This is a genomic window from Lentilactobacillus kisonensis DSM 19906 = JCM 15041, assembly GCF_001434135.1.
Classification (GTDB): Bacteria; Bacillota; Bacilli; order Lactobacillales; family Lactobacillaceae; genus Lentilactobacillus; species Lentilactobacillus kisonensis.
Genome location: NZ_AZEB01000003.1, coordinates 1 through 115343, shown reverse-complemented (window position 1 = coordinate 115343; position 115343 = coordinate 1). Strand labels below are relative to the sequence as shown.

Annotated in this window: 93 protein-coding genes and 1 riboswitch (1 of these 94 running past the window's edge); of the genes, 55 read left to right on the top strand and 38 right to left on the bottom strand. The window is 42.3% G+C overall.

Annotated elements, in window-relative coordinates; translation table 11 throughout:
- On the bottom strand, nucleotides 1–892 hold the beginning of the coding sequence (locus tag FC98_RS02920) for a DUF5776 domain-containing protein (RefSeq protein WP_056949169.1). 1361 nt of this gene lie to the left of the window's left edge; 892 of the gene's 2253 nt are visible here — the first part of the coding sequence; its start codon is at nucleotides 890–892; its stop codon lies beyond the left edge, outside the window.
- Nucleotides 893–1202: 310 nt separating this feature from the next.
- A riboswitch (cobalamin riboswitch) is annotated at nucleotides 1203–1389 on the bottom strand.
- A gap of 400 nt (nucleotides 1390–1789) precedes the next feature.
- Between FC98_RS02920 and FC98_RS02915 the strand changes: the two genes are divergently transcribed.
- From FC98_RS02915 to FC98_RS02890, 6 genes are all read left to right on the top strand, one after another.
- Nucleotides 1790–2749 (top strand): D-2-hydroxyacid dehydrogenase, encoded by a 960-nt coding sequence (locus FC98_RS02915; protein WP_056949168.1) that lies wholly within the window; start codon nucleotides 1790–1792, stop codon nucleotides 2747–2749.
- A gap of 470 nt (nucleotides 2750–3219) precedes the next feature.
- The gene (locus FC98_RS02910) at nucleotides 3220–4308 is read left to right on the top strand and encodes an ABC transporter ATP-binding protein (RefSeq protein ID WP_054654531.1); all 1089 of its coding nucleotides are present in this window, start codon (nucleotides 3220–3222) and stop codon (nucleotides 4306–4308) included.
- Nucleotides 4301–5263, top strand: a complete 963-nt coding sequence (locus FC98_RS02905) for a carbohydrate ABC transporter permease (RefSeq protein ID WP_008856666.1) — start codon at nucleotides 4301–4303, stop codon at nucleotides 5261–5263. The genes FC98_RS02910 and FC98_RS02905 overlap by 8 nt, the downstream gene beginning before the upstream one ends.
- Nucleotides 5263–6093 (top strand): carbohydrate ABC transporter permease, encoded by an 831-nt coding sequence (locus FC98_RS02900; RefSeq protein WP_008856665.1) that lies wholly within the window; start codon nucleotides 5263–5265, stop codon nucleotides 6091–6093. The genes FC98_RS02905 and FC98_RS02900 overlap by 1 nt, the downstream gene beginning before the upstream one ends.
- Nucleotides 6093–7454, top strand: a complete 1362-nt coding sequence (locus FC98_RS02895; protein ID WP_191981992.1) for an ABC transporter substrate-binding protein — start codon at nucleotides 6093–6095, stop codon at nucleotides 7452–7454. Before FC98_RS02900 ends, FC98_RS02895 begins: the two co-directional genes overlap by 1 nt.
- Nucleotides 7455–7734: 280 nt before the next feature.
- Nucleotides 7735–8448 carry a glycerophosphodiester phosphodiesterase gene (locus FC98_RS02890; protein WP_040471425.1) on the top strand — a complete coding sequence of 238 codons (714 nt, stop codon included), beginning with the start codon at nucleotides 7735–7737 and terminating at the stop codon, nucleotides 8446–8448.
- 169 nt (nucleotides 8449–8617) lie between these two features.
- Here FC98_RS02890 and FC98_RS02885 read toward each other — a convergent pair whose 3' ends face one another.
- From FC98_RS02885 to FC98_RS02875, 3 genes are all read right to left on the bottom strand, one after another.
- Nucleotides 8618–9076 carry a nitroreductase family protein gene (locus FC98_RS02885; RefSeq protein WP_056949167.1) on the bottom strand — a complete coding sequence of 153 codons (459 nt, stop codon included), beginning with the start codon at nucleotides 9074–9076 and terminating at the stop codon, nucleotides 8618–8620.
- Between the two features lie 284 nt (nucleotides 9077–9360).
- Entirely contained in the window at nucleotides 9361–10206 is an 846-nt protein-coding gene (locus FC98_RS02880) for an aldo/keto reductase (protein WP_054654522.1), read from the bottom strand.
- Nucleotides 10207–10227: 21 nt separating this feature from the next.
- The gene (locus tag FC98_RS02875) at nucleotides 10228–10554 is read right to left on the bottom strand and encodes a hypothetical protein (protein WP_008856658.1); all 327 of its coding nucleotides are present in this window, start codon (nucleotides 10552–10554) and stop codon (nucleotides 10228–10230) included.
- Nucleotides 10555–10711: 157 nt separating this feature from the next.
- On the opposite strand from FC98_RS02875, the gene hemH reads away from it, so the two are divergent.
- The 3 genes from hemH to FC98_RS02860 are packed head-to-tail and all read left to right on the top strand — an operon-like array spanning nucleotide 10712 to nucleotide 13769.
- On the top strand, nucleotides 10712–11677 hold the full coding sequence (gene hemH, locus FC98_RS02870) for a ferrochelatase (RefSeq protein WP_008856657.1): 966 nt from the start codon (nucleotides 10712–10714) through the stop codon (nucleotides 11675–11677).
- On the top strand, nucleotides 11670–12995 hold the full coding sequence (locus tag FC98_RS02865; protein ID WP_056949166.1) for an Nramp family divalent metal transporter: 1326 nt from the start codon (nucleotides 11670–11672) through the stop codon (nucleotides 12993–12995). Before hemH ends, FC98_RS02865 begins: the two co-directional genes overlap by 8 nt.
- Nucleotides 12996–13007: 12 nt before the next feature.
- Nucleotides 13008–13769: a flavodoxin family protein gene (locus FC98_RS02860; protein WP_040471423.1), complete on the top strand. Its 762-nt coding sequence runs from the start codon at nucleotides 13008–13010 to the stop codon at nucleotides 13767–13769.
- Between the two features lie 97 nt (nucleotides 13770–13866).
- Here the strand turns inward: FC98_RS02860 and FC98_RS02855 are convergent, their stop codons facing one another.
- The 3 genes from FC98_RS02855 to FC98_RS02845 all read right to left on the bottom strand — a co-directional run bounded on the left by FC98_RS02855 (nucleotide 13867) and on the right by FC98_RS02845 (nucleotide 16081).
- Nucleotides 13867–14907 carry an alcohol dehydrogenase catalytic domain-containing protein gene (locus FC98_RS02855; protein ID WP_054654518.1) on the bottom strand — a complete coding sequence of 347 codons (1041 nt, stop codon included), beginning with the start codon at nucleotides 14905–14907 and terminating at the stop codon, nucleotides 13867–13869.
- A 134-nt stretch (nucleotides 14908–15041) separates the two neighbouring features.
- Nucleotides 15042–15446 carry a hypothetical protein gene (locus tag FC98_RS02850; RefSeq protein WP_008856652.1) on the bottom strand — a complete coding sequence of 135 codons (405 nt, stop codon included), beginning with the start codon at nucleotides 15444–15446 and terminating at the stop codon, nucleotides 15042–15044.
- Nucleotides 15447–15592: 146 nt separating this feature from the next.
- A complete protein-coding gene (locus FC98_RS02845; protein ID WP_008856650.1) occupies nucleotides 15593–16081 on the bottom strand; it encodes a hypothetical protein in 489 nt (162 codons plus the stop codon).
- Nucleotides 16082–16278: 197 nt separating this feature from the next.
- Between FC98_RS02845 and FC98_RS02840 the strand changes: the two genes are divergently transcribed.
- Nucleotides 16279–16644: a DUF1516 family protein gene (locus FC98_RS02840; RefSeq protein WP_008856649.1), complete on the top strand. Its 366-nt coding sequence runs from the start codon at nucleotides 16279–16281 to the stop codon at nucleotides 16642–16644.
- A 24-nt stretch (nucleotides 16645–16668) separates the two neighbouring features.
- A complete protein-coding gene (locus FC98_RS02835) occupies nucleotides 16669–17403 on the top strand; it encodes a sulfite exporter TauE/SafE family protein (protein WP_054654514.1) in 735 nt (244 codons plus the stop codon).
- Nucleotides 17404–17640: 237 nt separating this feature from the next.
- Here the strand turns inward: FC98_RS02835 and FC98_RS14590 are convergent, their stop codons facing one another.
- The 3 genes from FC98_RS14590 to FC98_RS02825 all read right to left on the bottom strand — a co-directional run bounded on the left by FC98_RS14590 (nucleotide 17641) and on the right by FC98_RS02825 (nucleotide 21731).
- Nucleotides 17641–17790 carry a hypothetical protein gene (locus FC98_RS14590; RefSeq protein ID WP_008856647.1) on the bottom strand — a complete coding sequence of 50 codons (150 nt, stop codon included), beginning with the start codon at nucleotides 17788–17790 and terminating at the stop codon, nucleotides 17641–17643.
- A 193-nt stretch (nucleotides 17791–17983) separates the two neighbouring features.
- The gene (locus FC98_RS02830) at nucleotides 17984–20290 is read right to left on the bottom strand and encodes a glycoside hydrolase family 31 protein (protein ID WP_008856646.1); all 2307 of its coding nucleotides are present in this window, start codon (nucleotides 20288–20290) and stop codon (nucleotides 17984–17986) included.
- Between the two features lie 28 nt (nucleotides 20291–20318).
- On the bottom strand, nucleotides 20319–21731 hold the full coding sequence (locus tag FC98_RS02825; RefSeq protein WP_056949165.1) for an SLC45 family MFS transporter: 1413 nt from the start codon (nucleotides 21729–21731) through the stop codon (nucleotides 20319–20321).
- A gap of 290 nt (nucleotides 21732–22021) precedes the next feature.
- Between FC98_RS02825 and FC98_RS02820 the strand changes: the two genes are divergently transcribed.
- The 3 genes from FC98_RS02820 (at nucleotide 22022) to FC98_RS02810 (ending at nucleotide 23683) form a co-directional block, all read left to right on the top strand.
- Nucleotides 22022–23002, top strand: a complete 981-nt coding sequence (locus FC98_RS02820; RefSeq protein ID WP_008856643.1) for a LacI family DNA-binding transcriptional regulator — start codon at nucleotides 22022–22024, stop codon at nucleotides 23000–23002.
- A 77-nt stretch (nucleotides 23003–23079) separates the two neighbouring features.
- Nucleotides 23080–23367 carry a type II toxin-antitoxin system RelB/DinJ family antitoxin gene (locus FC98_RS02815; protein ID WP_054654510.1) on the top strand — a complete coding sequence of 96 codons (288 nt, stop codon included), beginning with the start codon at nucleotides 23080–23082 and terminating at the stop codon, nucleotides 23365–23367.
- On the top strand, nucleotides 23357–23683 hold the full coding sequence (locus FC98_RS02810; protein ID WP_054654508.1) for a hypothetical protein: 327 nt from the start codon (nucleotides 23357–23359) through the stop codon (nucleotides 23681–23683). The genes FC98_RS02815 and FC98_RS02810 overlap by 11 nt, the downstream gene beginning before the upstream one ends.
- 116 nt (nucleotides 23684–23799) lie before the next feature.
- On the opposite strand, the gene mazE is transcribed toward FC98_RS02810, so the two are convergent.
- On the bottom strand, nucleotides 23800–24012 hold the full coding sequence (gene mazE, locus FC98_RS02805) for a type II toxin-antitoxin system PemI/MazE family antitoxin (RefSeq protein WP_008856640.1): 213 nt from the start codon (nucleotides 24010–24012) through the stop codon (nucleotides 23800–23802).
- A 135-nt stretch (nucleotides 24013–24147) separates the two neighbouring features.
- Between mazE and FC98_RS02800 the strand changes: the two genes are divergently transcribed.
- Together FC98_RS02800 and FC98_RS02795 are read left to right on the top strand one after the other, a co-directional pair.
- Nucleotides 24148–24450: an ArsR/SmtB family transcription factor gene (locus FC98_RS02800; protein WP_054654567.1), complete on the top strand. Its 303-nt coding sequence runs from the start codon at nucleotides 24148–24150 to the stop codon at nucleotides 24448–24450.
- Between the two features lie 176 nt (nucleotides 24451–24626).
- Entirely contained in the window at nucleotides 24627–25754 is a 1128-nt protein-coding gene (locus FC98_RS02795) for an MFS transporter (protein WP_054654506.1), read from the top strand.
- Between the two features lie 121 nt (nucleotides 25755–25875).
- Here FC98_RS02795 and FC98_RS02790 read toward each other — a convergent pair whose 3' ends face one another.
- The gene (locus FC98_RS02790) at nucleotides 25876–26676 is read right to left on the bottom strand and encodes a YhfC family intramembrane metalloprotease (RefSeq protein WP_054654504.1); all 801 of its coding nucleotides are present in this window, start codon (nucleotides 26674–26676) and stop codon (nucleotides 25876–25878) included.
- Nucleotides 26677–26942: 266 nt separating this feature from the next.
- Here FC98_RS02790 and FC98_RS02785 point away from each other — a divergent pair, with 266 nt between their 5' ends.
- Nucleotides 26943–27668 carry a MerR family transcriptional regulator gene (locus FC98_RS02785; protein WP_008856636.1) on the top strand — a complete coding sequence of 242 codons (726 nt, stop codon included), beginning with the start codon at nucleotides 26943–26945 and terminating at the stop codon, nucleotides 27666–27668.
- A gap of 118 nt (nucleotides 27669–27786) precedes the next feature.
- On the opposite strand, the gene FC98_RS02780 is transcribed toward FC98_RS02785, so the two are convergent.
- From FC98_RS02780 to FC98_RS02760, 5 genes are all read right to left on the bottom strand, one after another.
- The gene (locus FC98_RS02780) at nucleotides 27787–30360 is read right to left on the bottom strand and encodes a YfhO family protein (RefSeq protein ID WP_056949164.1); all 2574 of its coding nucleotides are present in this window, start codon (nucleotides 30358–30360) and stop codon (nucleotides 27787–27789) included.
- The gene (locus FC98_RS02775) at nucleotides 30350–31018 is read right to left on the bottom strand and encodes a phosphatase PAP2 family protein (RefSeq protein ID WP_054654496.1); all 669 of its coding nucleotides are present in this window, start codon (nucleotides 31016–31018) and stop codon (nucleotides 30350–30352) included. Before FC98_RS02775 ends, FC98_RS02780 begins: the two co-directional genes overlap by 11 nt.
- A gap of 131 nt (nucleotides 31019–31149) precedes the next feature.
- A complete protein-coding gene (locus FC98_RS02770) occupies nucleotides 31150–32541 on the bottom strand; it encodes a sensor histidine kinase (RefSeq protein ID WP_191981991.1) in 1392 nt (463 codons plus the stop codon).
- A 10-nt stretch (nucleotides 32542–32551) separates the two neighbouring features.
- Nucleotides 32552–33247, bottom strand: coding sequence for a response regulator transcription factor (locus FC98_RS02765; RefSeq protein ID WP_054654565.1), 696 nt, complete (start codon nucleotides 33245–33247; stop codon nucleotides 32552–32554).
- Between the two features lie 408 nt (nucleotides 33248–33655).
- On the bottom strand, nucleotides 33656–34516 hold the full coding sequence (locus tag FC98_RS02760) for a fructosamine kinase family protein (RefSeq protein WP_008856631.1): 861 nt from the start codon (nucleotides 34514–34516) through the stop codon (nucleotides 33656–33658).
- 150 nt (nucleotides 34517–34666) lie between these two features.
- Here FC98_RS02760 and FC98_RS02755 point away from each other — a divergent pair, with 150 nt between their 5' ends.
- The 3 genes from FC98_RS02755 (at nucleotide 34667) to nadC (ending at nucleotide 38021) form a co-directional block, all read left to right on the top strand.
- Nucleotides 34667–35860, top strand: a complete 1194-nt coding sequence (locus FC98_RS02755; protein WP_056949184.1) for an oxidoreductase — start codon at nucleotides 34667–34669, stop codon at nucleotides 35858–35860.
- A 187-nt stretch (nucleotides 35861–36047) separates the two neighbouring features.
- The gene (locus FC98_RS02750; RefSeq protein WP_008856629.1) at nucleotides 36048–37166 is read left to right on the top strand and encodes an MFS transporter; all 1119 of its coding nucleotides are present in this window, start codon (nucleotides 36048–36050) and stop codon (nucleotides 37164–37166) included.
- The gene (gene nadC / locus FC98_RS02745) at nucleotides 37167–38021 is read left to right on the top strand and encodes a carboxylating nicotinate-nucleotide diphosphorylase (protein ID WP_235803569.1); all 855 of its coding nucleotides are present in this window, start codon (nucleotides 37167–37169) and stop codon (nucleotides 38019–38021) included.
- A gap of 77 nt (nucleotides 38022–38098) precedes the next feature.
- Here nadC and FC98_RS02740 read toward each other — a convergent pair whose 3' ends face one another.
- A complete protein-coding gene (locus FC98_RS02740; protein ID WP_008856627.1) occupies nucleotides 38099–38782 on the bottom strand; it encodes a GTP pyrophosphokinase in 684 nt (227 codons plus the stop codon).
- A 30-nt stretch (nucleotides 38783–38812) separates the two neighbouring features.
- On the bottom strand, nucleotides 38813–39829 hold the full coding sequence (locus FC98_RS02735; protein ID WP_054654494.1) for a LacI family DNA-binding transcriptional regulator: 1017 nt from the start codon (nucleotides 39827–39829) through the stop codon (nucleotides 38813–38815).
- A gap of 362 nt (nucleotides 39830–40191) precedes the next feature.
- On the opposite strand from FC98_RS02735, the gene FC98_RS02725 reads away from it, so the two are divergent.
- The 4 genes from FC98_RS02725 (at nucleotide 40192) to FC98_RS02715 (ending at nucleotide 44664) form a co-directional block, all read left to right on the top strand.
- On the top strand, nucleotides 40192–41844 hold the full coding sequence (locus FC98_RS02725) for a glycoside hydrolase family 43 protein (RefSeq protein WP_008856624.1): 1653 nt from the start codon (nucleotides 40192–40194) through the stop codon (nucleotides 41842–41844).
- 38 nt (nucleotides 41845–41882) lie between these two features.
- Nucleotides 41883–42932 carry an MFS transporter gene (locus tag FC98_RS02720; protein ID WP_235803568.1) on the top strand — a complete coding sequence of 350 codons (1050 nt, stop codon included), beginning with the start codon at nucleotides 41883–41885 and terminating at the stop codon, nucleotides 42930–42932.
- Entirely contained in the window at nucleotides 42877–43146 is a 270-nt protein-coding gene (locus FC98_RS15105) for an MFS transporter (protein WP_235803567.1), read from the top strand. The genes FC98_RS02720 and FC98_RS15105 overlap by 56 nt, the downstream gene beginning before the upstream one ends.
- A gap of 129 nt (nucleotides 43147–43275) precedes the next feature.
- Entirely contained in the window at nucleotides 43276–44664 is a 1389-nt protein-coding gene (locus tag FC98_RS02715; protein WP_008856622.1) for a flavocytochrome c, read from the top strand.
- A gap of 136 nt (nucleotides 44665–44800) precedes the next feature.
- On the opposite strand, the gene FC98_RS02710 is transcribed toward FC98_RS02715, so the two are convergent.
- The 3 genes from FC98_RS02710 to FC98_RS02700 all read right to left on the bottom strand — a co-directional run bounded on the left by FC98_RS02710 (nucleotide 44801) and on the right by FC98_RS02700 (nucleotide 47254).
- Nucleotides 44801–45718: an aldo/keto reductase gene (locus tag FC98_RS02710; RefSeq protein WP_008856621.1), complete on the bottom strand. Its 918-nt coding sequence runs from the start codon at nucleotides 45716–45718 to the stop codon at nucleotides 44801–44803.
- 145 nt (nucleotides 45719–45863) lie between these two features.
- The gene (locus FC98_RS02705) at nucleotides 45864–46343 is read right to left on the bottom strand and encodes a Dps family protein (protein WP_008856620.1); all 480 of its coding nucleotides are present in this window, start codon (nucleotides 46341–46343) and stop codon (nucleotides 45864–45866) included.
- 218 nt (nucleotides 46344–46561) lie between these two features.
- Entirely contained in the window at nucleotides 46562–47254 is a 693-nt protein-coding gene (locus tag FC98_RS02700; protein WP_008856619.1) for a YjjG family noncanonical pyrimidine nucleotidase, read from the bottom strand.
- A 311-nt stretch (nucleotides 47255–47565) separates the two neighbouring features.
- On the opposite strand from FC98_RS02700, the gene alsS reads away from it, so the two are divergent.
- The 3 genes from alsS (at nucleotide 47566) to FC98_RS02685 (ending at nucleotide 51776) form a co-directional block, all read left to right on the top strand.
- Nucleotides 47566–49242 carry an acetolactate synthase AlsS gene (gene alsS, locus FC98_RS02695; protein ID WP_056949160.1) on the top strand — a complete coding sequence of 559 codons (1677 nt, stop codon included), beginning with the start codon at nucleotides 47566–47568 and terminating at the stop codon, nucleotides 49240–49242.
- 18 nt (nucleotides 49243–49260) lie between these two features.
- Nucleotides 49261–49971 carry an acetolactate decarboxylase gene (gene budA, locus FC98_RS02690; RefSeq protein ID WP_008856617.1) on the top strand — a complete coding sequence of 237 codons (711 nt, stop codon included), beginning with the start codon at nucleotides 49261–49263 and terminating at the stop codon, nucleotides 49969–49971.
- A gap of 419 nt (nucleotides 49972–50390) precedes the next feature.
- Nucleotides 50391–51776: a sugar porter family MFS transporter gene (locus FC98_RS02685; protein ID WP_054654490.1), complete on the top strand. Its 1386-nt coding sequence runs from the start codon at nucleotides 50391–50393 to the stop codon at nucleotides 51774–51776.
- 356 nt (nucleotides 51777–52132) lie between these two features.
- Here FC98_RS02685 and FC98_RS02680 read toward each other — a convergent pair whose 3' ends face one another.
- From FC98_RS02680 to FC98_RS02665, 4 genes are all read right to left on the bottom strand, one after another.
- Nucleotides 52133–53572, bottom strand: coding sequence for a 6-phospho-beta-glucosidase (locus FC98_RS02680; RefSeq protein ID WP_056949159.1), 1440 nt, complete (start codon nucleotides 53570–53572; stop codon nucleotides 52133–52135).
- Between the two features lie 11 nt (nucleotides 53573–53583).
- Entirely contained in the window at nucleotides 53584–54885 is a 1302-nt protein-coding gene (locus tag FC98_RS02675) for an alpha-L-fucosidase (RefSeq protein WP_056949158.1), read from the bottom strand.
- A 12-nt stretch (nucleotides 54886–54897) separates the two neighbouring features.
- The gene (locus tag FC98_RS02670) at nucleotides 54898–56085 is read right to left on the bottom strand and encodes an MFS transporter (RefSeq protein WP_056949157.1); all 1188 of its coding nucleotides are present in this window, start codon (nucleotides 56083–56085) and stop codon (nucleotides 54898–54900) included.
- A 518-nt stretch (nucleotides 56086–56603) separates the two neighbouring features.
- A complete protein-coding gene (locus FC98_RS02665) occupies nucleotides 56604–57512 on the bottom strand; it encodes an ROK family protein (protein ID WP_056949156.1) in 909 nt (302 codons plus the stop codon).
- Between the two features lie 111 nt (nucleotides 57513–57623).
- Here FC98_RS02665 and FC98_RS02660 point away from each other — a divergent pair, with 111 nt between their 5' ends.
- Nucleotides 57624–58757 (top strand): helix-turn-helix domain-containing protein, encoded by a 1134-nt coding sequence (locus tag FC98_RS02660; RefSeq protein ID WP_056949155.1) that lies wholly within the window; start codon nucleotides 57624–57626, stop codon nucleotides 58755–58757.
- 311 nt (nucleotides 58758–59068) lie between these two features.
- Here the strand turns inward: FC98_RS02660 and FC98_RS02655 are convergent, their stop codons facing one another.
- Nucleotides 59069–59353 (bottom strand): hypothetical protein, encoded by a 285-nt coding sequence (locus tag FC98_RS02655; protein WP_008856230.1) that lies wholly within the window; start codon nucleotides 59351–59353, stop codon nucleotides 59069–59071.
- A 98-nt stretch (nucleotides 59354–59451) separates the two neighbouring features.
- Nucleotides 59452–60138 carry a type 1 glutamine amidotransferase domain-containing protein gene (locus FC98_RS02650; protein ID WP_056949154.1) on the bottom strand — a complete coding sequence of 229 codons (687 nt, stop codon included), beginning with the start codon at nucleotides 60136–60138 and terminating at the stop codon, nucleotides 59452–59454.
- Nucleotides 60139–60485: 347 nt separating this feature from the next.
- Between FC98_RS02650 and FC98_RS02640 the strand changes: the two genes are divergently transcribed.
- From FC98_RS02640 to FC98_RS02615, 6 genes are all read left to right on the top strand, one after another.
- Nucleotides 60486–61397, top strand: coding sequence for an ABC transporter ATP-binding protein (locus tag FC98_RS02640; RefSeq protein WP_008856227.1), 912 nt, complete (start codon nucleotides 60486–60488; stop codon nucleotides 61395–61397).
- 1 nt (nucleotide 61398) lies between these two features.
- Nucleotides 61399–62172 carry an ABC transporter permease gene (locus FC98_RS02635; protein ID WP_008856226.1) on the top strand — a complete coding sequence of 258 codons (774 nt, stop codon included), beginning with the start codon at nucleotides 61399–61401 and terminating at the stop codon, nucleotides 62170–62172.
- A gap of 730 nt (nucleotides 62173–62902) precedes the next feature.
- Nucleotides 62903–64696: a glycerophosphoryl diester phosphodiesterase membrane domain-containing protein gene (locus FC98_RS02630; protein WP_008856224.1), complete on the top strand. Its 1794-nt coding sequence runs from the start codon at nucleotides 62903–62905 to the stop codon at nucleotides 64694–64696.
- Between the two features lie 165 nt (nucleotides 64697–64861).
- Nucleotides 64862–65314 carry a DUF3290 domain-containing protein gene (locus tag FC98_RS02625; protein WP_008856222.1) on the top strand — a complete coding sequence of 151 codons (453 nt, stop codon included), beginning with the start codon at nucleotides 64862–64864 and terminating at the stop codon, nucleotides 65312–65314.
- Nucleotides 65314–65955 carry a DUF421 domain-containing protein gene (locus FC98_RS02620; protein WP_054654477.1) on the top strand — a complete coding sequence of 214 codons (642 nt, stop codon included), beginning with the start codon at nucleotides 65314–65316 and terminating at the stop codon, nucleotides 65953–65955. The genes FC98_RS02625 and FC98_RS02620 overlap by 1 nt, the downstream gene beginning before the upstream one ends.
- 482 nt (nucleotides 65956–66437) lie before the next feature.
- A complete protein-coding gene (locus FC98_RS02615; protein WP_008856220.1) occupies nucleotides 66438–67616 on the top strand; it encodes an aminotransferase class I/II-fold pyridoxal phosphate-dependent enzyme in 1179 nt (392 codons plus the stop codon).
- A 156-nt stretch (nucleotides 67617–67772) separates the two neighbouring features.
- Here the strand turns inward: FC98_RS02615 and FC98_RS02610 are convergent, their stop codons facing one another.
- The 3 genes from FC98_RS02610 to FC98_RS02600 form a co-directional block, all read right to left on the bottom strand.
- Entirely contained in the window at nucleotides 67773–68135 is a 363-nt protein-coding gene (locus FC98_RS02610; protein ID WP_054654475.1) for a rhodanese-like domain-containing protein, read from the bottom strand.
- Nucleotides 68122–68664 (bottom strand): MarR family winged helix-turn-helix transcriptional regulator, encoded by a 543-nt coding sequence (locus FC98_RS02605; protein ID WP_040471217.1) that lies wholly within the window; start codon nucleotides 68662–68664, stop codon nucleotides 68122–68124. Before FC98_RS02605 ends, FC98_RS02610 begins: the two co-directional genes overlap by 14 nt.
- Before the next feature lie 165 nt (nucleotides 68665–68829).
- The gene (locus FC98_RS02600) at nucleotides 68830–70269 is read right to left on the bottom strand and encodes a DHA2 family efflux MFS transporter permease subunit (RefSeq protein ID WP_008856217.1); all 1440 of its coding nucleotides are present in this window, start codon (nucleotides 70267–70269) and stop codon (nucleotides 68830–68832) included.
- 282 nt (nucleotides 70270–70551) lie between these two features.
- On the opposite strand from FC98_RS02600, the gene FC98_RS15310 reads away from it, so the two are divergent.
- Together FC98_RS15310 and FC98_RS02595 are read left to right on the top strand one after the other, a co-directional pair.
- Nucleotides 70552–70674 carry a hypothetical protein gene (locus tag FC98_RS15310; RefSeq protein ID WP_008856216.1) on the top strand — a complete coding sequence of 41 codons (123 nt, stop codon included), beginning with the start codon at nucleotides 70552–70554 and terminating at the stop codon, nucleotides 70672–70674.
- 230 nt (nucleotides 70675–70904) lie between these two features.
- Nucleotides 70905–72599 carry an oleate hydratase gene (locus tag FC98_RS02595; RefSeq protein WP_054654473.1) on the top strand — a complete coding sequence of 565 codons (1695 nt, stop codon included), beginning with the start codon at nucleotides 70905–70907 and terminating at the stop codon, nucleotides 72597–72599.
- Between the two features lie 495 nt (nucleotides 72600–73094).
- Here FC98_RS02595 and FC98_RS02590 read toward each other — a convergent pair whose 3' ends face one another.
- Nucleotides 73095–75686 (bottom strand): efflux RND transporter permease subunit, encoded by a 2592-nt coding sequence (locus FC98_RS02590; protein WP_008856213.1) that lies wholly within the window; start codon nucleotides 75684–75686, stop codon nucleotides 73095–73097.
- 165 nt (nucleotides 75687–75851) lie between these two features.
- Between FC98_RS02590 and FC98_RS02585 the strand changes: the two genes are divergently transcribed.
- The 3 genes from FC98_RS02585 to FC98_RS02575 all read left to right on the top strand — a co-directional run bounded on the left by FC98_RS02585 (nucleotide 75852) and on the right by FC98_RS02575 (nucleotide 79843).
- Entirely contained in the window at nucleotides 75852–76406 is a 555-nt protein-coding gene (locus FC98_RS02585; protein ID WP_008856212.1) for a TetR/AcrR family transcriptional regulator, read from the top strand.
- Between the two features lie 746 nt (nucleotides 76407–77152).
- On the top strand, nucleotides 77153–78433 hold the full coding sequence (locus FC98_RS02580) for a glycoside hydrolase family 27 protein (RefSeq protein ID WP_008856210.1): 1281 nt from the start codon (nucleotides 77153–77155) through the stop codon (nucleotides 78431–78433).
- 21 nt (nucleotides 78434–78454) lie between these two features.
- On the top strand, nucleotides 78455–79843 hold the full coding sequence (locus FC98_RS02575) for an MFS transporter (RefSeq protein ID WP_056949153.1): 1389 nt from the start codon (nucleotides 78455–78457) through the stop codon (nucleotides 79841–79843).
- Nucleotides 79844–79982: 139 nt separating this feature from the next.
- On the opposite strand, the gene FC98_RS14970 is transcribed toward FC98_RS02575, so the two are convergent.
- Nucleotides 79983–80150: a hypothetical protein gene (locus FC98_RS14970; protein WP_008856208.1), complete on the bottom strand. Its 168-nt coding sequence runs from the start codon at nucleotides 80148–80150 to the stop codon at nucleotides 79983–79985.
- A gap of 39 nt (nucleotides 80151–80189) precedes the next feature.
- The gene (locus FC98_RS02570) at nucleotides 80190–81131 is read right to left on the bottom strand and encodes a helix-turn-helix transcriptional regulator (RefSeq protein WP_054654459.1); all 942 of its coding nucleotides are present in this window, start codon (nucleotides 81129–81131) and stop codon (nucleotides 80190–80192) included.
- A 316-nt stretch (nucleotides 81132–81447) separates the two neighbouring features.
- Between FC98_RS02570 and FC98_RS02565 the strand changes: the two genes are divergently transcribed.
- Nucleotides 81448–83550: an alpha-galactosidase gene (locus tag FC98_RS02565; RefSeq protein WP_054654457.1), complete on the top strand. Its 2103-nt coding sequence runs from the start codon at nucleotides 81448–81450 to the stop codon at nucleotides 83548–83550.
- A gap of 126 nt (nucleotides 83551–83676) precedes the next feature.
- Here FC98_RS02565 and FC98_RS02560 read toward each other — a convergent pair whose 3' ends face one another.
- Nucleotides 83677–84318 (bottom strand): TetR/AcrR family transcriptional regulator, encoded by a 642-nt coding sequence (locus FC98_RS02560; RefSeq protein WP_008856203.1) that lies wholly within the window; start codon nucleotides 84316–84318, stop codon nucleotides 83677–83679.
- Between the two features lie 278 nt (nucleotides 84319–84596).
- Here FC98_RS02560 and FC98_RS02555 point away from each other — a divergent pair, with 278 nt between their 5' ends.
- A complete protein-coding gene (locus FC98_RS02555; RefSeq protein ID WP_008856202.1) occupies nucleotides 84597–85307 on the top strand; it encodes an ABC transporter ATP-binding protein in 711 nt (236 codons plus the stop codon).
- 9 nt (nucleotides 85308–85316) lie between these two features.
- Entirely contained in the window at nucleotides 85317–88067 is a 2751-nt protein-coding gene (locus tag FC98_RS02550; protein WP_054654453.1) for an FtsX-like permease family protein, read from the top strand.
- A gap of 289 nt (nucleotides 88068–88356) precedes the next feature.
- Here the strand turns inward: FC98_RS02550 and FC98_RS02545 are convergent, their stop codons facing one another.
- On the bottom strand, nucleotides 88357–89286 hold the full coding sequence (locus tag FC98_RS02545; protein ID WP_056949152.1) for an AraC family transcriptional regulator: 930 nt from the start codon (nucleotides 89284–89286) through the stop codon (nucleotides 88357–88359).
- Between the two features lie 346 nt (nucleotides 89287–89632).
- Here FC98_RS02545 and FC98_RS02540 point away from each other — a divergent pair, with 346 nt between their 5' ends.
- Both FC98_RS02540 and FC98_RS02535 read left to right on the top strand, forming a co-directional pair.
- Complete coding sequence (locus FC98_RS02540; protein ID WP_082602719.1) at nucleotides 89633–90979, top strand: MFS transporter; 1347 nt, start codon at nucleotides 89633–89635, stop codon at nucleotides 90977–90979.
- Nucleotides 90980–91017: 38 nt separating this feature from the next.
- Nucleotides 91018–92991, top strand: a complete 1974-nt coding sequence (locus FC98_RS02535) for a glycoside hydrolase family 127 protein (protein ID WP_056949151.1) — start codon at nucleotides 91018–91020, stop codon at nucleotides 92989–92991.
- Nucleotides 92992–93135: 144 nt separating this feature from the next.
- On the opposite strand, the gene FC98_RS02530 is transcribed toward FC98_RS02535, so the two are convergent.
- On the bottom strand, nucleotides 93136–94071 hold the full coding sequence (locus FC98_RS02530; RefSeq protein WP_056949150.1) for an AraC family transcriptional regulator: 936 nt from the start codon (nucleotides 94069–94071) through the stop codon (nucleotides 93136–93138).
- A gap of 354 nt (nucleotides 94072–94425) precedes the next feature.
- Between FC98_RS02530 and FC98_RS02525 the strand changes: the two genes are divergently transcribed.
- The 8 genes from FC98_RS02525 (at nucleotide 94426) to FC98_RS02490 (ending at nucleotide 110394) form a co-directional block, all read left to right on the top strand.
- On the top strand, nucleotides 94426–96606 hold the full coding sequence (locus FC98_RS02525) for a beta-L-arabinofuranosidase domain-containing protein (protein ID WP_040471212.1): 2181 nt from the start codon (nucleotides 94426–94428) through the stop codon (nucleotides 96604–96606).
- A gap of 29 nt (nucleotides 96607–96635) precedes the next feature.
- Nucleotides 96636–99002 carry a hypothetical protein gene (locus FC98_RS02520; protein ID WP_008856194.1) on the top strand — a complete coding sequence of 789 codons (2367 nt, stop codon included), beginning with the start codon at nucleotides 96636–96638 and terminating at the stop codon, nucleotides 99000–99002.
- A gap of 81 nt (nucleotides 99003–99083) precedes the next feature.
- Nucleotides 99084–100481 carry a glycoside-pentoside-hexuronide (GPH):cation symporter gene (locus tag FC98_RS02515; protein ID WP_056949149.1) on the top strand — a complete coding sequence of 466 codons (1398 nt, stop codon included), beginning with the start codon at nucleotides 99084–99086 and terminating at the stop codon, nucleotides 100479–100481.
- 677 nt (nucleotides 100482–101158) lie between these two features.
- Nucleotides 101159–104950 carry a DUF5695 domain-containing protein gene (locus FC98_RS02510; RefSeq protein ID WP_056949148.1) on the top strand — a complete coding sequence of 1264 codons (3792 nt, stop codon included), beginning with the start codon at nucleotides 101159–101161 and terminating at the stop codon, nucleotides 104948–104950.
- A 38-nt stretch (nucleotides 104951–104988) separates the two neighbouring features.
- Complete coding sequence (locus FC98_RS02505) at nucleotides 104989–106473, top strand: GW dipeptide domain-containing protein (RefSeq protein ID WP_008856190.1); 1485 nt, start codon at nucleotides 104989–104991, stop codon at nucleotides 106471–106473.
- Between the two features lie 170 nt (nucleotides 106474–106643).
- A complete protein-coding gene (locus FC98_RS02500) occupies nucleotides 106644–107639 on the top strand; it encodes a helix-turn-helix transcriptional regulator (protein WP_008856189.1) in 996 nt (331 codons plus the stop codon).
- A gap of 316 nt (nucleotides 107640–107955) precedes the next feature.
- On the top strand, nucleotides 107956–109329 hold the full coding sequence (locus FC98_RS02495) for a glycoside-pentoside-hexuronide (GPH):cation symporter (RefSeq protein WP_054654447.1): 1374 nt from the start codon (nucleotides 107956–107958) through the stop codon (nucleotides 109327–109329).
- Nucleotides 109330–109665: 336 nt separating this feature from the next.
- Nucleotides 109666–110394: an SDR family oxidoreductase gene (locus tag FC98_RS02490; protein WP_056949147.1), complete on the top strand. Its 729-nt coding sequence runs from the start codon at nucleotides 109666–109668 to the stop codon at nucleotides 110392–110394.
- Between the two features lie 143 nt (nucleotides 110395–110537).
- Here the strand turns inward: FC98_RS02490 and FC98_RS02485 are convergent, their stop codons facing one another.
- Nucleotides 110538–111107, bottom strand: a complete 570-nt coding sequence (locus FC98_RS02485; protein WP_008856475.1) for a sugar O-acetyltransferase — start codon at nucleotides 111105–111107, stop codon at nucleotides 110538–110540.
- Between the two features lie 186 nt (nucleotides 111108–111293).
- On the opposite strand from FC98_RS02485, the gene gdhA reads away from it, so the two are divergent.
- The 3 genes from gdhA to FC98_RS02470 all read left to right on the top strand — a co-directional run bounded on the left by gdhA (nucleotide 111294) and on the right by FC98_RS02470 (nucleotide 114842).
- Nucleotides 111294–112640, top strand: coding sequence for an NADP-specific glutamate dehydrogenase (gdhA, locus tag FC98_RS02480; RefSeq protein ID WP_056949146.1), 1347 nt, complete (start codon nucleotides 111294–111296; stop codon nucleotides 112638–112640).
- Between the two features lie 631 nt (nucleotides 112641–113271).
- Nucleotides 113272–113823 (top strand): LemA family protein, encoded by a 552-nt coding sequence (locus FC98_RS02475; protein WP_008856478.1) that lies wholly within the window; start codon nucleotides 113272–113274, stop codon nucleotides 113821–113823.
- Nucleotides 113824–113840: 17 nt separating this feature from the next.
- Nucleotides 113841–114842, top strand: a complete 1002-nt coding sequence (locus tag FC98_RS02470) for a M48 family metalloprotease (protein WP_054654443.1) — start codon at nucleotides 113841–113843, stop codon at nucleotides 114840–114842.
- Nucleotides 114843–115343 lie beyond the last annotated feature (501 nt).

The window sequence follows — 115343 nt, the reverse complement described above, 5'->3', positions numbered from 1 at the left end:
AGGTAGATGTGCCTTCATAAAGGAGAAAAGCATTGGCGGGAGTAGAAGTTACGTTATTCTTAAGTAAGTTTTGAACTGGAGAAGCATAACTATCCTGACCATTCAGGGATGAATAAACGTTAACATTAGTAATGTTTGCAGTTGCAGCAAGCCCGGCAACTAGTGTAGCGCTATTAGAAGCGTCTTCAGAGCCGTATTCAGTGTCTGCCTTGTCAGCAAAGCCACCATCCTCTTGATAGTAGGTCGATGTAATTGCGCCAACTGCTTTTTTTATTGCAGCCGTAATTGTATCGCGAAGGTCAGGTTGATTCAGATTCATCGACAATGCTGTTAATGCAGATCCGGTAGTATAGACTCTACCATAGTCATTCCACATACCACTAGATTCTTGTGCCTTTAATATTTTATTAACTAGATTAGTTCGTGCGGTTTCACTAGCAGCTCCATAGTTTCCAGAACTTAATCCCTCCAAGTCATTAATTTGGCCATTTAGGTCAGTATTTGTATTTGCGTCATCAATGACATGTGCAACAAGGTCCTTGTTCTCAACATTTGTTGGGTCTTTACCTAGAGCACGTAAGCTGATGATTGCAGCAACATCAGTGATGCCCATATATCCTTCATGGCCGCCACTAATATAGTCATTGTGGGCAAGAATAGCCTGGTAACCATTTTGAGCTTGAGTATTGGTGATGCCATTATTACTCAATGCAAAGATCGGTGCATCCCATCCACCAAATTTTGACTTCTGGGCAGTATAATTAACGCCAGTTGCAATTGCCGCATCAACATCCGATGCTGTATCAGCTTTGGCAACGGAACTACCGCCGATAAATAACAGGAAGACGCCTAATATTAGCGAAATCCAATAAATAAGTCGTTTTTTATTCATAAATACCCTCCTCAAAGTAAGTGAGCGGAACAAAGCGATTAGAAACTGGAACTTAAGTCTCCTCCGACAGAAATCCCTGGTTTTGGAGGATTTCTGTCGGAGGTGCTTATGTGGAAGTTTCTGCTTTGCGCAGCTGCCCTAAAAAAAGTAACTCAATAAAACTAAAACTACCCCACGAAAAAAGCCCAACTAGTTATCCTAGCGGGGCCGAGATTAATCATTAATAACTTAAATACAGATATTTAATGCACAGTAAACAAAATATCGTGTAATAATGTCATTAATTGCCAAAGTCGACCCTTAAGATACTTTGCAATCAACATCATAAACGTCTCCTGACTCGACCTTGGTCTAACATCGTCCTCTTCCCAGGCTGATACCCAGTGAGTTGTGACGAGTTAGTTGATCTTACAGTAGCTAAGGGGCTGCAAAGGTTTTTCACCTTTTTCCGGTTTATGATGTTTCTTAACAGTGAAAATTATAACACGTTTAGTAAGCGTTTCCGATGATTTATTGAAATGTGTATGGAAAGCATCAATATTCATAAACCGTTATATATCAGCGTGTTTGGTCTATAGAAGTGACTTGTGAGATGAATTTTACTAGTGGCTGCTGTATTATGTTAATAAATGTAGGACAGCTGCGTCAGGCAAAAACTTCCATATAAGCACCTTGGTCAAAAATTCCAAGATCGGGAATTTCCTCGATAGGAGACTTACACTCCAGTTTCTAATCGCCTGACTCCGCTCACTCATTAGGACAGCTGTGCAGAGCAGAAAGCTGCGTGTAAGCACCTATCGAAAAAATTCCAAACCCGGGAATTTCCTCGATAGGAGACTTACAGTCCGCTTTCTAACCGCTCTGCTCCGCTCACTTTATGACTTTGGAGGCCGACACATGAAAATTGTAGATTTGGATGGCTATGCATTAAATCCTGGTGATATTAGCTGGGAGGGCTTTGAGCAATTGGGGGAACTTACTAATTATGACCGGACTCAAGATGACGATGCCACAATTCTAAAACGAATTGGAGATGCTGAGATTGTCCTCACGAATAAAACTCGGTTGGATGAAAATGTGATTGAAAACGCTCCTAAGCTCAAATACATTGGGGTTCTTGCGACTGGTTATAACGTCATTGATATTGACGCAGCCAAGAAAAAGAATGTGATTGTGACCAACATTCCGAGTTACGGGACTGACGCCGTTGCCCAGCACACTTTTGCGTTGTTGCTAGAAATTACCAATCAGGTAGGCCTTCATAGTGAGGCGGTTAGAAACGGTGAGTGGCAAATTGCTAAAGACTTTACATTTTGGAAAACGCCGTTGATTTCCTTAACCGATAAGACGCTGGGCATTATTGGTTTTGGGCGGATTGGTCAAGCAGTGGCCCAGGTTGCCCATTCGTTTGGAATGAAAGTTATTTTTTATAACCATCATCCAAAAGATGTCTCGGCAGATTGGGTTAAGCAGGTATCATTGGAAGATCTATACGCTAAGGTTGACGTCATTACGCTGCATACGCCGCAGACATCAGAAACGGAAAAAATGATCAACCGAGAATCGATTGCTAAGATGAAGGCTGGCGTTATTTTGATTAATACGGCGCGTGGGGGGCTGCTTAATGAAGCCGACGTTGCCGATGCGCTAAATTCTGGGAAACTTTATGCCCTGGGAGCGGATGTCGCTTCCGAGGAACCAATTAATCGGGATAACCCACTGTTAACCGCTAAAAATGTGTTCTTAACACCCCATATCGCTTGGGCCGCCACGGAGATTAGGGCGCGGCTGATGGGAATTGCTGTTGATAATTTGAAGGCTTATTTAGCGGGTGAGCCGGAGAATGTGGTTGATTAATAGGTAATGATTGTTAAATGAAATTTGATTGTGGTGACCTCATTTTGCGATGGGGTCACTTTTTAGTTGGGAAGATTTTTGGCTTTTGTGGATAGTCTTGGTGAACTGGAGGGATAGGGGCCGTTCTTTATTAGAACTGGTCTGATTGGTTATTGGGTTTAGGACTGTTCCAGAAGGCAGATGCCAGTATCTAAGCTGCCTCACTCAATACTCTCAGGACTAGGGATTAAGTATCTATAGAAAAGTGTTCTGCCAAGTTGTAATCTGACTGGAGCATTCTTTGGTAAAATCTTGGGTTATCTTGGGTTATTTAGTGATCATTCTCTGATACATAGATTAGGACCGCTTTCTAACCGCTTTACTCCGCTCACTTATTTTTTACCTCTCTTTTACACTAAGAAAACATCCCTTTTACATTCAACCCTCACAATAAGCCTTGTAGTTAAATAAATGATTTTGAGGTGAGCGCTTTGTCGATTACGTTAAATAACGTCCGCAAAGATTATGACAGTGAAACCGAAGTCTTGAAAGATATCTCAGTAGAAGTTGAAACCGGTGAATTCTTTGTTATCGTTGGGCCTTCTGGGTGTGGTAAGAGTAATCTGCTGCGAATGATCGCTGGCTTAACGCCGATTACTGCTGGTGAAGTGAAGATTGACGATACCGTGGTCAACGATTTACCACCAAAGGCGCGGAAGTTAACAATGGTTTTTCAAAATTACGCGTTGTTTCCGTTCCTAAGTGTTTGGGACAACGTTGCCTTTGGACTGAAGGCGCGGAAATTAGCTCCTGATGACATTAATGCCCGTGTTAAAGAGGCCTTAAAGATGGTTAACCTTACCACTTTAGCAAAGCGGAAACCACGGGAATTATCAGGTGGTCAGCGTCAGCGGGTTGCGCTAGCCCGAGCAGTTGCCAGTGACGCCAAAATTTGTCTGATGGATGAACCCCTCTCCAACTTGGATGCCCAACTACGGATTAAAATGCGTCAAGAAATTTACGCACTCCAACGAAAACTCGGCTTAACGTTGATCTACGTGACTCATGATCAAGTTGAAGCGATGACGATGGCCGACCATATCATGGTTTTAAACGATCGCCATGTGCAACAAATTGGCACGCCAAGTGAGATTTATCAAAACCCCAAGAATGCCTTTGTTGCTAAATTCTTTGGCACACCACAAATTAATATTCTTCCAGCGACCCGTTCAGCCGATAATAACCACATGATAAACGTTTCATCAGATCTGCAAATTATCCTGAGTGAAGAAGTGCCCGCTGAAAAATTACAGATTGGGATTCGCCCTGATGACATGCAGATTCGACTCGCTGAAGGCGTTGATGGCAATGCGGTCGTGAAGAATACTGAATTTTTAGGTGATGAAACAATTGTTTATGCCACCTTAAACAGTGGGAACGATATTCACGTTGTGATGACTGGCAAGGTTGATTTTAGAAACTATGAGCCGATTAAGGTGACTGCCAATTCTAACTTGATGTTCTTTGATGCCAATGGGAAGCGAATTGACATCTCAAAGGAGGCATACGTTCATGCTTAAATCACCTGCATCCGATTCTACTTCAGCACCGATTAATCGAGCGGAAACTAAGGCCAAGATTGAAGCGTCTGAAAAGGCGTTTTCGTTAAATGCTAAGGATAAATATTACGCCCTGCTATTTTTAGGACCTTCATTACTAATTCTAGGAATCTTTATTTTCTATCCGATGTTTAAAACCCTCTATTTAAGTTTGTTTTTAACCAATACCGTTGGGAAGCCCACTGTGTTTGTTGGCCTTTCAAATTACATTAACTTATTAACGTCGGCTGATTATTTAAACAGTTTAGCGGTGACAATGGTTTATGTATTGGCAGTAACTGCTCTCACCATTGCGTTGGGGTTATTACTTGCCAGCCTCGCTAGTAAGAAGATTGCTGGCATTGGTTTCTTTAGAACGTTATTTTCCTCTACCATGGGCGTTTCCGTTTCGGTCGCCGCAATCTTCTGGCTCTTTATCTTTAACCCATCCACTGGGTTTCTATCGTTAATTAGTACTTGGCTGCACTTGCCAGCAATCGGCTGGTTGACGGATCCAACTTGGGCAATGGTAGCGGTCATTATTACAACTGTTTGGATGAACCTCGGCTTTACCTTTCTGATTCTCTTTGGGGCCATCCAATCTGTTCCAACGACACTATACGAGGCTGCTAGCATTGAAGGGGCGTCATCGCGGTTCCAATTTTTCCACATTACCATCCCGTCAATTTCACCAACCCTGTTCTTCGTTTCAATTGTGACGTTGATCGACGGCTTTAAGAGCTTCGGCCTCATTGATTTGATGACTAAGGGTGGGCCAACTAACGCAACCAACATGCTGGTTTACCGAATTTATAAGGATGCCTTTTACAGTGGCAACTTCGCCCAGGCGAGTGCTGAAGCGTTGATTTTGACGGTTATCATTGCGTTATTTACGTTATTGCAATTTAAAGTCTTAGAAAAGCGGGTGAACTACTAATGAACGTTGTCGCAAAGCCTAAAATAGCTAAGAACGTTTGGAACTATTTATTATTGAGTGTTTTGGCATTGGTCGTTTTGGCGCCATTTTTCATTGGTTTATGGACCAGCTTTTTGCCGACCATGCAAATTGCGAAGGGCAACTTCTTGAGCACGGATTTATCGTTTCAAAATTACGTTGATGCCTTTACCCAAACGCCGATCCTTCATTACTTGGGAAACAGTCTGGTAATTTCAACGGTCACCATGTTCGCCCAATTACTATTCTGCTCGATGAGTGCCTATGCATTTGTTTTTTTGGATTTTAAATATAAGCGATCACTTTTTGTCTTGGTATTAGCAACGATGATGCTGCCATTTGAAGCGGAAATTATTCCCAATTTCTCGACAGTTAAGGCGATGGGGTTGTTGAATAGTTATTCGGTTATGATTATTCCGTTTCTAACCTCGGCGTTTGGGATCTTTATGTTGCGCCAATCATTCAAGCAAATGCCAGCAGAACTCAAGGAAGCGGCTGATATTGAAGGCCTTGGTCACCTACAATTTTATTGGCGGATCGTGATGCCATACAATCGGATTTCACTAATCACTTTGGGGGCGTACAGTTTCTTGGGTGCTTGGAATCAATATTTGTGGCCAATGTTGACAACCTTTAGTAATTCATTTCGGCCAGTTCAAAACGGTCTGCGGCAGCTCCAGTCTGAAGAAACGTTTAATGACTGGGGAATGATCCAAGCAACCGCGGCGATTGTTGTCATCCCAACGTTGATCGTTCTTTTCGTGGGCCAACATTACTTTAAATCAGGCGCAAACGAAGGGGCGGTTAAGTGATGGTAAAAATTTGGGATTTCATTAAAAATCATTTAATTCCAATCATTGCGGTCGTGGTTGTTGCAATTGGAGTAGCTTTTGTGGGGGCTTCGCATAAGGAGACCACCGCCAAAGCTGGCCGAACCCCGATCGTTTTCTGGCATGAAATGGGTGGCCCTGCCGAACAGGCCCTTGATAAAATGGTTGATAATTTTAATCAGTCACAAAGTAAGTATGAAGTCATTCCTCAATATGAGGGTGCGTATGACGAAGCGGTACAAAAGATTATTCAAAGTCACGGTACCAGCGCATCGCCAGCGTTATTTCAGTCATTTGACATTTCAACTGCCCAAATGATGCATAGTAAGTACACTACGCCAGTTCAGAAGTTCATTGATGAGGATCATTACGACACGAGTGATATTTCGCCGGTGGCCCGATCGTTTTACTCAAATAAGGGTCAACAGTTGGCAATGCCGTTTAACACGTCACAGCCGGTTCTGTATTACAACGCAACGCTCCTGAAAAAATACGGGATCACGCCACCGTCTAAGTCACCTAGTTATAGTGAAATTAGCCGGGTCGCTAAGGAATTGTACGAAAAATCTCATCATAAAGTTAAGGGAATGACGATGGAAATTTATGGCTGGCTGCTAGAAGAGGCGTTGGCTAATGATAAGACTAAGCTAATCAATAATGGCGACGGTCATCAAGGCAACCCAACCAAAATTAACGTTAATAATCCTAATACGGTTAAGTTTCTCAAATGGATTCGGACCAATATCAAGTCAGGCGATTTTGTGAATTATGGGTCGGGTGCTAGTGCGGAAACCAACGAAATTGCGGCTTTCCTGGCGGATAAATTAGGGATCTTTGTGCAGTCCTCTGCTTACATCGGTCAGCTAACCACTGGCAATAAGAATAAATTGGGGATTAGCTACTTCCCACATCCAGACGGGACAAAAGCAAATGGTGTGGGAATTGGTGGCGCTGCTTTGTGGATTTCAAATGACAAGCCGGAAAAAGTTCAAAAGGGCGCATTTGAATTCATTAAGTATGCAGAAAGCGCCAAGAATCAAGCCAATTGGCAAGTTGCCACTGGTTATTTAGCCTTGAACAAGAATTCGCAGAAGCAAAAGGCCCTGCAGAATCTGTATAAAAAGATCCCCGCAGCCCGGGTTCCTGGGGAGCAGTTAGCGAGTGCTAAGCCGAATAATGCAAACTCGGGAATTTTGATGGAAGGGATGCAGCTAACCCGGGAATTGGAAGAAACGGCGATGGAGACGGTTTACAACGGCGGCAATATTGACGGTGCTTTGACAACCGCTAATAAAGCAATGAACGCTAATTTAACGACCACCAACCGGGCGGATAAGAAATGATGAATTGATTGAAAGGACCGTTCTGCAGAGCAACAATCTGCGCGTAAGCACCTTCAAGAAAAATTCCAGAACCGGGAATTCCCCTTGAAGGAGACTTGCACTCCGATTGTTAACCGCTCTGCTACACTCACTTTTTCATAGGACAGTTCCACAGAGCAGGGATCTACGCGTAAGCACCTCTGGAAAAAATTCCAAGACCAGGAATTCCTTCCAGAGGAGACTTACACTCCGATCCCTAACCGCTCTGCTACACTCACTATTGATGAAAGGAAGTTATTTTATGACAACCAGTACCCTAATTTTTGGTCATCGTGGTTATCCCCACAAGTTTATGGAGAATTCATTGGACGGATTTATTTACGCAATTGATCATGGCGTTGAGGGCTTGGAATTTGATGTTCATCTTACGAAAGATAATATGCCGGTAATTATGCATGATGAAAGGATTGACCGGACAACCGATGGGAAGGGGCGGATTCAGGATTATTCCTTGGAAGAATTACGTCAGTTCCATTTGAAAGACGGGCAAAAAATTCCGACTTTGAGGGATCTATTGACCGCTGCTAATCAACAGCCCGTTTACCTGAACTTGGAGTTTAAGACGAATAAAATTCACTACCCGCATATTGAAGCAATCGTGTTGGACATGGTCCGGCAATATGACTTGGCGTACCCCGTGATCTATTCGTCGTTTAACCTTGACTCGTTAAAGATTGCTTATCAACTGGATCCTAATCAACAGTATTGTCTATTGGCTGATCATCCAATTTTGAATGCAAAGGCGCTTATTCAAAAAGAACACTTGTCAGGATTACATCTCAATCACTATCAAGCACTTGGGAACGTGAAGGAACGGATTTGGACGGTTGACGATCCGCGGAAGCAAGTCAAGTTGTTAGCGGAACACGTTGCTGGGATTATCACCGATAACTTTGAAGAAGCTGAACGGGTTAAAAATAGTGAGCGGAGCCAAGCGTTAGAGACTGGAGCCTAAGTTTTCCCCACCAGAAATCCCGGTTTTGGATTTTTGGTGGGGAAGGCTTAGGTGCAAGTCTCTGCTTGGCGCAGCTGTCCTATGTTAAATAGAAAACAAAAGCAACCAATGATGAATGGAAAAAAATCATCATTGGTTGCTTTTTTGTAATGCTAGGAACTAGAAGCGATTACTTCACAAAGTTCGTTTTAATCCTATCCATCGGGACTTCCCGCGGGGCAAACTTTTCAGTGGTTTGACCCACTGTTAAACCAAATACTGGTGTAAAACCGCTTGGAATGACATCAGCTGGAATCGAACTTAAGCCGCCCATATTATAATTGGCGCCAAGCCCTTGATCTTCAGCGGCTAATTCCATGTTATGAACGATTGCGCCAGCAGAAACTTCCTCGGGGGCACCCGCATTGTTGGTGGATACCACAATGACGGTCGGAGCATCATAAACGCCGCTCATCTTGGCTAAGGTTGCTGGGTCTTGAATGACCGTTAGTCGATAATTATCGTATTGGCCCATGGCAACCGGACTTGCATTTGCTGCCGTTAAAATTTCATGGAGCTGGTAGTCAGTGATTTGACCACTATATTCACGAATTGCTTTTCTTGAACTGATCATTTTTTGTGTTTCCATAATCAATAAGCCTCCTAATAAAAGTGAGCGGAGCAAAGCGGTTAGGGATCGGAGTGTAAGTCTCCTGTATCAGAAATCCCTGGTTCTGGGATTTTTGGTACAGGTGCTTACGCGCAGATCCCTGCTTTGTGCAGCTGTCCTAATAAAAGTGAGCGGAGCAAAGCGGTTAGAAACCGGAGCATAAGTCTCCTCGGTCAAGAATTCCCGGTTTTGGAATTCTTGACTGAGGTGCTTATGCGGAGGTTTCTGCTTTGTGCAGCTGTCCTCCACTTGTACTTAACTCACTATTCAAACTCTTCATACTCATTTGGATCCTGACCGTCTACACGGCCGTCTGGTTTGCTTAAACCGTTGATTGCCTGGATTTCATCATTGGTTAATTCAAAGTCAAAGATATCCTTATTAGCCCGCTGATGACTTAAGTTGCTGGAACGGGGAATTGGGATCACATCACGCTGGGTATGCCATCTCAAAATAATTTGACCAGCGTTTTTATTGTATTTCTTGGCGAGATCTTGAATAACTGGTTCCTTCAAGGCTGAACTACCACGGCCAAGGGGACTCCAGGCTTCAGAAACGATACCCCGAGCTTGGTCGGCTGCTAACATTCGTTCATTATTCCAATAAGGGTGCACCTCAATTTGATTAACTGCTGGGGTAACCCCGGTTTCGTTGATAAGTCGATCCAAGTGTTCTGGTTCAAAATTAGAAACGCCAATCGAGCGGATTAAGCCCCGTTCCTTAGCATCAATCATTGCCTGAAAGGCTTCAACGTAGTGATCACGTTTTGGCAATGGCCAGTGAATTAAGTATAAATCAAAGTAGTCTAATCCTAAGCGATACAAACTTTCTTGAATCGCTTTGGTTGCTTCATGGTACTGATGATATTTGCCAGGTAACTTGGAAGTAACAAAGAAATGGGAACGGGGAATTCCAGAGCGGCGAATCGCTTCACCAACCATTCCCTCATTATCATAATTAGTTGCCGTGTCTAAACCACGATAACCATCGTGGATTGCGGCTAAAACTTGTTGCAGACCGGCACCACCTCTGATTTGATAAGTGCCTAATTCAATTTCAGGGATTTTAAAACCGTCGTTCATCGTCATTTCAGGAATTGTTTTTGCCATGTATGATGACCTCCAATTAACTTATTTTTTGGAATTCTTGTCAGTGGGCTTTTGAGGGTTAGTAGGTTGATTTTTCTCAGGACCTTTCGCCGAATCTAGGGACGAATTGTCGAGCTTTCTAATCGTGATGTACCACCCAACCTGCATTGAGCGGTTAGGGTTAATATATTCAACGCTCAAAAGATAATTTTTGGCACTTGGGCTTTTTTCAAGTAACATATTTTTAATTTCGAGGGCATCAGCTCTAGTGTCAAAGCGGAAGTTGCTATTCGTGCTGTAATTGCTGTGCTTACCGGGCTCCTTATATTCTTGATTAAAGAAATCCAGGTATTCCTTGGCATTGTTCAAGGCTTAATCACGTCCTTCCTCATCCCTATTGTACTCAATAATGGAACTGATTTCATTCTTGGAAACAAATTGTTTAAGCGGATTTTAATTTTTGCGATTTCGGTAGTTTGTTTGAATTGATGAAAGCGATATAATCAGGAGATAAGGGGGGATTGGTATGTCAAAAAATGGCCTATTACTCGTGAACTTAGGCTCACCCAAATCACCGAGTACTAAAGATGTTAAAACGTATTTGAAAGAATTTTTAAGCGATCAAAACGTTGTGACTTTGCCTAAATGGTTCTGGCAGCCGCTTTTGCGCGGGATGATTCTGCCGATGCGGACGTGGCGGTCGGCGACCTATTACCGTCATATGTGGACCCAAGCTGGCTCGCCACTAACCGTCTACACCGAGATGATGCAGCGGAAGGTTCAAAGTATCCTGAGTGATTGGGATATTCAGTTTGCGATGAACTATGGCGGACCAACCATTACCGAAAAAATGAAGCTGATGCATCAAAATGGTGATGCCCAGATCATTGTTTTGCCACTGTTTCCTAACTACACGCAAAGTACCCATGACACGATTATCGAAAAGGTCAAAGCAACCGGAATCCCAGCTTACATAATCAAAAACTTCTACGATCAACCGCGATATCAGCAGATTTTAGCTGCCCAAGTTGATGAAAGCTACGTTAGGAAAAACTACGACGCGGTTATTTTTAGCTACCACGGAATTCCCATGTCGATGATTAATAAGGGTGATCCTTATGAGAAAGAGTGTCAGGCAACAACGGCGGGGGTCCTCAAGTATATTCAGCAGGTGCCAAAGGAAAAAGTCTTCACGGTTTTTCAATCCAAGTTTGGGCCAATGCCGTGGCTGAAGCCATATCTCAAGAACACATTGATGGAGATTGCGGCAATGGGTAAACGGAACGTCTTAATCGTAACGCCATCATTTGTTGAGGACTGTTTGGAGACAATTGAGGAGAATGACGTCCAGAACTATCAGACATTTAGGTCCAGTGGTGGCAAGGTGTTCGATGCCGTGCCACCGATGAATGCCAGTGATGATTTTTGCCAGTTCATCGCCGAGTTGAGTCAGAAAAAATTAGCTGCGTATAGAGGGAACGCCAATGAATGAGCAACAGAATAAGAGCTTAGACGAAATTAATCGTAGCGTAAAGGTGCCCAGCGTTTATGAATCATCCTTTCTGCAAAAGTTTCTTGCTTATAGTGGTCCCGGGGCGTTGGTTGCGGTCGGTTACATGGATCCTGGTAACTGGCTGACGTCACTTTCCGGCGGTAGTAAGTATCGTTATGAATTGTTGTCGGTGCTGTTAATATCGATTCTTGTCGCGATGTTTATGCAAACGTTGGCAATTAAACTAGGAGTTGTGTCGAGGTTGGATCTAGCTCAGGCAATTGCTGAAAAGATTCCGCGTTGGGGGCGTTACGTTCTCTGGTTCATCAATGAAATTGCAATGATGGCGACCGATATGACCGGCGTTGTCGGTACGTCAATTGCGTTAAAACTTCTCTTTGGATTGCCGCTAATATTTGGCATTTTTTTGACAATCTTTGATGTGTTATTGGTCTTGCTATTTTTACATTTTGGCATTCGCCGGATTGAATTTATTGTGCTATTTTCAATATTAGTGGTGGGCGTTATTTTTGGAATTGAAGTATTTCGCGTTCAGCCAAATATTGGCGGCATTCTCAAGGGGTTAGTCCCCACACCTAGGATCTTGACCAATCATGATAAGTTAATTATGAGCTTAGGAATCGTCGGTGCCACGATCATGCCCCACAACGTTTACTTACATTCATCGTTAGCTCAGAGCCGTCGTTATGATTATCACGACCCCAAGCAGGTAAACGAAGCGTTGCGGTTTGGCAAATGGGATTCGAACGTGCATCTGGTTGCCGCTTTCTTGATCAACGCGTTATTGTTAATCCTTGGTGGTACGCTGTTTTTTAATAAAAACGCTAATTTCTCAGCTTTCCAAGACGTTTACCATGGGTTGCAGAATTCTGCGATCGTCGGTAGCTTAGCCAGCCCGCTGATGAGTACGTTGTTTGCGTTTGCGTTGCTGATTACCGGGATGATTTCTTCGATTACCAGCACGCTGGCGGGGCAAATTGTGATGGAGGGGTACCTGCATATCCGACTGCCGCTTTGGGAACGACGGTTACTAACGCGGTTTGTGACCTTGATTCCAATTCTGATTATTGGCTTCATTGTTGGCTTTAGTGACGATACGTTTGAAAAAATGATTGTGTTTGCACAGATTGCGTTGTCGATTGCGTTACCGTTCACGTTGTTTCCAATGGTTGCGCTTACTAACAATCATGACTTAATGGGCGTTCATACCAATCGGTTATCGGTAACCGTAATTGGGTATCTCTTAACTTGTGTGATCACGGTGCTTAATATTCAGTTCATTATTGCAATCTTTTAAGGGGGTAGTTGTTTGAAAGTGCTTGGAATTTTAGGGTCGCACCGAAACGACGGGGCGACAGATAAAATGCTGGAAGCCGTTATGGCGGGGGTTCAAAAGGCAAATGAAACAGAGGTCGTCTATCTTGAAGATTATCCGTTTAAGCCTGATCAGGGGGACAAAAAGGACCCGGTATTAGACGAGTTAGAACAAAAGATGCTCGAAAGTGATGTTTGGGTACTGGCAGCGCCAACATACTGGGGTGGCCTTGCTGGTAAGATGAAGGATTTTTTTGATTGTATGCGCCAGCGGTTAGTCCGATTCGATCATACGGGCGGCACGCACCCAGATCGATTTAAGGATAAACACTACTTGAGCATCACCGACTGTTACACAGGCGCGTTCGAAAACTGGGTTACCGGGGTTACCGATCAAAGTTTTCGAACGATTGACAAGGTAATGAGTGCTGCCGGGGTGATTAAGGTTCACGAACTGGTTCTCACTAATACTTGGGGCCTAAAGGAATTACCAGAAAGTAAAAAGCAAACCTGCCTTAAGTGGGGACAGCGGCTAAACTCTGTAAAGAAAAGGGATGACAGTACATTGAAACGATATATTGAATTATTCTTTATGATTGCATTTATGGCATTAATTACGATGGGCATTCAGTTTGGCTTTAAATTAGTTCCTAGTCAGGGATTCTGGTTACGCTATGCGTCGTTTGTCGTAATCTTCTATGTTCTATTGGGCTGTATCCTGCATTTCTTCACGGTGGTTAAGCATCGCCGCAGATAATGAGTGAAAAGAAGCAATTCTCGAAATATGTAAAAAAGGAAGTTCCGGATACGCCAATACAGGCATTTCTGGGACTTCCTTTTTGTGCTAATTAAATTTAACCAACGACAACCAACGATTTAATGGCTTCTCGTTTAGCCATTGCCTGATAAGCAGTATCAATATCATCGAGGGTAAAGCGCTTCGTAAAGACTTTGCCAGGATGAATATCACCATCTAAGACGGCTTTTAAGAGGACTGATTTATCGTAGGTTGTCACGGAGGCAGGGCCGCCGGCAACCACTAAGTTGCTGTAAAATGGACCGGTTAAATCGGTCTTTGGGGTATGCGGCAAGCCAACTCGGCCAACAATGGCGCCTGGGCGAGCAACTCGCATGGCAGTATTGGTTGATAATTCACTACCGACACACTCAAGTACAGCGTCTGCACCAGCACCATTGGTCAATGCCATCACCTTATCAACGGCTTCATCACCACGTTCAGCGATGATATCGGTTGCGCCAAATTCAGTTGCAAGCTTTTCACGGTCTTCATGCCGACTCATGGCAATAATTCGCTTGGCACTGCGCATCTGAGCAGCAATCACCCCGCAAAGGCCAACGGCACCGTCGCCGACAACGACGACCGTATCACCAGTCTTGACGTTGGCAACCCGGGCAGCGTGGTAACCAGTTGCCATCACGTCAGCTAGTGATAATAATGAGTTCAGCATGCCATCACTGTAATCTTCCGGTTTGCCAGGAATTTTAACTAATGACCATTCGGCGTGTTGATAACGAATGTATTCGGCTTGATAACCAGAGCTGAAATTGTCGCTATGACTTTGACAGCTGCCTTCATAGCCGGCCCGGCAAGCGGCACAGTGGCCGCAACCGTGAGTAAATGGGGCGATCACAAAGTCACCAGGTTTAATGGTGGTAATGGCGTCACCAACTTTTTCAACGATTCCGATAGCTTCATGACCACTGTTTTCGGAGTTGGGATCCTTAGCTTCTAGATCACGATATGCCCACAGATCAGAACCGCAGACACAGGCTCGTAAAACGTGAATAATAGCATCGTCATCTTTTTGGATGGTTGGCTTATCAATATCCTGAATTTCGACTTTACCAGGTTTAACAAATATGGTTGATTTCAATTTTCTATCCCCTTTGGAATTTTGTTAACGAACAAGTTAATTTTAACACTTGGTGGCAATGCAAAAAACGATCAATTAATAAACCTAACTGGTCGTTTAATCATGATATACACTAGAAAGTTTATTCGTGATGGTTACTTACTGCCGTCGATTGCAGACTGATTAGATGTGTACACGATTCGGTATTTCAACACATTATTAGCAGTTTTATTGGATTTAACGGCTGTCCACTTTCCCTGTTCTTTTTGATAAATAAATTTAGGGGTTGTACCATTTAACTGGACAAAGTACTTCTGGTTACCGGATTTTCGAACCCGATAAACCTTAACCCGGCTGGTTGGCGACAATTGTTCGGATGAAGGTGCGGTTTTGTTATAAGCCGTCACAGATTGCCTAATCATATCCTTATACTGATTAGTTTGGTGGCTCTTCATGATGATACCCACAATGCCGGCAACGACAACCAAAGCCATGATTGTCAACATAACCCACAGAACGTTGGCTCGTCTGGCGTTTTGGGCTTTTTCTTTTTCGTTCATTGTTAATCACCTCATAGCGTTATGATGGACTCATTTACCCACCTCTAATTTAGCACAAGGCACCCGTGGTTGGAATGATTGTGAAATAAAAAAGGTTAATGACAAATTCAATTTGTCATTAGCCCAGTATAAATTAAACGTAAAAATCAACTCCGCTTTTTAAGGTCGCTTTTTTTATCAAAGAATTGGTTGAGATCGGTTTTATCTGTATCGCCACTCAAGCCAGTCTCAATCATATCTTGAGCATCCAATAATTTTGCTTTATCAAAAAATGGGACAGATACATAAAAATCGTTACCAGCTCTTTGGATATCCAAAACGGTTAAAATACCACTTCCAATTAAAGCGATCCCCAAAACGAACCAAATTAGGCCAGCAATAAATGATGTTCCAAGTTCCCCAAATCCAATAAATGCAAAAATGGCACCGATAATTATCGGTAGAACCTTATACTGAGTACTAATCCGCGTAGAACTAACGTTTTTCAAAGGAATTGCCTGCTGGTCTTTACCGGCAGGGATGAATCCTAAGATGGTATTAGCGCCCGTAACTTTAACAAATCGTGAATCAACGGATACAAATCCTTTTACCCAAAAAAATAGCAAAGACAATGAAAAATCGACTCTCTTACTCATAATTAAATAGGTCACTCCTCAAAATTTTTTTGATACCTGACAAGTATAGCATTTTATCCATATACTTATAACAAAAAATAAATATATCTCATAATAATTATTCCTTTTTATCTAACAAATCGTTTCTTTATCGGTAGATACTTAATAGAAAAGACTATAATAAACAACATAGTTTTTGAATTTATTTTAAGGAGGCCATGCTTTTGCTTTGGATTAATGTGCATTTAATTTCATGGGTATTATTAGTTATTTCTGTTATTCTCGCGTTTGCTTTAAAGGATAAGTTAGCCACAATCTTTATAATGGTCACCCGGGTCCTTTATATTCCCATCTTGATATCCGGTGGTTTTTTAGCTTGGTTTCGAATTCCCAAGACCCCGGTAAGTGGGATTGTCAAATTACTATTAGGGCTGGCGGTAATTGCCCTAATTGAAATTAGTTTTGCTCATAAGAATCGGGGCAGTGGTTCAAAAGTGCTTTATTGGACCTTGGCGACCGTATTTGTCGTAACGACGATCTTTGGCTTCTATTTGGCTGGTTGGTATCCAATTGCCTGGCATTAAAATTCAGTTTGGGGGACTTTTGTAATGGACATCGTTTTGCTTATCCTAGCGGGCTTTATCATTGGGACAATTGTCATCAGCCTTGGTGGTGGGGGCGCTGCCTATTACCTGGGAATTTTAACGACAATTTTTGGCTTAGGCCCAGCTAGTGCCGCGGCAACTTCCCTGGTGACTGCCTTTCCGTCACTTTTAATTGGGTCGTATTCATACTTTCGGCTCCATAAAATCAACTTCAAGATCGCATTACGGATGATTTATGCCGCGGTTCCGGCAGTTATTATCGGCTCACTTATATCACCGTATATTCCTGAAAAGCTCTACTCATACATTATTGGTGGGATCTTAGCTTATCTGGGAATTCAACTGTTACTGCAATCGAAGCAAAATAATCATCGAGCTGGCCAGGCAGCCGCAATTGTTTACGGTGTTATTGGTGGCTTGATGGTCGGTGTTGGGGGCCTAAGTGGTGGTGGCCCAATTACTGCCGGTTTGCTGGTGATGGGTGCAGATATGGTTACAGCGGCCGCAACCTCGTCACTGGTTTTGGTCACGATGACCTTTGTTGGCATTTGTTTTCATCTTCAAGCCGGGAACGTTGATTGGGGCGTTGGTATTTGGATCATGATCGGGGCAATTCTTGGATCGTTTTTGGCCCCTATCTTACTTAATCGACTGGATCCGGCAAAATTCACCAAGTATGTGAAGCCAATTTTGGGCATCATGTTAGTTGTGATGGGGGCCTTTACGGCGTTTAAATAGGGGACTTTTGATTGCATGCTAAGTTGCATGATGTCGAAGAATCTTAGTATCTCATACAGATATAACAGTTACAAAAACCCATAATCTCGGTGGCTGTTATTAATTAAGCATGTTATAATTTAGGTATTAAAAAGGAGCGCTGGTGAAACAGCACTCTGATGTAGAACCGTTAAAGACGGTAGCATTAATTAGAATTAACAGATCATTCCAAACTCGCCAAAGTTAGTGGAATGGTCTTTATTTTTTATGCTTCCTGAGTTTTTGCCACGCAACAATTAGCTTGGTAATGGCATTTAGCAGACTGGAAACTGCTAGAATCAATGTCGTCAACCCACTAACGGTTACAATGACTGATCCAAGATCACTCAAAATGGCTGGTCCTTTCATTAGACTGCGATCTAGGGGTTGTTATCCCATACGCATCGCCTTCTTATTAAGATTTGCCGACCATCACTAACTTCCTACGTTGACAATTGTACAGAGCCTCATGAATTATCTATAGGGGAACTTAATCTTTTTGTTACCCAAAGATGACCTCATTCTCGTTAAAGGGATGAGGTCATCTTTCGTCTAAATTCTATTATGCTTCATAGTCATTCTTGACCGCGTTAAAAGTTAAGCTAACTTTCTTATCCGGTAATTCCACCGTGATCTTTTCGTAAGCTGGTTTGAAGCCGTAGTGTGGCAGGTTGACGGCAACTTGACCATTCTTAACGGAAATTGTGTAGTGGTTGAATTCACCGTCTTGATACTTAAAGTCGGTGCCATCGTCTTGATAGTGATCATAACTGGCCTGGTTACCGAAGACTTTGAAGGTCATTTCAGTATCAGGCGTATCCGAAATATGATCAACCGGATTGCCCCAAGGCAGGATGGTATCTTTTTTGATGAAGACTGGTAGTTTGTCCAGTGGGGCGTCAACAACGATGTCCTGGTTGCCAGCGTACTGGCGGTTGTTCCAGAAGTCGATCCACTCACCTGCTGGCAAGTAAACGAGACGCTTGGTTTGCGATCTTTCAACGATTGGGGCAACTAAGATGTTCTCACCAACCATGAACTCGTCGTTAAGGTCGCGGACCCGAGGATCGTTATCGTAATTGAGAACGAGTGGGCGCATAACCGGTAAGCCGCTCTTAGTACCCTTTTCAAATAAATCATACAGATAGGGGATGAAGCGGTAACGTAACTTGACGTATTTACGATAAATTGAAAGCGTTGGTTCACCAAAGGTCCACGGTTCCTGATGACGGGTGCCCATTGCGGCGTGGTTTCTCATCAACGGGCTAAAGAGGGCGGCTTCAATCCAACGGGTTAATAATTCAGGATTCGTATCTGAACCAAACCCGCCAATATCGGTACCAGCAAAGCTAAAGCCGCTCATACCTAGATTACATAATTGTGGAATCATCATCTGAATGTGTGGCCAGATACTGCGGTTATCGCCAGTCCAAACGGTCGAGTATTTTTGAGTGCCGGCATAAGCAGCCCGGGTAATGACGTATGGACGACGGCGCTGATATTCTTTTAAGCCATCATAAGTTGCCTTTGCCATGTTGTGACCGTAAACGTTGTGCATCTTTTTATGCGTTGAAGGCTTGTCGTGATCACTAAAGACAACGTCGTCTGGGATGGCCCCTTCAAACGATGCGGGCTCGTTCATGTCGTTCCAGACACCGCCAACACCAATATCCGTCAGGAATTTATCATTATGGCCCCACCATTTCTGCACATCTGGTCGGCCAAAGTCTGGAAAGGCTGAATCGCCGGGCCAGACCTTGTTGATATAAAGGGTGCCATCGGGAGATTTAACAAAGTACCCCTTCTTAACGCCCTCATTATAAACGTTATAGTCTGGATCCTTTTTAACCCCGGGGTCAATAATTGTGACGATCTTAATCCCACGCTTTTTCAGATTAGTCACGAACTTCTTGGGATCTCCTTCGTACTGATCATTGTTCCAGGTAAAGACGCGGTAACCCCGCATATAGTCAATGTCCAAATGAATGGCGTCGCAGGGGATATCGTATTTTTTCAAGCCGTCAGCGATCGCCTGAACATTTTTTTGACTGACACTGTAGCCCCAGCGAGATTGCTGGTAGCCCAATGTCCATTTTTGAGGCAATGGGACCCGGCCAGTTAGGTAGGTGTAATTGCTGACGATGGCCTTTAATGTTTTACCGCCGAGAATGTAATAATCAAGGTTGCCGGCAACGGCTGAGTAGAAGTAGTAGTTAGGACTTTCCTTACCCATATCAAAATGGCTCTTGTAGGGGTTATCGAAGAAGAGACCATAGGGATGGCCGTTCTTCAAGCCGTACATTACTGGAATTGATTTGTATAGTTTAGTAAAGTTTTCCATCTGGGGGGCTGGATTATCAGTGTTCCAGTTGTCATATTCAAATCCCCGCTTATCCAGGTAACCGGTCTTATCTCCTAGGCCGTAAAGGTGTTCGTCAGCAGTCAATGATTTGACAACTTGATAGTAGCCGCTGTCGGATCCAGTCGTTGAGCCGGAAACGCTATGGCCCTCCGCTTCAACGAGCGCTTCATGATCCTTGTCAACACCCTTATCAAGTAATTGACGTTGGCCGCGGTAATCAACGGCCAATGGATTGCCAGCCGCGTCATAAACATCAACGTGTTGATCGCCATCGATCTTCACTAGTAAATCAGCCGTCCTTAATTCATAATGATCGCCAGCATCCTTAATGGTGAAATCGGTTGGCTGTTCTTTGTCACCCTCAATGGCGTAAGAAGCCCCATTTTCACCCCGGTTTTCAAAGACACGGATGATTGCTGAAGTGATGACGGATAGTTGTAATTGATGATCTGGAAACGCAAATGTGATTGTTTGACCAGTTTGTTTATATTGTGGTAGTTGAGTCATGTTATTTCCTTCCTTTGCAAGTTAATGATTATGCTTTATCAATCTGAGGACGATCTTGTTTAATGACGCTGATCGCAATGGTTGCAATTAACATTGAAATGCCTGCTATTAACATCATACCAGGCATTGATTTGCCAACCAATTGAAACACGATAAAGCTGGCAACCGAAGCGAGAATTTGTGGTAAGCAGATGGTTCCGTTGAAGATGCCAATGTACGAGCCTTCATTAGAACCGTTTAGTGACGACGTAAAGATGTTAAATGGTTCAACGTGAACAGTAAAGAAGCCGATGCCAATCAAGCAGAATGGGACGATTAAGAGGTACTGGCTATGAATGAAGAATACCCAAATCAGGCCAATAGCAAAACTAAAGAGGCCAAATCGGTACCAGTTTTTTCGCTTATATGGATTTGTGTGTGACAAGATTAAGAATCCATACAAGACGGCAGCCATTGATTGGATGAATGTCAAGATACCATACCAATTACCAGCAGCCTGATAGCCAGCTGAAGTGGCATTGGTGGTGTGCCAGACGTTTTGGGCAATCGCTCCGGTCGTGTAAGTCCACATGTACTGAATCCCAATCCAAGCGAACATTTGAACAAGGGCAACTTCCCATAAGGCTTTGGGAGCTTCTTTAATTAACTGCCAAATTGGTTTGGATTTATTATGGGCGTTAGGATCGATGTGGTGATAAAGGGCGTAGGTTTCTGGATCGTATTCCTTAACTTCGTGAATTGTGTAGGCTGAAATGCCAAGTAGAATTGCTGCCCCGATATAGAAAGCCAAACGAACTGACAGCGGAACGACACCTCGTTTAGCAGTGTTGGCAACACCAAAGTAAGTTAAGACAAACGGTAAGATGGTAGCTAACACCCCGCCCAGGTTACTGAAGGCTTGCTGCCAGGACCATGCCTTATCCTTTTGACTTTCGTTAACCATGTCGCCGATGATCATTCGAAATGGCTGCATGCAGACGTTACTAGATAAGTCCATTAATGAAATTGCAATTGCCCCAAATAATAAGGCAGCCAGTGAGGCGTAACCAAAGCCAAACGAGCCGGCGTTTGGTAACAGAATCATGACGATGGCAGCGATTGGTGCGGCGAACAGTAAGTAGGGCATCCGGCGACCAAAGCGGGTCCAGGTAATATCAGAATATTTGCCAATCAGGGGCTGAACGATTAAGCCAGCTAATGGCGGTAAGATGAAGAACAGTCCTAACTTGGTTGGATCGGCACCAATGGTTTGGAAAATCCGACTCATTTGTGAGGATTGTAATGAAAAGGCCATGTTGACACCGCAGAAACCAAACGTGATGGCGAACAGCGTTTTCATGGGTAAATTTGGTAAGCTGTTAGAAATCGGCTGAGTTGCTTTCTTAGGAACAGTCGTTGCGGTTGGATGGCCGCCTGCCAAATGAGTTGTTGATTGATTCATAATCTCATCTCCCGATTTATAAAGTGAGCGAAGCAAAGCGCTTAGAGATCGAAGTGTAAGTCTCTTCTGGAGGAAATTCCCGGACTTGGAATTTGCTCCAGAAGTGCTTACGCGCAGATCTCTGCTTTGCGTAGCTGTCCTGAATGTGGAATCATTTCAACGACATCATCGTAGCACTTTACGTAAACGTTTACAATACTGATTAGACGCAAAAGGAAACGTTTACGTAATTCGCCGTAAAAAAGCGGTATAATGAAGCCATCAGTAAATATGAAAACCGGGTGATTTGAATGAAGCCAACCATTAAGGATATTGCGGCCCAAGCAGGGGTCTCGATTGCGACCGTTTCGCGGGTATTGTCAAATAAACGGGGAACTTATAGTGAGAAGACCAAAGAAAAGATTTTAAAAGTGGCTAAAGAACTCGGCTACCATAAGAACACAACTGCTGTTGATTTGGTTAAGAAAAAAGCTGACGAAATTGCGGTGATCATCAACGCAACGCCAACTAATTTTTCGAATATGATTTTAAGCGGAATCCAGCAGCGGGCCACCGAACTGGGGCAGCGGGTGATTATTTTGTACGCTGGTGATCGAAATACTGACATGCAGCACCAAGCGATTACAACGGTAATGGCGCGATCGGTGTCAGGAATCCTGTTGCTAGCTGTCGAACCCGATGCGACCGATTTGGAATTACTGAAAGAAACCCGGACACCATTTTGTTTTGTCTCACTTTATTTTGGTGATGATCAGATTTTGTCGATTAGTTCGGATAATAAGGCGTTAGCATACCAAGCAACGGAATATTTGATTAATAACGGCCACACGAAGATCGGCTTGGCCGGAATTGATGATTATCATACCGGTAGCCAGCGAGTGCTTGGATATCAAACTGCTATGCGAGATCATGGCTTAGTTGCTAAGAATGACTGGGTCAAGCGAGGTGACTACAGTTACGAGGCTGGCCGCCAATTATTACAAGCATTTCTACCATTAGAGGTAACGGCGATTATTGCTGCCAGTGATATGGTTGCGGTGGGGTTGTTAAATGCCGCGCAGCAGAGCCAAATCGCCGTTCCAGATAAACTGTCCATTATTGGTATTGACGGAACGTTCATCTGTGAAGTAACCACCCCGCCAATTACCAGTGTGACCCAGAACTTCTATGAAATTGGTGTCCGCAGCGTGGATAAAGTGATGGGAAAGGCAACGGAGACGTTTGTGCCGACTCGGATTGTGGTGCGGGGGAGTGTGAAATTAAACCGGTAGCTAATTGTGAGAAATCTTTTCACTCCCGATTAACTGCTGTTGGTCGTATAATGGTAAGCAGATAGGAGGGAAAAAGTATGACTGAAGATACTAAAAAAAGAATTCAGATTAAGATTGATCGTGATCTGGATAGCAACGTTAATGCGGTATTTGAAGAACTTGGTTTAAATCCTAGTGTTGTTGTGACAGCTCTATATCGTCGGGTAGCTGCAGAAGGAAGAATTCCCTTTGATTTTAAATTGACTGACGATGAAAAAGCTAGAATTGATCTGGCAAGATCCGCCTACAATAGCAATGTACCAGTATTAAGCGATCCCCAAAAAATTGAAAAATATCTTGCTGAGGACGATGAGGATGAAGATTGAGAACACAGATATTGTTTACGCCTATGTTAGGTTTAGCGACAAATCAGGTGGAAAATCACGACCGGTTTTAATCTTTCAAATGCCAGGTTATCCGCTGATTGCATACAAAATAACCTCAAAATATGATAATAAGCCAGACTATTTAAAACGGGTTTTCTATGAAATAAAGCACTGGCAAGAAGCTGGGCTAAGGAAAAAGTCATGGGTAGATACAGCTTTTAAAATTGATATGAACAGACTACAGATTGTTTCTATTTTTGGACAGTTACACATTGAAGATGTTATTGGCCTCAGAGACTTCATCAATCAGCTTTAATAGAAAGAGATTTAATTAATCAAAAATGGTTCGTCCGGTTTGAGGGATGAACCATTTGGCTCTTAATAAGCAGTTGTCGATCGATAAAGCTAGGAGGTGTACTGGAGAGTGACTCATTATATTTCTTCATGTCTGGTAGTTGAGTCATTGAAGGTTTCAGCATAGCGCTCGAAGATCATGGTAGAATCAGTAAATGGATTTTGCGTTTTTGGAATATATGAAAATGAGTTGCCATTGCCTTTAATTGCAATAACTTCAGTGCCAGGTTTAATTTCAAACTTTTTAGGAACGGTAACAATCAATGTGTTGCCTTGTTTTTGAATTTTCATTGGTTGATGTCTCCCAACATTGCTTGCTATCTCTTTGGACAATGGCCTATCAGCAAACTAAAATCGGTAGCAAGGAAAGTGGCTGCTGATGGATTTGCCCTTGCAATTCGAATAGTCAACGACTATGATAGTTTTATGAATATCAAACAATTATCTCCAGACGTAAGTGAAACCCAGTTTAAGCAGCAAATTTTCTTCGCATTATCTGATCCCGGCCGCTACAAAATCGTTCAAATGCTCTATCACGTTGGTCATGAAATGGGGTGTGGTGAACTTAACCAACACGTTGAAATTGACAAATCGACCATGTCATATCATTTGAGAACGCTCAGAGAGGCGGGAATTACGACGACTAGAACTCAAGGCCGCGAAAAGTACGTGACGTTGAACGTTGCCAAGATTGAATCGGAGTTGCCGGGATTGCTGGCAAATTTATAACAAAATGTGCTCTTTGACGAGCATATTTTTTTGGCGTAATTGTTTGATAAATATAAAACTATAAAACAAAAGATGGTTTAAAAACTAATTACGTGAAGATAAATACGCAAACAGATTTAAACCGTTATGAAAGAGGCAAACACTTGAAAAAATATTCGCTCATTTTTTTCCTAACCATGTTCTTGATTGGAACTGATACGTTTTTGATTTCACCGTTATTACCAACGTTAAGCCAATTATACGGAATCTCGACGGCTGTTTCTGGCTGGATGGTTTCAGCCTATGCGATTGGGTACGCGGTGTTCGCATTATTTGCCGGACCGATCTCAGATGGTCAGGATCGTAAGAAAGTGATGATATGGGGATTACTTGCTTTTTCACTTTCGACATTATTGTGTGGCTTTGCGTTTAATTTTCAATTGATGTTACTATTTCGGCTATTAGCGGGAATTAGCGCATCCTTCGTTGGACCGCAGGTATGGGCGTCCATTCCGGTCGTTGTGGAAAGAAAAGATGTGGTGAAGGTGATGGGCTACGCAACAGCTGGCTTGTCAGTTTCGCAACTTGTGGGGATTCCAATTGGGAGTTACTTGGCCGCCGTTTCGTGGCATGCCCCGTTTTTCGTGATTTCGCTGTTATCGTTTACATTACTCGCGTTGATTGTTTTTGTCCTGCCGCAACTAGAAGTTGTTCAGCGAAAACGATTCTCGTTCTTCAAGATTTACGCCAAAGTTCTTAACAACAAACGGGCGCTTAGCTACTTATTCGCGTACTTCGTCTTTCAAACAGGGTCGTTTACAGTGATGACGTTCATTTCTACTTGGTTCACTAAGAGCTTTGGTCTAACGTTAGCAGGAGTCGGAACGGCAATGATTGCCATTGGTGGCGGTAACTTAGCTGGGTCACTCTTTGGTAGCCGGATTGTTGACTGGTTAGGTCTTGAAAGGTCGTTCCTATATGAATTAGTTGCGTTGATTGTGTTGTACCTAATTTTGCCATTTGTACATATTTTCTGGTTGGCAGAGGTGTTATTAACAGTGACGTTCTTGGTGAATGGGTTTATCTTCCCATTATTTATGACCACGTTGCAGAGTACGGCAACTGATGCCCGAAGTACAATTTCATCGTTATCAAACGCGGCGATGTACTTTGGCGAAACCATTGCCGGGATTGTCGGCGGAATCTTGTTCAACCAGTTCTACGGGTTTTCGGCAATTTCACTATTTGCGTTTGTGATGATTAGCATTTCAATCATGCTATATAGCGGTTCTGGGATCTTCAAGCGACAGCGGCAGTTTAACTAATGACCAAAACAAGCAGCCCGACAAATTTGCCGAGTTGCTTGTTTTGCATTAGATAAGGCGCTCATTTTAAGTTATCTTTGAAGAATTGGTCAAATTATCGAACGGAATCAAGTTCATCTGGTCATATAGGTTGGTTGGATTCAGGCCTAATGTGGAGCCCCAACTTTTTGACATACCAATAAACAAATAGGCCGAGCAGGATTGTCAAAACAATTGTGAGGGCTAACGTAATCGATGAACTGGTCAATAGATTAGCTTGGAGCATTGCCGCTGGAATATCGACTACGGCGTGTAAGACAATGGCAAGTGGATATAGCCAGAGTTTGGCTGCTTGATTAACAGCGATCCAAACTAAAAATGAGAGTGAAATTTGAATGCTAAGCGCGAATAGTCGCTCGACAATTGTTTCGGAAATTAGCCAACCAGCATTGGTTGTGAGTGATTGGGTTAGGCTACTAGGAACCGTCATAAGTAATTTGGTATTGTGAGCGTTAATGCCCATGCTAACAACCAGATAGCTTATGATTCCCATGGCGCCAATTAAGATCATTTCAATGCCGCCGTGGCCGATACCATATGAAATGGCGGTTTGTAAACCGAAAACCTTCTTCTTTAGATATAAGAAACCAACGAGGCGACCGGTTTCTTCAAAAATGCCGGCTGCCAAGACACCATATAGAACATAAATCCAGGGATGATTACTTGCTAGGGTAATTGTGCCGTTTGGCTGCGGGTGCAACACGATTAAGTGAAGGATCTTTTCAAGCACCTGGCTGAACACAAAGAAGATCAGGGCACCAATCCACAAAGGCAATGCCTTCAAGTACCACCGTTTTCGAAACGTTAAGAAGAGGGCTATTGGAATCATAACTAATAAGATGACTGCAAAAACTATGTACCAAATATCAAATGAAGGAACCATACTGGGCCACCCCGTTTCGTGGATTTAGAATAAAATAACATAACTCACTTGGATTGATTATAGTTCAAAGGAGTGTGGTTGTGCGCTAAAATCTTATTTTGACGTTTAAATCAATGGGCCTTTCTTGAGCAGCTTGATTATCGAACTAAAATTTTGGTAAAAGTTTCCACTTGGTTTGCGGTTTGTTTGCGAACATCAAAAAAGATTGCTAATTCTTGCTCATGACGCCACGTCATAGACTATAAAAGAATTAGGAGGTGAAAACGATGTCGACATATACAACGGGAGAGCTTGCTAAATTGGGTGGCGTTTCTGTTAGAACCATTCAATATTATGATCAAAAGGGCGTTTTGAACCCAACGACAATTTCAGATGGTGGCCGGCGACTATATACGGATAAAGAGCTTAAGACATTGCGCTTGATTTTATTGCTCAAGTCAATGGGGTTATCGTTGGCGACGATTCGGGACTTACTATCTGAAGAGAATGCCAATGAAATTTTGACGATGTTACTTGCTGAACAGGAGCGACATTTGAAGCAAACTCAACAAGTGACTGAAAACCAATTAAGAACAGTTAAACAGGTTCAAAATAGTTTGTCAGATTTAGCATTGGTTTCCCAAAAAGATCTGGGCGGCATCGAAAACATGATGGCAAGTCAACCAAAGATGAGACGACTGCATGGAACCTTGTTATTTTGGGGGTTAATAATTGACGTGATCGAAGTGTTAGCTATTGGTATTTGGATCATGACTGGTAATTGGGTACCGACAGCCATTGGACTGCCAATCGTGATTGTGATTGCTGGCTGGCTAGTTAGATTGTATTATCGCGAGGTGCGGTACATTTGTCCTAACTGTCACACAATTTTTCAACCTAAAAAAGCCGACTTTTTCTTTTCAAGGCATACGGCTAAGACGCGAAAGCTAACCTGCACTCATTGCAGATACCGGGGTTATTGTGTGGAGATGATTGGTCAGAAGTCAAAATAATGGTGATGAGCTTGGTTATGGCGTTGTATGGTAATTAATTATTAGATAACTAAAGAAGCCGAAATGAACGTGGGAGACCACCTTTTCGTTTCGGCTTCTGCTATTTGATACTAATCTATTAATGCTTCGTAGTCTCTGAATCTGACAAAAGCCGCTTGATTAACTCGTCACCGCAGTAAGCAAGCAAACCAAACATTGACGTGATTATCCCTAGTAATAGCCCAGGAACATGGTAACTGAATGTTATGTGGTTAGTCCTTGCCATGAGTGGAATGGCAGTAAAATTACCAAGAACTTTTTTCGATGTGACGGTTGTGCCGTTAACACTAGCTGACCAACCACTGTCATATGGAATAGCGGTATAAAGCCAATTGTGGTTAGCTAAGCGGGTGACGGTTCCCCTCACTTGATTATTTTTGTAGCTTGGTTGGAATGAATATGCTCGTAATTCAGTTACTAAGTTATTTAACCGTGGTGAGTTCAAACTTTTCAAATGAATGAGGGCTAACGCATTTCTTGCACTGCTTTTAAACGTAATGGTGACTGGAACGGCCCTTTTCATCGTTCCTAATTTTAATAAATAAGCGTGATGGGCACGATTCGTCATTGTTTTGAGTTGATAGCCGTTTACCATAATCTGTGAATAATTAAGGGTTTTATCTGACGTGTCCATATAAAGTGGGCCACTAATTTTAGGAGTTATGTTAATTGTGTACGTTTGGACCGAATTTGTAGCTAGCTGAGAATGTTTGACCTGATTAATTGTTTCTTTCACAAGATAAGGATTCTTGGTTGCCCGAATCCGTTGAAGAATGTTCTCCAAATTTGAAAATATATATCCAGGTTTCAGTCGCAGATTAATGAACTGATTGGTGACCGGAAAACCCATGCCAACGTACGTCTGGTTTTGAGTTACCGTCTTGTTTTGAACATTATATTTAGCTCCTAGCAGCATGTTTGAGATAGCTGAGGTACCCGCCGTGCTAATTCGGCGCTGGTTCTTGCTGAACAACCCCAGCATTTTGAGTGTCTGGCGAGTGGATTCGTTTAACGTTGAGCTATATTCTTGAATGCCATTAAAGTGAAATAACAATGGGTCATTATAACCAAGATAGGTTTCTTGAAAGGCTCGTGCAAGTTGCCCACGCGACTGATTAATTCGGTAAAGGTTTGACTTGGGGGTTGCCTTTTGAAGGGTTGCTGCTTGGTTACTAAAATTCGATTCATAGGAAGGTTGATTGCCAAGCGGCTCACTGGTTAATATATCGTTGAAGTTAGTGGTCATTTCAGCCAAAATAATACTGGCAATGAAGATTCCGGCACGTTTAGGAGGAATCACCGTTATTAGAAGCGACAGGAGCAAGATTAATAGGATGTTTAGTAGTAAGGTCCTAAGAGAATTCGGCTGTAGTGCTAGGTAGTTAGTAATCGGCGCAAAGTGAGAGAATTTAATGAAGCAGAAACCACAAATCAGTAGGCTAATTGCAACAAGTGGAATGCTTAATTTGAATCGGTTTTTAATTAGATTTGGATTTGCAATCCAAGCTTCATAAGCAATTGTTATCATGACGAAGCTGAGCAAAAATGAATAGCGAAACGGTGATCCGGAGGGTTCGTTAAACATGTGCCAAACGAGGTTAATGGGGCCAATTAACATGCTTAAAATAAGAACACCCAATGTGGTCAAGGCACCTAGCTTATGTTGCTGAGAAATTTTGGGATGAACAAAGTAGACCATGACCAGAAGTAGAACAACTAATGACGAAAAAACGGCTGGGGCCCGAAAAAGTCGGTTAGTGTAACCATCACTACCTAAGCCTAATTGGGAAAAAATTTCGAGGCCAAATTGGGGATGTAGGCCGCTCATAGCTGAGGGTGTCGTGGGATTAACCTTGGCTGTTTGCATCATTCCAAGGGCTGAGGGTAGTAGGACGATCATACTAGTTAAGCCGCTGCAAATCTCCGCAAATAAAAAACGGTTAATGAACGGCCGATTTATTTTTAGGAGAGCAAAAGCTTTTAACTGTTGGTCGTTATCGTTGATGATGGCAGTTGCTACATAGATTAATGTAAACAGGCCGACCATATAGCCAATGTAATAGTTTGCAATAATACAAATTGTGAGCCAAATAAAGAGTTGGTTAGCGTTACGGCCAGCTTTGATACGGTCAATTCCATTACAAATTAACGGTAGGTAAATGAGGGCGTCGAGCCACATAATATTAACGAAGTTGGCAGCGACAAAACCGCATAAACTATAGGCAACCGCAAAGATTGGTAGTAGCCAAGTAAGTTTTTTAAAGTGACGGCCCAAAAAGAAGCTCATAGTCATTGCCATGGCGGCAATCTTTACCACTAACATCCAAGTGATGGCGATTGGAATTTGATTAGCTGGAAATAAAAGGACGATCAGGTTAAATGGGCTTAGGAGATAATAGGCAAGTAACGGGAAAATATTTTCACCAATACCGCCTGAAAACGAAAAGCCTGTAAATTGACCGGTCGTTAGAATGTGGCGGAAGTACGTAAAAAATGGCGAATATTGCGCACCCATATCGCCAACAAGCAGGTTTTGATTGCCAAACGGTGTTACGTGATTGATGACAAGGATGCTAATTGAAACGATCACTGAAAGCGATGCCGCTACAACCATGATTGCGACGAAGCGAGCTTTTGATTGTCTAGGGTTCATGGTTAACCCCCCGCTTGTCAGCAATTAGGTGATTTAAGTTAAGCTGTTGCTGACGGAAAGCTGTCAGGATTGTTTCGCACCATAACACTGAAAATAAGCCACCACCAATAACGTCTGAAGGATAGTGAACTTGCAGATAAACCCGTGAAAGGGCGACTAATCCCAACCAGAAAATGAGCAGCATTGACGTAAACATCTGTAGTCTGACGGATTGAATTAGCCGAATGCCGAACACCAAGACAACGAAAACAAAGATCGTTGCGCTGACCATATGTCCACTGGGAAAACTGTAGCCTGATGCGGGTATAAGTGTGGTCGTTGGCCGGGGACGTTGAATCAGTAATTTGGTAACGAAGCCCGCTAGATTGCCAGTGATGGTCATCGTCAAGACAATTAAGGCTTCAGAGACTTGCCTTAGATGCCAAAGAACCAGTGAGAGTGCAATCGATAATAAGATGGTGATTGCTGGGCTGGCTATAAGCGCAACAGCTTTAAAAATTTCCGTCCGTTGCGTGGTGACAAACCGCCCGAAATAATTAAGAATTTGTCGATCAAAGGCAAATAACTGGATATTTTCAAATAATGCCAGAGCTGAGAGAGAGATAAATGATAACCAGCCGACAATGAGATAAGGATGCTTTAGTGATGATAAATTCATTTAAACCCCTTCTAACTATCAAAATGATTAAAGTAGTTGATTTACAACTAAAGAATACAATTGATCGTTAGTTTCTAATACAGGGGTTAAAGAAGAACCAGATGAGAAATTCTCAGAAAATAGGGATGACACTAATTATTGAAGATTAGATTAAAACTTGCACCATGGGGGATAACATCCGTCACGGTGATCTGAATGTTGTTTAAAGTTGCGAGTTGATAAGCAATTGACAGGCCGAGGCCGTTTCCGGTAATTTCACTGTTATGGGCGGGATCACCACGATAAAAGCGATCGAAAATTCGCCGCTTTTCATCGTTATCAATGGTTGCACCCTGATTTTGCACGCTTAGAATTGTTTTTGTGTCCGTTTTTTTAATTGAGACTGTGATGGTTGATTGGGCGGGCGAGTATTTGCCAGAATTATCGAAAAGAATTGATAAGATTTGGGAAACACTATTTTGGTTAGCGTGGACGGTTGCCGACTTTTCGCCACGAGTTCGAATGGTTTGTGATAAGATCACCCGTTGTTCCTCAACGGTTTCATTCACGATTCCGGCTAAATCAAACTCACTGGGCTGCGCAATTCCATTGTCAGCTCTTGAAAGAGCAAGCAAACCGTTAACTAATGCCTGCATTTTGGCTGATTCATCATCAATAAAGTGAAGGGAGCGGTCAACAATTTCTGGATGCGCTTTTCCACGCCGCTTGACGAGGGAAATGTGTCCCCTAATTGCTGCAATTGGGGTTCTTAGTTCGTGGGAAGCATTAGAAATGAACGCTTTTTCCTTTTTATTGTTTTCAATAATGGCACTTAATAATTCGTTGAAACTGGTCGAAAGTTCGCGAACTTCACTAGGTGAATCGGGAACTGGGAGTAGGTTCTCAATATTAACAACTGATTGACTATGTTCCCGAGCGGTTCTTTGGAGCATCTCTAATGATCTGGTCAGACGTTTAGCAACAAGTGAAATCACAAACCAACCGAGTACTAAACTCAGTATTAAAATAATGAGAACAACGAAAATGACTGAAGCGAGTGTTGTGACGATTGGATTTAAGCTCAGCCAGATTTCAGAACGAATATTTTTGTGGCGCCCGTGCCGCTCACCGCTTCGATAGTACAAAACGCCATAGTGTTTGGTGTAAATAAGGGCGGGAAAGAATGGCAGATGTAACTTTTTCGATAATTGCGTTTGTTTTAATGATAGGAATGGCTTGGTACCCTTAGAATAGAAAACTTTGGGTTGATTGGCTGAATGGGTACGATCAGTTACCCGAACGTAAGTGTCCTGAGTATTGATGCTACTGTTTTTGCGCCACTGATTCCAGTCAGGCTTATCGTCAATGAACGATCGGTTTAAGCTTTTAAGGAGTTCAATTGATTCAGTCTGTCGTTGGTGAACGAGATTGATCCCCACGACGATCACTACAGAGGCCCCGGTGAGCAGTGCAAAGCAGGTAAACAGAATAATAAAATTGTGACGGATAACTTCAGCAGTTGTCCGGCTATTTTTTCGTTGCATAGAAAGCTCCCTATTCTTGGTAATTACCAGTTAAAACGTACCCAATTCCACGAACGGTATGGATAAGCTGTGTTGGATAACTTCGATCAACCTTATTACGTAAGTAACGGATATAAACGTCGACCACGTTTGGTTGGCCTTCAAAGTCAACGCCCCAAACTGCATCAAGAAGCTCATCGCGGCTTAGGGTTTCACCGCCATGGCGAATCAGGGTTAGGAGTAACTCATATTCACGTTGGGTTAATTGAATGAGATTATTTCCCCGGGTAACTTGCCGGGACTTAGTGTTTAGGGTGAGGTCTTCGACGGTATAAAAGTCGCTGATTTTAGAATGATGATTTTTGTGACGAAGCATCACCCGAATTCTTGCAAGAAGCTCTTCAATTTCAAATGGTTTAGTGATGTAGTCATCGGCACCACTATCTAGGCCAGCAACCTTATCACCGACATAATCTCGAGCGGTCATCATGATAACTGGAATATCATCATTTTTACGGATTCGGCGAAGAACTTCCAGGCCATCTAATTTTGGTAGCATCCAATCCAAAATAATTAAGTCTAGATTACCCCGATTATTATTGTATAGTTGCAGTGCCTCAACCCCGTCTTTTGCCAGAAAGACTTGGTAATCTTCAAATTGTAATTCAGGAATCAAGTAAGAACTTAACGCTTTTTCGTCTTCAACTAATAAGATTGTGTTCGTCATCATGAAAGTCCCTCACTTTGAATATTACTTGGGTATTTTGATGGGGTATCAGCCCACTTCTGCTAATGATAACCCCTGAATGAAGACAGTGATAGGGGGAACAAATAAAATGATTCTGAGAATTTATCAGATTATTGTTAAAGAAATTTATCCAATTGATAAATAAGTCATAAGTTGCTCTTTCCAAAACTAAAGATGATTTTGGAAAGAAAAACCTATGACTTTGCTGTTAAATAATGTTATTAGTGGTGGGCAACTTACATGCAGATTGCTAATCCCTTGGTATCACACCCTGCTTTAAATGTGTTCCGACGACTCTGACACTAACTTCTAAGCCATTTTGGGTTTAAATCCAAGCTCGGGGTTTCAACCCAAAAGCGTCTTAGAAACCGTGTCATTCGGGTCTTGTCACACTTTGTTACCTAGTATCCGATCCATTGCTACCTCCGCGCTGCTTTTATACATTGTGCCGAATTTATTCGTGTGGACCATCAAATAGTATAGTCGATAAAAATTAAGTCGCTGATTGGCACCTGGATCTAGTGGATAAGCCGCGTTGTATGCCGCGTAGAAGTCATTGTCGAAACCGCCAAACACCGTTGTAATGCCTAGATCGAATTCACGGTCACCATAAAAGGCCGCCGGGTCGATGAGAGCTGGTTGACCGTCCGCCAGGAACATGTAGTTGCCACCCCATAAATCACCGTGTAAAAGTGAGGGTTCACTTTGGTGATTTGCGAGGGCTTTTAAAATAACCACTCGGACACGTTGATATTTATCATCGTCATGCTGGTTCCAAAGGTGCTTATCTAAAAGCATCTGCCGTAATTTATCTAGCCGGTGGTTAACAAACAGATTGGACCAAGAATTCGTCCAACTGTTGTCAAAACTTTCATCATTACTAATATAGTCAAGATCATAACCAAACTGACCATTTGAAGAATGAACCTGGTGTAATTTAGCGACCAGCTCACCAAGATCTGCCTGGCTGCCCTGTCCTTGTTCTAGGTAATTTAGCAATAAGTAAGCATCACCATCAATCTGGCCGTTTCCAAGCACTCTAGGAGCGAGAATGTTATCTTTTTCAAAATCCTTTAAGCCCGCAATTTCACCAGCATAAAAGGTGGCTGGTTGGTGAGGCTGAGTTAATAGAAAGTAGGTATCGTCACCGGCTTCAAGTCGATAAGCGTTGTTAACGTCACCACCGCCCACACTAACGAGATTCGTAATATTTGAAATTGGTAATTGTGATAACCATTGTTTATCCATTGAATTTATCACCTCTGGCTACATTGTAGTCGATTATGAGCAAGTTCGTAAATGAAACACGTCGGTGAATTTAGATTGCCCACGGTGTTTTTTCGGGTTAATATTGATTCAAATATTGGTAAATTAAGTTTTAGGAAGGGAGCAGGGAGGATGAGTTATTTACAAGTTTCTAAGTCACTAACATTACCAGGTGATCTGACGATTAAAAATCGGTTTTTTAAGTCCGCAATGAGTGAAACAATGGCGCTTGAAAATGGGCGGCCAACTAATTTAATTGCCAATTTGTATCATCGATGGGCGCTTGGCGGCTGGGGCGTTATCGTCACTGGAAACGTGATGGTTGATCACCAAGCGATGGCTGAGCCTGGAAATGTGGTTGTAGAAGATCGGCGTAACCTTGATATTCTGAGCAGGTGGGCTGAGGCAGCAACTATCAATCACACACAGTTATGGATGCAACTTAACCATCCTGGTAGGCAATCGCCACGGATCTTTTCTGAACAGCCAGTAGCGCCGAGTCCAATAAAAATTACTGGCGTAAATGGCCGTTATTTTAATGAGCCGCGAGAATTACGGACTTATGAAGTTAAGCAACTTGTCACCAAGTATATTAAGACGGCCGCAATTGCCCAAATAGCAGGTTTTACGGGTGTTCAGCTACATGGGGCGTTTGGCTATCTCATTAACCAGTTTCTATCTAAAACCACAAACCAGCGAACCGATCAATACGGCGGTTCATTGGAAAACCGAATGCGGTTTCTAGTTGAAATTTACCAAGGTATTCGGGAGAGTTGTGGTTCCCGGTTTGCGATCAGCTTAAAACTAAGCTTAACGGATATTAACGTGAGTGGGTTTACGGAAGATGAGATGACAGCGGTTATCCAGAAAATGGCAGGTCTTGGAATTAATCTAATTGAGATTGCAGGGGATGATTATGAAACTTCTCAACTTGGTTTTTCAGGATATGCACATATGATTCGGCAATTGGTTAATGTACCAATTGTCCTCAGCGGTGGCTTCCGAAATATCTCGACGATGGAAGAGGCTTTAGGCCGCGACGATGCGGATATGATTGGGATTTGTACGGCCGCTTCGATTATCTCTGACTTACCGGATCAAGTTTTAAACGAGCGCTATCAACCAGTAAGCGTTAACTTAACAACCGGGAGTCGGCATTTAGATGAAAAGTATCAATCATTAATGGTGACAAGCTATTGTGAGCAGCAGGCTCGGCGGATCGCTGAAGGTAAACGACCACAACGGTACACGAGTGGCTGGCGCGCCATTGCGGCTTGTGTCAAGATGCATGGGCCTGAAGGATTAGTGCCTAGAAGACCAGTATAATTATTAAAAAAGTCACTTGTACTTTTTAGGTCAGGAGTGTATCCTCATGTTTAAGGTAGATTCTACTTTAATTTTGCACAAATAAAAGTCTCAATTACTTTTATTCTCTGAAAGGAGTTCTTTGGGATTGGATAACGTGAATCAAAAATCAACATCCTTTACATTTCTGATAATTGGAACGGCATGGATGTTTGATGCGATGGATGTGGGCTTGCTATCATTTATTATGTCGATTGTTCATAAAGAGTGGCTCTTAACGAATGCTCAAACTGGTTTGATTAGTTCAATCAGTACCGTAGGGATGGTCTGCGGTGGTTTTTATTTTGGCAGCCTAGCTGATCGAATTGGGCGAAAGAATACGTTGATCATAACACTGTTAACATTTTCAATCGGAAACTTAATATTGGCCGCTTCCCCTGGCTTCTACGTCTTCTTAGCAATTCGTTTCGTTGTTGGCATGGGGCTGGGTGGTGAATTACCAGTTGCGGCAACTTACATTGCTGATATGTATCGGGGAACCAAACGGTCGCAAATGTTAATCTTGGCTGATAGCTTTTGGGCCGTCGGCTGGTTGGTAGCATCGTTCTTATCGTTACTGTTTACACCGGTAATTGGTTGGCGAGGGATCTTAATTTTAACGGCGTTGGCGGGTTTCTTCGCCCTAGTTCTTCGCCGTCATATTCATGAAATTCATCAAGCACCTAAACAGGCTAATGAGTGGTTAGCAACGCTGAAATCTGAATTTAAGCCCTGGACACTGACACTGTGGTTGGCTTGGTTTATGGTGATGTTTAGCTATTATGGGATGTTTATGTGGCTGCCTAGTATTTTGGTAGCGAAGGGATACGGTATCGTTAATAGTTTTGGTTATACCACGATTATCGTGGTTGCCCAATTGCCCGGTTACTTCTGTGCGGCTTGGTTGGCAAAACGGATCAAAGTAAAGTATGTCTTTTCGATCTACATGGCAGGGACTGCTATCGGGGCCATCATGTTTGGCCAGTCCACAACCGCTTTGATGATTATTACCGCCGGTTGTATCTTATCGTTCTTCAATTTGGGCGCATACGGAGCCATCATCGCACTGACTCCAGACCTGTACGAAAGTAAAATCCGAGGAACAATGACTGGGATCGCTCAGGGGATTGGTCGAATTGGCGCCATCATCGGGCCATTGTTGGTCGGGATATTGATGGATCATCACAGTAGTGTCAACTTTGTCTTTGTGATTTTCATGATTTCACTGGTTATTGGAGCAGTGGCTGTGCTGACACTCCCTGCCGCTAGTCGTCATAAGGGGGCTTAAATGGTGAACCATATTTTATTGGTTGAAAAGCTAACTGAATTTCTTAATGAAGATATTAATTTTGATGATGTGAGCATGAGGTATTTGGCGGGTTCAAACCAGATTGCTGGCTCATTCATTGCGAAACAAGCCGGCGTCGTTTGTGGGCAAACCATTCCTCAAGCCGCCTATGATTTATTGGGAGATGCAACTTACACACCCATTGTTGCGGACGGTGAATTGGTCGTTGCCGGAACAGTTATTGGCAAAGTAGAAGGAAGGGCAGCAACCCTGCTAACTGGTGAGCGGGTGATTTTGAATTTGATGCAACGGATGAGTGGGATTGCTTCAAAGACTGCCGAAGTGATTCGGAAACTCGATGATCCGACTATCAAGATAACCGATACGAGAAAAACCGCTCCTGGATTGCGTCTATTTGATAAGTATGCAGTTGCTGTTGGCGGTGGGGTTAATCATCGCTTTGACCTGACCGGTGGCGTGATGCTTAAAGATAATCACATTGCGTTAGCGGGTGGGGTGACGCAGGCGGTTAAAAGTGTCCAACGAGCTGTTGGCCCACTTACCCCGATTGAAGTCGAAGTTGAGACGGAAACCGAATTGCGAGAAGCCATTTCTGCTAAGGCGGACGTGATTATGTTTGATAATCAAACACCGCAAACCATCAAAAAATGGCAACAGCTTGTTCCTGATACGATTAAAATTGAAGCTTCGGGTGGCATTACCGAAGAGACGATTTCTAATTTTAAGGGGTGTGGTGCGAACTATCTTTCAATGGGGAACTTGACGAACGCGGTTTCGCCGTTAGACGTTAGTTTTTTAGTGCAGGGCGCGGTGAAGAGAGTTAAGAGTGGCTAAAAAACGCAATAACATCAAGTAATCGGTTTAAAAAGCCGACCGCTTGGTGCTACTGCGTTTTTCTTTGAAAGGGGTTATTATTGTAAATCCTTAAAGATCTCCTGCATCCGGGTCTCAATATCATAGAGATCGCCAGCATATTTTTGTAAATTAGCGGTGTGTTTTTCAACTTTATCAGCTGGTACGTCCGTTTTGTATCGCAACTTGTGTTCCAAACTGGCCCACATATCCATACCAATCGTGCGAATTTGGACTTCAACGGGTACGTCAAAGACACCGTTTGATTGAAAAACGGGAACGGAAACCACAATATGCAAACTACGGTAACCGCTTGGCTTAGGTTCTTTGATGTAGTCTTTGCGTTTTAGAAGGGTAATATCTGATTGGCGAACCAATGCATCCTCAACTTTGTAAATATCCTCAATGTAGTTGGTAACCACACGAATGCCAGCAATGTCATGGATGTTTTTACTGATACTGTCAATTGTTATCGGATAGCCCTTTTTCTTGAGCTTTCTGAGGAGGCTATTAATGCTTTTCATGCGTTCTTCCATGTGATGGATCGGATTGTGATCGTAATTAACGGAGTATTCATCATCTAGGTTTTCGAGTTTGGTACCAATCTCGTTGGCACCCGCGTGGCGGAGTTGGTAAATGGCGATCAGGCTTTTGAAGTCCTTAAGCTGGTCCTTTAAACCTGATCGGTCCAGTTCCTTAGCAATTTGTTTGACGTTTGGAAAGTTATTACGTTCAAGTATCATGTTGTCTCCTTCACCTTGTAAGCAGATTGATTAATTAACCTTTTCTGGGAAACTATCTCGATAGATGAGCTTCCCGGGAACGGTAATAATATTATTGCCAAAAATGGATTTATTTAATTGATCTCTAAGTAACCTCACTGCAGCATTGGCGATGCCATTAGTTGGAATATTCACAGAAGTGATCGTTGGTTTCCTTATTCGCGTGATCGACAAGTCATCAAAGCCAACGAGGCTGACGTCTTCTGGAATCCTGATTCCACTTTCCGTCAGTTCATCAACTAGACCCCTAGCAATCATATCATTGAGAGCAACTATTGCATTTGGAAATGCATAGGGGTTCTCTTTTTTTCTTGCCAATAATTGAGTAGCAGCTTTTTGCCCGTCAGCAATGGTAAGACCGACATTGAGGATATCAGGCGCAAATGAATGCTTTCTGATCCATTCATAGTAGGTCGCCAGGCGAATGTCGATTAAATTGCCCCAATTTTTGCCGGCGCCACTTATGCGAATAATTGAACCGCCAATAAAAGCAATTTTTTCTCGAGATCGATGCCAGAAACCATTCAGAATCGTGTTGGTAATTGTATCAAAATTACTTTTAACCTGATTGATATTGGGAACACTAGTATTATCATCTACCAAAACAAATGATCGTGCAACTTGTTTTATTTTAACAATTGTTGATGCGGTAAATGGGCCAACAACCATAACGCCGCTGACTTTATCCAGGTTAGCAATTTGATCTTTATCGGGGAGCCAAATCGTTTTTAGGACTTTTAAATTATTGTTTTTACAGTGATACAGGATGTCGTTATGTAGATTAGAAAAATAAAGGTCTTGACTCTGACGCTGTTGACTGATTGCCATTAAAATAATGATTTCGTTTCTTGAGCCATGTTTGACGACGTAATTTGTTTGGCTAATAACTTGTTTGACGGTCCGTCGGGTTTGGTCACTCACTCTAAGTGATGGATCGTTATTAATAATTCTAGAAACCAAACTGGGTGAAACCCCTGCGATTTTAGCAATTTCTCTAATTGTACTCATTAAAATTTCTCCTAAAAAATAAAGTGAGCGGATCCAAGCGGTTAGAAACTGGAATATAAGTCTCCCCAGCCAGAAATTCCCGGTTTTGGAATTTTTGGTTGGGGTGCTCATACGGAAGTTTCTACTTGGAGTAGCTGTCCTAAAAACGTTTACCAATGTTTACCAGTATCCTTTTAGCATTATTACAAGTTTTCAAAAAGTGCTAATCGCCTTTAAGGACAGCGCTTTCATTAAACTGATTTATCTAAAGCATAATAATTATTCAGCCATCCGTCCAGTAGAATATTGTGTTAGCTTCGAAAAGCGACTAAATTTTAACCATGATAGCGCTATCAAAAAAGTGACTTTGAAAGGGGAACATTATGACAGAATTTTCAACAATTAAGAATCCAATCTTGCCAGGGTTTACTCCTGATCCGGCTGTCTTGGGTCATGAGGATGATTATTATCTCGCTACCTCTACTTTCAACTGGTATCCGGGTATTCAAATATTTCACTCTAAGGATTTAGCTCATTGGGATCTGCAATCATATGTATTTAATGATCCTGAGTTTCTGCACCTTGCTGGAACGGATACGCCTGCTGGTATTTGGGCACCTGATTTATCCTTCGACAAAAAAACCGGAAAATTTTGGATCGTGATGTGTCAAATGCATAACATGAATGGCAATCTATTTGACCAAGACAACTATGCAGTTTGGTCTGATTCAATCAATGGACCATGGTCAAAGCCGATCTATCTCAATTCAATTGGATTTGACTGCTCACTGTTTCATGATGACGACGGTAAGCACTGGGCTGTGACCTTGGAATGGGATACTCGCAAGGGATATCAACATCCAGGGGCAATCGTTTTGGAACAATTTGATCCAGAACAAGGCAAATTAGTGGGACCAACTAAACGAATTAGCCGTGGTGGCACGGATCGTGGTTGTCTGGAAGCGCCGCATATTTACAAGCATAATGGTTATTATTATTTGATGACGGCTGAAGGCGGTACAGGGTATGGGCACGGCGTTGTCGTGCAGCGGTCAAAGAAGATTGAAGGCCCTTACGAATCCGATCCTCAAAACCCAATCATTACTTCCACACCATACCGCTATTTCCGGCGAGGTGATCCAGATTCCTTGAGAATCGATTTGTATAATCCCAAAGCGTCCTTGCAAAAGTGTGGTCATGGTTCGTTAGTTCATACAGCTACTGATGAATGGTACGTGGTTCATCTTTCTGCTCGTCCTTTGCCAGGAACAACTAACTGTACGTTAGGGCGAGAAACGTCAATTCAAAAGGTGGTATGGACAAAGGACGGCTGGCTTCATATGAAGGCGGGAGGCACGCTAGCACAACCAACGACCGAAGGAATGAAGGATGTCAAAGTGTCTGAAGCCCCCCAAGCGGTTGGCGTTAACGCTGATTTCAGTAAGGGTTCTATCGATAAACACTTGATGAGTCCATATGGGCCAAGAACCGAGGACTGGTGCACTGCAAAAAATAATCCCGGAAACTTGAGAATCTATGGTCGTCAGTCATTCTTTTCACAATTTGAGGTGTCCTTGTTAGCTTCTCGAGTCGACTCATTTAGAACACTTGTATCAACAGAATTACAGTTTAATCCAATCCATTATTCGCAGTCTGCTGGGCTGGTACTATATTACGACAATAGTAACTGGCTGTTTGCTAGAATTTACCATTCTGAAACCTTAAACGGCACCGCGTTAGCAATTATGAAGGGCGAAAAAGGTAATAAAGATGAATATATTTTAGACCGGGTAAGTTTACCTGACGGTCACGCACAACTCCAAGCTGATATTGAATATGGTGATGCCCAATTCTATTGGCGAAAGGGATCCAGTGATGACTGGCAGAAGCTTGGGCCAAAAATTGATATTTCATTCATGTCAGATGAACAAACCGGTGGCTTTACCGGGTTAATGGGTGGAATTGGGGCTTGGGATGCTTATCGGCGGCAATCATTTGCTGACTTTAAGAATTTCAAAATTACCCCTAAAAAGTGACGTTATTTAATGAGCGATATTGAAAGGACGGAATAATTATGTCAGAAGAAAGCCAAGTACAAATTGGTATTACGGATGAACAGCAGCCGAAAAGGCCAATCCGATTAGGCTTTGCGCTAGTTATTGGACCTGCCTGTTGGTTGGGACCTTATGTGGGCGTTTCAGCAACCTTGTTACCGGCTAAGATTGGTCAACTGGCACCGGCCGATAAAGTTGGGTTGGTTGCCGCAGCATCAGCAATTGCCATGACGGTTGCAACCATTGCAAATATCATTGCCGGCGCATTTTCAGATGTTACGCGAACAAAACACGGTAAACGAACACCTTGGATTGTGATTAATTCAATTTTATCGGCCATTTGTATGGTTGGCCTCTCAATGGCGAAGAGTGTGACGGTGCTGCTCGTCATTTGGGGTGTTTATCAAGCTGTTTTGAATGCCGTTGTTGCGCCAATGATTGCCCAAATATCAGACCGGGTTGCACCAAAATGGCGAGGGACGATTTCTTCATTTTATGGAATGGGGATGGCCTTTGGTAACTATGGTTCAGGCATTATTGCATCACAGTTCATTGGTCCAAGCGCAATTTCGACTGGGATGCAGATCCTCGCAACCTTTGCCTTTGTTGGTGGGCTACTGTCTGCGTACCTGGCAAAGGAGCCATCGAATTTAGATCAGCCTAAAGCAAAATTTGATGCGGCAACTATTAAACAGAACTTCATGTTTCCGACCAAGGGTGCCAAGGATTATTATCTGGCACTAATTGGGAAGTTGATGATGGTTACTGGTCAGTATGTCATTGTTGGTTATCAGCTCTATATTTTTACTGATTACATGAAATTAAGTAAAGGCGCTACGTCTTCATCAATTGCGACGATGTCAGCCATCTTGATGGTAACTGGGATTATCTTTACCGCATTAGCGGGCCCAATTGCTGATCACATGCATCGATTAAAGGCGCCCGTTGCACTTACAACGATTTTGCTGGGAAGTCGGTGCATTCTTCCCATTCTTGAGTGCCAAGCCATGGACGATGTTCGCATACGCGGTTATCGCCGGAATTGGAATGGGTGCTTACAACGCGGTTGACCAAGCTTTAAACGTTGCTGTTTTGCCTAATCCTGAAACCGCTGCCAAAGATTTAGGGATTATTAATATGGCAAATACGCTTGGACAGGTCTTTGGACCACTAATTGCTGCAGCCGTTATTTCTTCAATGGGGTATCGCGCAATGTTCCCAGTTGAAACCGCTATCTGTGTTGTCGGTGGCTTACTAATTATGATGATTAAGAAAGTTAAGTAGTTTAAAAAGTTATCTTCACCGTTAAAATCAGTCAGTGATGGCTGGTTTTTTGTTTTCCAACGACCAATTGCCGTATAATACTGAATAATTAATGATCGGCAGACAGTCAATCGAGATTGGAGAATGCGCATGGCAGATAAATTTATTTTCAAACCGACTAATTTAGATCAGTTAAAGGATACATATGATATTGTGATCATCGGCTCGGGCAGTGCCGGCTTAACCGCAGCTTTAGAGGCTCATAAACTTGGCAAGCAGCCAGTTGTCTTAGAAAAAATGGCAACCCTTGGCGGTGACACGAAACGGGCGTCTTCAGGGATGAACGCTGCTGAGACGTTTGTTCAAAAGGATCATGGCATTAAGGACAGCGTTCATAGCTTTTACGAAGAAACACTGGCTGGTGGACACAAAACTAACGATCGGGCCTTACTAAAATATTTTACTGAAAATGGTGCGAGCGCAATTCAATGGTTGGCTGATGAAGGCATCCAACTTGATGATCTTACCACGACCGGCGGAATGAGTGTGCCGCGAGCTCATCGACCAAGTTCAACGGCACCAGTGGGGGCTTTCTTGGTAACTGGTTTACTGAAACGGATTGCGCAGGAAGGCATTCCGGTATTTACTGGCGTAACGGTGGCTAAAATCAACGAAGCCGGTGGTCAGGTGAGTGGTGTCGATGTGACAACGGGAAATGGTAAGGCGACGATCAACGCTTCGGCTGTCATTTTGGCAACTGGTGGTTATGGTGCCAGTCCAGAATTGCTCAAAAAATATCGTCCCGATCTGGTTAAATACAAGACAACTAACCAGCCGGGCAATACTGGTGATGGCATCTATTTGGCAGAGCAGCTTGGTGCCGAATTAGTTGATATGGATCAAGTTCAGGTTCACCCTACTGTTCAACAGGATACCGATCATGTTTATTTGATCGGCGAAACCGTCCGTGGTGAGGGTGCCATCTTGGTTGATAAGAATGGTAACCGGTTTGTTGACGAGTTAACGACACGTGACAAGGTCACCGCGGCGATCAATCAACTTGACGGCACCGGCGCTTATCTCATCTTTGATCAAGGAATTCGGGATCGTGTAAAGGCAATTGAATTCTATGATCACGTTGGGCTGGTAAAATCTGGTGAGACGTTGGCTGATCTTGCCAAAGCAACCGGATTACTTGGTGATGATTTAGAAGCAACCGTTAAGAAGTGGAACCAAGCCGTTGCTAATCACCATGATGATCAATTTGGCAGAACAACGGGGATGGCCCGTGATATCAAACGCGCTCCTTACTTCTCAATTCATATTGCACCGGCAGTTCACTACACAATGGGTGGTGTTAAAGTGACGCCTAAGACCCAGGTTGTCAACAATGACGGCCAAATTATCAACGGGTTGTTTGCGGCTGGTGAAGTGGTTGGCGGCCTCCATGGTCAGAACCGAATTGGTGGTAATTCAATTGCTGAGACGGTGGTATTTGGACTGCAGGCGGGTAAGCAAGCAGCCAAGCAATCAAAATAGTATGACCTTCAATTATGAAGGCTTCTGTTAGTAAGTATTAAAAAGATCCTGTAAAATCGGCAAAGCTAAAGACTGATTTTACAGGATCTTTTTCTATGGTTTAATTAGCAAACTGTCTAACCAGATACGACCTATTTTAAAATAGGTCGTATAGGTCGTTGATCTTATCAAATTCGTAACCAGACAATTCAATCCCCATTGCTTTGGCATTACTGTGAACTTGATCGGCAACTCTTGCGCCGGGAATAACAACGCTAATGTCTGGATCGGCGATGTACCAAGCTAAAATGATTTGCGCGATGGTGGCGTTGTGGCTGTCAGCGATTTGTTTAACTTCAGTTTGAGCCTTCATAATAGCTGAATATTGTTCAGTGGAGAAGCGGCTGAATTTATTTTGGTCAGTTTCCGTGTACTTGCCAGTGAGCAGGCCCGAAGCCAGCGGGAAGTATGGCACAAATGAAATGTCGTGTTCCCGTAAATATGGAAAGAGTTCGCGTTCTGCGTTGCGGTGAACCAGGCTATAATTATCTTCAACGATATCAACCTGGTCGTCGGCGTTAGCTTCCTTAATTTGGTCAAGTGAAAAGTTCGAAACACCAATTGCTTTAATCTTGCCGGCTTTCTTTTCCTCAGCCAGGGCGTTGACTGCTTCGGCTTTCGGCGTGTTTGAGTCTGGAAAATGAATATAGAAAATATCAATATAGTCGGTGCCGAGGCGCTTAAGTGAAGCATCAACGGAACGTTTTAAAAATTGAGGGTCATTGTTTGGCTGCAAGTTATTATCTGGATCTTGGGCAGCCTTTGAAGCAATCACGAACTTGGAACGATCATAGCCCTTAATGACGTCGCCAATAATTTCTTCTGATCGGCCGAGGCCATACATAAAGGCGGTATCTAATAAACCAATCCCATCGTCTAACGCAGCCTTGACAACCTGTTTGCCATCTTCATCCTTTAGGCCATCAAATAAATTGTGGCCGCCAACTTTATTAGTTCCGAGGCCAAGTGGCGTGCTGGTGACTTGACTGCTGCCGATTTTTACTGATTTTGACATTTTTAAATTCCTCCTTTTAGGATAGCTGCGCCAGGCAGAAACCTGGCTCCGCTCACTACAAAAGCGGCCAGACATGAACTTCATCTTACCAGCCGCTTATGCCATTATATTAAGCGTTTCTAAGGATTGTTTCAAATGGATTGGTTTATTCGTCGTAAGGCCCCTTTCCCAAATACGCATTGACCATCCAAATATCCTTATCGATTGCTTCTTTAAAGCCATTTAGCATGTCTTGGGTTGGGAAATCCTTTTCCTCATCCGTTACCTCAATGCCCTTTTGATACTGATCGCGGAGATACTTGAACTGGTCTGATAGCCGTTGCATGAAGTCACGGAGCGTTAATTGATCCCAGGTGACTTTTTCATCTGGTAAGCCAGTGTTTTCAATGAATTCGTGAGTGGTTGAATATGGAGAGCCATTGATGGCGATTAGCCGCTCGGCCACGTTATCCAATTGGTCAGCTAACTGATCGGAATAGTCATCCATTAATGGGTGAAGCCTAAAGAAATTTTCACCCCGCATATACCAGTGGGTTTGCTGAACATTGGTCATTAATTGGCTGATATCTGCGACTAACTGATTCAATTGTGCTCGTGTTTTTGGAAAATCGTATTGTTCTGACATACAAAATACCTCCTATAAGCTTCTGCTCTTCGCAACTGTTCTAAGCTATTTTAAATCCGTTTCCATCACCAGAATATTAGATATAATCCGTAATCGCAAGCAAAGTGATTGTTGAAAAAAGGACTGTGGCAAACACAACTTTTGTCAGTAATTAACATCAGGATTGTTAGTTACAATTAGGTAGGAGTTCCAGAAATGGCAGCCACCTAAGAGTATGCTTAGCTAACGATCGCCTCTAAGTCGAGTAGGTGGTCGATTTCATACGTTGGTTTAGCGACACCCAAATTTGGCTGGTGGGTGGGATTAAACCAAACTGAATCCAAGCCATACTTCGTAGCACCCAGAATATCCGAGGTGAGGGAATCGCCAACTACTAACGCTCGTTGTTTGTTAAAATTGGTGATGTTATCAGCGATGTAATCAAAAAATTCAGGATCCGGTTTTTTGTGACCAATCTCTTCTGAAATAAAGACGTTATCAAAATAATTAACTAACCCTGAATCGGCCAAACGGCGATGCTGGGTGGCGGCAATCCCGTTGGTAACCACGTAAAGTTGATGGCGATTTTTCAAGTCGGCCAAGAGTTTGCTGGCATTTGGCATTTGATCGTGACCTTCTGATAAGAACGACCGGTATTTTTGACTGTACGCCTTACCGTCAACGTTTTGACCATAGTGTTGGAAAAATAAATTAAACCGCTGATCCAACAAGGTTTCCCGGCTAATCTCGCCACGTTCATATTTACGCCATAACTGGGCGTTTAGTGAATGGTAGTCCTGGTAAATTTTGGCGGTTAATGGTTTATGGAGGCTTTGAAATAATTTGGTCAACGCCTGCTTTTCTGATGATTGAAAGTTCAGCAAAGTATCGTCGACGTCAAATAATAGGGTAGAATAGTTCAACTGGCTCACTCCTTTTAGCTTGTGAATTTAGATGGATATAACATGCGTTTGCTAAAAATTTAGGCTTATTTATTGATCTCCCTAGAAAATGGAGACTTCATATTTAGCACCCAAGGTCGGCACATAGGGGGCTCGTTTTGGTCACCTTTCAATAAATCATATCAGAATTTCACAATCTTGAGTATTTTTTGTTGTAATTTTACCGTATTTTCAGTAATGTAGGTATTAAGCAGTTTGTGAAAATGGCTTGGTACTAGTCAGTGGTTTCTTTAAGATCCCGATTCTAAATAATAAAGAATGGAAATAATAGAGGTGTCGTTATGAGTGAAAAAAAGCGTGGTTCCCAATCCCTTATTCAATCGATGATTAATCAAGGCGTTAAATACGTCTTTGGAATCCCTGGTGCTAAGGTGGATCAGTTGTTTGAAGATTTAAAGTACGGGGACGATCCTAAAACACCGAAATTGATTGTGACCCGTCACGAACAAAACGCGGCGTTCATTGCAGCTGGCATTGGGCGGTTGACTGGCAAACCCGGCGTTGTGGCAACAACTTCTGGCCCGGGGGTTTCTAACCTGGTTACGGGGTTGATGACCGCCACGGCTGAAGGTGACCCGGTGATTGCGTTAGGTGGTCAAGTTCCAAGGGATGACCTTGCTCGAATGACGCACCAAAGTATTCCCAGTAAGGAACTCATGGTTAACGCCGCCAAAAGCAGCGTTGAAGTTCAAGACGCCAATAATGTGTCTGAAGCTTTCTCAAATGCCTATACAGCGGCAGTTTCACCTAAAGCTGGCGCCGCATTTTTATCACTACCAGCCGATGTGTTAAGTGATGAAACCGACCGGCCAGAAATTGCCCCGTTAAAGCACGCTGACGAGGGGCGAGCATCCGATGAGACGATTCAAAAAATTGCTGGGATGGTCAAAAACGCTAAGCTTCCCGTGATTTTTGCGGGGATGCGAGCGTCGACGCCAGAAGTTACTAAGGCGCTTCACGCACTACTGCGGGAGGTATCACTCCCCGTTGTTGAAACTTATCAGGGTGCCGGTGTGGTTTCTCGTGAGCTTGAAGACCGTTTCTATGGTCGGGTTGGCCTGTTTAGAAATCAGATTGGGGATACGCTGTTAAAACGAAGCGATTTGGTGTTAGCAATTGGCTATGATCCAGTGGAATACGAAGCTCGCAATTGGAACCTTGAGCATAATAAACAGATCGTTAATATCGATACGGTTGCCCCAGAGATTTCTACTAATTACCAACCAGATGTCATTATCGAATCAAACATTGAAAATACAATTGATGCGTTGACTGACACCTTTACTGGGGAGTTCGACCTTTCTACCCAGGTTACCCAGACACTGGATGATTTACGAACTGAGTTTTCATCCCAACGAAAAGTGCCTAAGGACACTACTCCGGGCCGAGTGCATCCATTAGCGATTATTCACGCCCTTCAAGAGCGGGTGGATGATGATACGACCGTTACGGTTGATATTGGGAGCCACTACATTTGGATGGCCCGCTATTTCAGAATTTATCGGCCACGGCACTTGCTCTTTAGTAATGGCATGCAAACTTTGGGCGTATCCTTGCCATGGGCAATTGCGGCGGCGTTAACTCGGCCGGAAAAGCCGGTGGTTTCGGTCTCTGGCGACGGTGGCTTTCTGTTTTCTGGTCAGGAATTGGAGACTGCAGTTCGACTGCATCTTAATATTATTCAAATTATCTGGACCGATGGCTATTATGATATGGTGAAGTTCCAAGAAATCGCTAAGTATGGTAAGGATGCGGGCGTCAAATTCGGACCGGTTGATTACGTTAAATACGCTGAGAGCTTTGGTGCTAAGGGCCTGCAAGTTACAGGCTTAGGTGATCTTGACAAAGTGTTAGATAAAGCATTCAAGACGACTGGACCGGTGGTGGTTGACATTCCAGTGGATTATCGTGATAACATTAAGTTAAAATCAGCTTTAATGAAAGATGTTTTAAACTAAATCTAAGGAAGTCTTCACATGTCAAAATATACGACGCTATATCAACACGGAACGCTAGCGTTATTGGTACCAGGATTGCTTGATGGCACCATTACGATGGGTGATTTGCTTAAAAAAGGCGATACTGGGATCGGTACCGGCGAAGGGTTAGATGGGGAACTCATCATTCTTGACGGCAAACCTTATCAAGTTAATGCAGAAGGAAAGGTTACCGTGGTTTCTGACAAGTTTACGTTGCCGTTTGCCAATAGTCATTTTGCCCGTTACGCACCCTTGGCAGAATTGGAAAATGTGGATCAAGATGATCTCAATAAGCAGATGCTTTCGTTGAGCCGGGCAGAAAATACGTTCTTCTCGCTGAAAGTGACGGGTACGTTTGCGGACATCAAGACCCGGGCAGTATCGAAATCTAAGCAGCCATACAAGTCGTTGGCTGAGACCGCTAAAAATCAGAGCATTTTTACGCGTGATAAAGTGACGGGCACCTTAATCAGTTATTACTCGCCGCAACTCTTTAACGGTGCGGCTGTGGGTGGCTTTCATCATCATTTTATTTCTGATGACCACAAGTTTGGCGGCCACGTGCTTGATTTTCGCCTGGTAAAGGGCGAGGTGGGCTACCAATTGTTTGATACCTTGGAACAACATTTACCCGTTAATAACAAGGCCTATATGGCACATGATTTTACGCAGGATGATATTGCTGGCAGCATTCAGGCTTCGGAATAAAGGCGTATCGAACGGTTCTATCTCCAGATAAGCGTGGCATTTTAGCTTCAAAACTTACTTAATTGTTAGTAAAACTAATTTTTATATTAGTAAAAAATAACCTTCATTTCAAACGCTGAAATGAAGGCTTTTTTGTGCTTACTTTTAATTTATTTGTAAGATAAATATAGTTTATGGTTGATTTGTACGGATAAATGCTTTAATATATCACCTTGTAAGCGCTGCATGATTTCTAAATAGGTCGTTGTAATGAGAATGGTGATTTATGTAAGCGTTGTTAGAGTAGCGGTTTTGAGCTGATGTTAACATAAGAAATTTATTAACAGATTTGTCTGATTTGTTATGCAACCCCTTTCAACCCTTTCGAAATGGGAAACAGGAATGAATGGTCAGTAGATTTTTAATGGAGGAGATTGAGAATGGAAAAGGTTGTCGCAAAAGAAAAGAAGATTTCAAGCAGCTTTATTTATTTCTTTGGGTCATTTGGTGGAATTCTGTTTGGTTACGATATTGGTGTTATGACTGGCGCCCTGCCATTCTTGCAGACCGATTGGGACTTGCAAAACAATGCCACGGTTGTTGGTTGGATCACTTCGGCAGTGATGTTAGGAGCGATTTTTGGTGGTGCCATTGCTGGTCAGTTATCTGATAAATTGGGCAGAAAAAAGATGATCCTCTTGTCGGCAATCATCTTTATGATTGGGTCGCTTCTTTCAGCACTCTCCCCCAATGATGGTCAATATTATTTGATCGCGGTAAGGGTGTTCCTAGGACTTGCTGTCGGGGCATCTTCAGCTTTAGTGCCAGCTTATATGTCCGAAATGGCACCCGCTAAAATGCGAGGGCGACTGACCGGAATTAACCAGACGATGATCGTTTCGGGGATGTTACTTTCATACGTCATGGACTTTGTATTGAAGGGGTTACCAGAAAACCTTGCTTGGCGATTGATGCTTGGCTTGGCTGCGGTACCAGCTTTGGTATTATTTGTGGGCGTGTCATTCTTACCAGAGTCGCCCCGCTTCTTAGTTAAAAGTCATCGGGTTGATGACGCTCGGACGGTTCTAGGTTATATTCGGGATAACGATAATGAAATTGATAGTGAGTTAGCCCAAATTCAACAGACCGCTTCAGAAGAAAAGAACGTCGCCAAAGCAACGACTTGGGGAACCGTCTTTAGTGGTAAATACCGCTACTTGGCGATTGCCGGGATTGGGGTTGCAGCCTTTCAGCAGTTCCAAGGGGCCAACGCGATCTTCTACTATATTCCACTGATTGTTGAAAAAGCGACTGGTGCAGCAGCAAGCTCTGCCTTGATGTGGCCAATTATACAGGGGATTCTCTTGGTAATTGGTTCGTTGGTCTTCTTAGCAATTGCTGATAAATTTAAACGAAAAACGTTGCTGATCTTAGGTGGCTCTGTAATGGGACTCTCATTTATTCTCCCAACGGTTATCAAGTTGTTGATGCCAAGTGCAAGTCCAATGATCATCGTTGCCTTCCTGAGCCTTTACGTTGCTGCCTATTCATTTACTTGGGCACCATTGACCTGGGTAATCATTGGCGAAGTCTTCCCATTGGCTATTAGAGGCCGGGCATCCGGAGCTGCTTCATCAGCTAACTGGATTGGCTCATTTGCGGTAGGATTGTTGTTCCCAATTATGACCGCCACCATGCCCCAAGATGCAGTCTTCGCAATCTTTGGCGTCATCTGCCTGCTGGGTGTTTGGTTCGTAAAGGTTTGTGTCCCAGAGACGAAAGGTCGGAGCTTGGAAGAAATTGAGGATGAAGGAACGAGAAAGTAAGTTTGGGAGTAAGCCACTTTTAACGTTATTAATATAAAAAATTATTTATTTTAAATGAAAGCAGCGGTGAATAATGGGGAGTATCCTCGTTATTCATCGCTGCTTTTGTGTTGCTCAATTTAGAAAAGTAAAAAAGTTCCTGACATCAGGTGTTGGTAACTGAAACTTGATAATCATATGGAAGAGGTGTGGTTATTGGCTTTTGGCAAAAAATAAATGCAGTCTTTGTAAGTAATGAATGAACGTAAAAACAATTTAAGATCCAATTCAGACAGAATCCGAAAAACGTTATCGGTTCCTAACTGGACTGGATCTTAGATTGTTTTTAGTGACTTTCAGCATTTCTTAAAATCCATTTAAAGGTCGTCCCCATTTGACATAATAACTTGTCGATACCAATCAAAGGAAGCCTTTTTAGATCGATTAAGCGTGCCGCGTCCCTGATCATCTTTGTCGACATAGATGAGGCCGTAGCGCTTCGACATTTCACCTGTCCCGGCAGAAACTAAATCGATACATCCCCAGACTAAGTAACCGAGTACTTGAATGCCATCGACTTGGGCAGCCAATTTCATTTGTTTAATGTGATCTCGCAAATAGTTGATTCGATAGGTATCATTAATTTGACCGTTTTTAGCCACTGTATCAACCGCGCCCAAACCGTTTTCGACAATGAACTGGGGCATTTGCGGGAAACGGTCTTGGAGCCAGTTCATCACGTATCGCAATCCGGTTGGATCAATTTGCCAGCCCCAGTTTGAGGTTGGCAGGTATTGATTAGACTTGAAATCGGCCGCTTCGTCATAATGGTAGTCATCGCCGCTGCCAGCCCCACTAACGACATAAGACATGTAGTAACTAATCCCAATGTAATCAACCGTTCCTGCGGCCAGTGTCTGTAGATCTTCAGATGTGATATCAAGGTCAAAGTGGTGCGCTTGGACAAATTGTTGCCACCAGGCTGGGTAGTGACCGTTAACGTGAACGTCGGCATACCAATAACGCGACTGCATTGCCCGCTCAGCCTTCATAATATCTTCTGGCCGGGATGATTTTGGGTAAATTGGAATCATTGAAACCATGCAGCCAATCTGAAACGCTGGATTAATTTCATGGCCAATTTGAACGGCTAGCGCACTTGCAACCAGTTCATAGTGAGACGCTTGGTAGACGATTCGTTCTCGGTCATCAGTGGCTACTGAACTGCTTAGAATCCCAGAATTGGTAAAAATCGCAAAATCACTTTTGTAGTTTGCTTGATTATTGATTTCATTAAACGTCATCCAATACGTCACTTTAGTTTTATAGCGGTTAAATACCGTTTTACAAAATCGAACATAAAAATCAATTAGTTTGCGATTTGACCAGCCACCGTATTTCTCTACCAAGTGATAGGGCATTTCAAAATGAGACAGGGTCACAATCGGCTCAATGCCATATTTTAAGCATTCATCAAACAGATGGTCATAGAAAGCTAATCCCGCTTCATTAGGTGTTTGTTCGTCACCATTTGGGAAAATTCGTGTCCACGCAATTGAGGTTCGAAAGGCTTTAAAGTGCATCTGGGAAAGGAGCTGAATGTCGTCAGGATATCGATCAAAAAAATCAATTGCTTCGTGGCTTGGGTAGGTTGCGCCGGGTAAAACGCCGTTAGTAATTTGTCTAGGGGTGTCCTTATTACCCCCCGTCATGACATCGGCGATGCTAACTCCCTTACCACCAGTTTGCCAAGCGCCCTCAACTTGATTAGCCGCAACGGAACCACCCCATAAAAAGTTGCTGTTTAATTCTTTCAAGTGGCTACCTCTCAATCTTGTGGATCCTTTAAATGAAGCATAATCACAAAGTCTTTGTCATCTGGTAACTGGCTTTCCGGCATGTTGTAAAATAAGTCGTTTTTAAAGGCTTCTGCTTGCCATGGCGTCTCAAGAGAAATATCGGCGCCGGTATCCAATCGCTGACCATAGTCAACTTTATTTGCTAAGCCTTCAAACCGGATTGGCCCAATGCCCCGTTCGAAAATATGGGCATACAATTTATCGCCATTTTGGGTATACCAGCCCCAGTCTGGCTTTTCTTCAATAAACGAGTTGGTGCAGCCGACAATCGATTCCTGGTTGATCGTCATCCAGTCAGCTAGGTCACTTAAAATATGATCTGCTTCGGATGAAAAAGTACCTTTTGCACTGGGCGCCACGTTGATAATTAAGTTACCGTTCTTGCTGACACATTCTACGAGGGTGTAGATGAGCGTTCTAGCATCTTTGTAATTATGATCCTGGGCAACAAATCCCCAGTGGTCATTAATTGTAATGCAAGCTTCCCAAGGAACTAATTTCCCTTGATCAGTTTTGATGGTTTTGGGCGGAATGATTTGTTCGGGTGACGTATAATCCCCATATTTAATTTCATTCACTTCGCTACTGATATTATTAATGGACAACCGGTTATTAATGACGACGTTTGGCTGTAATTCCCGGACCATCTTAATAAGCTCATCAGCGTGCCAAACACTGTCGGTCATTGCCGGCAGCCCGGAATCGGGTTCGTTTTCGTATGAAAAATCTAACCAGAGATTATTGATTTCGCCATAGTTGGTCATTAATTCCCGCACCTGCCCGTGCAAGTATTTCAGGTAGTTGTCAAAATTCTTAGGAACGTCTTTTCGACTGAGATTGTGACGGTTGGGCGCAAAGATATCACCATATTCTGGGAAATCTGGGTGATGCCAGTCTAGTAATGAGTAGTAGATACCAACTTTTAGCCCAACTGACCGAAACGCTTCAATATATTCCCGAACCAGATCACGGCCGATCGTGTGAGCCGTTGAATAGTCCGTTAACTTGCTGTCAAACAGGCAGAAGCCATCATGGTGCTTAGCGGTCATCACCGCGTATTTAAATCCAGCTTTCTTGGCTTTTTTGGCGATTTCTAATGGCTCAAAGTCGACTGGGTTAAATTGGTCGACATATGGCTGGTAATCTTCAATGGTTAGCTGTTTGGTAGAGCGAACCCATTCACCACCGTCTGGTTCGGAAGCAACTGAATAGGCGCCAAAATGCATGAATAAGCCAAAGCGGTCGTGCGTAAAGTTTTCTAATCTTGTCATTTTTATTCCCACCTAACTAATTGATTTTTGCTTTTGACTGAAATAGATATAGATCAAGTAAATGATGCCAAAAATCGTCCAGACAACGCCAGCAAATGTTAACGAGAAACCGGAGCTGAAATTATGGAATAACTTGCTAACGAAGGCGTTGTAGTATGGTGAAATCAAATAGGCCAAGTTAATTCCCATGACGATGATTGACGTACTGAGTGTTACGGAACCTTCTGGAGATTGATCAGCCATCATACTGGTTAAATGAGGGTTTAGTATGCCCCAGAAGAACCCGGCGATCACGATGAAGACAACCATCCAAGTTAAGTTTTGATTTAACAATGCAATGATTAATGAAATACCGGCGATAATAGCACTAATGGCTGTTGTGTACGCTTTCAATAATTTGAAAATATATTTATAAGCGATTCCCGCTACAATTGAAGTGGCCGTTAACACACTAAAGACAAAGCTTGCGGCACTTGCATCCCCGATATGATTGTTAACGATATAATCGGCTAACTTAATAAAAATTGTGCTGTAAGCAAGCGTGATAACCAAGAATATGAGGGCGTAGATAGTAATTGCGAGATTCGTTCGTTGCTTGGCTTTTACTTCACCTGATTTGCTCATAATACTGTAGTGATCAAACTTCTTAGGCATAAAGAAGAGAATCATACTAAACGGAATGAGCAACGTTAGAAATACGCCAAAGGTAAGGTGCCAACTAATTTTAAGAAGAACCCCAGCAATTAAAAGCATTGCGGTATCTCCTAGTGACATGACGGCGTTTCGATACCCTAACAGGGCGTTTGACTCGTCTTTATCGTATAGGTCAAGGATGTAAGAGACTGTCAGTGGGGTGAATAACGATAACCCAACGCCTAACAAAATCCGTGACAGGATAACTGGAATATAGCTAATAACAAATACTGGCAGCAATCCACCAATGATTGCCAGCCCTAAACCGATTAAACTCAGTGATCGTTTACCGATTCCTTTTTCGATGTAACCACTTAACAATGGGACAAAAATACTGGCAAAACTAGGAATTGTAACAATTAATTCAACAGCCGTTGTCGGCATGTTAGAAAAGTGTCGTTGCATGAGTGGAATAGCACCACTAACGGCATTTGAACCGGAAATAATAAGTGAAAGTGACAATACTGTCAGCATGACAGAACGTTTATATTGTTCTCCTTTTTCCATGTTGATATCCTCCTAAAGAAAAGTGAGCGGAGCAAAACGCTTAGAAACTGGAACATAAGTCTCCTCTGACAGAAATCCCTGGTTTTGGGGGATTTTTGTCAGAGGTGCTTATGTGGAAGTTTCTGTTTTGCACAGCTGTCCTAAGAAAAGTGAGCGGATCCAGGCGGTTAGAAACCGGAGTATAAGTCTCCTTGGGCAGAAATTCCTGGGCTTGGAATTTTTGACCAAGGTGCTTATACGCAGGTTTCTGCCTGGAGGAGCTGTCCTAAAAGAAAAGTGAGCGGATCCAAGCGGTTAGCAATTGGTACGTAAGTCTCCTCCCGAAAGAATTCCTGGGTTTGGAATTTTTTCGGGAGGTGCTTACGTGCAGATTGCTGCTTGGAGGAGCTGTCCTAAAGAAAAGTGAGCGGATCCAGGCGGTTAGAAACCGGAGTATAAGTCTCCTTGGACGGAAATTCCTGGGCTTGGAATTTTTGTTCAAGGTGCTTATACGCAGGTTTCTGCCTGGAGGAGCTGTCCTAAGAAACCTGATCCTGCGCCCTCAGCAAGCTATACGTCGCCCCAATCAAGTTGGTCTGATTCCCGTAAGTGGAGGGCACAATTTGTGGGCGAACCAATGTCTTTTTCAAAACGGGTATCTCGTCTAAAATCGCGTCATATTGTTGGTTGATTGTTTGGGTCACAATCGGCTGGCTACTAATACCGCCGCCAATCACATAAGCTGACAAATCAACGACGGATTGAATGTTTACTAATAAATAAGCAATTTTCTTACAAAAACTTTCTAATAAATGAATTGCAATTGGATTCCCATCATTAATTATTTCAAAAACCTTTTGCCCGTTGTTTGAGTCACGAATGCCCAGGCTTTCGGCAATGGTGCTTACGAGTGAGACTGCAGAAGAATTATAGCCAATTAATCGGTCTTTTCCGGTCAAATGAAAGTCATTGACCATAAAGCTGAGTTCACTAGCCTGTTGGTGCTCACCATAAACTAAGTTGCCGTTGAGTGCGATACCGCCGCCGATTCCAGTGCCTAGGACAACTGCCCCACAATTTTGAACCTTTCTAAAAGCACTGCACCACATTTCGGCGAGTAGGTTAGCTTTACCATCATTTTCGACTTTAACCGCCAAGGCTTCTTTAACGTATTCTTTGATTAATCGTCCTAAGTTAACGCCATCCAAAAAGTCCAACGCACCGCCAAACGAAATGGTTCCTTCATCAACTTTCCCGGGGACACTGACTGCGACCCCGGCAACATCACTTTGATATTGACTGATAATTTTATAAATTGTTGCCAAAAAAGTGGTCAAATTTTGTTTGGGCGTGACAACCTTTGCATGATTCAGAATAGTTCCCGTGCTGGTTACCTCGCCATATTTGATATAAGTTCCGCCAATGTCGATGCTAAGATAGACCGTCAATTCATTCACCTCCCAACTTTTGTCACCATTATATTGGTTCAGGAGCTGTTTGCTTGTAATATCTGCTTCTAGTTTGTATTATGTTGGCTAAAAAGAAAGGGGTTACATTTTATGGCTGATTATCAATTACTGCTGGCTGAATTACGAAACTTTGTCGACTTAAGTATTATTGTTTGCAGGTTTGATGGCCAAATCATTCAGCAGTGGAAGCCAACTATGGCCAATAACTTTCCAAAGGCGTACCTAGCTAAAATCCAGCAAATCAAACAACCTGCAGCTGCCCGACTCTATATCATCTCGGCAAATGAAAATCTAAGTGTTATCCGCTATGATAGCGAACAAGTCTTTATTGTCCTCTGGTCCGTCTCCAAAAAAATGTCGATTGATAAAAACTTTGAAGATCACTTTACCGGCGTGAGTACGAACCACTTGATATCAATTACCAGATTTTTATACTATGGCTTATTTAACCGGTTCCCAGAAAATTTAAAACCGATCTCTGCTAGCAACACAATGGTCGCAACTAATCGGCAGCATGAATCAATCTTAGAATCGAATCAGGAAAATGGCATTTCACATAATAATTATTTCCTAGAAACGAACATGCTGGAATCAATTAAGAACGGTGACTTAGCTAAATTTGAAGTGAACCATGAGGCCTTTATCAAAAGTGGCTCGTATGGTCAATTGGTCATTGGAAATGAATTGCGCCAGAAAAAGGATCTGGCAATTACAGCCACCACGCTCTTTACTAGGGCGGCAATTCGAGGTGGCCTACCACCGGACGCGGCGTTTGCGCTCAGCGACAGTTGTATCCAAAAAATCGAAGCGGAAACGTTGATTGAAAGTGTCAATATGCTTATCAGAAAAATTGGTTATCTTTTTATTGAACGGGTCAGAAATCATGCTCAAAGGGCAAGTTCAATCCCAATTTACCTCGTGAAGGACTATATCTATAAACATCTTCACGAGCGTATATTATTAGTTGATTTAGCTAAAAGCGTTAATTGTTCGGTTAGCTACCTATGTAAGTCGTTTAAAAAAGAGACCGGGATGACGATTAGTAATTACATTGCGCAACAGCGAGTTGGCGAGATTGAAAGTTACCTGATTTTTACCCAAAAGAGCCTCACGGAAATTGCGATTGACTTAGGCTTTCACGATTTGAGTTATCTAACGAAAACCTTTAAAAAAGTGGATACCATTTCACCTACTCAGTTTAGGAGTAAGTATCGCTTTTATTAGAGTGCGAAACCAAGCGATTAGAAAGTGGAGCCTAAGCCAGGCCGTTCAGAAATCATGGGCTTGGATTTTTGAACGGCCTGGCTTAGGTGCAGCTTTCTGCTTGGTGTAGCACGTTTTTGCTATGTCACAAGTAAATTCCCGGGGTTGGAACTTTTCTCCGAGGTGCTTACGCACAGATTGTTGCTTGGAGGAGATGTCCGTCAGAAAAGCGAATGTCATATTTTAATTGAAAGGATCCTGCAAAGCTATTATTTTTGGGCATACTAGCATTGTAGGATCCTTTTTTAATCTAATTTTCTCAAGCGCCATCCCTAAACCCGCCGTGTATTCAAAAATACGGTAATCAGCCAAATAACCCCCAATATGATCCCTGCAAGTCCAATGAGCAGGACGATAACAAAGTCATAAAATGGCATCATTAAGAAGATCACGCCAAGGCCGTTAGAGACTAGCCCGCAAATGGTTAAAAGGATTTCCAACGTTACCCAAAGAGCATGGTGGGGGAATGGATGAAATCTTAAGAAGGTAGCAGCCAGAGTAGCGATTATTTCGGTCAGTATTAATATGTATAGTAAATATTCATGCCAGATACTCATGCAATTCCCTCCTTACAAAATAATATCTGCTATTGGCAATGGCGAAAACCATCACTGATAGCAGATATTTTTCCTTGCTAACATTTGAAATGATTCGTTTACTTCAACAGTGCTTTAATAACCGCTTCACCGACATCGGTTGCAGAATTGGCGTTTTGGCCGGTAATTAGCCGATCGTCAACAACTACGTGGGATTTAAACGCTTCCCCCTTTTCAAAATGAGCGCCGGCCTTTTTTAGTTCGTCTTCTGGTAAAAATTCAACGTCGTTGGTTAAGCCGTTTAAGGCTTCTTCATCGTTGGTAAAGCTGGTTAAGTTCCGGCCATTGACGAACCGTTTACCATCCGTTGACCTAATGGCAAGTAACGCCGACACCCCGATACAATTAGCGGCAATGATGCCCGTGTTGTTGTATATTGTTGACGCAATACTGGCTAAGTCCTTGTTATCTGGAAAGTCGGTCATTGCGCCGTGACCACCAGCAAAGTAAATGACTTGATAGTCAGCTGGATTGATATCGGTTGGGGCTAATGATTGAGCCAGATGGGTATTTCTAAATGGATCATCTAAGTAAAATTGCCAATCAGTTTGGTCCATCGCTTCTGGCGCTAAGCTCAATGGATCAATCGGCACATAGCCCCCCTCTGGACTTGCGTAGTCGACATCAATGCCATTTTCTTGCATGACTTGGTTAAAGTGCGTAACTTCTCGCAACCAAATACCGGTTGCCTTGTACAACTTCTTAAACTTTGAATTGTTAGTTACAACGATTAGTGCCTTTGTCATCTATTGAATTACCTCATTTCTCAACTCGTTTGTAACTTCCCCTGCACCTATATTACTACATTATCAATATTAATGATTTTAAAAGAGGGATTGTGAGAGAAGGCGAAACTATGTTAACCTGGATAGTAACTGTTCATGGGGTTGAGATATCAGTTCTATCCCCATTTGTGACAGTTATTTTAAAGGACTATCACATTGATAAAACGTGCTGCACCAAGCAGCATCTACTCATAAGCACCACAACCGTAAATCCAAGCCAAGGATTTTCAGTTAAGGAGACTTATGAACTGATTTAGCCCCTTGGTTTCGCACTCAGGTGACAAACCATAATTCAATAGGAGGAACACATGGCAGATACAATCTTGAACGTTGAACATCTGAACAAGAATTTTGGTTCCAAGCAGGTCTTGAAGGATGTTTCATTCTCAGTCCAAACAGGACATATCGTTGGGTTAGTTGGCCCAAACGGTGCTGGTAAATCAACAATTATGAAGGCTGTTTTAGGTCTATTTAATTATGCTAGTGGCAAAATTACGATTGATGGCGACTCAGTTTCCCCAACTAGCCATAAGGCGATGGATAAAGTAGGGGCTTTGATTGAATATCCGGGTATCTACCCATTCTTAAGCGGGATGCAGCATCTGAAACTATTTTCAAAGGATGCAACGAGCCAGGACCAAATTGATGATATTGTCGATAAAATGAAGATGACTTCCTATATCAACCGCAAGGCAAAAAACTATTCACTTGGTATGAAGCAGAAGTTGGGGATTGCGTTAGCCTTAGTTAACCGGCCTAAATTTGTGATTCTGGATGAGCCGATGAATGGGCTGGATCCACAGGCTAATAAGGATTTACGAACGATCATTTTAGAACTTGCCAAGCAGGGCACGACCTTTTTGATTTCCAGCCACATTTTAAGTGAATTGGAAAAGCTGATCGATGACCTGGTCGTGATTGATAAGGGGCAAATTGTGTATACGCAAAGCATGGCAGCCCTTGAAAGTGGCGGCAAGAAGCTATTGGTTGTTAAGACGTCGGATGATGCAAAAGCTAAAGACGTTTTGGCCCAAGGTGGTTATCAGCTTGATAAGGCGGCTGAAGTTAGTATCGTTGAAAAAGATGACACTAAGATGGCAGATGTTATTAAACTATTATCTGATAACGGTATCGATATCGAAGACGTTCAACACGTTCACAGCGACTTAGAAACGTCATTATTAGCCTTGCTGCGAAACGACAAAGTAAAGGAGTCATAGGATGATCACTTTAGTTAAACAAGAAATGTATAAGTTAGGCCATAAGAAAAGTACATGGGCAGTTTCAGTGGCTTTGTTAGTTATTATGACAATTTTTGCTGTCCTAAGTAAAACACATCCCAAGTATTGGGGCCAAAAGGATATGTTTGTAACGATGTATACGGGTGGCAGTTGGGTGGTTCTATTTTTGATTGCTGCCTGCAGTTCGATTATTGCGATGGAGTTCCAGTATGGCACGATCAAAGAATTACTCTACCGAAAGTATTACCGTGGCGAAATTTTGGTCAGCAAGTGGATTACGATGCTGATTTACTCGATTTATTTCTATTTAATCACTTTTGTTTATTCACTGTTGTTAAAGGTCGTCCTGTATAATGGCAGCTTTAAATTAAGTGATACTTATGCCAATAACCAAAGCATTATTCAATCACAATTTTTGAGTCTTATCGGTCAGTTTGTGTCAGTTTGGCTGGTTTTGAGCTTAGTGTTATTATTGGCAAACATCTTTAAGAGTACTGCCGCTGCAATTTCAATTGGTATCATCGGCTACTTTGCGTTAAGCGTTGTTTCGGGATTGATGTTCGTGTTGATGCAGAAGTGGAACTGGCTGAAGTGGAACCCATTAAATATGATGAACCTACCAGCTCAGTTAACATCAGATACGTATCATAAAATGACGTTATTATCGACACCGGAGATGGTGTGCGGTAGCTTGGTTTATACGGCAATCTTTATGGCAATTAGTTATGTGGTGTTTAAGAGGAGAAGCGTATAGTGAGCGTAGCAAAGCGGTTAGGGATCGGAGCATAAGTCTCCACAACCAGAAATCCACGGGCTTTGGGGATTTCTGGTTGTGGTGCTTATGTGTAGATCCCTGCTTTGAGAAGCGATCCTAATCTGTATAAGCGAGTACGATCACTATGTTGCAAGAAACAGGACCGACTAGATCGGTTAAATTCCCGGGCTTGGATTTTTTCTCATAGGTGCCTTACGCACAGGTTATTGTTTTTCGGAGCGGTCCTAATCTTAGGCAGCCTAGAATAACTCAATGTCTAGGACCAAAACCAAGATCACAAATAATTTTTTGGATAAACGGATTAAATAGAAGCATGTTTTATAGATTTACATTAGGAGGTCCATTTAAAATCCCACTCTGGATTTTAAATGGACCTCCTTATATCGACTGAGCTGCTTCCAATGTTCCGAAATCACCGTGCTATGTTATGATAAAAATGCCTAATTTGTTAGGGCAGCTGCGTCAGGCAGAAACCTGCGGATAAGCACCATCAATAAAAATTCCAAACCCGGGAATTTCCATTGATGGCACTTTATCCACTGGTTTCTAAGTGCTTTGCTCCGCTTACTTATTTAGGACAGCTCCTCCAAGCAGGGTTCTGCACATAAGCACCACCATCAAGAATCCCAGGATCAGGGATTCCTGATGGTGGAGACTTATGTTCCGATCCCTAACCGCTTGGATCTGCTCACTAGGGGGACGATTAACGATGCTTGGAAAGCCACTACTACGACAGTCGATTCGGAATTTTTTTAAAAGTTGGGGTGCCTATGTTACTTTAGTGATCATGATGGATCTGGTATTGAGTGGTTTAATCGTGCCGCTGCTACGATACGTTACCGGCCTTATTCTGCGTAGCAACCAGGTCCCCTATATCTCGTATATAAACGTGGGCTGGCTGTTTACTCAAAAGCCACTGGCAATAATCGAATTAATTGGATTGTTAATCATCTTATTTGCGTTAGTATTTTGGCAATTTGCTTTTCTACTTTATGGGATTGATAACATTGCCCATCAGCAAAACCTCAGCCTTTGGCGGGTAGCTGGTAACGCAGTTCATAATATGCGTCAGCTTCGTTTTGGCAGCTTTCTTTTTTTCTTAGGGTATTTTATTTTAGTTCTCCCGTTCTCTTATGCTTACTTCAGCTCACCGCTGTTAGCTAAAGTTTCTATTCCAGTATTCATCATCGATGACTTGCAGCAAAGCCCTTGGTTAAGCGCATTAATCGCAATTTTGACCGTTACTATTTTCTACATAGGAGTTCGACTGATTCAAGTTTTACCGCTTATGATTTTGGATAATCAAACAGGGTTTGCGGCCGCAAAAAACAGCTGGCTTATGACCCGGCGACGATCCTGGCAGTATTTCTGGCGTTTACTTGTTCTCGGAGCGATTAGTCTGGTAACAACAGCGCTTCTTTCATATGGTCTATACGTTATTCAAACGTTTCTGGATGATCAATCAAGAAGTGTTGCGTTTGTCGGCGCAGTTTTAAATATGGGGATATTAACGATTTGGCAGCGATTAATTGCGTCCTTTAGCGTGGTGGTTTTCATGCTGATGCTAACATCGGTTGTTCAACGGAATAACCATCAAAAAAAGTTACCAAATAATAACTTACCTCACAGGAGAAAATTAGCCCGGCGGTTCCTGGCTTCTGGCTTAGTTGTGGGATTTCTAGTTGCGATTATCGCTTTTAACGTTGTTTATTTGCAAGGCAGTCTTTTGACCAAACCCTTGACGATCTCTCATCGTGGTGTCGACAACCAAAATGGTGTTCAAAATACAATTCCTGCCCTCAATCGGACAAGTAAGGAAAAGCCTGATTACGTTGAAATGGATATCCATGAAACCAAGGATCATCAGTTTGTGGTGATGCATGACGAGAATTTGGAAAAATTAGCGAACGTTGACGCCGCCCCTTATCAGTTAACATTAAAACAATTAAAGCACCTTGAAGTCCACGAGAATGGCTGGACGGCTCATATTGCCAGCTTCAACGATTATTTAAGCGCTGCTGAGCGGGATCATCAGAAGCTATTAGTTGAAATTAAAACGACCAATCACGATAGTGCTAATATGCTACGCTTATTTATTGCGCGGTATGAAACGCGGCTACTAAGAGATCATGACCGTATTCACTCCTTGAATTACAATGTCATTAGCGGCTTAAAACGCCGGGCGCCTAAATTATTTGTGAGTTACATCTTACCGTATAATTTTTCGTTTCCAGAAACCAAAGCCAATGCCTACACAATGGAAGAAACAACGCTGAATGAACAATTCGTTAACCAGGCGCATCGTCATCATCAGCAGGTTTACGCTTGGACTGTTGATGACCAAGATGACATGGTCAGAATGTTATTTCTGAACGTTGATGGCATTATTACAGATGATTTAGGTGAGCTCAAAGCAACCATTAACGAAAATTTTGATCACCCGAGCTATGCGCAGCGGCTATTGATTTATTCAAATGAACTGCAAGATGAAACTACTAATTGATGATGAAGTAATAGTTAGCAGGACAGCTGTGCAAAGCAGAGATCTGCGCGTAAGCATCTATCAAGAAAATTCCAAGCCCGGGAATTCTCTCGATAGGAGACGACTTACCCTCCGATCTCTAATCGCTTTGCTCCGCTCACTTATCCATTGGGGGATGAACAAACCATGACATTTTATACCTATCACTATTTAAATACGTCCCAAGGTAACTGGCAGTATGCCCGGATTATTGTTCTGAGTATTCTGGCGCTAATCTTCATGATCTTTTTAATTCACTACCTACGGAATAGGTTGGACGTCAAGTACAAAGATTTAAGTATTATTGTTGGCACGCTGCTTTTGTTAATTTTGGCAATGCAATACGATGATTTCAGTTCGATGCAGTCAGCAACTAAACAAACCGGTCAAATTACGACCGTGGTTAAGGAATCCGCTGCCCGTCTCAAGATTTCCCCAAGCCGGGTCAGTATCAATTCGACGAGTCAAAACGCGAACTTGATGATCAAAACACCTAAGGGATTTTACCGTATTGATTACAATTCCGATGGGACCCAATTTGTCTTAGAAAAGGTTGCGCTTCACGATCCAAATAACGTTACTGTTAAGGGGGAATCCTAATGTTTACATATTCTGATGTGTTGTTAAAGTTAATCGTTGGTTTCTTATTTATTACCATCCTAATTAACGTCACCGGCAAAGGAAACCTGGCCCCAACTTCCGCGATGGATCAGCTGCAAAACTACGTCCTTGGTGGCATTATTGGTGGGGTGATTTATAATCCTGCCATTACAATGGCCCAATTTTTGGTAATCTTGCTGCTGTGGGCGTTGCTCATTATGGTGACTCGTTATCTGAAGACTCACATCCACTGGTTTGGTAAATTTATCGAAGGCGAACCGATTACGATTGTCAGAAATGGTAAGATGCTGGTTGAAAATTGTTTGAAAGCTAATTTATCAGCCAAGGATGTTGACTTTAAGCTACGAACTGCCGGTGTTTACGACATCAGTCAGGTGAAGCGGGCAATTGTGGAACAAAATGGTTCGTTAACCGTTCTCAACCAGGGCGAGGGTAGTATCCGGTACCCAGTAATTGTCGATGGTCAAGTTGATCCCGACGTGTTAGATCTGATGGAAAAAGATGAAAATTGGTTAGCAGCCGAACTCAAAAAGCAGAAGATCGATAGTATAAGGGATGTGTACTGGGCAACGTACCGCGATGGTCAATTAACGGTGGCGAAGTTCGCATCGAAATCTTAAAGTGAGCGGAGCAAAGCGGTCAGAGTGCGGAACCAAGCGGTTAGAGACTGGAGCCTAAGTTTTCTCCGCCAGAAATCCTGGTTCTGGATTTTTGGTGGAGAAGGCTTAGGTGCAAGTCTCTGCTTGGTGTAGCACGTTTCCACCACCTCAAATTCTGGGGCCAAAATTTCCCCCAAGGTGCCTACAAGGAAGTCCCTGCCTAAAGGACCTGTCCTAAGCCAAAATAAAATTAACGAGATTTTGAATCCTGATTTTGATTACCATTAAAATAGCCTGTGAATCACTAATCAAATTATTATGAATAAATGCTGATTTAACGCGGCATTCGTGATTATACTTAATGTTTTATGCAATAATTGTTGTAGTTCTCATTGACTTCTTACAAATATGATATATTATTAACACTAATCTTTACTGGAACTTTGTGATGGTCATTACAGGTTGCCAGTATAAAATTTAACCGCCGCGGAGGGATCATTTATATGGAATTAGATGAAATTAATCCAAATGTCTTAAACGTTAAGCCGTCTGCCATGAGAAAATTTGATCATGACATTAGTTCTGATCCAGATATCATTAAGTTAACTTTGGGTGAACCCAATTTTGACGTGCCGGATCATATTAAGAAGGCCGCAATTGAGGCGATCAACACCAATTGCTCCCACTACCCTTATTATTGGGGCTTTCAAGATTTACGGGAAGCGGCGTCGACGTATTATCGAGACAAGTTTGGTTATCATTATTCCGCGGATGAGATTGTCGTTTCCGTTGGGGCAACTGAAGCACTGGCATCGACCGTTAAGACGTTGTTTAAACCAGGAGATGCCGTGATTATTCCGACACCGGCATATCCGCTTTATGAAGCTTTGATGACGCTGAACCAAATCAAGACGATCTTTGTCGATACGAGTGACTCTGGCTTCGTTTTGACCCCAGAAAAAATTCAAAAGGCGGTTGATGATCATCCTGATTTAGCAGTTAAGGGCCTGATTTTAACCGATCCAAATAATCCAACCGGTGTTGCCTATACTGAAGCGCAAATTGCAGCTTTGGCACCTGTTTTGAAGCAGAATAAGATCTGGGTAATTAGCGATGAAATTTATGGTGAACTGACGTATGGTCAAAAGCACTACACGATTTCTAAATTATTGCCTGAACAAACAATTGTGACCAACGGATTATCTAAGTCCCATGCTATGACTGGGTGGCGCTTGGGATTCGTATTTGGGCCTCACCCATTCATTGATGAAATTGCCAAAACGCATCAATTTACCGTAACCGCGGCAGCTTCACTAGTGCAATATGCGGCTACCGAAGCCTTGACCCATGGGCAAAACGACGCGGCAGTGATGAAGAAGGAATACTTGAAGCGGCGGGACTTCGTGGTTCAAAATATGAGCGAAGCGGGCTTTGATGTTGTGCATCCAGGCGGCGCCTTCTACGTGTTCGCCAAGATTCCTGCTAGTCTCCAAATGGATAGCTGGCAATTTGTGAAGACGTTGGCTAAAGATTACCACATTGGCTTGATGCCAGGTGATCCATTTGGCGATAACGAATATATCCGCATTAGTTATGCAGCTAGTGATGATGCTTTAGCAGCGGCGATGAAGGCCGTTAAGCAGATGGTTAAGGATAAGAATACCGTGGCCGATCGCGCATAGGTGACGGCTTAGTAGTGAGGATTGAAGTGAACAACTAAACGTGAACTAAAAAATGGTTCAAAAATATCAGTCGCCAATCTCAGCATTCGAATTCAGAATGTCGTGAGTGGTGACTGATATTTTTATGAGCGCATTTTTTGGTTCTAGCCTAACAATCTAAACCGCTTCAACGGGCAGCTTCATACCCTTCCAGCCTTCTAATGCCCCAGCAAGTTCGAAAGCTTTAAAACCTGCTTTAAGTAAGATTAATAGTGCTTGTTTGCCTAAAATGGTGCCGCCGTTCCAATCATAAACAACATAGGTTTTGGCCTTGTCTAACGCATCAAGGTGAGCGGGCAGGTCCTTGGCAGGCATTGCGATTGCGCCCGCAATCTGATCTTGCTTAATTTGGCTAGGGGCATTTCTAATGTCTAAAACAACATAGTCAGAATCACCTTTTTTGGTGGCATTTAATACTTGCATCGGGCTGATGTAGAGACTCAAATACGTTTCTAGTAAGTTAATTTTATTGGTTTGCATGATGTTCTTCCTCCAATTTTTGAATCTTGTCTTTTGCTTTCAGTAGTTTCCGTAGTAGGTGAGAGAATTGGGTCATTTCCGTTGCACTAAAATCTTCAAATAACAGCGAAGATGAACGGTAGTTGTAAGGTAAAAAGGTTCTTAGCAACTGCTCACCAGCCGTTGTCAGTTGAATATACCTAACCCGTTTGTCTTCCGTCGATGAATGGCTCGTAACAAGATCTTGCTGCTGCATGCCTTTTAATAGTTTGCTGATAGTGGGTTTAGTTACGCCCAGCTTGGTGGCAATCTCAGATGGCAATAGGGCTTTGTCGTCCGCATAGAATAAAAACATTAAGATGATGAACCGAGATTCACTTAAATCAAAGCTCTCGACTAAGTGCTCATAGTTCTTTTCGATTTCTCGGTAAGTTAATTGAAAATCCAGAAAGAGATGAACGGCATCGGGCGAAACAGCCAGATTCAGCTCTGCGGCCATCTCCTTGATTCGCTGTTTGCTTGGGCGATCGACAAAATTATAATAACTCAAAACAGATTCCTCTTTTCATATAGTTAGCCGGCTAACTATATGAAGTATATCCCATCTTTGTATAAATGCAAGGGGAATTAATTTTTATTTTTAGAATTTTGGGTACAAAAAAAGCTAACGGAATTGATGCCGCTAGCTCTGACTTACTTTAAAGCCGATTGATAATTATTCTTTTAACGCTGGTTTTTTGATTGTTAGTGCAATTAAGAAGGCAACGATGGCAACAATCAAGGTGAACAGCAAACCAACATGGAAACCCGTAGTAAAAGCAACTTGACCACTTCCATTTGAAAGGTGTTGCCCAAATGCCAACAAACTCGTGGCAATGGCGGTTGCCATGGCGCCGATAATTTGCTGGAAGGTGTTCATGATCGTGCTGCCGTCACCAGAAGTGGCCTGATTGAGGGCGCCGAGGCCAAATGTTTGGGAAGGCGACATGGCTAATGGGGCGCCGACCATGATAACGATGTGACCAAGAATGACGTACCACATTGGTGAGGTCGCTTTTGCAAAAAGTAAGAGGATAATGCCAATGATGGTGACGCCATAGCCCATGGTGATCAACAGTTTAGGGCTGACTTGATCTGAGAATCGGCCAGCGATAGCGGAAACAATTGCGTTCACAATCCCACCGGGGAGCATCACGATTCCAGTTAAGGCAACTGGGATGGCGAGCCCATTTTGCCAAAACATTGGCAGCAGGTACATCGACGATAGGATGATAGCAAAGTCTAGCATAACTAAGATGGAGCCAACCGTGAATTGTTTGTTGGTGAATACCCGGAAGTTGAGAATTGGGGTCTTGGAGGTTACTTGACGGCGAATATACCAGGCTAACAAGATCACGGCAGCAACCAGGGTGCCAATGACTTCCATGGATGCCCAGCCAGCTTCACTAGCTAAGCTAACACCAGTAACCAGACCACCGAACCCGAGGGCCGACAAAATAATTGAGAACGTATCGACGTGGGGCTTGGTAACGTTACCGACGTTTGGCAGGTACTTGAAAGCTAAGTAGAAACCGATAAGTAAAAATGGCACAAATAGCCAAAAGATCCAGTGCCACGACAGCAGGCCAAGGATCATGCCGGCGAGGGTTGGACCAATCGCTGGCGCAAACATGATAACCAGGCCGATCATTCCCATTGCGGCTCCGAGCTTATACGGTGGGAAGATGAGAGTAGCAACAGTGAACATCAGCGGTAAGATTAGTCCGGTCGCGATTCCTTGGATCATTCGGCCAACGAGGAGGATGGCAAAATTGGGTGCTAATGCGGAAATGACGGCTCCAATAATAAAGTCTGTCAGGGCAAATAAAATGAGCTGTCTAGTTGAAAACCAACGTGAAAGCAAGCTAGACATAGGTAAGACAATTCCAATGACAAGCATGTAGCCGGTAACAAGCCACTGGATTGTGCCAAGACTGACGTGTAATTGGGCCATGAGACTTGGCAGGGCAATGTTGAGAGAAGTTTCAGAAAGCATCCCCACAAAGCCACCAATTAGCATGCCAATCATCGCTAGGAATGGTTTGGCAACGGGCTTGGCAGCACTGGGCTTCTTTTCTTGGGTGATGCTTTCGCTTGGATTGATTGTTTTTTCCATAAATAATTAATTCTCCTGTTCTAAATAAGTAGCATAGACACAATTGATTACATTACCATAAATAAACTTTCCTCGTAAGGATTAATTTTCAAGAATCTGTCTTTTTTTGAAAACAGTAAAATTGAAGCTTTCATTTTGAAAATAAAGTCGAAAATTAAACCGTAAAATGTATAAGTACATAAGCGTTTATTTTCTAAATAATTCCATTACAATTGAAGTAGTAATATAAATCTATGGTTGACTATATTATGAGTGAATAACTTAGGAACAGGAGCGACCCATATGAAACACAAAAAACTTTTCGTCACGGGGATTGGCCTCGCCGCCCTCATCGTTTATTTTCTAAAATCAATTGGTTGGTTTGAAGATGATTCGCATCTTTATGATGAATATGAAGCAAAGTAGGTTAGGACAGCTGCGCAAAGCAGAGATCTGCGTGTAATCACTACTAACCAAAATTCCAAAACTGGGTATTTGAGATCTTGGCAACATAGTGGAAATGTGCTACACCAGGCAGAAGCTTGCGCATAAGCACCTTTAACAAAAATCCCAGAACCGGGGATTTCTGTTAAAGGAGACTTATGCTCCAGCTTCTAACCGCCTGGTTCCGCACTCTTTAAAAAGGAGAGGATCAAATGACAAAGAATAAAGCAATTATGATCGGTGCTGGTTTGGCTAATATGGCAGCAGCCGTTTATTTAATTCAAGAAGGTCATTGGCAGGGTGATCAAATCACTTTTTACGCCCTTGACGATCACGGAGCTAACGATGGGTCAACCGCAAGCGTTGCGGCCGATGAATATTGGAATAAAAATCATCCAATGGCCAATACTAAAGGGTTTGTTGCCCGGGGTGGCCGGATGCTCAACTACCGGACCTACGTTGACTTGATGGATTTATTAAGTCGCATTCCTTCAGCGACTGAACCCAATATGACCGCGGCTGAAGATACCCGCGATTTTGACGGGAAGCACCGGACGTTTGATAAAGCCCGCTTGATGGAAGGCGGTAAGGGAATTATTGATGGTGGTAAACTTGGCTTTAATAATAAAGACCGCTGGTACCTCACCAAATTAATTTTAATGCCGGATTCCAAGGAAGATGAACTTGACAACATTTCAATCGCGGATTACTTCAAAGACGATCCGCACTTCTTCTCGACTAATTTCTGGTACATGTGGGAGACTACCTTTGCTTTTAGGATTCAAAGTTCAACTCAAGAATTGCGCCGGTACATGCATCAAATGATTTACGAATTTACCCAAATTGAACATCTAGTAGGAGTTAACCGAACTCGTTATAACCAATACGAAAGCATTATGTTACCCGTGATTAATTACCTGAAGAAACAGGGCGTCCAAATTATTCTCAATAGACGGGTGGTTGATTTTGATTTTAAGGATACCCAAATGCAGGATGAAATTACGGTAACCGGCCTTACCATGGAAAATACGGAGACGGGTAACAATGAACACGTTGATGTGGATGACGATACGGCTGTGATCTTCACCAATGGCTCAATTACCGATTCAGCCAGCCTCGGTGATTTCGACACGCCAGCCCCAGAAAACATGGATTACGGGGCAGCGGCCAGCTTGTGGAAGAAAGCCACGGAACGGTTTTATAATTTAGGCAATCCGGACAAATTCTTCAACGACCGCAACGCCAGTGAGTGGTCCAGCTTCACGTTAACTACTAAGGATCATGTTTTATTAAACAAAATCACAAGAATTACGACCCAAGTTCCTGGTAATGCGCTGAATTCATTTATTTCGACGAATCCGATCACCTCAATGGGGACCAAGGACGTTAACATGTCGATCGTGGTTCATCACCAACCTCATTTTACTGATCAAAAGTCAAATGAATCGGTTATCTGGGGCTACTTCTTGTATCCAAGGCGGAAGGGTGAGTTTGTTGACAAGCCCTACATTGAAATGACTGGGAAGGAAATGGCTGAGGAGTTAATTGGCCAGTTGTCTAAAGTCGATCCAGGACCGGGCAACATTATGGACAAAAAGCAGGAAATTATGGATAGTATCATCAACTGCATTCCGGTTTACATGCCATACGCCTCTGCCTTGTTCAATAACCGGGCAAAGACTGACCGGCCAAAGGTCATTCCAGAACACGCAACGAATTTGGCCTTTACGGGTGAATTTGTTGAGCAGCCTTACCAGATGGTCTTCACAGAACAAAGTGCCGTTCGGTCGGGCGAAATTGCCGCTTACCACTTTGCTGGTATCCCAATGGCTAAGTTAGTTAAGAATCCTCGATACGATAAGGATCCGAAGACACTTGCAAAGGCGACTAAGAAGATGTTTGAGTAAGTAAGTGTGCGGGGAAAAGCGGTTAGCCGCGGTCATATAAAGGGTTCATCCCTAAAATCCTGGTTTTGGATTTTAGGGATGAACCCTTTATATGTTGAGCGGCTGCTTTTCGGAGCACCATTCCACTAGATAGCGGCGGATACCTCGGCTTTGAGGATTTTAGAGATGAACCCTTTATATGTTGAGAGCGGCTGCTTTTCGGAGCACAATTCCACTAGATAACCAAGAAAACCCTAACCTAGCATGAAATGCGATGGTCGGGGCTTTCTCGTTTCTATGACAAAAGCAATAAGTAGGAAATAAGTTGGCAGAGCTTGTTTTATAATGAACGCAACGTCTTGTGCAGACGAGTGACAGGATTTAACATCTTACGGCATAAATGAGAGGTATGCTGCGAAGGGGAATTTACATTTAAGAATAAGGACTCGGTTAGATCAGGTCTCTCCTATACCCAGTTATATGTGTTAATGAGTTTCTAGACGGGTTCCAATCGTTTTACTTCGCTTCTTTTTTCCGTGGCCGCAGCAAGTAAATAATCGCTGGCAAAATCGTTAACGTACTAATCAACGCGTACGCCGTATCTAAGACGGTGATGAAGCCAAATGACCGTAGTACTGGGAAGTTAACGAAGGTTAGGGTTGTGAAGCCGGCAATGACGGTTAACCCCGAAACGGTGATGGCCTGACCAACCGATTTCATCGCGGTTTCAATTGACCTCTCGTTATCGGCACCCTTCTTTCGCTCCTCGATATACCGTTCTAGTACCAGGATGGTAAATTCAGTTCCAATCCCTAAGATCAATGAACTAAGCGAGATGGTTACGGGGTTATAGCTAATCCCAAGTAGCTTAAGGGTCATTGGTGAAAGGCCCAGTACGATGATGATTGGCAATAGTGGGTAGATAGCGTAATGAAAATGGCGGTAGACTAGCATTAAAACGATAAAGATGGTGACTAGGCCGGCAATGATGATCAATTCATGATTGGCCGTCATGTTTTTGATTCCTTTAAGCATCATACTAGTGGAGCCGGCAGGAGAGATCACCACGTCACCACTCACGTTCTTAGCATCCTTCGTTATCTTATTCATTAGTTTTAATGATTGATCAGAGTTAAGCCTTGGATTAATCTTGAACGTCACCGTTGCGTATTGGTGATTTTTACTAATGAGGTTTTGGCGAATAATTGTTGGCATCTGGGAAATGGATGCGTTAAGTTTTGCCTGATTCTCTGTAAGGGTTGCTGTTCCCAAAGTTTGTGGCAATGAGCTAACGTCTAGGATATCTTTTGAACCGTATTTGGACTGGACTTGTTTGCCAAATTCGTTGACGGCTTCTAAGTTATCCTTACTGCGGACATCGTCAGATTTTACCAAATACGTAAAGTTAGTGGTTGAACCAACTTCTTTGATGACCCGTTTATTTGCTTTTAGGGCAGGTAAGTCTTGTGGGATCATCTTGATTAAATTCGTTTCAATTGAGATATGACTTTCAAAGAAGAACCCGATGCCACCTATGAGAACCCCGATAACTGTAATAACGCCAGCATGTTTCATGACCCACTTAGCATAGTTTGCCAACGTGTTGTTTAGCCAAGAGTTGTTGGTATTCAACTTGGCAGTCTGCTTGAAGTTTTGTCGCTGGTCCAAGAGGGCAACCGTCGCAAAGGTTAGGGCAAATTCGACGATATAACACATTAAGACGCCAATCGCGAGGGTGATACCAAAGTATTGGAGCATCGGTGCCTTTGAAATGAGCATCGTCAAAAAGCTTAGTATCATGACAATGGAGGCAATTCCCACTGCCATTCCAGAATGCCCGGCAGTGGTCGTAATTGCTTGGGTCGTATTTTGACCGTTATTTTTATACTCTTCCTCATAACGGTTTAAGAACTGAACCCCAAAGTCTGTCCCAAGTCCAATTAGGATTGGGAGGGTGGCCATTGTGGCCATGGTGAGGTCAATGCCTAACCACCCCATAAAGCCAAACGTCCAAATCATCCCGATTAAAACGAAAATTAATGGCAATAACCGGCGTCGGACGGGAAAGACAATTAACAGGATGACAAACATAATGATAACGGCAGCTACCAGCATAATTGCCATACTTTTAGTCATTTGCTTCCCAACGGTACCACCAATTGCGGGTTGCCCGGCGATACTAGCTTTGTGATGGCCGACTGTCAAACCAGAATTTGCCAGTGCTTTTTTGATCTTATTGTACTGGACGTTATTCATGTTCATGTCCGTATTGGCAGTGGTCGTTAACGTCACTAATAAATGCTTGCCATTTTTCGGGAGCAATTGGGACATTGAAGTTGGGATTTTACCGTTATTCGAATAAACCAATTCATGAAGTAACGCTGGCTTCATATTTTGACTATTTGGCAGCATGGTTACCATCTGGGCTGCTAGGGCTTGTTTTTGGGAACTGGTTAGGATTGTCTGGGTATAGCCTTGGAGTTTTCGCTGTTGATTGGACGTTAACAGGCTTGCTTGGGCAGTGGCGGAACCGGTTTGACCACTCGCCGCTGCCTGCGCCATCTTAGCCTTTTGGGTATCCGTTAAAAGCGTCAGGGTGTATGCAGAGATCTTTTGCTTCTGGCCGGCAGAAAGTGATTTCTGGATCTGGTTTTGCAAGACCTTCTTTTGGCTCTTTGAAAGCTGGGCCATCATGGCTGCTTGGAGCTTGGCAGAGCTGCCTTCCGAACCTGTTGCCATTGTGCTGGCTGAAGATGAATGCAGCTCACTGTTTAAGATATTAGTAACACTAGAAACGGATTTAATTCCCTGAATCTTTTCAGCTTGATTGGTGAACTGGCTGACTTTCTTAAAGGTGGCAGGGGTGACCGTTGAACCGTCATTATTTTGGACATCAATAATGAACATATCGTTTCCGAATTGTTTTTGATACGTCAATGAATCTTTGGCAATTTTAGAGTGCTTGCTAACAAACATACTGTTGCCAGTGTTCATTTGAATCTTGGGTAGTCCAAATCCAAACGCAATGGTGATAATTCCAATTAATAGTAAGGTGAGCTTAGCGTGTTGATGAATTAACCCGCCGATTCTTGAAAATAAGTGTTTCATTTTTTAAACATCCCTTCATCCAAAATTGACATTGTGCCATTAAATGGATACTGTGTTGATTTTGAAGCACAGACATCAGTATAATATTGGCAACAAGAAAATGACAATAAGTAAATAACGGCAAAATGTTATCAATTAGACAGTGAACGAGAGGATGTTCAACTAATGGTCGGAATTAAAAATAATCGGCGAACCCAATATACGATTCAAACGCTGAAAAGAGCGCTATTAACGTTGCTGCAGCAGGAACCACTTGCCAAGGTAACCGTTACCCAGATCTGCCAAGAGGCTGACATTAACCGGGGGACCTTTTACCTGCACTTTGATAATCCAGATAACCTATTTGAAGCGATTGAAAATGACATCTTCGACCAGATAAGCCCACTGTTGAAGGTACAGCCCAAGGATGATTTGCAGGACTGGGGCAGACGGCTGGTTTTGGTTGTTGAAGATAACGCGGTGGCAATGAGAATTATGTTAAGCATGAAACGGACAGATAAAATTATCGATCAAATTTTTGCTCAAGCTCATGAGCTGTTCATGCATGAATTTACCGCCCAGGGTCACATTAATGACCACCGTTTGTTGGAATATTATTTTACGTTTTTTGTGAGTGGATCCGTTGGGGCATTGGAAAAGTGGCTGAGTGGTGAAGATAAGATTAGCTCGGATGAGCTTGCGAAGATTATTGTTAATCCGGAACTCCTTAAAAAAGTCTAATTGATTATTATCGGTAAAAATTGATAGATCGTGATTAAAGGGCCATCTACTGAAATTAATCAGTAGGTGGTTTTTTATCTAGGTGAACAAATGTTGGAACGGAAAAAGCAATTTGAAAATTAAATTTAACAAAAACGGTTTAATTTTCTCTTTCACTTTTCTAGGTTACTTTTCACCACCAAATATGTAATTGTGGGTGACTTTATAACACTAAATGTACTTTTGATGATATTGAAATCGCTTTCGCCAATCTTTAAGATTATTAATGTGGACTGAATGAGAAGATTAATCAGCACTTCCGGAAGACATTAATAACATTTCTTGTTCAATTAAACACAAATGGATGACTTTGAGGTTTAGGACAGCTGTGTCAGGCATAAACCTGCGGATAAGCACCACCAACAAAAATTCCAAAATCGGGAATTTCCGTTGATGGAGACTTACCCACTGGTTTATAATCGCCTGACTCTGCTCACTATTTTTAGGACAGCTGCGCAAAGCAGGGATCTGCGCGTAAGCACCTATACCAAAAATCCCAGAACCGGGGATTTCTGGTATAGGAGACTTACACTTCGTTCCCTAATCGCTTTGCTCCGCTCACCTTTATAGGACAGCTGCGTCAGGCAGAAATCTACGTATAAGCACCTTGGTCAAAAATTCCAGACCCAGGAATTCTTGGCCAAGGAGACTTATACTCCGATTTCTAATCGCCTGACTCCGCTCACTTTTATGAGAAGGGATGAATCATGACACAAACATTTAGAAAATTTGCCGACGTTCCCCCAAAGGGTTGGAATAGTTGGGATGGTTATGGGGCTTCGGTTCGTGAAGAAGAAGTGAAGCGCAATGCCGATTATATGAGTAAACACCTTAAACAGTTTGGTTGGCAATACGTGACCGTTGATATTCAATGGTATGAACCAACGGCTAACTCGTCCAAGTACCATAATTTTGCGCCACTGGTCATGGATAAGTATGCTCGCTTGTTGCCGGATTCAAAACGGTTTCCTTCGGCTGCCAATGGTAACGGTTTTAAGCCGCTGGCCGATTATATTCATGGATTAGGATTGAAGTTTGGAATCCATATTATGCGTGGGATTCCCCGCCAGGCTGTTCATAGTGAAACGCCAATAAAGGGGACTGACAAAACGGCTAAGGACATTGCGCTTAATAATATTTGTCCTTGGAATTCGGATATGTATGGGGTCAACGTTGATATGCCAGAAGGCCAGGGTTACTATGATTCGCTCATGGCACTCTACGCTTCTTGGGGCGTTGATTTTATTAAATGTGATGATATCGCCAACTCAGTTATTTATAACGGGACCCACAGGAAGGAAGTCGAAGCACTTCGAAAAGCAATCGATAAGACTGGCCGACCGATGGTATTGTCCTTATCACCAGGACCGGCACCCGTTGAAAATGGCGCTTTCTTCCAACGAACGGCCAACATGTGGCGGATTACGGATGATTTTTGGGACGACTGGTCATTATTATTGAACATGTTCGACCGGGCAGAAAAATGGTCGGCAATGTCTCGCCCGGGTAACTGGCCGGATTGTGATATGTTGCCACTTGGCCACATCGGTATCCGTTCAGTTGATGGCCCTGGTGGCAATCGGCAGACCAGATTCACCAAGTCGGAGCAAAAAACCATGATGACGCTGTGGGCCATGATGCAATCACCATTAATTATGGGCGGTGAGTTACCGGATAATGATGACTGGACGATGAGCTTGCTGACAAACGGGGACCTTCTCAACTTAGATGACCATGTCGTTGAAAAGTGCCAAACCCATCGTGATGAGAACAAAATCACTTGGTATGCGACTACAGCTGACGATCAGTATTTTGCAATCTTTAACATTTCGGATCACGATTTACGGTTAACGGGATCTGACCTTTCAAAGTTAGAAATTCCGCTAAGTGGTCACGATGTTTGGCATGACCAAGACATCTCGATGACTTCAGAAGAGTCACTGAAGATTGGTTCACATGATGTTTGCTTATTGAAAGTATCGTTATAATTTTAAAGGAGATTAATGATTATGGACGAAAAAACGGCTATGGAAGTTAAATCCGAAAAATTTCCAGCTGGTTCGACCAAGAAGAAAGTTGGCTTTCTTGAACGGTTAAGTTACGCCAACTTGGACTTTTCTGGTCAACTGGTTGCGACGGTTGTTAATAGTTATTTGATGTATTTCTTTACTGATGTGGCAATGATTTCAGCAGCCGCCACGGGGACTATTTTACTGGTTGCCCGGGTGGTTGATGCTGTTGGTGCCCCAGTTTGGGGGACTTTTATTGATATGACGCATTCCAAGTTTGGCAAGGCCCGACCATATTTTCTGTGGCTGGCATTACCTTATGCGGCAAGTGGGGTCTTGCTATTCTGGGCACCAAGTTTGAGCCCATCGGCTAAAGCTTTGTATTGTGCTATTGTTTACATGATTTATGGCGTAATTTATTTAGGAATTAATGCCCCAATCACCACGATTTTGCCATTAATTAGTTCTGACCCAAGTCAACGGGTTGTCTTGAACTCATGGCGAATGGTTGGTTCAAACTTAGGCGTCTTCGTTGTTAACTCATTAACATTGCCATTAGTTGCCTTCTTTGGCGGTGGCAATGATATTAAAGGATTCCGAATCTTCATTGTCATTTTTGCCTGCTTGAACTTGGCTGGAACTTTGTTCTCATTCGGCCACGTTAGAGAACGGGTTGTGGTGCCAAATAGTCAACGAGTAACATTGCGGCGAAGTGTTCACGCGATGAACAAAAACTGGCCATGGTTTATCATTGTTGCTGGGAACTTTTTGTTCTGGGTTGCGCAACAAGGCCGTCAGCAATCCATGGTTTACTACTTCACTTATTATTTTGATAACAAGGGTTTAGTTACCTTGTTCAACTCCATCGCGATTATTCAGGTGCTCGGGGTAATTTCAATTCCATTCCTGAATAAACTGATGTCAAAGAGTCACATTTGGGCAATGGGATTAGCAATTGCCGTTCTTGGTCAATTTGTGATTATGTTCTCTGGTTTAAACGCTGCTGGGGCCATTATTGGTTGGTTAATTGCCAACGTTGGATCCGGAATCGCTGTTTCCATGCCATTTGCAATGCTTGGTTCGGCTGTTGATTATGGTGAATGGAAAAACGGGGTTAACGCGGCTGGTATTTTAACCACGATTGGTTCAGCCTTCTGTATGTCAATGGGGATGGGCTTTGCCGGCGCATTAAACGGAAAAATTATGTCGGCCTTTGGCTATGTTGCTAATCATTCCCAGACTTTGCATGCGTTGAGTGGGATTAAACTCTCATTCAACTGGGTAACGATTATTATGTATGCCGTTGCAATCATTCCTGCGCTTCTATACTTCCGTTATGAGAAGATGGAAGGCAAGATTACGGCTGATTTGTCTAAGACACGGGCATAGGATTGCGTGATCTGTGACAAACTGTAGATGATTGGTCTGAGTTGCTATTGCAAACGAAAAAACGATTATTCCAAAACTAGGAATAATCGTTTTTTGTTAGTTTCTAGAAGCTAAACGGCAAATGTCCCAATCGTGCCACTTACAGTGAAGAATGGTTAGTAGTAACCACTCTCACAATGGCGTTAGATGCCGGCGCACTGCTTTTATGACGCTTGGTTAGTGAGTTATATCCGACAAACAGGAGATCAATAATTACAATAATAGTGATCATAATTAAAATGTTCATTCGGCCTTTTCGTCTCTTCATGGTTGTGTTTCCTTTCATGGTTGAATTCGTGCGTAACGGTTATTTGAATCGCTGGCGATACTGGGGTGTATCCTTGGTAATTGGGACTTCTGGATCAAAATTACTGCTGTCCAGAAATTTCTTCGTATAGGCGCGCCGAAACTTTGATGGCGTTAAATTGACATTTTCTTTGAAGACCTTCATGAATCGCTTTTCGTCCGGGTAAAAAGCCATACTGGCAATTTGCTTAATTGGTAAATTGGTTCTTAACAAGAGTTCTTTGGCCTGCTGAAGCTTTATCCCGTTGATGTATTGAATCACGGTTTCATTAGTTTGCTGTTTAAAAATTCGAACCAGGTAGTGGGGGTTCAATTCAAAGGCATCGGCAACGTCACTTACCTTTAATTTCTCGCTTAGATTTGCTCGGATCCATTCTTTGATACCATCAATGCGGGCCTCTTCTTGCGAGACGGGGGAGATAACCACCATTTTAAAATACTCTTCGGACAGCTCAAGAATGAGGGTCGTGAGGAGATAATCAGTGGCCATTGAAGTGAAATAATTGTTTTTAGCCACATCTAAAATTTGGTTAGCTAAGATAAACACTTTCTCCACATTTGGTAATTTAAACTGGAGCGGCAAGACCGCCTGATCCTTTTTGAACAGAGATTCAATTGTTTTGATGTTCGTTTCATCCAAGGACGCGGTTTTGAGACCATGAGGCTTAGTAAAAAAATGGAACCAGAAATACTGCGTGTTCTCTGGGGATTCTTGGTAGCCATGGAGATGGTGAAACGGCGGCAATGCAAACACTTCATTTTCATGAATCGTGTAACGGGTGTCATCAACCTGTAAATGAATCACGCCCTTAATGACAACGATAATTTCAAAGTTACCGTTATGGTACATGTGCTTATGCTGCCAGTGTTTTCCAGAAGTAAACTTGCCAGAAGAGATGTGCATGACTGGCTCACTGATATTAAAACATGTGATTGTTTTCATTAAATAAGGCTCCTTTCACTACTGTATTTTTAGAGTTAAATGATTTGGTGAGAAAAAGACACTTAATATACCGATTAGTGGTTACAAAAAAACACCTTTCCTGTACAATACACCATTTAAGCTGAAAGTGGAACCGGTTACAATATATTTATAATGATTTTTGGATCTTAAACATTAGAACGAAAGGATCCAAACAAGTATTTAGCAAAATAAATTAAAGAGGATCAGCTGCTAACCTAACTTAATTAACAATGTTTAATGCATAAGTAGAATTAGCTGTTGAAAATAACGAATTGATTTAGAAAGGATTGTTTTCATGCCAACTTTTAATGTTACAACTCATTCAGCCCGCTTAGGTTTTGAAATTAACGACGATAAAATTATGATGACGGTTGTTAATTCAAACGATCTTAGTAACGCTAACTCAGAGATGAAGCAGCATTTTCAAATTGCCGAGGTTCAAGTGACCGGCAACAACTTTCATCATAAGGGGGTCAGTTTTGTCGACACCAATCCTGGGAGAGACTTAAACTACGTTACCCACAGTATCCAAGACACCGATAATGGCAAGGTACTGACAATCGTTCAAGAAGATGCTGGAAAGCAGTTACGGGTTACCAGCTGTTTCCAACTTTACGATCAAACGGCAGTGATTCGCAGCTGGACGAAGTTAGAAAACATTGGTAATCAAGATCTAGGAATTGAATACGTATCGTCATTTGCGATGAGCGGGATTAATCAAGCTGATGATCTGGATGGTAATTACTCAGAGGACAATCAAATCTTCATCCCTAACAATGATTGGACGGCTGAAGCTCAGTGGAAGCAGCGGTCACTAAAGGATGCCGGCCTTGACTATTGGGTTGACGGCGAGAAGAACCAAGCATCCACTAAACGAATCGGCGTTACCAATAATTCATCGTGGTCGTGTTCGGAATATTCACCAAATGGAATCTTATATAATACTAAGACAAACCAATCGGCCGTTTGGCAAATTGAAAACAATGGCGCCTGGCATTATGAACTAACGGATATTGGCCGGGGCAACTTGTTAGCAATCCGACTTTCTGGACCAGAAGAACTTGACAACCACTGGTGGCAGAATTTAAAGCCGGGAAATGAATTTACAACCGTTCAAGTTGCGTTTGGCCAACTGGCCGGCGATTATGAAAAGGCCTTGCAGGAAATGACCAAGTACCGCCGTTTAATTCGCCGCGAAAACGAAGATAATAAGCGATTAGCAGTTATTTTCAACGATTATATGAACGGGCTGGCTGGTGATCCAACCACCGCCAAGGAAATGCCACTGGTAGATGCCGCCCAAAAAGTTGGTTGCGAGTACTTCGTGATTGATTGTGGCTGGTACGCGCCCGGCTACTGGTGGGATAGCGTCGGCGAGTGGCAGCCATCAGAGGAACGCTTCCCAGGTGGAATTGAAAAGCTGATTCAATACATTCGGGATAAAGGTCTCACGCCAGGCCTTTGGTTAGAACTAGAGGTGGTTGGTATTAAGAGCCCGTTAGCTGATAAATTACCGGATGATTGGTTCTTCATGCGCCACGGCAAACGGGTAATTGATGCTGATCGGTACCATCTTGATTTCACTAATCCCAAGGTGAGGGAATTCGCTGACAGCGTTGTGAAACGGTTAGTTAAGCAATACGGCGTTGGCTACATTAAGATGGATTACAATATTACGACCGGGATTGGTACGGATCGGAATGCTGATAGTGCCGGTGATGGCTTGCTGAAACATAATCGCGCTTACCTCAAGTGGCTGGACGATATCTTCAAACGGTATCCCGACTTAGTGATTGAAAATTGTGGTAGTGGTGGGATGCGCCATGATTATGCCATGTTGCAGCGTCACAGCATTCAGTCCATGACTGATCAAACCGATTACGTTAGAAACGGCAATATTGCCGCTGTCGGTGCCTCGGTGGTTGCGCCAGAACAGTGTGCCATTTGGTCATACCCCCTTCAAGATGGCGATGATGAAGAAGTGATCTTTAACATGGTTAATGCGATGCTGCTGCGAATTCATCAGAGTGGCTATCTCAATAAGGTTAAGGGCCACCGACTCGAACTGGTTGCGGAAGGCATTAAGGCTTATAAAACATACCGTCAGAAGATTCCAGCCGGTCTACCATTTTGGCCGGAAGGATTAAGCCAGTTAGATGATCCGTGGTTTAGTTACGGCTTCCAGAATGGAAAGGACATTTATCTGGCTGCTTGGCGGGGTGTCAGTGATCAAGCGCGGCACACGATCTCGCTGGTAAAGTATGGTGAGATTAGTAAAGTTGAGCAGGTCTATCCGCGGGATGATCAGAATAGTTCTTATGAAGTGGCGGATAATGCGCTTAGCCTAAACTTTTCGAGAGAGAAAATGGCAAGGCTGTATCACATTTTGTTGAAGTAAACTAAATTGAAAGCAAGCTAAAAGACGGCATCTATCAAGGTTATGAAAACTTGGTAGGTGCCGTCTTTGTACTTAGAGAAATCTGTGATCAGCAAAAACGCTCCTGCATCATTCCAGCGTCATTGCTTATTGATCTCGTTTATCTTTAGAAGAAGTTGCCTCATCAATACCTAACAGCTCATACGGGCTCAGATACCGGGTCTTCATGATAATTGCAGAAATTTCTGATGGGCTTTCAGGATTCCCCTCCGACAACCAAACCTTAATGATGCTCATTAAGCCAGAAACAATGATTTCGTGGGCAAAATTGTCAGGAAGCTGGTTGGTCATCTTAGTGGTCCCTTTTAGCCGGTAGAGATCGGCGTCGATAATTTCGGTTAGGAGGTCCTTAATCTTTTCTTCTAAGCGATTGTCACCATTTGGGCCGAGTAAAACGCGGATCAAGTCAAATTCTTGATTAATATATTGAATGATTTTATCCACTACCGGATAGGTTTGGGGATTACCACTCGATGGGTCTTGGTATTGCATCGTATCGGCCAAGTTGTTCTTCATTAATTGGCGAATATCGTTCAAAATTTGATTTTCAAAGTGAGTGACCATACCTGGCTTGTCTTGATAATGGTTGTAAAAGGTGCTGCGATTGATCTTTGCATACTTGGTAATATCACTGATCTTAATTTGATCGATGTCTTTGACGCCAGCCAAGTAAATGAAAGCAGAACGAATCTTTTTTTCGGTTTGAATAATTTTTTGATGAATGGGCATGATAGAAATCACCTTCTGATGTTATTTCTTACAGCATACTCAAAGTAATCATTAAGAGCAACACAATGTCGAAATTAATAATGAAAACTTTGATGTCATTAGTAAATTAATTGATGGTAACTGATCCTCATTAATTCAAACACTAGCAGCTAGCCCACTATGATGCATTCAAAATTTAAATCAACGTTTTGAATTATTTTGATGATTGATATTTTGAGATGTCAACGGTATTCTTTACTTAAAACAACATCGTGTCGTTTTAAATTAAAATATGGGGGATGATTATCGTGGCATACATTGACGTGATCCATGAATCTAAAATTTATGGCAGCGGGCCACAAGAAGTTCGGGCTAATGATGATGTGAGCTTTGAAATTAAGAAAGGTGAGTTAACGGTCATCGTCGGCGCTTCGGGAGCGGGGAAATCAACGCTGCTGAATATACTGGGCGGCATGGATACGCCAACCAAAGGCCAAGTGATTATCAATCAAAAGGATATTGCCCAATATTCTAGTCGGAAAATGACGACCTTTCGCCGGACATCAATTGGGTTTGTCTTTCAATTTTATAATTTAATTCCTAATCTTACTGCCTTAGAAAACGTTGAATTGGCCTCACAAATTGCGCCTAATGCTTTAGATGTAAGCCAAGTGATGGTCGATGTTGGGTTAAAAGATCGAATGAATAATTTCCCCGCCCAGCTCTCAGGCGGTGAGCAGCAACGGGTCGCAATTGCCCGAGCGATCGCCAAGAATCCGGAACTTCTTTTGTGCGATGAGCCGACGGGGGCATTGGACTACCAAACCGGCAAAAGCATTCTGATGCTGCTCCAAAACTTCAGCCATCAAACTAAAAAGAACGTTGTGATCGTCACTCACAATGGCATGATCAAACCGATGGCGGATCACGTGATTGAAATTGGTGACGGCAAGGTCAAACAAGACCAACTAAATGCCAACCCAGTGCCGGTTGAGCAAATCGAATGGTAGGCGAGTGATATGAAAAAGATGTTATGGCGGCATGTTCTCAGAGAATTCCGATTTTCATTTGCCAGATTCTTATCCATTACTGTTTTGCTGGGGTTAGGTGTGTTTGTGTTGATTGGGTTAAAAGTCACGGGGCCGGATATGCGCGCCACTGGAAATGATTATTACACGACTCATCGAATGGCTGATGCGGAGATTGTCAGCAATACCGGCATCACAAAAGCGGACCAAACCTATATGCGCCATCTGCCACACATTAAACGGATTGAGTTTGGCGCCACTCAGGATGCGGTCATCAAAGGAACTAATAGTGGCATTCGATTAACTTCCAAGACTGATCAAATTTCGACTAACCAGGTTACTAAAGGTCGGTTGCCAAGGAACAACCATGAAATTGCCCTCAGTAATCGTAAAAAGAGCTATTACAAGATTGGCCAATCACTTCACCTTGTTAATAATCAAGGCAAAGCAACCATAACCGGCTTGAAGCATACGACCTATCAAATTGTTGGCTTCGTGACTTCAAGCGACTATCTAATGAAAGAAAATTTGGGAGCCACATCAGCTGGGACAGGACAAATTGCGACGTTTGGCGTTGTGTCTAAGCCGGCTTTCACCAGCAGTCAGCCAACGGTTGTCCGGATCACTTACAACAATGTTTATGGAAAAAGCTATTCCAATCAATATGAAAACCAGGTTCAAGTAAACGTCGATACGGCTGAGAATCGTCTGAATAATCGGGCACAGAATCGTAGAAAACAATTGCAGCATACGGCGTTGATTAAGCTTAACCGCACTCAAGCTAAATTGACTACTAAGCAAAATCAACTCGATCAGCAGCGAACCCAGTTGACCAGCGCGCGCCAACGATTGAATCGCGCTAATCAGAAACTGGCCCAGATGAAAATGGTTGGGGCAGTTTCGGCCAGCCAATTAGCCAGCCAAATGGCGCAACTCACCGCCCAGCGACAGCAATTGCATCAAAACCAAATGAAAATAACTAAGGCAACCCAAAAATTAACGTCTGCGCAAGCTAAACTGAAGACGCAACGGCGTAAGATTAGTAAGTTGCCTGATGTGACTTACCAAATTCAAAGTCGTAACGACTACAACGCCGGCTACAATCAATTTGGTGAGGATGCCAAACGAATTGACGTGCTTTCCAATACCTTTCCAATTATCTTCTTTGCCGTGGCGCTGTTAGTCGGTTTCATCACCATGTCGCGGATGGCTGAAGAAAAACGATCGGAAATTGGCACATTGCGGGCCTTGGGTTATACGCGGTTAGATACGATGAAGGTTTTCCTGGTTTATGGGACAACGGCTGGCTTATTGGGGTCGGCGCTTGGGGCTTGGCTGGGCACTAGCTTGCTACCACGTAGAATTTTTGCCGCCTATGCAGCTAACTTTGTCATTCCAAACTTTCAGACCCCACCTTCTCTCTTTTGGATTAGCGTTTCAATTATTATTTCACTGATGTGCACACTGATTCCGGCGCTGTGGGCAACGGCGGTGATGCTTAAAGAACGGCCTGCAATTTTGATGCTCCCCAAGCCGCCAAAGTCTGGCTCAAAGGTGCTGCTAGAACGACTGCCATTTATTTGGCAACACCTGTCGTTTAACAATAAAGTCACGATTCGAAATTTGGCCCGCTATAAATCCCGGATGTTAATGACGATTATTGGGGTGTTGGGATGTACCGCGTTATTGATTACGGGCTTTGGGATTCGAGATTCGTTGAACGGTATTGTCACCACGCAATATCAAGATATTATTCATTATGATGTCATTGGCGTTTATAATCCGACCGCGAGTCAAGAAGAACAAACCGATTATCGCCAGGCCGCTGCCAACTTGAAGGGCGTCAAGCACGAGACGTCGATTGGCTACGAAACCGTTACTTTTCGTCCCAAGGGCGTTTCGAATAATCAGCCGATTTCACTAATTGTGCCAAAATCAACGACAGCTTTTAGGCAGTTTGCCACCCTTCGAAGCCCAGCTACTAAAAAGCCACTTCACTTTTCTAATAATGGCGCCATTATTACCCAGAAGATGGCCGTACTGGGGCACCTAAAAGTTGGTGATTACCTTACTGTCGAGCGTACGACTGGACAAAAAGACCGGATTCGAGTTGCTGGGATTACCGAAATGTACGCGGGCCATTCACTTTACATGAATGAGGCATATTACCGCAAAGCCTTTGGTCACAATGTTCAGGAAAACGCGAAAATGCTAATGTTAAAGGACCGAACGACTCAAAATATCGATCACATTTCCCGTCAACTGACAAAGCAAGATGCTTCATTGACGGCCATTCAATCGGATGATGCGAAAACGACGATCAACCATATTCTTGCTGGTTTAAATCATTTGGTGGTGATTATTATCGCGGCAGCTTCAATGCTGGCATTTGTCGTTTTATTTACGCTGACCAACATCAATGTCTCTGAACGGATTCGGGAATTGTCGACAATTAAAGTGCTTGGCTTTTATCCAATGGAAGTAGTGATGTACGTTTACCGGGAAACGTTTATTTTAACCCTAGCAGGAATCTTTTCTGGTTTTATCGCGGGAGCGTGGCTGCACAACTATATCATGCAAACCTTGCCGCCTGAGACTGCCATGGTCAAGATGACGCTTCTTTGGACGAACTTTACGACTGCGGGCGTGATGACGTTGATCTTCTCCGTGGTTGTCATGGGCATCATGGCGTATAAGATTAATCGAGTGGATATGTTAGGCGCGTTGAAGTCGGTTGATTAGGGTTATCGGCGAAAGGAATATGGATTTAATGTTCAATAGAAAGAATCCGAGGTTAATACCAGCACGATGTCGAAATCTATTCACTAAGACTTCTTTGAACAATTCTAGGATTAACCTAGAATATAATATTGAAAAGATTATTTCAGTTTTTGAAAAAAAGTTAGATTGGTGGGTAATAGAAACACTTTATATTTCCAATTTCAAATCCCTTCAAAACCCCAAATAGGCCTAAATCAAAATCTAGACAATTTTGATTTAGGCCTATTTGGGGTTGGTTTTTAGGTAAACATTACTTTTTAAGTGGTGCTCCCGGATCGCGGTCACCGGCTAACTGCTGGGTTACTTCCTCTGGAATGGGCAGCATTGGATCGATAACTTGATTATTGTGGTAAATTTTTTGATACATTGTTCGAAATTCACTCGGAGTTACCCCGCTTAACTTTTTAAATTGTTTCAGGAACAACTTGTCGTCAGAATAATAGGCATAGTTGCTCACTTCCTTAATGGATAAATTAGTTCGAATTAGTAGTACCTGTGCAGTTTGAATCTTGAGGTGAATCATGTAGTGCTTGGGCGACATGCCCACGTGTTTTTTAAATAGCCGCGAAACGTATTGGGGATTGAGTTCAGCTACGCTCGCAATATCATCCAAGGATGGAGAACGGTAAATATTAGTTCTAATCCATTCTTTTAATTGGGCCACTAGGGCGTTATTTTTGCCCGTATCATTTTTGATACCAATCGAATTGGCTAACTTGATTAATATCAATGTTATTAAAAGGTCTTGCTGGTTTTGACTAAATGTCAGCGTGCTATCAACGGTAAGAAGTTCATGGACCGATATCAATAAACTATCAATATTATTTAGATGATACTTATGACTCAACGCAATCATAGGATTGACAGTGAGCTGTTTTTCCACTTGGACTTGAAACTTACTTTGGGGACTTAAGAAATGGAGCCAATAAAATTCGATTGATGTTGTTGTCGATTCCGTTCCTTTCATGAGCGTAAAGGGGGGGATCATCAACACATCATTTGAATTTAAGGTCATATTATTTTCCCCAACTTGTAAGTGGATTGGGCCCTTTAGACAAATCATTAATTCGTAATCACCATGGTGGTATCGGGATTTGTGTTTCCAACCGGGATCAGCTGAAAAGAGGCCACCAGCCATGAAGGTGACAATTTGTTTTTCGTTAAGCGAGAAATTATTCATAAGCTAACCTCTAATCTGTGATGGGATAAATGGTACGGAGAGAACTTGTCAAAAACATACACTAAATGTTTGGATTAAGGCACTATAAATTCTAATTAATTTGGTAGGAAAGTGGCCATATCAATATTTACTGGGACCATGGCATCACCCTATTAACAATTATAGTTTAACATTAATTGACTGAAACCGCTTTAAAATATCATTTTTTGACACCAAATATCGTCATTTCTAAGTGTTTATCCTTCTGTGAAATCGCTATCATAATAAACGTGATCACATCATACAGAATTATTCGGCTGAATCTAACAGATTAGGTTAACTTTTTTTACGAAGGGAAGTTTTTAAGTTGTTAAAGCATCATAAATTGTTTGAATCTGCCACCGATCTGGCGGGTCCAGCGCCTGATTCAGCAGTTAATCCCGATACCTTGTCACCCGAGACGGGAAAACCATTTTCAAAATTAACCGTCTTCCGATTTTTAGCAGCGTTTGTCGTTTTTGCGGTTCTTAACAGCGCCGCCTTTACAATTAATGGGGGTAATTTATTGCCTCAGCATTTAAAAGATGTCGGTATGGGCAATCCAACTGCTGCGTATGGTGTCATTACCTCTGCTACGTCTCTTGTATCGTTGTTTGCCGGTTATATTTGGGGAACGATGTCAGATAAAACGCGGTCACGGTTTGGTAAACGGACCCCTTGGATTTTCTGGGGATCTCTTGTTGCCGGTGTTGGTCTCTATTTGCTGGGATCGTTTCAAACAACACTGAATTTAACCTTGGCCTACTGTTTTAACACGCTAGGGCAGAATGCCATTCAAACGCCAATGTATGCCTTTTTAGCTGATCGTGTCCCAAAGAATGTTCGGGGAACTCTATCGGCGGGATTAGGAGCCACTTCGATTGGCCTCCCAATTGGGCAATTTATTAGCTCATACTTTTTGGGGCGGTCATATCAAAACGTTGGTTTCATTGTCGGCGGCGTACTAATTGCTTTATCTGGATTACTTGCCCTGGTAATTATTCCCCGGGAACCGTCTTCTAAAAACGCGAGGGAAGAACAGGACAAAACGATTAAAGATGTTTTAGTCACCTTGTTGCCACCAAAATTAGCTGGGGCTCATGATTTTTATAAATCCTGTGTTGGTCGTTTTCTAATTATGACAAGTTATACGATGGTGATGCAATATTTACTGTATATCTTGGAAAATTATATTGGTCAATCAACGATCGAAGCTGCTAAGTCAATGAACCGGTTGTCCATGTTCACATTGATTGTTTCATTGGTTGGATTAGTGATTTCTGGGCCAATGTCGGACTACATTAAGCGGCGAAAAGTTCCCGTTGTAACTGGTGGAATTTTGATGATTATTGGCACATTCATTCCGTTGTTTATCAGATCGACGGCTGGGGTTATCGGGTACGCAATATTTGCCGGCCTAGGCTATGGCATTTATTTGGCGGTTGACGGTGCCTTAAATATGGATGTGATTCCCGAACAAGCCAAGATTGATAAGAATACTGGAAAGTATATTGGCTTTAGTAACCTAACCAATACCCTTGGGTTAACAGCAGCACCAATGGCAACTTCACTCATTGTGACCATGACGGGATCATACGGATTAGCCTTTATTGGGTCAATTGCCGCAACGATTGTGGGTATTATCTTTATCCTAACGATTAAGCATGTTAAGTAGACTGGATTTTTATTATTAAATAAGGAAGCGTGATATTAATGGATGCATTAACTCAATTATCAGTAACTGACGTACAAATTACTTCAACTTTTTGGCAACGTTATCGAAATATTATTGCCAAAGAGGCTGTTCCGTTTCAATGGGACATGATTAACGACAAAGGCAAAATGGACGTAACCAATGCCGATGCTGCCGGTGGTGCAGCTGACCATAGTGGCGCCATTGAAAATTTAAAAATTGCGGCAGGACGCGCTAAGGGCCACCACTTTGGCTTTGTTTTCCAAGATACTGACGTCTACAAATGGTTAGAAACGGTTTCTTATGTATTGAAATATCATTTTGATCAAAAAATGAAGGATGCCGCTGATTGGACGATTGATCTGATCGCTGATGCTCAAGATAAAAATGGGTACTTATCGACGTATTTCCAAATTGACGCGCCGAAACGAAAATTTAAACGGTTGCAACAATCGCATGAGCTTTATTCAATGGGCCATTATATTGAAGCGGGTGTTGCCTACTATGAATCAACTGGAAGCCAAAAAGCCCTTGAAATTGCTGAAAAAATGGCTGGTTGCATCAATAGTAACTTCGGCCCGGAAGACGGCAAAATCCATGGCTATGATGGTCATCCAGAAATTGAACTTGCCCTCGCGAAACTCTATGAAACGACGAAGAATCGAACGTATTTAAACTTAGCTAAGTATTTCATTACGGAGCGGGGTCAAGACTTAAAGTTCTTTGATCGTCAGAACGAAGCGGATGGCATTGATAACGACTTCTTCGCCGAATTACGGACAATCGGTGATCGCTATTACTTCGCTGATAAACCCATAACTGAACAGAAGGACGCCCATGGTCATGCGGTTCGGGTTCTATATTTCTGTACCGGCTTGGCCCACGTTGCTCGAATTGAGCATGATAAAAAGTTATTGAAAGCAGCAGATACGATTTGGGATGACATCGTTAAAAAGCAACTATACGTCACTGGTAATGTCGGCCAAACGGTCACCGGCGAAGCTTTCACCTATGATTATGATTTACCAAATGATACGGATTACGGCGAGACCTGCGCCTCAGTCTCAATGGCTTTCTTTACCAAACAAATGCTTGCAAACAAGCTAGCTGGAAAGTTTGGCGATGTGATTGAAAAGGAAATCTTTAACGGTGCGCTGAGCGGAATTGCTTTAGATGGTAAGCACTATTTTTACGCCAACCCACTAGAGGCGGATCCAGTTGCAAGCAAGCTTAATCCTGGCAAAAAGCATATTGCTCTGAGAAGATCGTCATGGTTTGCCTGTGCCTGTTGTCCAGCCAACATTACCAGGTTAATTGCCTCGCTCGATCAGTATCTGTACGAGATTCATGACAACACGATTTTGTCACACCAATTTATTGCCAATGACGCCAAGTTTAGCGATGGAATTGAAATTCACCAACAAGGCAATTTCCCCTGGGATGGTAATATTAGCTATCAAATTAGCAATCCGAACCGCAGTAAATTTTCCTTTGGCATTCGAATCCCGGCTTGGAGTCTAGATAAGTTTATCCTCAAAGTTAATGACAAAGTGGTTAACACGAAGCTTAACGACGATATTCTTTACGTTCCGATTGATAAAAGTGTAACGAGTATCTCGCTGGTGCTTAACATGGCTGCGCGGCTTGTACGGGCAAATACGAATGTGAACGCGGATATAGGAAAAGTCGCTATTCAACGAGGCCCAATCGTATACTGTGCAGAGGGTGTTGATAATTCTCAACCACTCTGGCGTTACATCTTAGGTGAAGCACCATCATTCAAGTATACTTATGAACCTCAATTGTTAGATGGGGTTGGGACACTGACAACCGATGATGCCTATTGTCTTGAGGGTGATCCGGAAGAAGCGTTGTACACCTTTGATAAACCAAAGGGTGCTCAGAAAGCGCATTTAACACTTATTCCATATTATGCCTGGGCTAATCGAGATGAAAAACAAATGACCGTTTGGATCCGCCAAAATGGCATTTGAGTGTCATTGTGGCCAAAAATAAATAGTCATGCAGGTTGCTGGCTAAGGAACTGACCATTTAAGGCGATAAACCAATCATTCCGGAATTGGAAGTAATTGATTTATCGCCTTAAATTTTGAAACTAAGCTGTTGAATTGTTTGTTTTATAAAAATTGAGTTCCATGGGAATTTACTGGCGTGCTTGGTTTTAAACTAATGTATTTTTTTCGGTATTGAGATGGTGACATCCCGTAATGCTTCTTGAATGCCATTGAGAAGTAGTAAATGTTTTGGTACCCAACCCGGGTTGCAATTTTACTAACTTGATCGGAAGTGAGTAGCAGGTATTTAGTGGCTTCTTCCAGGCGATACTTCGTGAGTAACATGTTTGGCGTAATTCCAAATGTTTTCTTCATATATATTGAAACGGAATTTGGATGGATGTGAAATTGCTTGCCGAGCTCCTCATAAGTGATCTTTTCGTCATAGTGGTCCTCAATGTATCTCTGAATCTTGTTAGCAATTACAACAGTAGGCGATTCTGGAGGGGTTTGCACCTGTACTTGTTGTAACAAATCAATAAATAGTTGCTGAGCTTTCCAAAATTCGATCGAGTTTTGAGTGGTATCTGAGTGATTCTCATTGGCCCTTCGACTGTTAGCGAAAATTTTCTTAATCATAGAAAAGACGGTTTTCTCATTAGGAATTGGCTGTTGTTTTTGCAAAAACAACGTCACCATTGAGGTGTAGTAATGAATTGCCGGAACAGGAATTAGGGATTGGACTTGCTTAGGTTCACCAGCCTGTACGTAATTGCCGGTGGTTGCGAAATGAATCCAATAGTATTCGGTTGTCTCATCCATTGGCTTCCAGGAATAGTGATGAACTTGAGGTTGCAAAACAAACATTTCACCGGCGTGAACCGTATACTGAGTGTCATCTTCAGCAATATATAATTTGCCCCGCTGCATAAACATCATGACGAAAAACTGAAAATTCTTCCGGTTGGGATGACGTTCTCCTGGACTAAATACCACGTGACCACTTTGAATATAAGTGGGGGTTGGTAGACAAGAAATTGATAAAAAATGTTTGGTCATAGTAGACTCCTTCATTGATTCAACAAGTAATTAATTATTCAACAATGGGATTAATATAAAAAACATATTGAATACCATAAAATTAATTCAAATAAGGGGATATGTCAAACACTTATTTTATAATTGTAAACGGTTTTTAGAAGATAAACGCTAGTATATAGGCACTTGTTGCTTGTGTAATAACGAAAATATAAATATTGTTGATTGTGTGTTTTTATATAAAAGGTTACTTCGATACTGGATTCTAACATGTGATTTAGTGTTGTATTCTATTAATCGTAAGCGGTTGCAATGATATATAAATTCATAGCTTCATTGTTGAAACCCATTTTTTATCAGAAAGGACGTATCAAAATGAAACCGGTGTCATATTACAACGTTAAATATTTACCAAATTCAACTTTGAAAGAAAAGTTTGAACGAAATGTTAATTGGATGTTATCCCTTACCCCAGACCAACTTTTATACAATTATCGAATCAATGCAGGGTTGGACACAAAGGGTGCGACACCGTTAACTGTTTGGGAATCACCTGACTGGTTCTTTAGAGGTCATTTTACAGGTCATTATCTTTCAGGTGCTTCCAGAAGCTTTGTTGAACTTAATAACATGGAAGATACAAAAGAAGCCAATGAGCTTAAGGATCGGGTTAACAAGATTGTTGATGGCTTAAAGGAATGCCAAGAAAAGTTTGACACATTTGAAGAATTTCCAGGTTACCTAGCTGCTGAACCTTCAAAGCGTTTTGATGATGTCGAAAAGTTACGGTTCAACGGTAACCATTACGTACCGTATTATGCCGTTCAGAAGTTAATGGATGGTTTGATGGATGCTTATGAATTTGCTGGTAATCAAACCGCGCTTGAATTAACGATGAACATGACCCACTACTTCGAGAAACGAATGGAACGCCTTACCCCAGAACAAATCAATGCAATGATTGACACTCGTTGGTATCAAGGTAAAGGTCACTATGTCTATCATCAAGAATTTGGTGCTATGCATCGAACGTTACTTCGTTTATACGAAATCACTGATAAGAAGCAAAAGGATATCTTTGATTTAGCTCAAAAGTTTGACCGTAAATGGTTCCGTGACATGCTGATCAACAATGATGATGAATTAGGCTACTACTCATGTCACGCAAACACCGAATTAGTTTGTGCCGAAGGAATGCTGGAATATTATCATGTGACTGGCGACGAGAATTACAAAAAAGGCGTTGTTAATTACATGAACTGGATGCACGATGGCCACGAATTACCCACTAAAGGCATTTCAGGTCGTTCAGCATACCCAGCTCCTGCCGATTATGGTTCAGAACTATATGATTACCCAGAAATGTTCTTCAAGCACTTATCTATGTTAAACGGTGAAAGTTGCTGCAGCCATGATTTGAACTTCCTGAGTTCAGAATTATTCGCTGACACTAAGGATGCAACGTTGCTTGACGATTATGAAATTCGGTTCATCAATGCGATCATGGCTCAGCAGAATAATGACAGCGCTATCGCTGAGTATTTGTACAACTTGAGTGTTGCCCCTAACTCAACCAAAGAATACAGTCACACTGGTTTCTGGTGCTGTACAGGTAGTGGTACTGAACGCCACTCGACCTTAGTTGATGGAATTTACTACACGGACAAAAAGGATATCTACGTTGGTCAATACTTCGACTCAATCCTTGATTTGAAGGACCAAGGCGTTACGGTTACTCAGGATTCACACTATCCAGAACAACACTTTGCTCACATTACGGTTGAAGCTGCCAAGTCACAAGAATTCACCGTTTATCTACGAGTTCCAAAGTGGAGCCGAAATACCACAATTTCAGTTGATGGTGAGAACGTTGATGCAGAACCAAAGAACGGGTTTGTTGCAATCAAGCGCACTTGGGGTAAGAAAGCTGAAATTACCGTTAACTTTGATTTTGAACTTCGTTATCAAACGCTTGCTGATAGATTTAACCGAGTTGCAATCTACTACGGTCCAATTCTTTTAGCAGCCCAAACAAAAGACTTGCCTGCTTCAACTAAGCCTGCCAAAGAATACTTGAAGGATCTTGTCAAAGTCGAAGGCCAGAACCAATTCCGTCTTGCCGGAACCAACATCATCTTTAAGTCACTGCCAGCAATTCCTGGAGACACACCATATAACGTTTATGTAAAAGTTCCTGACGAAAATGTCGCAACTGTGATTGATACTCAAAACGATAGCGATAAGCCAGTGAATGAAGAACGTGAATGGACATTGGCCGTTGACCCAGAAAAGAAGAACTATTTGAAGATTACCTATGACCGCTTAGATGGTGATATCTATAGTTTCCAAATTGAAGATGATCAAAAGGTTCTCTTTACGCAAACCATGAAGAGCGAGGAATGGCCTGAAGATTCATATTATATCTACCCATTACCATTAGATGCTACTAAGGGTAAAAATAAACTCAATATTAAGATCAAGCCACTTGATTACGAAGGTTTGAACTTTGATATTGCAAACATTAATAAGATTGAATCAATGGTTGCCACAAAATAATCAATCAAGACGCCAGGAGGGGTTTATAAATGAAGTCGGATTTTCTGACAGTAACGCAAAGTAAACGAGGAGCAATTACCAGCTTTAAGCTCAATGACGATAAATCGAATATGAATTGGGTGATTGACCCGGGTTATCTCGAGTCCCTCGGATATGATGACTTAGACAAACTCTTTGGTGAATTCAATATTACTGTAAATGGTCAAAAGCATCGAAGCATTGACCAGATACCTGAAGTTACCGGTGATGAGACCCATAGTACGGTGACCTTCAAAGCGGCTGGGCTAACGTTGAAACAGAATTTTGAACTTGAAAAGGATGCATTTAAGTGGGACTTCTCAATTCAAAATGAGACTCAAGAAGATGCGACCATTGAAAACTTAGGCCTTTGGATTAGCTTGGCTTACGTCATGTTTAGAGATAAAAATGTTAAACGTAATGCGAACCAATCAGTTGCCGTTTTCCCACAGATTTCTAAGAATTACACCAAATTAGCTGCTGTCCGCCGTGATAATACCAACCCGAATCTAGGAGTTTACCAAACCAAGGGAAAAGTTCTCTCAGTTGGAACATTCAACGATTACACTAATCGATTCTTCGAGAATGTTTCGCCTTCACTGGATGGCATGTTGTTCCACGAAATTGTCCTGGCTGGTGGTTATGACGATGATCGTCGCCCACACCATGACTGGATTTATCCTCAAGATAGTCTGGTGCTTAAAGCTGGCGATACGAAAGATTGGGAGTTCTACCTCAAGCCATTTACCAGCCATCAGGACTTTTACGACATTGCGACTAAGGACTTTGGGCATCCCCGATTCTCGTTTGAACCAATGATTTCTCAAGGATCCGATCAGATCTTTACAGTCAAGTTGGCAAAGGATCAGAAACTCCAAAAGATTTTAGTTCGTTATAAATCTGGCCAGCAAACAATTGATCAGGATATGACGAAGGATTTGAAAGACGATCGTTTGGTCTATCGGCCTGAAGGATTAGGAGAACACCAAGTGATCCTATCCTTTGATGATGGCACGGTTGATATGGGTGTCTTCAACGTGATGAGTTCAATCAATGAACTGCTACGTAACCGAGCGAATTATGTTTCGGAACATTCATATGCGGGTAAAGATGGCAAGGTTCCTTACAGCTTTGGCCCGGTTTCTAATCAAGGTGAGTCGATTGGTAAGATGACCTTCATCCTTCAGGAATGCCTCTTGGATGACAAGGTAAAAGACGCTGACAAACAAATTGCTCAGGTTGAGGAAAGTGCTGTGAAGTACGTCCGCGAAAAGTGGTTCGTCAATGGCGATTTTCGCAAGCCTGCTAAGCTTTATGGTGATTTTTACCGCTTGATGGATCTTGAGTACATTGCCCATATGTTCTACCTGTTGTCGAAATGTCCAGCATCTTCATTGAAGTTAAACAAACCCAATGACTACTTATCATGGGCTGCTCAAGTGTTCGATGTTCGGGTTAACCCGGATTTGAATGAAGATGAGCGGGCTAAGACTGAGGCCCAGATGCTGGGAACTTATGGATTATACATTGAAGATTTACTAGCAGATTTAAAGAAAAATGGTTTGGATAAAGAATACTCAGAAATTTCAAAGTCATGGAAAGCCGTCACAGACCGGTTGGCAAAAACCAGCAGTACATTAGATGCTGCAATGACTGAACATTTCTTTGATAATGCCGGATTTGGCCCGGCTGCCAGTGCGTTAGCCCTTACTGGGAACGTTGGTGCAGCTAAGACCTATGGTGAGTTGCTAAAAGCCAATATTGGCTTTAGTAACGACTTCCGGTCACAAAGCCCAGATCGTTGGTGGGAAGCATTGTCCTACATGATTCACGCGCTTTGGGGCGGCTTAACCGCCGCATCTGCTCAAATTACAGGTGAAGAGCTTTCGGATCCTGAACTTGTTGAAGCGGCTTATCGGGCAACTGGCGCCATCCTCTATATGTATGATTCAAACGCAACGGCAACTGATCGGATGCTTGAACCAGGCGAGGCAGCCTCGACTTACAGCATCGCAGGCCCTAATTTGAACAGACCCGACCTTTCGCGGAATCGATTTGGACAATCAATCTTTGCTTCAGACGGTGGCATTTTTGCCAGACTGTTCCCTGATGGTTATACGGGAGAGGATGACTGGGATATGGGTGAAGAACTCGTTGCCTTCTTAAATGGATTTGGGCAGAAAACCTACATTTACACAGACACGAAGAAAGGACTCACGGCGATCAATGGTCGAATTAAGCAATTAGATGGTGACCGTTATGAAGTTCTGAGCTTTGCACCGTATATCAGTGAATACATTAATTTGGATAAGAAAAATGTGTTCAAGAGTAATTCAGACAACGTCATATTCAACGCTGCTACAGGAATGTTTGAATAGGCTGATGAGTCACTTAGGGAGGTGATGACAGGTTCACCTTGTTCTGCAATTATAAAAATTTCACGATAGGAGATATTCAAAATGGACAATACTGCCAAAGCAACAAGTGCCGGCAAAGACAAAGCGAATGTCAAACTATCAGTTTGGGAAAAAACTGCTTATTCCTTTACTGATATGGCCGGTAACTTACTATACGTTACAATTTCTAGTTACATTCTTTACTTCTATACCGATGTGTTCGGAATCACTGCTGCAGGTGCCGGAATGATTTTACTGGTTGCTCGTTTCTTCGATGCAATTAGTGCACCAGTTTGGGGCTCAATCGTTGACCACACCCATACTAAATGGGGGCAAAGTCGACCATACTTCTTATGGTTAGCCATTCCATTTGCGGTTGCAACCTTCTTAGCCTTCACTGCGCCAGGATTGCACGGGACTGCTAAGTTATGGTATGCCGGGTTCACTTACATTCTAGCTGCCGGAGTTGTTTATACTGGTATTCAAACACCAATTACTGCTATTCTTCCTAGTTTAACTACTAATGGTCAAGAACGAATGAATGCCAACTCATTCCGAATGGTTGGCGGTGCGCTTGGATCATTTATTACCAGTACCTTCGCTTTGCCTTTAGTTGCTTTCATGGGTAAAGGTGACGATAAAGTTGGTTTCATGTGGACAATGTTCTTCTTTGGCATTTTAGCCGTCATTCTTCTTTTCTTAGCATTTAAGGGGATGCGTGAACGCACGATTGCCGTTCAAAAGCCAATTCCTTTCAAAGATTCTTTGAAAGCCACTGTTGGTAACCACCCATGGTACATTTTGGTTGTATCATTTGTGATTTACTGGATTGCGCAATCAACCCGTAACGGAATTTCTGTTTACTACGCTAAGTATAACTTGGGTAACGAACAATTAACCTCAGTATTTAACGGGCTTCAAGTTCTTGGGATCATTGCCACAATTTCAATTCCATTTATTACTAAGATCACGAACAAGACCATGACCATGATTATTGGTTTGGCAATTGGTGCCTTTGGTCAATTGATGATGGGCTTCGTTGGTAATAACTTTACACTTGTTATCATCGCTTGGATCATCGGAATTATGGGTGCTTCAATTGCCGTTGCGATGCCATTTGGGATGTTGGCCGATACCGTTGACTTTGGTGAATGGAAGACGGGTATTCGAGCCCCTGGTTTCTTAACTGCCGTCGGTTCAGCCTTCTGTATTCAGTTAGGTTCAGGCTTTGGTGCCTTCATTCCATCAAAGATCATGGCCGCTGCTGGATTCGTTGCTAACAAGGCCCAATCAGCTCATACGTTAGCTGCTATCCACTTTACATTCATTTACTTCCCAGTTATCATCTATGCGATTGTTGCTGCCATTATGTGCCTGTACTTCAAGTACGAAAAAATGGAACCAAAAATCAAGGCAGACTTGGCTGAAAGACATGCAAAGAATGCTCAGACAAACGAATAACTTGCAAGTAGTTGACTAGAAAATTTAAAGTAAGACATCATTGATAGGGGGGTGATTCTAAGAATAATAATGATTAGTCAGAGTAGAATTACACAAACGTTATTTCTGACATGACGTTCAAGCCGAACCCCATTCGTGGTAATTCTGATTTGAAAATTTCATGATAATGGTGCCTCGTCATCGTCCGGCGAAGCATTGAGAAGCTTTGTTGTATATATAGAACAAAATGGCTGGAATTGATTTGTAGAGATGCGAGTTGATTTTAGCCATTTTGTATGTGGATTTTGGGCTAACCGGAGGCCTAATTCATGGGAACTGCAATTAGTTTCATTCTATAAATTTCTAAGTGAAAAATATAAAAAGAATGTACGACTAATCACCAAGTTAATCTAATTAGGATTAGAAGAGTTTTAAAATACTATAATGACGGAGATTATGGACTAAACAGATTATTTTACATTATATTATTGATGTGTTAAATAATATAAAAATATCAATGGTTTTCAGATTTAATAAATTGATAAGCTATGTATAATACTCATTGTAAGCGATTGCAGAAAATGCAATCTTTCAATCAATTCTGAGGGAATTATTGAGGGAGAATGAATGACTGAAAATTCAATTACAGAAATTTTTAGTCGGTAACTTGAGGTCTATTAGTTGAGAGGAGTATTTCTATGTACAAAAGATTATTCACAATTGGGATTGGTACAGTTATGTTGGCATCAGCCGCGATGTATACGATGCCTAGTCGTGATGCAACGGTATTTGCGGATAAGACTACGGAGTTGAATTCAGGTATTACTCAACAATCGAGTTCCGGGATATTTTCTGGTGTTACGGGAATAGATAGTTCACAAAGTAATGATAGTAAGGGCATAAATGGTAACTCGAAGCAACTCAAAGTGGGTGATAGCGATCAGATCGCCACTGATCCTGACACTACACCTGGTGCTGTCACCCCAATTAAGACCAGTACCGGTTATGAAATGAGTAATGATAACTTTAAGGTTGATATAGGCGGTAACGGAACAATTCAAGGATTGTACCTAAGTGATGATGCATTTAATACTAATTACGTGATGAACGCAACAGATAATCCAGCACAAAATACTGCAGGACATGAATGGGTTGGGGATTTGATTTTTCGCACGCAACCTGGTGGTACCAATGATGCAAATAATATTTGGCAAAAAGAGTATACGAACCAGTCTGATGCAACTCGTAATATTTCCATTTCAAATAATAAGGTGGTTGTTACCTATACACCGGGTACCACAAATGGTGGAATTCAAAATATGGGTGTGACTGAAACGTATTCATTAGACAACAATGGTCACCTCAAGTGGGATATTACTGTTAAAAATGATAGCAGTCATCCATTAGTTATTGGTGATTTTGGATTACCACTACCGTTTAAAGAATGGTGGCAGTATAGTGGTGCGGATAAGACAAGTCAGGCATATCAGCAAAGTGTTGTCTATCATAGTTTTGTTGGTCAAAATTCATCTTATGTTTACGCAACTCGACCAAGTGGAATCGGTAATTTCTTAGTTATGACACCAGACGATTCAACTGGTGCCGGTTTTGAATATCAAGACCATTGGGGAGAAGGTTCTCATACTGGTGATGAAGCTCCTTGGACTCAGTTTAATAGCGGTTACGATAACGGATTGAGTGTCTACTACATCCACTCAAACGCCATTAAGGAAACAAATGAGGGGTATTTGCCCAACACTTCTTTGACACTTGCACCTCAACAGTCAAAAACCTATTCGTTTAAATTCAGCCGCTCAGATATTAAAAATAATACCAATTCGGCTTCATCAACTTCAGGAGATATGACAGATACCAAATATGAAGATCAGTTGAAATCGATCTTATACAAGGAAAATGTTATGGATGCTGTTTCAGTTCCTGGCATGATTGTCCCTAAGAACAATGATGGAGAAGCGGTGGGTAAGTTATACTTGCATACTAAAGTACCTGCAAGTGACATAAGCTTTGAATTCCAAAATCAAACAAATGATTATGAATCACAACAGACAAATGCAAATAATGATACAAAATCAAGCCTTGGTTCTAATGAACAAGGGAATGTAACTTACGATAAAACGATTACCAAAAATGGCGAGCAATACCATATTTACAACTTTGACTTTCACTCATTGGGTCGAAATAATGTGATTGTTAATTATAAGATTAATGGCACCCCAATGAAGACAACGCTTCAATATTATGTTATTGATAATCCAGAAAAAGCTTTATCACAACATGCTGATTTTATGTTGAAGACTCAATGGAAAGATTCAAGCAAATTCTATAACAATATTTTTGATGATTGGGACTTCAATACCCAAGCTAAACGGGGTAATTTTAATGGTGCATCCAATTGGGGTAGTTTAGGATGGGGAGATGATTGGGGATTAACCCATGGGCTCTTCTTAGCTGCCCAAAACGCCAATGATCCTAATAAAGGTCAAGTTGAAGCCTTAAGTGATTATCTAGAAGACGGTATCTGGAACGGGTTAATGAAGAATCATCATACAGACTATAAAGTCCCAGATTGGTTAACCGAACAAGTCGTTAATGGCAATGGGTCAAATGACTATTCTTGGAGAGGATGGGCGTATCCTCATATCTACAACACGTATTATGAAATGTATCAAATTGAAAAAAACTATCCTAACTTAATTGATTATCCCGAAAGTGCAAAAGACTATTTGCTTAAAGCTTACAACATTATGAAGTCGCTTTATGTTAATAATGCAGTTAATAATAATGATGGTCTAGAGGGAGAATCAACCGATAGCGGCATTATTTCAGCTCTTAAGACAGAACATTTAGATAATGAAGCAAGTACCATTCAAGATATCTTGAAGAATAAATACGATAGCTTTGCTCAAGATCCTTATCCTTATACTTCGGAATATCCTTATGATAATACTGCCGAAGAAGGTGTTTATTCACTGGGGAATATGTACAACAACCAGAAAATGAAACAAATGGTTGACATGAAGACCCGGGCAAGCCGAAGCGTTCAACCAACTTGGTACCAGTATAGTGTGCCAGTTACGATCAATGGCGAAAGCTGGTGGCAATTCCAGTACACCGATTCACTTGCAGGTACCGCAATGGACAATTGGCTTCGTGAGCAAAATAACGGCATGAGTCAAGATCAAATAGGACTTGCAGAACGTGCTAACTATGCTGCTAAGCTAGGTAATTTGACTCATATTAATAGTGGACAAATTGATAGTAACAATATTGGAGCAGTTGCTTGGTATTATCAAGCAGAATTAGGTGATACGACACGACAACATTATGGTGTTGGTGAAGGGACGATGCATAATGGTTGGATTCCGTTATCAGGGGAAGCAGACTTGTCACTATTTGGCGCACTTCAAGTATTATCGGCTGATGTGGTTAATGATCCGATCTTTGGTTTAACCGGTTATGGTGCTGATGTACAAGACAATGGCAATTCAATGAGTGTTACCCCAGAAGATGGATTGCGAACCCGACTTAATTTGATTGATCAGCATCTTGCTTACACGTTTAGTGGGGATAAATATACTCATGCTGACATCAATAAAGACGGTAGTTCAACAACGTTTGATTTTCAAAATGTTTCTAAGCAAGCTCATAATGCTGATTTGACTATATATAACGGCAATGGGTTTGATAACGCAACGTATAACGTTCTATTCAATGGAAAGGTTGTTACTTCATTTAATGGAAGCGATGGTGTTACTAAGAAGCAAGTTGAGTTAAGTGTTCCTGTGACTGCACAAGATGGAAAATTACAAATTGTAAAGTCAAGTACACCAACACCAGCACCAAATCCTAATGATAACGGTGGCGCCACAACGGCCGCAACGACTACGACAAATTCTGGGAATTCTTCCAGTTCTTCAGCCGCAAAGCCTACAAATAACGCTAATGCTCAAATTAAAAACAATACCAATAAATTAAATGTACCTAAGACGGCTGCAAAAGTTGGATCAGCTGTATACGCTACCAATAAGATTTCATTGTATAAGGGTGCAACATTCAAGAAGTCTCAAAAAATTGTTACTTATAAGAAAGCCAAGCGGATTAACCGACCAATGTTTATTGTCAAAGGTTTTGCCCGTTCAAACGATGGTGTTCTTCGATACAAAGTTAAAGATGTTAATCATGATGCCAAGACGGCAGGTAAGACTGGATATATTACTGCCAATCGCAGGTATGTTGCTCCGGTTTATTATCGATCTCTCCCTAAAGCCAAAAACATTACGGTAATTTCAAAAAACGGAGTTAATGCTTATAGGACTGAGAGTTTTAAGGGAAAACTAAAGCATTACAAGTTGGGAACCCATTTGAAGGTTAAGAAAATTGTTAACTATCACCTCACAAGTCGGTACCTATTAATGAATGGAAGTTATATAACTGGTAATAAGAAGCTTATCATTCAGGGTAATTACTAAGATACTTCTTGGAAAAACAACTTTAGAAGGGATAGATCATGATTAATAAAAGAATTGTAAGTTTTATGACATTCAGTGCCTTTGTAGGGATGGCAATGTTCAATATATCGGTGGCATCAGCAAAAAGTACCACCAAAATTGTTTATGACCGGACCATCAATAAACCCGCTAATAGTCGTAATGTTAACTTGACGACCAGAAATGCGATTTATTCTAAGCCGGGTATTCTTAAAAGTGCTAAAGTAGTTGCCACAAAGGCAACAACAAAACGTTTGCAACACTCTAACAAGGATAATGATAACTTTAGGGCTTATCGGATTATTAAAACAAATCGCGGGACGTATTACTACAAGATCGTATCCTTTGATTCACACTATCGTGGTTGGATATACGGCGGTAAAAGCCGAACTGGATATTACGGTGGGGTTAAACCATTTACAACCGTTAAAAACACATCAATAAAGTCACCTTTAACACCAGATGGGGATACTAATTATCACATTCCCAGTTCACTAATTAGCGAGACAACCAACACATTTTTCTTTCAGGCACCTAAATATACTCAATACAAAGTTGGCCGTAAGATTAGTGCTAATCATAAAGTGATATCAGCAACATCCAAGTACAAAGACACGCCATTTACTTTGGTTCGATCAATTCAGACGACCCGCAGTGGCGATCTCTGGTACCAAATTGCTTCAAATGATCAAGATATTAATGGTGCCTGGATTCCTGGAAACCAGATTTCAAATTCTGATGTTGTGACCAGTTCAACCAATTCCGGCACAAATGAGAGCTCAACGAGTACATCTAGTTCGACAACTACGAATACAAGCATTATGAATTCAGCTCTACAAATTGCCAATCTTGCCGGAAGAACTGACTATTTCAATGGAAATAGTTTGAATACCAACTACAGTAACAATTTGAACCTTCAGGCAGCATATACCCAAGGTTACAATGCCGCTGCAAGTGATGCCCAAAAAGCAAAATCAGATGCGATTGCTGATGTTAAGAACGGTATGGCATTGAATAAATCATATAGTGGAGATCTGGGCATTCAAAGGGTCTATGAAAGTATGTATAACAATTGTGAAACTGCTCGGAACCAGGGAATTAATGACTGCACAGATGGTAAGCTAAGTAACGCTAATTACAGTTTAGACGGTGATTTACAGGCAGCTTACCAAGCGGGATACAATTCGATCGCTGCTACAAAAGATATCTATCAACTTGGGATAAGCTTTACTATTGATGGAGTTGATCAAAGTGGGGCTTTCTGGAATGCTTTAAATAAAACTCAGCAAGATGCTCTTGTGTCAGCAGCTGCTGCCGATAAGCTGCCACAAAGTGCGACTGAAGTTACTTCAGCTGATGTTCAAAAGGTTCTAGAAGATGCCAAAATATCGACGATTATTTTTAATGGTAAGACAATTAAATTTTCGAATGCGGATGCCGTTAGCATTACCCCTAGTACCGCCACTGTTCAGGTGCCGGTAATTGCCCACTATATTAGCCAGTAGGCCAGTTGTGATTACAAAGTCACATAGTAAGGACAGCTTTTTCAGGCAGAAATCACCCCATAAGCACTATCAACCAAGAAACTAGAACCAGAGGCTTTAGGTGGTGGAAATTTACACTCCGATCCTTAACGTCTCTGATCCGCTCACTTATTTTTTAGGAGGAACCTTTGATGTTATATGGCATATATTCACTAATTGAGCCAGTTAAATTCATTCAGTGTGGTCACTTCATCTCTGACATTGGCTGGCAACACCAGTTATCTCAACGGAAAAAAGATACAGAATTGCTTATTGGGACAAAGGGAGTGGTTAGTGTTGCTGTGAACGGGAAAAACTTCCAGTTAAAGATGGGTGATGTATTAGCTGTTTTTCCGGGAGATATAATTCACGGTACCAAGCCAACATCGATCCCTTCGGAATTTACCTGGATTCATTTCGTCAATCAAGATCACTTACAATTGACGACTCACTACCCAAAGGAAAATGAATTGCAAAAAGAAGTACCAATTCCACGATTCTTTCACATTGATGAATATCAGAGAATTATGGTCTTAATCAACCAAATTTTGGATATCAGTCACAGTAATTTCATGAACAATCTGGCAGCTGATTATTCGGTGAGTGGCTTACTGTTGGAATTGGCTAATGATTATTTTCATCAAATTAACAACGAAAGCTTTGATGAAAATAACACTAATCGAATAAAGGAATGGATTCGGCTTAATATGAATGAGCACCTGACAACAGAAGCGGTTGCCAATCATTTTAATATGAGCCAAGATTGCCTAATGAGATTATTTAGAAATGTTGAAAAGAAAAGTGTTAAGGAATATTTGAACGAAGTAAGGCTGATTCAAGCAAAGTTCCTGTTACTGACAACGGATTTATCAATTCAAGAAATTGCTTATCGTAGTTACTTTACTGATAACAAATACTTTTTTAGAACTTTTAAGCGGTACAATCACATGACACCAGGCGAATATCGTCATACTTATACCAATACCTTTTTGAACGGTCCCCAAGTCGATCCGGGGTTTGATGTTGGTAAGGCGTTGGATGCACTTGAACGCGGTGTTTGCCTTTCAACTATTTTCAACGTTCCCCAATCTAAGAAACTAGTTACATCAGGGAAATCAACGAATTCAACTTTAGCGAAGCAGAGGTAATATAAGGCCTTGCTTCTTGTACTACTAATATATTTAAGCTTAAAAGGGTCGGCACAAATTGTGAATAATCAATTCAACTAGTTTGTTTGAAAATCCATAAACGTCCACTAATTGTCTGATTATTGGGATTAGTAAATTCAAGCTAAATGATAAATTAGCAATAGTGTTTGAGGCATGTATTTACGCAGAAGTGTAACCGGTTTCAATTGGTTAAAAATTTTGCTTAGCTTCTAAAACTAATTTTTGGTAAATGGAGGTGGCTATCAAACTATTATTCGGAACAACGGAAACATAATCTTAAAAAGGAGAAGGAACAATGGAAAATACTGCAGCAAAAGCTGATGCTAAATTACCGTTACTTGAGAAAATCAGTTATTCGTTCACTGATATGGCCGGTAATTTGCTTTATGTCACAATTTCAAGCTATATATTATATTTTTACACCGATGTCTTTGGCATTTCAGTTGCAGGCGCCGGAATTATCTTGTTGGTTGCCCGATTTGCTGATGCAATTAGTGCACCAGTTTGGGGGTCAATCGTTGACCATACGCACACCAAATGGGGGCAGAGCCGACCGTATTTCTTGTGGCTTGCCATTCCATTTGCGGTAGCGACATTTTTGGCGTTTACGGCACCCAATTTGCATGGGACTGCTAAGTTATGGTATGCCGGCTTCACGTATATTCTAGCTGCTGGGGTTGTCTATACAGGAATTCAAACACCTATTACTGCTATTTTACCTAATTTAACTACCAATGGTCAGGAACGAATTGTTGCGTCACAGTTCCGAATGGTTGGTGGGGCCATTGGTTCATTTATCACAAGTACGTTTGCATTACCGTTGGTTGCCTTTCTTGGTAAGGGCGACGACAAAGTTGGTTTTATGTGGACAATGTTTATTTTCGGGATTTTGGCAGTTATCTTACTTGCCTTGGCATTTAGAAACTTACGGGAACGAACTGTTGCCGAAACCAAGCCAATTCCATTTAAGGACAGCTTGAAAGCCACTAAAGGTAACTGGCCTTGGGTCATTTTGGTTGTATCGTTTGTTATTTTCTGGGTTGCTCAAGCTGACCGGAACGGGGTTTCTGTATACTATGCCAAGTACTATCTTGGTAATGAGCAATTAACCTCTGTATTTAACGGCCTTCAAGTCGTTGGGGTTATTGCCAATATCTGTATTCCATTCATTGTTAAGGTTACTAATAAGACAATGACAATGATCATTGGGCTGATTATTGGTGCTTTGGGTCAGGCAATGATGGGCTTTGTTGGTAATAACTTTGCCTTAATTGTCACCGGATGGATTATTGGGATCCTTGGTGGTGGAACTGCAATTGCCATGCCATTTGCCATGTTAGCTGATACCGTTGATTATGGTGAATGGAAGACGGGAATTCGAGCAGCTGGGTTCCTAACGGCCGTGGGATCTGCCTTCTGTATTCAATTAGGATCTGGGTTTGGCGCCTTCATTCCTTCGAAGATTATGGCCGCTGCTGGATTTGTGGCTAATAAGACGCAATCTGCATCAGCCTTGGCTTCCATTCATTTCTGCTTCATTTGGCTCCCAATCATCATTTATGCGGTTGTGGGCGCAATTATGTGCTTCTACTTTAAATATGAAAAGATGGAACCAGCAATTAAAGCAGAATTGGCAGCTCGTCACGCTAAGAATGGTCAGACGGACTAATTCTATTTAGTAAACTTCAATGATAGAGCGCGTTTTATTGCCCAGGCTGTTATTAGGAAAACAGATGATTTGCTTTGAAGAGAATTAAATAATATCGATAGCATTTCTTATTTAAAAGAGCTATCATATACACTTGCAACGGAGATCCGTCACCGTCCGACGGAATGCTTAAACGCGCCGTTGTATATATAGAATTGAGATGGCTGGGGTCGTTTTGCGAAAGGGCAAATTGATCCTGGCCATTTTGCCTTTTTTATTTCAATCAGCTATCCTTGGCTTCGATCTTAGTTAAAGTGTTAATCTAGTTATAAAATTAAGACGTGGAGGAATAGACAGGTGGAATCTTTACGAAATAAGGTAGCAATTGTCACTGGTGCAAGTTCGGGATTTGGACGCGGAACAGCGATTGCTCTTGCGGAAGCGGGATGCAATCTCATGCTAACTGCCAGAAGAGAAGATAAGCTGGTCCAGGTAGCGACTCAATGTGAAAAATTAGGGGTCAGGGCGGTTTATTATTCAGGGGATGCCCAAGAAGAACGAACTGCCAAAATAGTTGTAGAAAACACGATGAAAACCTTTGGAAAAATCGATATTCTCGTTAATAACGCGGGGATTGGACGAACGCTTTCAATTCAAGATACGACGATGGCAGATTTCGATTTGGTCATGAATACCAATGTGAGAAGTGCCTATGCATTTACAAAATACACTGTTCCATGCATGATCAAACAACACGATGGTCAGATCATTTTAACTTCATCAGTTACCGGGATTATGGGTCATCCTGACGAAACTGCATACACCTGCAGTAAATTTGCCCTTCGTGGTCTGGGTCAGGCGTTGGATAAAGAATTACTTGATAAGGGAATCCGGACCTGTGTCTTCTGTCCTCATGCTGGGGCAACTGAATTTGAATTAGGATATGGTAGGACAGCAGAAGGAATTGCTAAATCAAACTTTCTCACCCCAGAAGATGTTGGTGCCGCTCTAGTCAATGTATGCCGACAGCCTAAGCATTCACGAGTGGTTGAGCTGCGACTGGCTTCTAATAATGTGACCTATTAGTAATTGCAAAATTGAAAACGAACTGATTCTGATATTTAAAAGAACCGACCATTCATTTTGAAATGAGTGGCCGGTTCTCTCGAATAAGGAAAGCAGTTTCCTTATCTTACTTTTTTGAGGGATGATCAGGTTAAGCTGTGTAGTTAATTATCCTTGATTGGTGGTAATTTACGAATGACCTTCGCCGGAACGCCACCAATCAAAGAATTATCAGGGACGTCCTTTGTAACCACTGCGCCAGCCGCAATGATAACGTTGCTTCCAATCGTAACCCCGGGCATAATCGAGACCTTACCACCAATCCAAACATCATTACCAATGGTGACCGGGAAGCCCTGGGCCATATATTTGCGCCTGCTCAAGGCATCTAGTGGGTGATTAACTGTATAAATATCGACGTTGGGGCCAATCATGACATGGCTGCCGATTGTTACAGGCGCGATATCCAGAATGGTTAAGTTATAATTACTCAGGAAGTCTTCACCGACTGAAATGTTCTTGCCATTATCACAATTAAACGTTGCTTGAACTGAAACTCGGGTACCTGTTTTTCCAAAAATTTGCTTGATCTTTTCGGTTTGTTTTTCTGGTTCAGTTGCTGGGATCTCGTTAAATTCCTGACATAGTTTGGCTGCATTGGCTTTTCTAGCGGCCACTTTGTCATCAAGAAAATAATATGGTTGCCCAGCGTCTAGTTTTTCTAGTTCATTCAAGAAATTTCACCTCTCTAATCATCATAATACACTCGTAAGAAATTGACCAATCGCTTTAGTGAAACGGTTTATCACCTGTTTTGCATAAAGTTTCATTAAATGTGAACATTTCTAATTAAAATTCTGGTAATATAAAACACATAGTATTGATGCAAGTTTATTTATCTAAGAAAGCGGGTATGTCGTGTGAGTAATGTGAAATCGCATATTGAATCAGTAAAAGATGAGATCCAACGCCGGGATCCAGATCAGTCGGAATTTCAAGAGGCGGTGTTTACGGTTCTTGATAGTTTGGCGCCAGTATTAGAAGCTCATCCTGAGTACATAAAGGCAAATTTGTTGTCACGGCTAGTTGAGCCTGAGCGGGCGATTCAATTTAGAGTTCCATGGCAGGATGATGAGGGTCAGTTCCACGTTAACCGTGGTTTTCGAGTGCAGTTTAATTCCGCAATTGGGCCTTACAAAGGTGGCTTACGCCTTCATCCCACCGTTAACTTGAGTGTGGTGAAGTTTTTAGGATTTGAGCAAATTCTTAAGAATAGCCTAACTGGTTTGCCAATTGGTGGCGCTAAGGGTGGCAGTGACTTTGATCCTAAGGGAAAATCTGATTCAGAAGTCATGCGGTTTTGCCAAAGCTTCATGACAGAATTACAACGGCACATTGGCCCTGACTTAGATGTTCCGGCTGGCGATATTGGCGTGGGTGGCCGAGAAATCGGCTATCTATTTGGTGCCTATAAGCGGCTGCGGGGCTATCAAAATGGGGTGCTGACTGGTAAAGGGTTAACGTTTGGCGGCAGTCTTGCCAGAACAGAAGCAACCGGGTATGGCCTTCTTTATTACACAAATGCGTTAGTGAAGGCGCAAGGAGATACGTTGACCGGCAAACGAATTAAAATTTCGGGTTCTGGGAACGTTGCGACGTATGCCGTTCAAAAAGCAACCGAGTTAGGCGCTAAGGTGATCACGGTTTCTGATTCCAATGGCTATATTTATGATCCCAAGGGAATTGATTATAAGGTCGTTCAACAGATCAAGGAAGTTGAACGGGGCCGAATCAAGGAATACGCTGATCGGGTTGCCAGTGCAGAATACCATGGTGGCTCTGTATGGGATTTTGATGTCGATTATGATATTGCGTTACCATGTGCAACTCAAAATGAAATTAACAAGGATCAAGCCAAGCTGATCGTTAAGGATGGCGTCAAATATATCTGTGAGGGAGCTAATATGCCGAGCTATCCAGATGCAATTGCGGTCTACCAGGACAGTAACATTTTATACGGGCCAGCTAAAGCGGCAAATGCTGGTGGAGTAGCGGTCTCTGCTTTGGAAATGAGTCAAAACAGCGAACGATTGTCCTGGAGCTTTGAAACGGTTGACAATCGATTGCAAGATATTATGGAAGACATTTTTGAAAAGTCTGAAGCTGCTGATAAGAAATATCAGCTGGATAAGAACTATCAAGCGGGTGCGAACATTGCTGGTTTTGAAAAGGTAGCAACGGCGATGATGGCGCAGGGGCTAATATGAGTGAGCGGAGCAAAGCGGTTAGAGTGCGGAACCAAGCGCTTAGAAAGCGGAGCCTAAGTTACTCCGTTCAGAAATCCTGGGCTTGGATTTTTGGACGGAGTGGCTTAGGTGCAGCTTTCTGCTTGGTGCAGCACGTTTCCACAATGTTGCCAAAAATCAGAAATCCCCGGGCCTGGGATTTTTGCGTGATGTAGCTTAGGTGCAAGTCTCTTCTTTGCGGAGCAGTCCTAATCTATATAGCCCAAAAGACTAGATCTAAATATATGAGAAATGCATCCAAGGCTTGGGATTTATGTCGGAGGTGCATACGCGCAGATCCTACTTTCTATAGCGATCCTAAGAGTAACGTATAACAAGTAATAATCTGATATGGTATTGATGTGGTATCTAAAGGGATTTAAACTGAGACCCGAGTTTGGGTTTTAGCTTAAATCCCTTTAGTTATTTTCATCAGCAGTGTGGGGATTTTAGACAATGTAGCCAACGAAATTTGACCGACATTCTTTTATGGGAAATTGCGCTATCTGCGTCATCACTTCCTTAAATTACCACTAAAACCTATCCCCATCCCTTTAGTAATTGAGGCCACTATGGTACATTTGATATCAAAGAGCACAAGGAGGAGATTATTATGGCACTAATCATAACCGGCGTTATCGTCGTGCTACTAATCATTTGGATCATTGCCCTATATAACGGATTGGTGAGCCAACGAAATTTAGTTGATGAAGCAGCCAGCCAAATCGATGTTCAATTACAGCGGCGAGGGGATTTGCTACCTAATTTACTAGAAACCGTTAAGGGGTATGCCAAGCATGAACAGGAAACGTTTGCTAAGGTTACCGAAATGCGGACGCAAATTACGGATCCTAATGCCAGTTTAGGGGATAAAGTTAAGGCAGACAATGAGTTAACTGGTGCGTTAAACCATTTGTTTGCAGTTTCTGAAAACTATCCAGAATTAAAGGCAAACCAAAACTTTATCGCACTTCAAGAAGAATTATCAAACACTGAGAATAAGATCGCATTTTCACGGCAGAACTTCAATAGTAACGTGATGATTTACAACAATAAGATTCAGACGTTCCCGAGCAATTTAGTTGCTAAATTCGGAAACTTTGCGGTTCGCGGTTACCTTGAAGTACCAGAGAAGACCAAAGAAGTGCCTCAAATGAAATTTTAATAAAGGACTGACTGATAATGGACACTATAAATCAGCAGGTTCAACAGAATAGGCGCCGGACGTGGCTGGTGATGGCCGGCTTCATCCTATTAATTGCCATTATTGGTTTTGCAATCGGCTGTATCTTTGCTTACCAGCAAGATCCATTTGATATTATGATTGCCGTTTACACGACCATTGGCTTTCTAATTGGGGCTGCCATTTATTCGTTTTTAGTTTACGTCAACGTCACCAACATTTTGATGAAATCAAGTAAGGCGGTTAAGCTGCAAGAGTCAGATGATCCGCAGCTGTTTAACATTGTTAGTGACCTTGTATTAGTTGCTAATATTCCGATGCCTGATATTTATCTCATGGATGACCCATCCCCTAACGCATTTGCAACGGGACGCGATCCTGAACACGCTGCAATCGCTGTTACAAAGGGGTTGCGGGAGATGATGAATCGAGAGGAACTTGAAGGCGTGATCGCCCATGAATTGTCACATATTAAGAATTATGACATTCGGGTATCCTCAATTACGGTGGCGCTCACAACCTTTATTGCTGGTGCGGGTGCGGTATTAATTGTTGCTGGGCTCAGCTTAATGCGTGGTGGGCGCTGGTTTGCCTGGTTTGGTGGCGGAGATGACCGTCGGGATTCAAATAATTCGTGGTACATTATGCTGGCAATCTTAACTTTTGGCTTTATTATTTGGATTGGCGGTTGGATTATTAGAGTAGTTGGCGTGCCAATCGCGCAAATTATGCAATTTGCGGTTTCCCGACAGCGGGAATCTCTGGCTGACGTTTCTGGCGTTAATTTAACCCGAGATCCCCAGGGGTTAATTGACGCACTAACACTATTAAAAGACGACACAACCCCAACGACTAACCCAGCTTCTAAGGGTGCTGCGCTGTACATTAATGAGCCAGTCACTCGGCAGGGTAAGACGCCATTTTTGGTGAAGATGTTTGATACCCATCCACCCCTTGATGAACGAATTATGAGGTTGAAGCGATTGCTGGGAGAAAAATAGTGATTGTCGATCATTAGTGGAAGAATGCTCTTGACACTCAGATTATTAAGAAGTAATATTCATTACAATAAATCTCATGTAAATCTCATATTCATTTGCGATGAAGAGAAGAGTAGAAAAGTTAGTACCGGCGATAAGCGACCATTGATAGTGAAAGGATGGACGGGAACCCCTTTTGAAGATGAGCTCTGAGCAACTACCAGCGGTGAAAGCTGTTGATACGTGGGAATCACGATAAAATTCCGGGCATGAATGTGCCTTTAAGGTTGAGGCGATAACGTCTTAACAAAGTTGGGTGGTAACACGGTTACTAATCGTCCCTGTGCAAAATGATTTTGCACGGGGATTTTTGATGGTGAGCAAGGAAACACGTTCTTTCAAGGACGTGATGAATTGCTCGTTTCTTTTCTAATAGTTACACATGGTGTAATAGAAATATGATATAATCAAGGATATGAAAGATACTAGCGGGCTTACGTATGGTCGAACATCGGTGTACAA

Bases quoted from the DNA above. Each gene is read 5' to 3' on its own strand.
- FC98_RS02915 (WP_056949168.1), top strand. From the start codon at position 1,790: ATGAAAATTGTAGATTTGGATGGCTATGCATTAAATCCTGGTGATATT.
- FC98_RS02905 (WP_008856666.1), top strand. From the start codon at position 4,301: ATGCTTAAATCACCTGCATCCGATTCTACTTCAGCACCGATTAATCGA.
- FC98_RS02900 (WP_008856665.1), top strand. From the start codon at position 5,263: ATGAACGTTGTCGCAAAGCCTAAAATAGCTAAGAACGTTTGGAACTAT.
- FC98_RS02895 (WP_191981992.1), top strand. From the start codon at position 6,093: ATGGTAAAAATTTGGGATTTCATTAAAAATCATTTAATTCCAATCATT.
- FC98_RS02890 (WP_040471425.1), top strand. From the start codon at position 7,735: ATGACAACCAGTACCCTAATTTTTGGTCATCGTGGTTATCCCCACAAG.
- FC98_RS02885 (WP_056949167.1), bottom strand. From the start codon at position 9,076: ATGGAAACACAAAAAATGATCAGTTCAAGAAAAGCAATTCGTGAATAT.
- FC98_RS02880 (WP_054654522.1), bottom strand. From the start codon at position 10,206: ATGGCAAAAACAATTCCTGAAATGACGATGAACGACGGTTTTAAAATC.
- hemH (WP_008856657.1), top strand. From the start codon at position 10,712: ATGTCAAAAAATGGCCTATTACTCGTGAACTTAGGCTCACCCAAATCA.
- FC98_RS02865 (WP_056949166.1), top strand. From the start codon at position 11,670: ATGAATGAGCAACAGAATAAGAGCTTAGACGAAATTAATCGTAGCGTA.
- FC98_RS02850 (WP_008856652.1), bottom strand. From the start codon at position 15,446: ATGAACGAAAAAGAAAAAGCCCAAAACGCCAGACGAGCCAACGTTCTG.
- FC98_RS02845 (WP_008856650.1), bottom strand. From the start codon at position 16,081: ATGAGTAAGAGAGTCGATTTTTCATTGTCTTTGCTATTTTTTTGGGTA.
- FC98_RS02840 (WP_008856649.1), top strand. From the start codon at position 16,279: ATGCTTTTGCTTTGGATTAATGTGCATTTAATTTCATGGGTATTATTA.
- FC98_RS02835 (WP_054654514.1), top strand. From the start codon at position 16,669: ATGGACATCGTTTTGCTTATCCTAGCGGGCTTTATCATTGGGACAATT.
- FC98_RS14590 (WP_008856647.1), bottom strand. From the start codon at position 17,790: ATGAAAGGACCAGCCATTTTGAGTGATCTTGGATCAGTCATTGTAACC.
- FC98_RS02830 (WP_008856646.1), bottom strand. From the start codon at position 20,290: ATGACTCAACTACCACAATATAAACAAACTGGTCAAACAATCACATTT.
- FC98_RS02825 (WP_056949165.1), bottom strand. From the start codon at position 21,731: ATGAATCAATCAACAACTCATTTGGCAGGCGGCCATCCAACCGCAACG.
- FC98_RS02820 (WP_008856643.1), top strand. From the start codon at position 22,022: ATGAAGCCAACCATTAAGGATATTGCGGCCCAAGCAGGGGTCTCGATT.
- FC98_RS02815 (WP_054654510.1), top strand. From the start codon at position 23,080: ATGACTGAAGATACTAAAAAAAGAATTCAGATTAAGATTGATCGTGAT.
- FC98_RS02810 (WP_054654508.1), top strand. From the start codon at position 23,357: ATGAAGATTGAGAACACAGATATTGTTTACGCCTATGTTAGGTTTAGC.
- mazE (WP_008856640.1), bottom strand. From the start codon at position 24,012: ATGAAAATTCAAAAACAAGGCAACACATTGATTGTTACCGTTCCTAAA.
- FC98_RS02800 (WP_054654567.1), top strand. From the start codon at position 24,148: ATGAATATCAAACAATTATCTCCAGACGTAAGTGAAACCCAGTTTAAG.
- FC98_RS02795 (WP_054654506.1), top strand. From the start codon at position 24,627: ATGTTCTTGATTGGAACTGATACGTTTTTGATTTCACCGTTATTACCA.
- FC98_RS02790 (WP_054654504.1), bottom strand. From the start codon at position 26,676: ATGGTTCCTTCATTTGATATTTGGTACATAGTTTTTGCAGTCATCTTA.
- FC98_RS02785 (WP_008856636.1), top strand. From the start codon at position 26,943: ATGTCGACATATACAACGGGAGAGCTTGCTAAATTGGGTGGCGTTTCT.
- FC98_RS02780 (WP_056949164.1), bottom strand. From the start codon at position 30,360: ATGAACCCTAGACAATCAAAAGCTCGCTTCGTCGCAATCATGGTTGTA.
- FC98_RS02775 (WP_054654496.1), bottom strand. From the start codon at position 31,018: ATGAATTTATCATCACTAAAGCATCCTTATCTCATTGTCGGCTGGTTA.
- FC98_RS02770 (WP_191981991.1), bottom strand. From the start codon at position 32,541: ATGCAACGAAAAAATAGCCGGACAACTGCTGAAGTTATCCGTCACAAT.
- FC98_RS02765 (WP_054654565.1), bottom strand. From the start codon at position 33,247: ATGACGAACACAATCTTATTAGTTGAAGACGAAAAAGCGTTAAGTTCT.
- FC98_RS02760 (WP_008856631.1), bottom strand. From the start codon at position 34,516: ATGGATAAACAATGGTTATCACAATTACCAATTTCAAATATTACGAAT.
- FC98_RS02755 (WP_056949184.1), top strand. From the start codon at position 34,667: ATGAGTTATTTACAAGTTTCTAAGTCACTAACATTACCAGGTGATCTG.
- FC98_RS02750 (WP_008856629.1), top strand. From the start codon at position 36,048: ATGTTTGATGCGATGGATGTGGGCTTGCTATCATTTATTATGTCGATT.
- nadC (WP_235803569.1), top strand. From the start codon at position 37,167: ATGGTGAACCATATTTTATTGGTTGAAAAGCTAACTGAATTTCTTAAT.
- FC98_RS02740 (WP_008856627.1), bottom strand. From the start codon at position 38,782: ATGATACTTGAACGTAATAACTTTCCAAACGTCAAACAAATTGCTAAG.
- FC98_RS02735 (WP_054654494.1), bottom strand. From the start codon at position 39,829: ATGAGTACAATTAGAGAAATTGCTAAAATCGCAGGGGTTTCACCCAGT.
- FC98_RS02725 (WP_008856624.1), top strand. From the start codon at position 40,192: ATGACAGAATTTTCAACAATTAAGAATCCAATCTTGCCAGGGTTTACT.
- FC98_RS02720 (WP_235803568.1), top strand. From the start codon at position 41,883: ATGTCAGAAGAAAGCCAAGTACAAATTGGTATTACGGATGAACAGCAG.
- FC98_RS15105 (WP_235803567.1), top strand. From the start codon at position 42,877: ATGTTCGCATACGCGGTTATCGCCGGAATTGGAATGGGTGCTTACAAC.
- FC98_RS02715 (WP_008856622.1), top strand. From the start codon at position 43,276: ATGGCAGATAAATTTATTTTCAAACCGACTAATTTAGATCAGTTAAAG.
- FC98_RS02710 (WP_008856621.1), bottom strand. From the start codon at position 45,718: ATGTCAAAATCAGTAAAAATCGGCAGCAGTCAAGTCACCAGCACGCCA.
- FC98_RS02705 (WP_008856620.1), bottom strand. From the start codon at position 46,343: ATGTCAGAACAATACGATTTTCCAAAAACACGAGCACAATTGAATCAG.
- alsS (WP_056949160.1), top strand. From the start codon at position 47,566: ATGAGTGAAAAAAAGCGTGGTTCCCAATCCCTTATTCAATCGATGATT.
- budA (WP_008856617.1), top strand. From the start codon at position 49,261: ATGTCAAAATATACGACGCTATATCAACACGGAACGCTAGCGTTATTG.
- FC98_RS02685 (WP_054654490.1), top strand. From the start codon at position 50,391: ATGGAAAAGGTTGTCGCAAAAGAAAAGAAGATTTCAAGCAGCTTTATT.
- FC98_RS02675 (WP_056949158.1), bottom strand. From the start codon at position 54,885: ATGACAAGATTAGAAAACTTTACGCACGACCGCTTTGGCTTATTCATG.
- FC98_RS02670 (WP_056949157.1), bottom strand. From the start codon at position 56,085: ATGGAAAAAGGAGAACAATATAAACGTTCTGTCATGCTGACAGTATTG.
- FC98_RS02660 (WP_056949155.1), top strand. From the start codon at position 57,624: ATGGCTGATTATCAATTACTGCTGGCTGAATTACGAAACTTTGTCGAC.
- FC98_RS02655 (WP_008856230.1), bottom strand. From the start codon at position 59,353: ATGAGTATCTGGCATGAATATTTACTATACATATTAATACTGACCGAA.
- FC98_RS02650 (WP_056949154.1), bottom strand. From the start codon at position 60,138: ATGACAAAGGCACTAATCGTTGTAACTAACAATTCAAAGTTTAAGAAG.
- FC98_RS02640 (WP_008856227.1), top strand. From the start codon at position 60,486: ATGGCAGATACAATCTTGAACGTTGAACATCTGAACAAGAATTTTGGT.
- FC98_RS02635 (WP_008856226.1), top strand. From the start codon at position 61,399: ATGATCACTTTAGTTAAACAAGAAATGTATAAGTTAGGCCATAAGAAA.
- FC98_RS02630 (WP_008856224.1), top strand. From the start codon at position 62,903: ATGCTTGGAAAGCCACTACTACGACAGTCGATTCGGAATTTTTTTAAA.
- FC98_RS02625 (WP_008856222.1), top strand. From the start codon at position 64,862: ATGACATTTTATACCTATCACTATTTAAATACGTCCCAAGGTAACTGG.
- FC98_RS02620 (WP_054654477.1), top strand. From the start codon at position 65,314: ATGTTTACATATTCTGATGTGTTGTTAAAGTTAATCGTTGGTTTCTTA.
- FC98_RS02615 (WP_008856220.1), top strand. From the start codon at position 66,438: ATGGAATTAGATGAAATTAATCCAAATGTCTTAAACGTTAAGCCGTCT.
- FC98_RS02610 (WP_054654475.1), bottom strand. From the start codon at position 68,135: ATGCAAACCAATAAAATTAACTTACTAGAAACGTATTTGAGTCTCTAC.
- FC98_RS02600 (WP_008856217.1), bottom strand. From the start codon at position 70,269: ATGGAAAAAACAATCAATCCAAGCGAAAGCATCACCCAAGAAAAGAAG.
- FC98_RS15310 (WP_008856216.1), top strand. From the start codon at position 70,552: ATGAAACACAAAAAACTTTTCGTCACGGGGATTGGCCTCGCCGCCCTC.
- FC98_RS02595 (WP_054654473.1), top strand. From the start codon at position 70,905: ATGACAAAGAATAAAGCAATTATGATCGGTGCTGGTTTGGCTAATATG.
- FC98_RS02590 (WP_008856213.1), bottom strand. From the start codon at position 75,686: ATGAAACACTTATTTTCAAGAATCGGCGGGTTAATTCATCAACACGCT.
- FC98_RS02585 (WP_008856212.1), top strand. From the start codon at position 75,852: ATGGTCGGAATTAAAAATAATCGGCGAACCCAATATACGATTCAAACG.
- FC98_RS02580 (WP_008856210.1), top strand. From the start codon at position 77,153: ATGACACAAACATTTAGAAAATTTGCCGACGTTCCCCCAAAGGGTTGG.
- FC98_RS02575 (WP_056949153.1), top strand. From the start codon at position 78,455: ATGGACGAAAAAACGGCTATGGAAGTTAAATCCGAAAAATTTCCAGCT.
- FC98_RS14970 (WP_008856208.1), bottom strand. From the start codon at position 80,150: ATGAAGAGACGAAAAGGCCGAATGAACATTTTAATTATGATCACTATT.
- FC98_RS02570 (WP_054654459.1), bottom strand. From the start codon at position 81,131: ATGAAAACAATCACATGTTTTAATATCAGTGAGCCAGTCATGCACATC.
- FC98_RS02565 (WP_054654457.1), top strand. From the start codon at position 81,448: ATGCCAACTTTTAATGTTACAACTCATTCAGCCCGCTTAGGTTTTGAA.
- FC98_RS02560 (WP_008856203.1), bottom strand. From the start codon at position 84,318: ATGCCCATTCATCAAAAAATTATTCAAACCGAAAAAAAGATTCGTTCT.
- FC98_RS02555 (WP_008856202.1), top strand. From the start codon at position 84,597: ATGATTATCGTGGCATACATTGACGTGATCCATGAATCTAAAATTTAT.
- FC98_RS02550 (WP_054654453.1), top strand. From the start codon at position 85,317: ATGAAAAAGATGTTATGGCGGCATGTTCTCAGAGAATTCCGATTTTCA.
- FC98_RS02545 (WP_056949152.1), bottom strand. From the start codon at position 89,286: ATGAATAATTTCTCGCTTAACGAAAAACAAATTGTCACCTTCATGGCT.
- FC98_RS02535 (WP_056949151.1), top strand. From the start codon at position 91,018: ATGGATGCATTAACTCAATTATCAGTAACTGACGTACAAATTACTTCA.
- FC98_RS02530 (WP_056949150.1), bottom strand. From the start codon at position 94,071: ATGACCAAACATTTTTTATCAATTTCTTGTCTACCAACCCCCACTTAT.
- FC98_RS02525 (WP_040471212.1), top strand. From the start codon at position 94,426: ATGAAACCGGTGTCATATTACAACGTTAAATATTTACCAAATTCAACT.
- FC98_RS02520 (WP_008856194.1), top strand. From the start codon at position 96,636: ATGAAGTCGGATTTTCTGACAGTAACGCAAAGTAAACGAGGAGCAATT.
- FC98_RS02515 (WP_056949149.1), top strand. From the start codon at position 99,084: ATGGACAATACTGCCAAAGCAACAAGTGCCGGCAAAGACAAAGCGAAT.
- FC98_RS02510 (WP_056949148.1), top strand. From the start codon at position 101,159: ATGTACAAAAGATTATTCACAATTGGGATTGGTACAGTTATGTTGGCA.
- FC98_RS02505 (WP_008856190.1), top strand. From the start codon at position 104,989: ATGATTAATAAAAGAATTGTAAGTTTTATGACATTCAGTGCCTTTGTA.
- FC98_RS02500 (WP_008856189.1), top strand. From the start codon at position 106,644: ATGTTATATGGCATATATTCACTAATTGAGCCAGTTAAATTCATTCAG.
- FC98_RS02495 (WP_054654447.1), top strand. From the start codon at position 107,956: ATGGAAAATACTGCAGCAAAAGCTGATGCTAAATTACCGTTACTTGAG.
- FC98_RS02475 (WP_008856478.1), top strand. From the start codon at position 113,272: ATGGCACTAATCATAACCGGCGTTATCGTCGTGCTACTAATCATTTGG.
- FC98_RS02470 (WP_054654443.1), top strand. From the start codon at position 113,841: ATGGACACTATAAATCAGCAGGTTCAACAGAATAGGCGCCGGACGTGG.